113 protein-coding genes, 1 pseudogene and 1 riboswitch (2 of these 115 cut by a window edge) are annotated in these 112,173 nt (G+C 67.8%); of the genes and pseudogenes, 62 read left to right on the forward strand and 52 right to left on the reverse strand.

Annotation, left to right across the window (positions count from 1 at the left end):
* Positions 1-940, forward strand: partial view of a glutamine--fructose-6-phosphate transaminase (isomerizing) gene (gene glmS, locus AB0H61_RS07005; RefSeq protein ID WP_357300327.1) — the 3' portion only. It extends 941 nt beyond the left edge of the window; only the last 940 of its 1,881 coding nucleotides appear in the window; its start codon lies off the left edge, out of view; its stop codon occupies positions 938-940.
* 142 nt (positions 941-1,082) lie between these two features.
* Here the strand turns inward: glmS and AB0H61_RS07010 are convergent, their stop codons facing one another.
* Positions 1,083-1,511 carry a cupredoxin family copper-binding protein gene (locus AB0H61_RS07010; RefSeq protein ID WP_357300328.1) on the reverse strand — a complete coding sequence of 143 codons (429 nt, stop codon included), beginning with the start codon at positions 1,509-1,511 and terminating at the stop codon, positions 1,083-1,085.
* Between the two features lie 137 nt (positions 1,512-1,648).
* Here AB0H61_RS07010 and AB0H61_RS07015 point away from each other — a divergent pair, with 137 nt between their 5' ends.
* The 7 genes from AB0H61_RS07015 to tsaD all read left to right on the forward strand — a co-directional run bounded on the left by AB0H61_RS07015 (position 1,649) and on the right by tsaD (position 8,668).
* Positions 1,649-3,088, forward strand: coding sequence for an NAD(P)H-hydrate dehydratase (locus tag AB0H61_RS07015; RefSeq protein ID WP_357300330.1), 1,440 nt, complete (start codon positions 1,649-1,651; stop codon positions 3,086-3,088).
* 278 nt (positions 3,089-3,366) lie between these two features.
* Complete coding sequence (alr, locus tag AB0H61_RS07020) at positions 3,367-4,512, forward strand: alanine racemase (protein ID WP_357300332.1); 1,146 nt, start codon at positions 3,367-3,369, stop codon at positions 4,510-4,512.
* 84 nt (positions 4,513-4,596) lie between these two features.
* Positions 4,597-5,688 (forward strand): alpha/beta hydrolase, encoded by a 1,092-nt coding sequence (locus tag AB0H61_RS07025; protein ID WP_357300333.1) that lies wholly within the window; start codon positions 4,597-4,599, stop codon positions 5,686-5,688.
* A gap of 149 nt (positions 5,689-5,837) precedes the next feature.
* Positions 5,838-6,281 (forward strand): tRNA (adenosine(37)-N6)-threonylcarbamoyltransferase complex ATPase subunit type 1 TsaE, encoded by a 444-nt coding sequence (gene tsaE / locus AB0H61_RS07030; RefSeq protein ID WP_357300334.1) that lies wholly within the window; start codon positions 5,838-5,840, stop codon positions 6,279-6,281.
* 109 nt (positions 6,282-6,390) lie between these two features.
* Positions 6,391-7,086, forward strand: a complete 696-nt coding sequence (tsaB, locus tag AB0H61_RS07035; RefSeq protein ID WP_357300336.1) for a tRNA (adenosine(37)-N6)-threonylcarbamoyltransferase complex dimerization subunit type 1 TsaB — start codon at positions 6,391-6,393, stop codon at positions 7,084-7,086.
* A gap of 50 nt (positions 7,087-7,136) precedes the next feature.
* Positions 7,137-7,628, forward strand: coding sequence for a ribosomal protein S18-alanine N-acetyltransferase (rimI, locus tag AB0H61_RS07040; RefSeq protein ID WP_357300582.1), 492 nt, complete (start codon positions 7,137-7,139; stop codon positions 7,626-7,628).
* Positions 7,625-8,668 carry a tRNA (adenosine(37)-N6)-threonylcarbamoyltransferase complex transferase subunit TsaD gene (tsaD, locus tag AB0H61_RS07045; RefSeq protein ID WP_357300338.1) on the forward strand — a complete coding sequence of 348 codons (1,044 nt, stop codon included), beginning with the start codon at positions 7,625-7,627 and terminating at the stop codon, positions 8,666-8,668. The genes rimI and tsaD overlap by 4 nt, the downstream gene beginning before the upstream one ends.
* Before the next feature lie 109 nt (positions 8,669-8,777).
* Here the strand turns inward: tsaD and AB0H61_RS07050 are convergent, their stop codons facing one another.
* A complete protein-coding gene (locus AB0H61_RS07050) occupies positions 8,778-8,993 on the reverse strand; it encodes a hypothetical protein (protein ID WP_357300340.1) in 216 nt (71 codons plus the stop codon).
* 165 nt (positions 8,994-9,158) lie between these two features.
* On the opposite strand from AB0H61_RS07050, the gene AB0H61_RS07055 reads away from it, so the two are divergent.
* Positions 9,159-11,405, forward strand: coding sequence for a WD40 repeat domain-containing protein (locus tag AB0H61_RS07055; RefSeq protein WP_357300342.1), 2,247 nt, complete (start codon positions 9,159-9,161; stop codon positions 11,403-11,405).
* 315 nt (positions 11,406-11,720) lie between these two features.
* Here the strand turns inward: AB0H61_RS07055 and AB0H61_RS07060 are convergent, their stop codons facing one another.
* Complete coding sequence (locus tag AB0H61_RS07060) at positions 11,721-13,214, reverse strand: Hsp70 family protein (RefSeq protein WP_357300343.1); 1,494 nt, start codon at positions 13,212-13,214, stop codon at positions 11,721-11,723.
* A 665-nt stretch (positions 13,215-13,879) separates the two neighbouring features.
* Here AB0H61_RS07060 and groES point away from each other — a divergent pair.
* Positions 13,880-14,182: a co-chaperone GroES gene (groES, locus tag AB0H61_RS07065; protein ID WP_014349218.1), complete on the forward strand. Its 303-nt coding sequence runs from the start codon at positions 13,880-13,882 to the stop codon at positions 14,180-14,182.
* Positions 14,183-14,292: 110 nt separating this feature from the next.
* A complete protein-coding gene (gene groL / locus AB0H61_RS07070; RefSeq protein WP_357300344.1) occupies positions 14,293-15,903 on the forward strand; it encodes a chaperonin GroEL in 1,611 nt (536 codons plus the stop codon).
* Between the two features lie 201 nt (positions 15,904-16,104).
* Here the strand turns inward: groL and AB0H61_RS07075 are convergent, their stop codons facing one another.
* The 3 genes from AB0H61_RS07075 to AB0H61_RS07085 all read right to left on the reverse strand — a co-directional run bounded on the left by AB0H61_RS07075 (position 16,105) and on the right by AB0H61_RS07085 (position 17,689).
* Positions 16,105-16,353: a hypothetical protein gene (locus AB0H61_RS07075; RefSeq protein ID WP_357300345.1), complete on the reverse strand. Its 249-nt coding sequence runs from the start codon at positions 16,351-16,353 to the stop codon at positions 16,105-16,107.
* A 1-nt stretch (position 16,354) separates the two neighbouring features.
* Positions 16,355-16,930, reverse strand: coding sequence for a sigma-70 family RNA polymerase sigma factor (locus AB0H61_RS07080; RefSeq protein ID WP_357300584.1), 576 nt, complete (start codon positions 16,928-16,930; stop codon positions 16,355-16,357).
* Between the two features lie 465 nt (positions 16,931-17,395).
* On the reverse strand, positions 17,396-17,689 hold the full coding sequence (locus tag AB0H61_RS07085) for a WhiB family transcriptional regulator (RefSeq protein WP_040704593.1): 294 nt from the start codon (positions 17,687-17,689) through the stop codon (positions 17,396-17,398).
* A 622-nt stretch (positions 17,690-18,311) separates the two neighbouring features.
* Here AB0H61_RS07085 and AB0H61_RS07090 point away from each other — a divergent pair.
* From AB0H61_RS07090 to AB0H61_RS07100, 3 genes are all read left to right on the forward strand, one after another.
* The gene (locus AB0H61_RS07090) at positions 18,312-19,229 is read left to right on the forward strand and encodes a hypothetical protein (RefSeq protein WP_357300346.1); all 918 of its coding nucleotides are present in this window, start codon (positions 18,312-18,314) and stop codon (positions 19,227-19,229) included.
* A gap of 147 nt (positions 19,230-19,376) precedes the next feature.
* Complete coding sequence (locus AB0H61_RS07095) at positions 19,377-19,955, forward strand: sigma-70 family RNA polymerase sigma factor (RefSeq protein ID WP_357300348.1); 579 nt, start codon at positions 19,377-19,379, stop codon at positions 19,953-19,955.
* Positions 19,956-20,046: 91 nt separating this feature from the next.
* Positions 20,047-21,057: an anti-sigma-D factor RsdA gene (locus AB0H61_RS07100; protein WP_357300350.1), complete on the forward strand. Its 1,011-nt coding sequence runs from the start codon at positions 20,047-20,049 to the stop codon at positions 21,055-21,057.
* A gap of 339 nt (positions 21,058-21,396) precedes the next feature.
* Here AB0H61_RS07100 and AB0H61_RS07105 read toward each other — a convergent pair whose 3' ends face one another.
* A complete protein-coding gene (locus tag AB0H61_RS07105; protein ID WP_040704598.1) occupies positions 21,397-21,807 on the reverse strand; it encodes a DUF5319 domain-containing protein in 411 nt (136 codons plus the stop codon).
* A gap of 226 nt (positions 21,808-22,033) precedes the next feature.
* Here AB0H61_RS07105 and guaB point away from each other — a divergent pair, with 226 nt between their 5' ends.
* Both guaB and AB0H61_RS07115 read left to right on the forward strand, forming a co-directional pair.
* A complete protein-coding gene (gene guaB, locus AB0H61_RS07110; RefSeq protein ID WP_357300351.1) occupies positions 22,034-23,578 on the forward strand; it encodes an IMP dehydrogenase in 1,545 nt (514 codons plus the stop codon).
* Between the two features lie 362 nt (positions 23,579-23,940).
* Positions 23,941-25,104 (forward strand): GuaB3 family IMP dehydrogenase-related protein, encoded by a 1,164-nt coding sequence (locus AB0H61_RS07115; protein WP_357300353.1) that lies wholly within the window; start codon positions 23,941-23,943, stop codon positions 25,102-25,104.
* Between the two features lie 56 nt (positions 25,105-25,160).
* On the opposite strand, the gene AB0H61_RS07120 is transcribed toward AB0H61_RS07115, so the two are convergent.
* On the reverse strand, positions 25,161-25,961 hold the full coding sequence (locus AB0H61_RS07120) for an alpha/beta hydrolase (protein ID WP_357300355.1): 801 nt from the start codon (positions 25,959-25,961) through the stop codon (positions 25,161-25,163).
* A gap of 60 nt (positions 25,962-26,021) precedes the next feature.
* Here AB0H61_RS07120 and guaA point away from each other — a divergent pair, with 60 nt between their 5' ends.
* Positions 26,022-27,599: a glutamine-hydrolyzing GMP synthase gene (gene guaA / locus AB0H61_RS07125; RefSeq protein WP_357300357.1), complete on the forward strand. Its 1,578-nt coding sequence runs from the start codon at positions 26,022-26,024 to the stop codon at positions 27,597-27,599.
* A 6-nt stretch (positions 27,600-27,605) separates the two neighbouring features.
* On the opposite strand, the gene AB0H61_RS07130 is transcribed toward guaA, so the two are convergent.
* The 8 genes from AB0H61_RS07130 to AB0H61_RS07165 form a co-directional block, all read right to left on the reverse strand.
* Positions 27,606-28,613: an alpha/beta hydrolase gene (locus AB0H61_RS07130; RefSeq protein ID WP_357300359.1), complete on the reverse strand. Its 1,008-nt coding sequence runs from the start codon at positions 28,611-28,613 to the stop codon at positions 27,606-27,608.
* A gap of 163 nt (positions 28,614-28,776) precedes the next feature.
* Positions 28,777-28,938 carry a hypothetical protein gene (locus AB0H61_RS07135; protein WP_357300361.1) on the reverse strand — a complete coding sequence of 54 codons (162 nt, stop codon included), beginning with the start codon at positions 28,936-28,938 and terminating at the stop codon, positions 28,777-28,779.
* A 79-nt stretch (positions 28,939-29,017) separates the two neighbouring features.
* On the reverse strand, positions 29,018-29,236 hold the full coding sequence (locus AB0H61_RS07140) for a hypothetical protein (RefSeq protein ID WP_357300362.1): 219 nt from the start codon (positions 29,234-29,236) through the stop codon (positions 29,018-29,020).
* Positions 29,229-31,028, reverse strand: coding sequence for a PspC domain-containing protein (locus AB0H61_RS07145; protein WP_357300363.1), 1,800 nt, complete (start codon positions 31,026-31,028; stop codon positions 29,229-29,231). Before AB0H61_RS07145 ends, AB0H61_RS07140 begins: the two co-directional genes overlap by 8 nt.
* Positions 31,029-31,348: 320 nt before the next feature.
* Entirely contained in the window at positions 31,349-31,522 is a 174-nt protein-coding gene (locus tag AB0H61_RS07150; protein ID WP_357300365.1) for a hypothetical protein, read from the reverse strand.
* Between the two features lie 486 nt (positions 31,523-32,008).
* On the reverse strand, positions 32,009-32,452 hold the full coding sequence (locus AB0H61_RS07155) for a hypothetical protein (protein ID WP_357300367.1): 444 nt from the start codon (positions 32,450-32,452) through the stop codon (positions 32,009-32,011).
* Positions 32,449-32,691 (reverse strand): hypothetical protein, encoded by a 243-nt coding sequence (locus tag AB0H61_RS07160; protein ID WP_357300369.1) that lies wholly within the window; start codon positions 32,689-32,691, stop codon positions 32,449-32,451. The genes AB0H61_RS07155 and AB0H61_RS07160 overlap by 4 nt, the downstream gene beginning before the upstream one ends.
* A 388-nt stretch (positions 32,692-33,079) precedes the next feature.
* Positions 33,080-33,823: a GntR family transcriptional regulator gene (locus AB0H61_RS07165; protein ID WP_357300371.1), complete on the reverse strand. Its 744-nt coding sequence runs from the start codon at positions 33,821-33,823 to the stop codon at positions 33,080-33,082.
* A gap of 51 nt (positions 33,824-33,874) precedes the next feature.
* Between AB0H61_RS07165 and AB0H61_RS07170 the strand changes: the two genes are divergently transcribed.
* Complete coding sequence (locus tag AB0H61_RS07170) at positions 33,875-34,963, forward strand: DUF1152 domain-containing protein (protein WP_357300372.1); 1,089 nt, start codon at positions 33,875-33,877, stop codon at positions 34,961-34,963.
* Between the two features lie 200 nt (positions 34,964-35,163).
* On the opposite strand, the gene AB0H61_RS07175 is transcribed toward AB0H61_RS07170, so the two are convergent.
* Complete coding sequence (locus tag AB0H61_RS07175) at positions 35,164-35,820, reverse strand: MspA family porin (protein WP_357300374.1); 657 nt, start codon at positions 35,818-35,820, stop codon at positions 35,164-35,166.
* Between the two features lie 557 nt (positions 35,821-36,377).
* Between AB0H61_RS07175 and AB0H61_RS07180 the strand changes: the two genes are divergently transcribed.
* The 3 genes from AB0H61_RS07180 to AB0H61_RS07190 all read left to right on the forward strand — a co-directional run bounded on the left by AB0H61_RS07180 (position 36,378) and on the right by AB0H61_RS07190 (position 40,240).
* The gene (locus AB0H61_RS07180; RefSeq protein WP_357300376.1) at positions 36,378-37,940 is read left to right on the forward strand and encodes a bifunctional 3-(3-hydroxy-phenyl)propionate/3-hydroxycinnamic acid hydroxylase; all 1,563 of its coding nucleotides are present in this window, start codon (positions 36,378-36,380) and stop codon (positions 37,938-37,940) included.
* Between the two features lie 219 nt (positions 37,941-38,159).
* Positions 38,160-39,467: a PspC domain-containing protein gene (locus AB0H61_RS07185; protein WP_357300586.1), complete on the forward strand. Its 1,308-nt coding sequence runs from the start codon at positions 38,160-38,162 to the stop codon at positions 39,465-39,467.
* Between the two features lie 101 nt (positions 39,468-39,568).
* On the forward strand, positions 39,569-40,240 hold the full coding sequence (locus AB0H61_RS07190; RefSeq protein WP_357300377.1) for a response regulator transcription factor: 672 nt from the start codon (positions 39,569-39,571) through the stop codon (positions 40,238-40,240).
* A gap of 7 nt (positions 40,241-40,247) precedes the next feature.
* Here the strand turns inward: AB0H61_RS07190 and AB0H61_RS07195 are convergent, their stop codons facing one another.
* Entirely contained in the window at positions 40,248-41,375 is a 1,128-nt protein-coding gene (locus AB0H61_RS07195; RefSeq protein WP_357300378.1) for a serine/threonine-protein kinase, read from the reverse strand.
* Between the two features lie 446 nt (positions 41,376-41,821).
* Between AB0H61_RS07195 and AB0H61_RS07200 the strand changes: the two genes are divergently transcribed.
* Together AB0H61_RS07200 and AB0H61_RS07205 are read left to right on the forward strand one after the other, a co-directional pair.
* Positions 41,822-42,577 carry a hypothetical protein gene (locus tag AB0H61_RS07200; RefSeq protein WP_357300380.1) on the forward strand — a complete coding sequence of 252 codons (756 nt, stop codon included), beginning with the start codon at positions 41,822-41,824 and terminating at the stop codon, positions 42,575-42,577.
* Between the two features lie 42 nt (positions 42,578-42,619).
* Entirely contained in the window at positions 42,620-44,191 is a 1,572-nt protein-coding gene (locus AB0H61_RS07205; protein WP_357300588.1) for a DNA polymerase Y family protein, read from the forward strand.
* A gap of 7 nt (positions 44,192-44,198) precedes the next feature.
* On the opposite strand, the gene AB0H61_RS07210 is transcribed toward AB0H61_RS07205, so the two are convergent.
* Positions 44,199-44,900: a class I SAM-dependent methyltransferase gene (locus tag AB0H61_RS07210; RefSeq protein WP_357300382.1), complete on the reverse strand. Its 702-nt coding sequence runs from the start codon at positions 44,898-44,900 to the stop codon at positions 44,199-44,201.
* Positions 44,901-45,077: 177 nt separating this feature from the next.
* Here AB0H61_RS07210 and AB0H61_RS07215 point away from each other — a divergent pair, with 177 nt between their 5' ends.
* The 3 genes from AB0H61_RS07215 to AB0H61_RS07225 all read left to right on the forward strand — a co-directional run bounded on the left by AB0H61_RS07215 (position 45,078) and on the right by AB0H61_RS07225 (position 47,668).
* Positions 45,078-45,836, forward strand: a complete 759-nt coding sequence (locus AB0H61_RS07215; RefSeq protein ID WP_357300383.1) for an alpha/beta hydrolase — start codon at positions 45,078-45,080, stop codon at positions 45,834-45,836.
* A 134-nt stretch (positions 45,837-45,970) separates the two neighbouring features.
* Positions 45,971-46,909 (forward strand): sucrase ferredoxin, encoded by a 939-nt coding sequence (locus AB0H61_RS07220; protein WP_357300385.1) that lies wholly within the window; start codon positions 45,971-45,973, stop codon positions 46,907-46,909.
* Between the two features lie 270 nt (positions 46,910-47,179).
* On the forward strand, positions 47,180-47,668 hold the full coding sequence (locus AB0H61_RS07225) for a hypothetical protein (RefSeq protein WP_357300386.1): 489 nt from the start codon (positions 47,180-47,182) through the stop codon (positions 47,666-47,668).
* A 42-nt stretch (positions 47,669-47,710) separates the two neighbouring features.
* Here AB0H61_RS07225 and AB0H61_RS07230 read toward each other — a convergent pair.
* Positions 47,711-48,631, reverse strand: a pseudogene (locus tag AB0H61_RS07230) (SDR family NAD(P)-dependent oxidoreductase); the annotation flags it as partial.
* A gap of 387 nt (positions 48,632-49,018) precedes the next feature.
* Here AB0H61_RS07230 and AB0H61_RS07235 point away from each other — a divergent pair.
* The 5 genes from AB0H61_RS07235 (at position 49,019) to AB0H61_RS07255 (ending at position 55,649) form a co-directional block, all read left to right on the forward strand.
* A complete protein-coding gene (locus AB0H61_RS07235) occupies positions 49,019-49,597 on the forward strand; it encodes a hypothetical protein (protein ID WP_357300387.1) in 579 nt (192 codons plus the stop codon).
* Positions 49,598-49,760: 163 nt separating this feature from the next.
* Entirely contained in the window at positions 49,761-53,330 is a 3,570-nt protein-coding gene (locus tag AB0H61_RS07240) for an error-prone DNA polymerase (protein ID WP_357300589.1), read from the forward strand.
* A 47-nt stretch (positions 53,331-53,377) separates the two neighbouring features.
* A complete protein-coding gene (locus AB0H61_RS07245; protein WP_357300389.1) occupies positions 53,378-54,367 on the forward strand; it encodes a M48 family metalloprotease in 990 nt (329 codons plus the stop codon).
* Positions 54,368-54,421: 54 nt separating this feature from the next.
* Positions 54,422-55,462, forward strand: coding sequence for a DUF4349 domain-containing protein (locus AB0H61_RS07250; protein WP_357300391.1), 1,041 nt, complete (start codon positions 54,422-54,424; stop codon positions 55,460-55,462).
* Positions 55,416-55,649: a DUF167 domain-containing protein gene (locus AB0H61_RS07255; protein ID WP_357300393.1), complete on the forward strand. Its 234-nt coding sequence runs from the start codon at positions 55,416-55,418 to the stop codon at positions 55,647-55,649. Before AB0H61_RS07250 ends, AB0H61_RS07255 begins: the two co-directional genes overlap by 47 nt.
* A 5-nt stretch (positions 55,650-55,654) precedes the next feature.
* On the opposite strand, the gene AB0H61_RS07260 is transcribed toward AB0H61_RS07255, so the two are convergent.
* From AB0H61_RS07260 to AB0H61_RS07285, 6 genes are all read right to left on the reverse strand, one after another.
* On the reverse strand, positions 55,655-56,119 hold the full coding sequence (locus AB0H61_RS07260; protein ID WP_357300395.1) for a tRNA (cytidine(34)-2'-O)-methyltransferase: 465 nt from the start codon (positions 56,117-56,119) through the stop codon (positions 55,655-55,657).
* 48 nt (positions 56,120-56,167) lie between these two features.
* Positions 56,168-56,581, reverse strand: a complete 414-nt coding sequence (locus AB0H61_RS07265) for a PIN domain-containing protein (protein ID WP_357300396.1) — start codon at positions 56,579-56,581, stop codon at positions 56,168-56,170.
* Entirely contained in the window at positions 56,578-56,829 is a 252-nt protein-coding gene (locus AB0H61_RS07270; protein WP_357300397.1) for a hypothetical protein, read from the reverse strand. The genes AB0H61_RS07265 and AB0H61_RS07270 overlap by 4 nt, the downstream gene beginning before the upstream one ends.
* Positions 56,830-56,956: 127 nt before the next feature.
* Positions 56,957-57,376, reverse strand: a complete 420-nt coding sequence (locus AB0H61_RS07275) for a hypothetical protein (protein ID WP_357300399.1) — start codon at positions 57,374-57,376, stop codon at positions 56,957-56,959.
* A 141-nt stretch (positions 57,377-57,517) separates the two neighbouring features.
* Positions 57,518-58,186 (reverse strand): hypothetical protein, encoded by a 669-nt coding sequence (locus tag AB0H61_RS07280; protein ID WP_357300401.1) that lies wholly within the window; start codon positions 58,184-58,186, stop codon positions 57,518-57,520.
* Between the two features lie 107 nt (positions 58,187-58,293).
* Positions 58,294-58,845: a hypothetical protein gene (locus AB0H61_RS07285; protein WP_357300402.1), complete on the reverse strand. Its 552-nt coding sequence runs from the start codon at positions 58,843-58,845 to the stop codon at positions 58,294-58,296.
* Between the two features lie 236 nt (positions 58,846-59,081).
* Between AB0H61_RS07285 and AB0H61_RS07290 the strand changes: the two genes are divergently transcribed.
* A complete protein-coding gene (locus AB0H61_RS07290) occupies positions 59,082-59,327 on the forward strand; it encodes a DUF3017 domain-containing protein (RefSeq protein WP_357300590.1) in 246 nt (81 codons plus the stop codon).
* A 47-nt stretch (positions 59,328-59,374) separates the two neighbouring features.
* Here the strand turns inward: AB0H61_RS07290 and AB0H61_RS07295 are convergent, their stop codons facing one another.
* The gene (locus AB0H61_RS07295; protein WP_357300403.1) at positions 59,375-60,016 is read right to left on the reverse strand and encodes a nitroreductase family protein; all 642 of its coding nucleotides are present in this window, start codon (positions 60,014-60,016) and stop codon (positions 59,375-59,377) included.
* Between the two features lie 68 nt (positions 60,017-60,084).
* On the opposite strand from AB0H61_RS07295, the gene AB0H61_RS07300 reads away from it, so the two are divergent.
* A complete protein-coding gene (locus AB0H61_RS07300; protein ID WP_357300404.1) occupies positions 60,085-60,462 on the forward strand; it encodes a helix-turn-helix domain-containing protein in 378 nt (125 codons plus the stop codon).
* 117 nt (positions 60,463-60,579) lie between these two features.
* On the opposite strand, the gene AB0H61_RS07305 is transcribed toward AB0H61_RS07300, so the two are convergent.
* A complete protein-coding gene (locus AB0H61_RS07305; protein WP_357300405.1) occupies positions 60,580-61,530 on the reverse strand; it encodes an oxygenase MpaB family protein in 951 nt (316 codons plus the stop codon).
* Positions 61,531-61,718: 188 nt separating this feature from the next.
* Between AB0H61_RS07305 and AB0H61_RS07310 the strand changes: the two genes are divergently transcribed.
* On the forward strand, positions 61,719-62,369 hold the full coding sequence (locus tag AB0H61_RS07310; protein ID WP_357300407.1) for a TetR/AcrR family transcriptional regulator: 651 nt from the start codon (positions 61,719-61,721) through the stop codon (positions 62,367-62,369).
* Positions 62,370-62,399: 30 nt separating this feature from the next.
* Here AB0H61_RS07310 and AB0H61_RS07315 read toward each other — a convergent pair whose 3' ends face one another.
* From AB0H61_RS07315 to AB0H61_RS07325, 3 genes are all read right to left on the reverse strand, one after another.
* Positions 62,400-63,554, reverse strand: coding sequence for a homoserine O-acetyltransferase (locus tag AB0H61_RS07315; protein WP_357300408.1), 1,155 nt, complete (start codon positions 63,552-63,554; stop codon positions 62,400-62,402).
* Positions 63,551-64,879 carry a bifunctional o-acetylhomoserine/o-acetylserine sulfhydrylase gene (locus tag AB0H61_RS07320; RefSeq protein WP_357300410.1) on the reverse strand — a complete coding sequence of 443 codons (1,329 nt, stop codon included), beginning with the start codon at positions 64,877-64,879 and terminating at the stop codon, positions 63,551-63,553. Before AB0H61_RS07320 ends, AB0H61_RS07315 begins: the two co-directional genes overlap by 4 nt.
* A gap of 89 nt (positions 64,880-64,968) precedes the next feature.
* A riboswitch (SAM riboswitch) is annotated at positions 64,969-65,079 on the reverse strand.
* Between the two features lie 52 nt (positions 65,080-65,131).
* Complete coding sequence (locus AB0H61_RS07325; protein ID WP_357300412.1) at positions 65,132-65,860, reverse strand: helix-turn-helix domain-containing protein; 729 nt, start codon at positions 65,858-65,860, stop codon at positions 65,132-65,134.
* Between the two features lie 148 nt (positions 65,861-66,008).
* Here AB0H61_RS07325 and AB0H61_RS07330 point away from each other — a divergent pair, with 148 nt between their 5' ends.
* Positions 66,009-67,502 (forward strand): MFS transporter, encoded by a 1,494-nt coding sequence (locus AB0H61_RS07330; protein ID WP_357300414.1) that lies wholly within the window; start codon positions 66,009-66,011, stop codon positions 67,500-67,502.
* Positions 67,503-67,839: 337 nt separating this feature from the next.
* A complete protein-coding gene (locus AB0H61_RS07335) occupies positions 67,840-69,057 on the forward strand; it encodes an NADP-dependent isocitrate dehydrogenase (protein ID WP_357300415.1) in 1,218 nt (405 codons plus the stop codon).
* A 233-nt stretch (positions 69,058-69,290) separates the two neighbouring features.
* On the opposite strand, the gene AB0H61_RS07340 is transcribed toward AB0H61_RS07335, so the two are convergent.
* Positions 69,291-70,196, reverse strand: coding sequence for an NAD(P)-binding domain-containing protein (locus tag AB0H61_RS07340; RefSeq protein WP_357300417.1), 906 nt, complete (start codon positions 70,194-70,196; stop codon positions 69,291-69,293).
* A gap of 128 nt (positions 70,197-70,324) precedes the next feature.
* On the opposite strand from AB0H61_RS07340, the gene AB0H61_RS07345 reads away from it, so the two are divergent.
* Positions 70,325-71,323 (forward strand): helix-turn-helix domain-containing protein, encoded by a 999-nt coding sequence (locus AB0H61_RS07345; protein ID WP_357300419.1) that lies wholly within the window; start codon positions 70,325-70,327, stop codon positions 71,321-71,323.
* A gap of 121 nt (positions 71,324-71,444) precedes the next feature.
* Complete coding sequence (locus AB0H61_RS07350) at positions 71,445-72,656, forward strand: MFS transporter (RefSeq protein ID WP_357300421.1); 1,212 nt, start codon at positions 71,445-71,447, stop codon at positions 72,654-72,656.
* A 133-nt stretch (positions 72,657-72,789) separates the two neighbouring features.
* Here the strand turns inward: AB0H61_RS07350 and AB0H61_RS07355 are convergent, their stop codons facing one another.
* Entirely contained in the window at positions 72,790-72,951 is a 162-nt protein-coding gene (locus AB0H61_RS07355) for a hypothetical protein (RefSeq protein WP_357300422.1), read from the reverse strand.
* Between the two features lie 446 nt (positions 72,952-73,397).
* Between AB0H61_RS07355 and AB0H61_RS07360 the strand changes: the two genes are divergently transcribed.
* From AB0H61_RS07360 to AB0H61_RS07385, 6 genes are all read left to right on the forward strand, one after another.
* Positions 73,398-74,042 carry a helix-turn-helix domain-containing protein gene (locus AB0H61_RS07360; protein ID WP_357300424.1) on the forward strand — a complete coding sequence of 215 codons (645 nt, stop codon included), beginning with the start codon at positions 73,398-73,400 and terminating at the stop codon, positions 74,040-74,042.
* Positions 74,043-74,475: 433 nt separating this feature from the next.
* Complete coding sequence (locus AB0H61_RS07365) at positions 74,476-75,681, forward strand: lipid-transfer protein (protein ID WP_357300425.1); 1,206 nt, start codon at positions 74,476-74,478, stop codon at positions 75,679-75,681.
* Between the two features lie 66 nt (positions 75,682-75,747).
* On the forward strand, positions 75,748-76,185 hold the full coding sequence (locus tag AB0H61_RS07370) for an SRPBCC family protein (protein WP_357300426.1): 438 nt from the start codon (positions 75,748-75,750) through the stop codon (positions 76,183-76,185).
* 22 nt (positions 76,186-76,207) lie between these two features.
* A complete protein-coding gene (locus AB0H61_RS07375) occupies positions 76,208-77,080 on the forward strand; it encodes a MaoC/PaaZ C-terminal domain-containing protein (RefSeq protein ID WP_357300428.1) in 873 nt (290 codons plus the stop codon).
* Positions 77,081-77,238: 158 nt separating this feature from the next.
* Complete coding sequence (locus AB0H61_RS07380; protein ID WP_357300429.1) at positions 77,239-78,117, forward strand: SDR family oxidoreductase; 879 nt, start codon at positions 77,239-77,241, stop codon at positions 78,115-78,117.
* A 130-nt stretch (positions 78,118-78,247) separates the two neighbouring features.
* Positions 78,248-79,510, forward strand: coding sequence for an acyl-CoA dehydrogenase family protein (locus AB0H61_RS07385; RefSeq protein WP_357300431.1), 1,263 nt, complete (start codon positions 78,248-78,250; stop codon positions 79,508-79,510).
* Positions 79,511-79,536: 26 nt separating this feature from the next.
* Here AB0H61_RS07385 and AB0H61_RS07390 read toward each other — a convergent pair whose 3' ends face one another.
* Positions 79,537-80,442 (reverse strand): alpha/beta hydrolase, encoded by a 906-nt coding sequence (locus AB0H61_RS07390; RefSeq protein WP_357300433.1) that lies wholly within the window; start codon positions 80,440-80,442, stop codon positions 79,537-79,539.
* Positions 80,443-80,512: 70 nt separating this feature from the next.
* On the opposite strand from AB0H61_RS07390, the gene AB0H61_RS07395 reads away from it, so the two are divergent.
* The 3 genes from AB0H61_RS07395 to AB0H61_RS07405 are packed head-to-tail and all read left to right on the forward strand — an operon-like array spanning position 80,513 to position 82,277.
* Positions 80,513-81,301, forward strand: coding sequence for an exodeoxyribonuclease III (locus AB0H61_RS07395; RefSeq protein WP_357300435.1), 789 nt, complete (start codon positions 80,513-80,515; stop codon positions 81,299-81,301).
* Positions 81,298-81,783, forward strand: a complete 486-nt coding sequence (locus AB0H61_RS07400; protein WP_357300436.1) for a ribonuclease domain-containing protein — start codon at positions 81,298-81,300, stop codon at positions 81,781-81,783. The genes AB0H61_RS07395 and AB0H61_RS07400 overlap by 4 nt, the downstream gene beginning before the upstream one ends.
* The gene (locus AB0H61_RS07405) at positions 81,783-82,277 is read left to right on the forward strand and encodes a barstar family protein (RefSeq protein WP_357300438.1); all 495 of its coding nucleotides are present in this window, start codon (positions 81,783-81,785) and stop codon (positions 82,275-82,277) included. The genes AB0H61_RS07400 and AB0H61_RS07405 overlap by 1 nt, the downstream gene beginning before the upstream one ends.
* Positions 82,278-82,289: 12 nt before the next feature.
* Here AB0H61_RS07405 and AB0H61_RS07410 read toward each other — a convergent pair whose 3' ends face one another.
* Positions 82,290-82,925 carry a TetR/AcrR family transcriptional regulator gene (locus AB0H61_RS07410; RefSeq protein ID WP_357300440.1) on the reverse strand — a complete coding sequence of 212 codons (636 nt, stop codon included), beginning with the start codon at positions 82,923-82,925 and terminating at the stop codon, positions 82,290-82,292.
* Between the two features lie 98 nt (positions 82,926-83,023).
* Here AB0H61_RS07410 and AB0H61_RS07415 point away from each other — a divergent pair, with 98 nt between their 5' ends.
* The 3 genes from AB0H61_RS07415 (at position 83,024) to yhjD (ending at position 86,172) form a co-directional block, all read left to right on the forward strand.
* Complete coding sequence (locus AB0H61_RS07415) at positions 83,024-83,956, forward strand: oxygenase MpaB family protein (protein ID WP_357300441.1); 933 nt, start codon at positions 83,024-83,026, stop codon at positions 83,954-83,956.
* A 73-nt stretch (positions 83,957-84,029) separates the two neighbouring features.
* On the forward strand, positions 84,030-85,061 hold the full coding sequence (gene trpS, locus AB0H61_RS07420; protein ID WP_357300443.1) for a tryptophan--tRNA ligase: 1,032 nt from the start codon (positions 84,030-84,032) through the stop codon (positions 85,059-85,061).
* 79 nt (positions 85,062-85,140) lie between these two features.
* A complete protein-coding gene (yhjD, locus tag AB0H61_RS07425; RefSeq protein ID WP_357300445.1) occupies positions 85,141-86,172 on the forward strand; it encodes an inner membrane protein YhjD in 1,032 nt (343 codons plus the stop codon).
* 47 nt (positions 86,173-86,219) lie between these two features.
* On the opposite strand, the gene AB0H61_RS07430 is transcribed toward yhjD, so the two are convergent.
* Positions 86,220-87,554, reverse strand: a complete 1,335-nt coding sequence (locus AB0H61_RS07430; protein WP_357300446.1) for a D-alanyl-D-alanine carboxypeptidase family protein — start codon at positions 87,552-87,554, stop codon at positions 86,220-86,222.
* Between the two features lie 178 nt (positions 87,555-87,732).
* Between AB0H61_RS07430 and AB0H61_RS07435 the strand changes: the two genes are divergently transcribed.
* Positions 87,733-89,256 carry a DHA2 family efflux MFS transporter permease subunit gene (locus AB0H61_RS07435; RefSeq protein WP_357300448.1) on the forward strand — a complete coding sequence of 508 codons (1,524 nt, stop codon included), beginning with the start codon at positions 87,733-87,735 and terminating at the stop codon, positions 89,254-89,256.
* Positions 89,246-89,869: a TetR family transcriptional regulator gene (locus AB0H61_RS07440; RefSeq protein WP_357300449.1), complete on the forward strand. Its 624-nt coding sequence runs from the start codon at positions 89,246-89,248 to the stop codon at positions 89,867-89,869. The genes AB0H61_RS07435 and AB0H61_RS07440 overlap by 11 nt, the downstream gene beginning before the upstream one ends.
* Before the next feature lie 48 nt (positions 89,870-89,917).
* Here the strand turns inward: AB0H61_RS07440 and AB0H61_RS07445 are convergent, their stop codons facing one another.
* The 3 genes from AB0H61_RS07445 to AB0H61_RS07455 all read right to left on the reverse strand — a co-directional run bounded on the left by AB0H61_RS07445 (position 89,918) and on the right by AB0H61_RS07455 (position 91,963).
* Positions 89,918-90,592: a SnoaL-like polyketide cyclase gene (locus AB0H61_RS07445; RefSeq protein WP_357300450.1), complete on the reverse strand. Its 675-nt coding sequence runs from the start codon at positions 90,590-90,592 to the stop codon at positions 89,918-89,920.
* A 95-nt stretch (positions 90,593-90,687) separates the two neighbouring features.
* On the reverse strand, positions 90,688-91,599 hold the full coding sequence (locus AB0H61_RS07450; protein ID WP_357300451.1) for a phenylalanine 4-monooxygenase: 912 nt from the start codon (positions 91,597-91,599) through the stop codon (positions 90,688-90,690).
* A 127-nt stretch (positions 91,600-91,726) separates the two neighbouring features.
* A complete protein-coding gene (locus AB0H61_RS07455) occupies positions 91,727-91,963 on the reverse strand; it encodes a hypothetical protein (protein WP_357300452.1) in 237 nt (78 codons plus the stop codon).
* Positions 91,964-91,996: 33 nt separating this feature from the next.
* Between AB0H61_RS07455 and AB0H61_RS07460 the strand changes: the two genes are divergently transcribed.
* Positions 91,997-92,203 (forward strand): type II toxin-antitoxin system VapB family antitoxin, encoded by a 207-nt coding sequence (locus tag AB0H61_RS07460; protein ID WP_357300453.1) that lies wholly within the window; start codon positions 91,997-91,999, stop codon positions 92,201-92,203.
* On the opposite strand, the gene AB0H61_RS07465 is transcribed toward AB0H61_RS07460, so the two are convergent.
* Positions 92,200-93,744 carry an alpha/beta hydrolase gene (locus AB0H61_RS07465; RefSeq protein ID WP_357300454.1) on the reverse strand — a complete coding sequence of 515 codons (1,545 nt, stop codon included), beginning with the start codon at positions 93,742-93,744 and terminating at the stop codon, positions 92,200-92,202. The genes AB0H61_RS07460 and AB0H61_RS07465 overlap by 4 nt on opposite strands.
* Positions 93,745-93,912: 168 nt before the next feature.
* On the opposite strand from AB0H61_RS07465, the gene radC reads away from it, so the two are divergent.
* Together radC and AB0H61_RS07475 are read left to right on the forward strand one after the other, a co-directional pair.
* Complete coding sequence (radC, locus tag AB0H61_RS07470; protein WP_357300456.1) at positions 93,913-94,596, forward strand: DNA repair protein RadC; 684 nt, start codon at positions 93,913-93,915, stop codon at positions 94,594-94,596.
* A gap of 124 nt (positions 94,597-94,720) precedes the next feature.
* Entirely contained in the window at positions 94,721-95,635 is a 915-nt protein-coding gene (locus AB0H61_RS07475; RefSeq protein WP_357300458.1) for an alpha/beta hydrolase, read from the forward strand.
* A 63-nt stretch (positions 95,636-95,698) separates the two neighbouring features.
* Here AB0H61_RS07475 and AB0H61_RS07480 read toward each other — a convergent pair whose 3' ends face one another.
* From AB0H61_RS07480 to sdhC, 4 genes are read right to left on the reverse strand one after another with little or no spacing between them, the layout of a single operon-like run.
* Positions 95,699-96,472 carry a succinate dehydrogenase iron-sulfur subunit gene (locus tag AB0H61_RS07480; protein WP_357300460.1) on the reverse strand — a complete coding sequence of 258 codons (774 nt, stop codon included), beginning with the start codon at positions 96,470-96,472 and terminating at the stop codon, positions 95,699-95,701.
* Complete coding sequence (gene sdhA / locus AB0H61_RS07485) at positions 96,472-98,238, reverse strand: succinate dehydrogenase flavoprotein subunit (RefSeq protein WP_357300462.1); 1,767 nt, start codon at positions 98,236-98,238, stop codon at positions 96,472-96,474. Before sdhA ends, AB0H61_RS07480 begins: the two co-directional genes overlap by 1 nt.
* 16 nt (positions 98,239-98,254) lie before the next feature.
* Complete coding sequence (locus tag AB0H61_RS07490; RefSeq protein ID WP_357300463.1) at positions 98,255-98,686, reverse strand: succinate dehydrogenase hydrophobic membrane anchor subunit; 432 nt, start codon at positions 98,684-98,686, stop codon at positions 98,255-98,257.
* A gap of 5 nt (positions 98,687-98,691) precedes the next feature.
* Complete coding sequence (gene sdhC, locus AB0H61_RS07495; RefSeq protein ID WP_357300465.1) at positions 98,692-99,090, reverse strand: succinate dehydrogenase, cytochrome b556 subunit; 399 nt, start codon at positions 99,088-99,090, stop codon at positions 98,692-98,694.
* Between the two features lie 290 nt (positions 99,091-99,380).
* Between sdhC and AB0H61_RS07500 the strand changes: the two genes are divergently transcribed.
* Positions 99,381-99,782, forward strand: coding sequence for a cytidine deaminase (locus AB0H61_RS07500; RefSeq protein ID WP_357300467.1), 402 nt, complete (start codon positions 99,381-99,383; stop codon positions 99,780-99,782).
* A 9-nt stretch (positions 99,783-99,791) separates the two neighbouring features.
* Here the strand turns inward: AB0H61_RS07500 and AB0H61_RS07505 are convergent, their stop codons facing one another.
* Positions 99,792-100,061: a hypothetical protein gene (locus AB0H61_RS07505; RefSeq protein ID WP_357300469.1), complete on the reverse strand. Its 270-nt coding sequence runs from the start codon at positions 100,059-100,061 to the stop codon at positions 99,792-99,794.
* 97 nt (positions 100,062-100,158) lie between these two features.
* Between AB0H61_RS07505 and AB0H61_RS07510 the strand changes: the two genes are divergently transcribed.
* Together AB0H61_RS07510 and AB0H61_RS07515 are read left to right on the forward strand one after the other, a co-directional pair.
* The gene (locus tag AB0H61_RS07510; RefSeq protein ID WP_357300591.1) at positions 100,159-101,448 is read left to right on the forward strand and encodes a thymidine phosphorylase; all 1,290 of its coding nucleotides are present in this window, start codon (positions 100,159-100,161) and stop codon (positions 101,446-101,448) included.
* Positions 101,449-101,778: 330 nt separating this feature from the next.
* The gene (locus AB0H61_RS07515) at positions 101,779-102,876 is read left to right on the forward strand and encodes an adenosine deaminase (protein ID WP_357300471.1); all 1,098 of its coding nucleotides are present in this window, start codon (positions 101,779-101,781) and stop codon (positions 102,874-102,876) included.
* 200 nt (positions 102,877-103,076) lie between these two features.
* Here the strand turns inward: AB0H61_RS07515 and AB0H61_RS07520 are convergent, their stop codons facing one another.
* Genes AB0H61_RS07520 through AB0H61_RS07540 form a run of 5 tightly spaced genes read right to left on the reverse strand, consistent with a single transcriptional unit; the run spans position 103,077 to position 106,506 of the window.
* The gene (locus AB0H61_RS07520) at positions 103,077-104,330 is read right to left on the reverse strand and encodes a primosomal protein (protein ID WP_357300473.1); all 1,254 of its coding nucleotides are present in this window, start codon (positions 104,328-104,330) and stop codon (positions 103,077-103,079) included.
* Positions 104,331-104,356: 26 nt separating this feature from the next.
* On the reverse strand, positions 104,357-104,704 hold the full coding sequence (locus AB0H61_RS07525) for a YbaB/EbfC family nucleoid-associated protein (RefSeq protein WP_357300475.1): 348 nt from the start codon (positions 104,702-104,704) through the stop codon (positions 104,357-104,359).
* Positions 104,701-105,063: a hypothetical protein gene (locus tag AB0H61_RS07530; protein WP_357300476.1), complete on the reverse strand. Its 363-nt coding sequence runs from the start codon at positions 105,061-105,063 to the stop codon at positions 104,701-104,703. The genes AB0H61_RS07525 and AB0H61_RS07530 overlap by 4 nt, the downstream gene beginning before the upstream one ends.
* The gene (locus AB0H61_RS07535; RefSeq protein WP_357300478.1) at positions 105,060-106,184 is read right to left on the reverse strand and encodes an NlpC/P60 family protein; all 1,125 of its coding nucleotides are present in this window, start codon (positions 106,182-106,184) and stop codon (positions 105,060-105,062) included. The genes AB0H61_RS07530 and AB0H61_RS07535 overlap by 4 nt, the downstream gene beginning before the upstream one ends.
* 4 nt (positions 106,185-106,188) lie before the next feature.
* Positions 106,189-106,506, reverse strand: coding sequence for a hypothetical protein (locus AB0H61_RS07540; protein WP_357300479.1), 318 nt, complete (start codon positions 106,504-106,506; stop codon positions 106,189-106,191).
* A 145-nt stretch (positions 106,507-106,651) separates the two neighbouring features.
* Between AB0H61_RS07540 and upp the strand changes: the two genes are divergently transcribed.
* Positions 106,652-107,275, forward strand: a complete 624-nt coding sequence (gene upp / locus AB0H61_RS07545; RefSeq protein WP_357300481.1) for a uracil phosphoribosyltransferase — start codon at positions 106,652-106,654, stop codon at positions 107,273-107,275.
* A 19-nt stretch (positions 107,276-107,294) separates the two neighbouring features.
* Here the strand turns inward: upp and AB0H61_RS07550 are convergent, their stop codons facing one another.
* Both AB0H61_RS07550 and AB0H61_RS07555 read right to left on the reverse strand, forming a co-directional pair.
* A complete protein-coding gene (locus tag AB0H61_RS07550) occupies positions 107,295-108,830 on the reverse strand; it encodes a phospho-sugar mutase (protein WP_357300482.1) in 1,536 nt (511 codons plus the stop codon).
* A 47-nt stretch (positions 108,831-108,877) separates the two neighbouring features.
* The gene (locus AB0H61_RS07555; RefSeq protein WP_357300483.1) at positions 108,878-109,657 is read right to left on the reverse strand and encodes a purine-nucleoside phosphorylase; all 780 of its coding nucleotides are present in this window, start codon (positions 109,655-109,657) and stop codon (positions 108,878-108,880) included.
* A 104-nt stretch (positions 109,658-109,761) separates the two neighbouring features.
* Between AB0H61_RS07555 and AB0H61_RS07560 the strand changes: the two genes are divergently transcribed.
* From AB0H61_RS07560 to AB0H61_RS07570, 3 genes are all read left to right on the forward strand, one after another.
* Positions 109,762-110,466: an enoyl-CoA hydratase-related protein gene (locus AB0H61_RS07560; RefSeq protein WP_357300485.1), complete on the forward strand. Its 705-nt coding sequence runs from the start codon at positions 109,762-109,764 to the stop codon at positions 110,464-110,466.
* 99 nt (positions 110,467-110,565) lie between these two features.
* The gene (locus AB0H61_RS07565; protein WP_357300593.1) at positions 110,566-111,777 is read left to right on the forward strand and encodes a M20 family metallopeptidase; all 1,212 of its coding nucleotides are present in this window, start codon (positions 110,566-110,568) and stop codon (positions 111,775-111,777) included.
* A gap of 140 nt (positions 111,778-111,917) precedes the next feature.
* Positions 111,918-112,173: the start of a M20 family metallopeptidase gene (locus tag AB0H61_RS07570; RefSeq protein WP_357300595.1), read on the forward strand. The gene runs 854 nt beyond the window's last position; the window shows 256 of its 1,110 coding nt (coding positions 1-256); its start codon is at positions 111,918-111,920; the stop codon falls past the right edge of the window.

Below are 112,173 nucleotides of genomic sequence, written 5' to 3' on the forward strand. Positions count from 1 at the left end.
CGGCAGTTCTTATCACGCGGGTCTGCTGGCCAAGTACGCGATCGAGCACTGGACCCGGCTGCCCGTCGAGGTCGAGCTGGCCAGCGAGTTCCGGTACCGCGATCCGGTTCTGGACCGTTCCACGCTGGTGGTCGCGATATCCCAGTCGGGTGAGACCGCCGACACGCTGGAGGCCGTGCGCCACGCCAAGGAGCAGAAGGCGCGCGTGCTCGCGATCTGCAACACCAATGGCGCGCAGATTCCGCGGGAGTCGGACGCGGTGCTCTACACCCGCACGGGTCCGGAGATCGGTGTCGCCTCGACCAAGGCATTCCTGGCGCAGGTGACGGCGAACTACCTGGTCGGGCTGGCCCTCGCACAGGCACGCGGCACCAAGTACCCCGACGAGGTGGCCCGCGAGTTCGCCGAGCTGGAGGCGATGCCGAAGCTGGTGGAGCGCGTGCTGGAGACGGGGCCGCAGGTACGGGCGATCGCTCGCGAGCTGGCGCATGTGCCCACCGTGCTCTTCCTCGGCCGCCACGTCGGGTATCCGGTGGCGTTGGAGGGCGCGCTCAAGCTCAAGGAGCTCGCCTATATGCACGCCGAGGGTTTCGCCGCGGGTGAGCTCAAGCACGGTCCGATCGCGCTGATCGAGGACGGGCTGCCGGTCATCGTGGTGATGCCGTCCCCGAAGGGTCGTGCGGTGCTGCATTCGAAGCTGCTCAGCAATATTCGCGAGATCCAGGCGCGGGGCGCCCGCACCATCGTGATCGCGGAGGAGGGCGACGATACGGTGCGCCCGTTCGCCGACGACCTCATCGAGATCCCCTCGGCGCCGACGCTGTTCCAGCCGTTGCTCTCGACGGTCCCGCTGCAGATCTTCGCCGCCGAGGTGGCGCAGGCCCGTGGGTACGACGTCGACAAGCCGCGCAATCTCGCCAAGTCCGTCACCGTGGAGTAGGACCGGTCCAGGTGCGCGCCGATCGGCCACCGCGACGGCGAAGGGCCCCGGTCGGCGGGCAAGTGAACTGCGGCAGGTGACACAGTGCCCGGCCCGGAGTCATGCCGGTGCGCGGATGCGGTGGTCCTGTGCGGACCCGGATCTACTCGACCGTGACGGTGCCGCGCATCTGCGGGTGCAGTGAGCAGAGGTAGCGGTAGGAGCCGGGTGCGATGAAGGTGTAACTCCACTCGCCCTTGTCGAGGATCGGGCTGTTGATGCCCATCGCCTTATCGCCGATGCCCTGCACCGAATGCGGGAAGCGGTCGGTGAATTTCCAGGTCACGGTGTCACCCACCTTGACGGTGACATTCTCGGGGGAGAACTTCATATCGTCCACGGTCACCATGACCGCCGCCGACTTCCGCTCGCCGGGAACCTGGGAACCGGTGGTGGTCGACGGCGTGGAACCGGTCGTGGACGTCGCGGCCGAACCGGAATCATCGGACCCGCAGCCGGATAGCGATAACGTCGCGATGAGTACGAACCCGGCCGCAACCCCGGTGGACTTCGCGCGGCTCCCGATCGACATGGTGGCCAAGCCTAGTCCGCGTCGCGGTGTCGACGGCGGAGGGTGCGTGGCGAGTAGGGTCGGATCGGGTCCGGGATGCCTGGGGTGAACGGGCCGGGAAGGCAGTGCCGGATCGACGCAGTGGAGGCGATGCGCATATGTCCACGCAGCGGGGTTATTTCACGGCCGACGAGGTGCGGGCGGCCGAGGCCGAGTTGTTCACCCGGGTGCCCGAGGGGGTGCCGATGCGGCGGGCGGCCCACGGGTTGGCGACGGTGGTCGCGGGTGAGCTGCGAGCCAGGACCGGGGGGATCGCGGGACGGTCGGTGACCCTGCTGGTGGGGTCGGGCGATAACGGTGGCGACGCACTGTGGGCCGGATCGATGCTGCGCCGTCGCGGTGTCGCGGTGACGGCGGTGCTGCTGAATCCCGAACGCGCGCACGCGAAGGGGCTTGCGGCGCTGCGGAAGACGGGTGGGCGGGTACGCGACGAGGCCGGCGCGCCGGATCTGGTGATCGACGGCATCGTCGGCATTTCCGGACGTGGACCGTTGCGCCCGCGTGCCGCCGAAATCGTTGCGGGGCTGGATGTTCCGATCATCGCTGCCGACCTGCCCAGCGGTGTCGATCCCGATACCGGTGCGGTCACCGGTCCGGCGGTGCGCGCCGATGTGACGGTCGCCTTCGGCGCATTCAAACCCGTGCACGCGCTCGCGGCGCCCTGGTGTGGCCGAATCGATCTGGTGCCCATCGGTTTACGACTGCCCGAGCCGAATCTGGCGGCGCTGGAACCGGCGGCGATCGGTGCCGGCTGGCCCGTGCCCGGGCCCGGCGACGACAAGTACACCCAGGGTGTCACCGGCGTGTGCGCGGGCAGTGCGACCTACCCGGGCGCGGCGGTGCTCTGCACCGGCGCGGCCGTCGCCGCTACCTCGGGCATGGTGCGCTATACCGGCGACGGATCGGCCGAGGTCCTGACCCATCTTCCGGAAATCGTTGCTGCCCCATCGATTTCGACAACCGGCCGGGTCCAGTCGTGGGTCTTCGGCCCCGGCGCCGGTACGGACTCCGACGCCGCCAAGCGCCTCGCGGAAGTCCTCGCCACCGATCTCCCGGTCGTCGTCGACGCCGACGGTCTCACTCTCCTGGCCGCCGACCCGGATCTGGTCCGCGCCCGCACCGCGCCCACTGTCCTGACCCCGCATGCGGGTGAATACGCCCGTCTGACCGGCCACGAAGTGGGCCCGGACCGGGTCGCCGCCGTTCGCGAACTCGCCGAATCCTGGCGGCTCACCGTCCTTTTGAAGGGCCGTGCCACCTTGGTCGCCGCCCCCGACCGCCCGACCCTGGTCAACGAGGCGGGCGGCTCCTGGGCCGCCACCGCGGGTGCGGGCGATGTCCTCTCCGGCATTATCGGCGCCCTCCTCGCCGCGGGCCACGACCCCGCCTGGTCCGCGGCCGCCGCCGCCCGAGTCCACAGCCTCGCCGCCAACCTCGCCGCCCACGCCGATCACCCTTCGGCCGCTCCCATCTCCGCAAGCCCGCTCCTCGAACACCTCCGCCCCGCCATCCGCACCCTGCGGGCCCTCTCCGACTGACTGTGGCCGCGGACACGGGCCGCGCGTACCGGCGGTGCGGCTTATCCCGACTCGACGGCATTGTGCGGCGACCGACTACGGATGCCTGTCGATACGGATGGCCTCTCGAACTGCGTGCGCGGTGGGATCTCGTGCGGCCGTGGTCCCACCTCCCGTGGACGCCGATCCGCTGGTCGGCCCTCCTGTACCAGCCCGGGTGAATTATCCGACAACCGACCCCTCCGCGGTGGGCCTGGCGGTCACGAGCAGGGGAATGCGTTAGTAGGGCCGGGACAGGGATGGCAGGATCGTTAGCCGTGAATGCCCAAGTGGAAACCGTTATCGACCTGGAAGCCATTGCCCACAACGTGCGGATACTGCGCGCACACGCGGGTGACGCCGCGGTGATGGTGGTGCTGAAGGCCGACGGGTACAACCACGGGGCGGTCGAGGTCGCGCGGACGGCTTTGGCGGCGGGCGCGGCCGAGCTCGGTGTGACCACGGTCGCGGAGGCGGTGCGGTTGCGGGCGGCGGGGATCACCGCGCCGATCCTGTGCTGGCTCAATAATTCCGACGCCGATTACGCGGCGGCGGTCGCGGCGGATATCGAGATCGGAGTCCCCTCGGAGGATCACCTGCGGGCGGTCGCGGCGGCGGCCCGCGGGATACGGCGCACCGCGATCGTGACGCTCAAGGTGGATACGGGGCTCAATCGCAACGGCATCGCGCCGGATGAATATCCGCGGGTCCTGGCGACTCTTCGGTCATTGGTGGACGAGGGCGTGGTGCGGTTGCGCGCGATCTTCTCCCACCTCGCCCACGCCGACGAACCCGAACATCCATTCCTCGATGTGCAACGCGACCGCTTCATCGAGGCGATCGCCGCCGCGAAGGAGTACGGCCTGGAGCCGGAGCTGACGCATCTGGCGAATTCGGCCGCCACGCTGACCCGCCCCGACCTGGCCTTCGACATGGTGCGCCCGGGCATCGCGGTGTACGGGCTGTCCCCGGTGCCGGGTCTACCGGACTTCGGACTGCGCCCCGCGATGACGTTCCAGGCCCGGGTGGCGCTGGTCAAACGCGTCGCGGCGGGGGAGGGCGTTTCGTACGGGCATCAGTGGCTCGCCCCACGCGACACCACCGTCGCGTTGATCCCCGCCGGCTACGCCGATGGGGTATTCCGCACCATGAGTGGACGGTTCGAGGTCTGGTTGGGTGGCGCGCGCCGACCCAACATCGGCCGGGTCTGCATGGACCAATTCGTGGTCGACCTCGGCGACAATGCGGCGGGCGTGGTCGAGGGCGACACCGCCGTACTGTTCGGCGGCGGCGCGGGCGAACCCGGCGCCCAGGACTGGGCGGACCTGCTGGACACCATCCACTACGAGGTGGTCTGCGCGCCGAAGGGCCGGGTCGTCCGTCGATACGTCGGCGAACCCGCCTGACGCGCGCGTGTTCGACCCGAACTTGTCCACCTCGCGGCCGTGTGGTCGACTCGTGGTGCTAGGCCGTTATCCGAGAGGGTTCCGATGAGTTCGCGACGTTCGAATCGCAGCACAGTGCTGCGCGGGGGGATGGCGACCGCGGGTTTCGTCGGTGCGCTGGCCGGTGCGCACGCATTGCGCCGGGCGGGTGCGCGGGTGCTGTGGCCTGCCCTGCGCGACGAGTATCGCGACGAGGATTTCGCGCTACTGGAGCACGACCGTGCGGGCGCGGTCCTCGCCGAGGATGGTGTCCGGCTCGCCACCCGCGAATGCGGGCCGGTCGATGCCCCGGTCACCGTGATCTTCGTGCACGGCTTCTGCAACAGCATGGAGACCTTCCATTTCCAGCGCCGCGATTTGGAAAAACGCTGGGGTACCGGGGTACGCCTGGTCTTCTTCGATCTGCGCGGGCACGGTCGCTCCGGTACGCCTACGACCGAGAGTTGCACGGTCGCCCAGCTCGGCCGCGACGTCGCGGCCGTGATCGAGGCCACCGCGCCCGCCGGACCGGTCGCGCTCGTCGGCCACTCGCTGGGCGGAATGGCGATACTGGCCGCCGCCGCGCAATTCCCGGTACTGTTCGCCGCCAGAGTGGTCGGTGTCGGGCTGCTGTCCACCGCGGCGGCGGAGGTCACCGCCGCGGGTATCACCCAGCTGCTGCGCAACCCCGCCATCGACGGCTTCCGGCTTGCGGTGCACACCGCGCCCACCCTGGTTCAGGCCGGGCGCAGTACGGTGCGCCACATCATCACGCCGATCCTGCATGTGAGCTCCTATCACGGCCACGTGAGCCCGACGCTGTCGCGCTTCAGCACCCACATGATCGACGAGACACCGGTCGAAACCATCGTCAAGTTCCTGAAGGCCTTTGAGCTGCACGATGAATCGGCCGCGCTGCCGACCCTGGCCGATCTTCCCTCGCTGGTCCTCGGCGGTGTCCACGATCTGGTGATCCCGTTCCGCAACTCCCGCGCACTGCATCGCGAGCTCCCCCAGAGCGAGCTCGTCCGGCTCGACCACGCCGCCCATATGGCGCATCTGCAATTCCCCGACCTCGTCAACGATGCCCTCGACCGCCTCCTGTTCCGCGCGGGCGTCATCGCGGACCGGCCCAGCCCGGAGGCCACCGGAACCTGATCCACCCGGCCTCGTCCCGACTCGCTGCCCCGCGAACCGCGGATGTCCGGAGATATCGGGGGCCGAGGGTGTCGGCTGGTGGCGGAGCGGAGTGTGCGCGTCGGTACGCTGCCGACGTCAGTACTCATGTGTGGGATCGGAGGGCGGCGGTGGCGCAACAGCGGCGAGTGCTGCCGACGGTGGAGGATACCGAGGAGCTCGGCCGGGAGCTGTCCGCCGAGTTGGCGCCCGGCGATCTGGTGGTGTTGGACGGTCCGCTCGGCGCGGGCAAGACCGCGCTGACGAGGGGGATCGCGGCGGGGCTCGGGGTGCAGGGGCGGGTCAGCTCGCCGACCTTCATCATTGCCCGTCAGCATCGGGCCGGGGCGGGCGCGGGCGCGGTGCCGATGGTGCATGTGGACGCGTACCGGCTCGGCGGCGATCTTGATGAGCTGGACGCATTGGATCTCGACACCGATTTGCAGCACGCGGTGGTCGTGGTGGAGTGGGGGCTCGGGGTGGTCGAGCATCTGTCCGATCGGCACCTGCGGGTGCGGCTGTCCAGGGAGCCGGATTCCGATGTGCGGACCGCGGTCTGGGAGTGGGTCGAGTAGCGCCGATCACACTCGTGGGTTCCCGCCGAAACGAGGACCGCGCCGCGTCCGTTGCTACCCGGTAGCTCCGCACCGCGGCCAGGTACCACCCGGTATCGTGGGGGCAATCATGCTTGTACTAGCTGTCGACACCGCGACACCCGCCGTTACAGCGGGATTGGTGGAACTGGAGCAGGCCGCAACCGGTGCGGCCACCGCGGCGGAGCTGCGGACAGTCGCCTCGCGTGTTCGGGTGGACCCCCGAGCGCATGCGGAGGTGCTGACCCCGCAGATCCTCGAATGCCTCACCGAGGCAGGCCGTTCCAGGACCGACATCGCCGCGGTCGTGGTGGGCGTCGGCCCCGGCCCGTTCACCGGTTTACGGGTCGGCATGGCGACCGCCGCGGCGTTCGGCGACGCGCTGGGCATTCCGGTGTACGGGGTGTGCAGCCTCGACGCGATCGCCGCGGACGCCGCTCCGGACCTCGCGCCCGGTAGCGAACTGCTCGTGGTGATCGACGCTCGCCGCCGCGAGGTGTACTCGGCTCGCTACCGTGACGGAGTTCGCGTGGCCGGGCCGGATGTGACCAAACCCGCAGACCTGGATCCGGCGCAGGCCGGTGTCATCGCCGGATCGGCTTCGCACGTCGACTTTTTCGACCTGCCCGTGCTGCCGGTGGAGACGCCGTCACCCGCCGGTTTGGTGCGCGTCGCCGTGGCCGAACTGCTCGCGCGCGCGGTGCCGCAACAGCTGGTGCCGTTATATCTGCGCAGGCCCGACGCGGTCGAAAACAGCTATCGCACCCTCGACCGGACGGGAGCGTGACACCGGTGGACAACGGAGCCCCCCGAAACGTGAACATCTGCATCGAGCCGATGAACCTCGCTGATATCGAGCGCTGTGTCGAACTGGAGCAGCTGCTGTTCCCCGAGGACGACCCCTGGCAAGCGGTGGCGTTCCGCTCGGAACTGGCCGCCCCGCACAACCGCTATATCGCCGCCCGTGACGAGCAAGGGCGAATGGTGGGTTACGCCGGCATCGCATTGCTCGGTGACGCCGAACACCCTGAGGCCGAGGTGCACACGATCGGTGTCGACCCGACCTGCCATCGCGGCGGTATCGGCACCCTGCTGCTGGAAGCGTTGCTCGCCGAGGCGGGCAAGCGCGGCGGCCCGGTATTCCTCGAGGTGCGCACCGACAATCAGCCCGCCATCGCGATGTACGCCAAGCACGGCTTCCACATCATCGGGCTGCGCAAGAACTACTATCACCCCAGCGGCGCCGACGCCTACACCATGCGCAGGCCCGAGTTGAGCGCCGAGGGGCGGGCATGGCGTGTGACACAGCCGGACGAGGTTTTGTCGTGATCGTCATGGGTATCGAAAGTTCCTGCGACGAAACCGGAGTCGGGATCGTCCGCTGGAACAGCGACGGCACCTGCGAACTGCTCGCCGACGAGGTCGCCTCCAGTGTCGACCAGCATGCCCGCTTCGGCGGCGTGGTGCCGGAGATCGCCTCGCGCGCCCACCTGGAGGCCATCGTCCCCGCGATGCGCCGCGCGCTGTCCGCCGCGGGTATCGCGAAGCCGGATGCGCTCGCGGTCACCATCGGTCCGGGTCTGGCGGGAGCACTTCTGGTCGGTGTCGCGGCGGCGAAAGCCTATGCGGCGGCGTGGGATGTGCCGTTCTACGCGCTGAACCACCTCGGCGGGCATGTCGCGGTGGACACGCTCGAGCACGGGCCGATGCCGCCGTGCGTCGCCCTGCTGGTCTCCGGTGGGCACACCCACCTGCTGCATGTGACCGACCTGTCGGCACCGATCGTGGAACTGGGCAGCACCGTGGACGACGCGGCGGGCGAGGCCTTCGACAAGGTGGCGCGGCTACTCGGCCTCGGCTACCCCGGCGGACCCGCGCTCGACGCGGCGGCGCAGAGCGGTGACCCGAAGGCGATCGCGTTCCCGCGCGGCATGACCGGTCCCCGCGATCCTCGCTACGATTTCTCCTTCTCCGGTCTCAAGACCGCGGTAGCCCGCCATGTCGAGGCGGCACAGCGGCAGGGCATCACCCCGGAGCAGCTGCCGATTCCGGATATCGCGGCCTCGTTCCAGGAGTCGGTCGCCGATGTGCTCACCATGAAGGCGATTCGCGCCGCCCAGGATGTCGGCGTCGACACCCTGGTACTCGGCGGTGGCGCCACCGCCAACTCCCGCATTCGCTCGCTGGCCGAGCAGCGCTGCGCCGCAGCCGGTTTGACGCTGCGGGTGCCCAAACCCCGGCTCTGCACCGACAACGGCGTCATGATCGCGGCGCTCGGCGCCCACGTCATCGCCGGTGGCGCAACACCTTCGGACCTGACCGTCGCCACCGACCCGGGCTTGGCGGTCTCCACCAGCCAGGTTTTCTGACCGGTCCACCCGAGATCGTCCGCCGATCGTGGCACGACCCGGGTGGTGACGAATGCCGCTGTGCCGAGGTCGAACCGCCGTCGGATGTGCATCGCGCGAATGCCACGGATCAGGGCCGAGCATCACCGGGCAGCGTGGTGCTGACGGGTGCCGTCGCCGGTGTCGAAACCGGCGGGATCGGGCGCACCGCCGGACCCTCGTCGAATGAGATCGAGAGGACGAGCAGGACGAGCAACAGCGCCGCCGCGACCCCGAGCGTCATACGTGCCCAGAGCCACCACGGCTGAAAACGTCGGCGTCGCGCCGACCGATAAGCGGCAGCCACATGTCCCCCTTGCCGGGTGGCTCATTGCTGATCGAATCGCGACCGGTCGACCGGCCGTTACGCCGACTGCCTTGCGCCGCAAGGGAACCGGACGCTGGTGTCGAACTTCGCTCCGAAAGCCCCAGGATCGTCATGTCGATGGTGGGGGCGCCTACGATGCTGATCATGTCTGATGCTGTGCGTGACGGCGGTTCGGGCGCCGGTCCGGTCCGGCAGGATGTCTGGTGGACAGATCCGGCGCTGCTGGTACGCGGCGATTTCGAGTTTGTGTGGGGGCTACTGGATTCGGCGCCGGACGCTCAGGCCCGTGTGGTAGCGGCGGTGTATCGCGCCTCGGCACATCTGCACCGGGACGCTCCGCCCGTGGTGCGTCGGCAATTGCTGGCGCTGGACGCCGCCCGGTACGGAGACCGGGAGCTGGCCGCCCGGATCACCACCGTGCCGGTGGCCGAGGGAAAGCACGCGCGGTGGGGGGTGGAATGGGCCACTGCCGGTCAGGTCGATTCTCGGCTTCGATACACCCTGACCGGCGCTGCCGTGCGGACTGTGGCGACAGTCGTGGTGGACGGCCGCGCCGTCGCTGTGAGCCCGGCGGGGGGCAGCGGCAACGGCCGGGCACTCCAGGTGTGGGATCTGAAGACCGGCGAGCAGGTCGGCGAGCCCTTGGTCGGCCACGACGGCTTGGTTCGGGCGGTCGCGACGGGGATGATCAACGCGCGTCCCGTTGTCGTCAGCGGAAGCGAGGATGGCACGGTTCGCGTATGGGACCTCATCGACCATGAGCAGATCGGCGAGCCCCTGCCCGGCCACGACGGCTGGGTGCTGGCGATATCGACGGCCTTGGTGGACGGCCGCCCCTTCGCCGTCACCGGCGGTACCGACAACACGGCGCGTGTGTGGGATCTCAGCACCGGACAGCAGATCGGCGACCCTTTGGCAGGCCACGGCAACTGGGTGGTGGCGGTGGCAACAGCTGAGGTGGGCGGCCGTCCCGTCGCCGTCACCGGCAGCTGGGATGGCACGGTCCGGGTGTGGGACCTCAGCACCGGAGAGCCTGCCTGTGACCCGCTGACCGGCCACACCGATCAGGTGCTGGCGGTGGCAACGGCCGTGGTGGACGGCAGGCCCGTTGCTGTCACCGGAAGCAGTGACAAGACGGCGAAGATATGGGACCTCACCACTGGCGAACCGATCGGCGACCTTCCGACCAGTGGCTCCCACAGAGTGCTGGCCGTAGCGACAACCGTGCTGGACGGTCGGCCGGTTGCCGTCACCGGCGGCGGGGACAACACGGCCCGGCTGTGGGATCTGACCACGGGTGAGCAGATCGGCGATCCGCTGACCGGCCACACCGACCGGGTGGGCGCCGTGGCGGTGGCGAACGTGGACGGCATCCCTGTCGTGGTCACCGCCGCTGAGATCGCCGGCACCGACCACACCGTCCGTGTGTGGAACCCGCAGGAGCGTCGGCAAATCGACGGACCGTCGGCTGGGCACAGCGACATCGTGGTCGCGGCGGCGACGGCGATGCTGGATGGTCGGCCGGTTGCCCTCACCGGCAGCGGGGACAACACGGCCCGGCTGTGGGACCTCGCCACGGGTGAACAGATCGGCGAACCTCTCCGCGGTCACACCGATGTGGTGTGCGCGGTGGCCTTGGGCTCGGTGGATGGACGCCCGATCGCCGTCACCGGTGGCTACGACGCACTCCGGTTCTGGGACCCGGCCACGGGTGAGCCGATCGGTGAACCACTGACCGACCCGGACGGACGGACGATCGCGCGAGCCATGGGATCGGTGGACGGCCGCCTCGCGGCCGTCACCAGCGGCGGCCACCGCAGTGGCAAGCCCATGCGGATATGGGACCTGGCCACGCGCAAGCCGATCGGCAGATTCCCCACCGGCCGCCGCCGGAACTATGCCGACAAGGTGATCGCGGTGGCGGTGGGATCGGTGGACGGTCGGCCGGTCGCGGTGACCAGCGCCGACGATCGAACAGTCCGCGTGTGGGACGCGACTACGGGGCAGCAGGTCGGTGAACCACTGACCGACCTCGACTGCACGGTGCGGGCAGTGGCCACGGCGGTGGTGGAAGGCCGCCCGATCATGATCATCGGCAGCGACTGTAAGACAGCGCGGATCGTGGACCTGACCACGGGTCAGCGGATCGGTGAACCTCTCCGCGGTCACACCGATGTGGTGTGCACGGTGGCCTTGGGCACGGTGGACGGCCGCCCGGTCGCTGTCACCGGGAGCTGGGACGCCACGGTGCGCGTGTGGGACGCGATGACGGGTGAACAGATCGGAGCGGAACTGGTGTTCCCCGCAAAGGTGAACACGGTCGCCGTGGCGCCGGACGGGCGCCTGGCAGTCGGATTCGGGACGGAACTCGCCATCCTGGCCTCTCGCTGACCCTTCCCGGCGGGCCGGTTGCCGCGCAACCCGAACAACCTGCCGCAGGAACATCTGCCGATCGCCGTAATGGCGGCAGCCGGTGTGGTCGAGGCCCATTCCGTTGCAGAACACTCCTGGGGTGTGCTGCTCGAAGTCTGGTCGGCTGCCGATCGGCGAAGGCGTGGTCGTCGTTCGACCGAGTCGCCCCGCTGCCGTATCCGGGCGATGCGGTGGGCGTCAGTCCGCTTCGGTGAACTGAAGTGTGCCCGTCGCGCCGGTGTGCGCCGACCCGGAGTTGGCCCGCGGCAACGGGATTCGCGATTGCGCCGGTGCCTAGCTGGGGACGGGCACCGCGTTCGGCGTCGGAACGGTTGTGGGGAAGGGGGTTTCGGTGCCCATGCCGATGCGGCCGTGTTCGGGGTCGACCGCGGATTCGGCGGATGGCGCGGGCTGATTACCGAAGAGCGGGCCGAGCAGCTCCGGGAACGGGATCGACGGCAGATTCGGGTCCGGACGCAGCGTAGGTTGCGTCGACAGCGGCGTCGTCGGGGGCGGGGTGGTGGATACGGTGCCGGTGCGGGTCGGCGGTTGGGTGTTGTCCTGGGTGACCGAGGGGATACTGCTGCCGCTGGGTCGGTTGGTGCTCTCCCGGTTGTTACCGGTGGCGGTGCCCGCGCCGGTCGGTGGGGCCACGCTGACCGGCGTACTCGGCTGCTGCTGCGCGCTGCTGGTGGTGCCCGCGGGGGAGACATCGTCGCCCGCCGTCGGTGCGAAGGTCTTCACGCCGTAGCCGATGACCAATCCGACCACCACGATGGCTCCCGCGAGGGTGCCGACGACCTTGGTGAAGGTGCCGACCGGCGCGTCCGCGGCGAGTGTCGCGACCGGGAAGACCGACGGCTGAACCGAATCGGCGACCAGCGCCGCGCCTTTGGCGATGACGGCTTCCGGGTCGTCCACGGTGTGCACCGGCACGTGGAGCGCGTCGCAGAGCGTGGAGATGACCGCGGGAATGTTGGCTCCGCCGCCGATCACCACCACCGCCTGTGGGAACTTCGGCGCCCTGGCGAATGCGGCGGCGGTGAAGACGGCCGTCTCGCGGAGCAGGTCGGTGATGAGCTCCTCGAAATCGGCCCTGGTCAGTTTCAGCGGGCGGCCTGCCACATGGTCGATGGTGACGGCGGGCGAGAGCGATAGGTGCTCCTTGGCGGTCCGGCCGCGATTGGTCAGCATGCCGCGATTCGGCCTGGTGCCGCGGCGCGCGTAGTGCAGGTCGACCAGATGGTGGTAGATGCGGTCGTCGATCGCGTTGCCGCTGACCGCGGTGGTGCGTTCCGAGCGCAGGATGGTGCCGTCGGCCTGATCCGCGACGGTGACACTGAGCCCCGAAGCGCCGAGATCCACGATGGCGACCGTCTCGTAGCGGTCGAGCAGTCCGGTATGACGCAGGTAGGTGAGGGCGGCCGTGCCCTCCGGAACCAGCCGTAGGTCGCGTTGCTTGCCGGTGGCCGAACGGATCACCTGCGCTTGCTCTTTGCTGCGGTAAGCCACCGCGACGCTGGTGGGCGCGGCGTCACGACCGGTGGGTTGCGCGCCCGCGAAGCGCGCGCCGATCGAGTGGGCGATGTCGTAGGTGATCTGCTGGCTGGTCGGCAGCTGGGTGGTCATCAGTTCGATCGAGGACGCGACCAGATCCCCGAGATCGGAGTGGGCCGCGTCGGCGGAGACGACGCGGTAGTCGAAACTCTGAGCCCCGTTCGGCGCGGTAGCGACCAGCGCCGAGCACACCACCTCGTTCCCGGCCGAGATGCCGAGGGATGTTCGCATGTTCACCTCCCTTCGAGCGGATGGTCATGGTGTCGCCGACCATCTCGAATGGACTGCCGCACCGTCGCGTGGTTCGCGAGCGATCCGGACTCGCAATCCGGCCGACCCGTTGGACGGGTGGGTCGCGGGGAACGGCCTTCGATCACGTGTGGAGTTGCCCTCTGGTGAAACTTCTGGTGACGCTGTCCCGGATGTGACGCTGAGCTCGCTGTTTCGTGACGCCGACCGCGCTCCCGACGACGCCTGTTCGTGACGAACACGGCTGCCGGACAACGACCGTCGTCAATACTGTCACAATCCGTTACCCGAACGTTACAGATTCAACGAAGTAATAGGAAGTCCTCATCGGCCGAGTCGACCCACCCTGTCCAGTGGGTGTCGGACGTCCTCGGAAGCGACGGAAATGGCCGCGCGGCTGTGGGCGGTTCCGGTGCGCGATGGATGGTCGACACGCATTGGCACAGCCCGCCCTTGAGCGCTGGCACTCTCGTGTATAGAGTGCTAGTCGGCACTGTGTGATGTGTGGTGCCAAGCTTTGACTACTGAGCAGGGGTCCCGGCACCCGCGACGACGGGGCTAACGCTACAGAGTCACCGTGACCGAATCGATGGTCCGGGACAACAGTTCCGGACGACCGTAAATCCCCTGAAAGTGGAGGGCTCAACGTGGCGAGCGTGAACATCAAGCCGCTCGAGGACAAGATCCTCGTCCAGGCCAACGAGGCCGAGACGACGACGGCCTCCGGCCTGGTCATCCCGGACACGGCGAAGGAGAAGCCGCAGGAAGGCACCGTTGTCGCCGTCGGCCCCGGCCGCTGGGACGAGGACGGCGAGAAGCGCATTCCGCTGGATGTCCAAGAGGGCGACACCGTCATCTACAGCAAGTACGGCGGCACCGAGATCAAGTACCAGGGCGAGGAGTACCTGATCCTCTCCGCGCGCGACGTGCTGGCTGTCGTCAGCAAGTGACCGCGTTTCCCGGCCGACCGGCCGGGATCGAGTCGTAACGACACTGCCCCGGTTCCCCTACAGCGGGGCCGGGGCAGTGCCGTTCTGGCCCTATCCAAGGAAAAGGACTTATGGCAAAGCAGATCGAGTTCGACGAGAAGGCTCGTCGGGCTCTGGAACGCGGTGTCGACAAGCTCGCCGACGCCGTCAAGGTGACCCTCGGCCCGCGCGGTCGCCACGTTGTGCTCGCGAAGGCCTTCGGCGGCCCGACCGTCACCAACGACGGTGTCACCATCGCGCGTGACATCGAGCTGGAAGACCCGTTCGAGAACCTCGGCGCGCAGCTGGTCAAGAGCGTCGCCACCAAGACCAACGATGTCGCGGGTGACGGCACCACCACCGCCACCGTGCTGGCCCAGGCGCTGGTCCGGGCCGGACTGAAGAACGTTGCCGCGGGCGCGAATCCGATTTCCGTCGGCATCGGCATCGCCAAGGCCGCCGACGCGGTCTCCGAGGCGCTGCTGGCCCTGGCCACCCCGGTCTCCGGTGAGCAGGCCATCGCGCAGGTCGCGACCGTCTCCTCGCGCGATGAGGAGATCGGCGCGATGGTCGGTAAGGCGCTGACCACCGTCGGCAAGGACGGCGTGGTCACCGTCGAGGAGTCCTCGACGCTGCAGACCGAGCTCGTCGTCACCGAGGGCGTGCAGTTCGACAAGGGCTACCTCTCGCCCTACTTCGTCACCGACGCAGACAGCCAGCAGGCCGTGCTCGAGGATGCCTTCATCCTGCTGCACCGCGAGAAGATCAGCTCGCTGCCCGACTTCCTGCCGTTGCTGGAGAAGATCGCCGAGTCCGGCAAGGCCGTGCTGATCATCGCCGAGGACGTCGAGGGCGAGGCGCTGTCCACCCTGGTGGTCAACTCCATCCGCAAGACGATCAAGGCCGTCGCGGTCAAGGCGCCGTTCTTCGGTGACCGCCGCAAGGCGTTCCTCGACGACCTGGCCGTCGTCACCGCGGGCACCGTGATCAACCCGGACCTGGGTATCACGCTGCGCGAGGCCGGCATCGACGTGCTCGGCCAGGCCCGGCGCGTCGTGGTCACCAAGGACGAGACCACGATCATCGACGGTGCGGGCACCGCCGAGGACATCGCGGCCCGTGGCGCACAGCTGCGGCGCGAGATCGAGGCGACCGACTCCGATTGGGATCGGGAGAAGCTCGAGGAGCGGCTGGCCAAGTTGGCCGGTGGCGTCGCGGTGATCAAGGTCGGCGCGGCCACCGAAACCGCCCTCAAGGAGCGCAAGTACCGGGTCGAGGACGCGGTGAGCGCGGCCAAGGCCGCCGTGGACGAGGGCATCGTGCCCGGTGGCGGTACCGCCCTGGTGCACGCCGCCGCCAAGCTGGTCGAGCTGCGGGATTCGCTGTCCGGCGATCAGGCCGTCGGCGTCGAGGTGGTGCGGACCGCGCTGCAGGCCCCGCTGTTCTGGATCGCCACCAATGCGGGCCTGGACGGCGCCGTGGTGGTCAGCAAGGTCGCCGAGGGCAAGGAGGGCTTCAACGCCGCCACTCTCACCTACGGTGATCTGCTCACCGATGGTGTCGTGGACCCGGTCAAGGTGACCCGCTCCGCCGTCGTGAACGCCGCGTCGGTGGCGCGGATGGTGCTCACCACCGAGAGTGCCATCGTGGACAAGCCGGCCGAGGAGGCCAACGACCACGGCCACCACGGGCACAGCCACTGAGCTCGCCCCGACGGCAGCACATAGTCAAGGCCCCCGGACCATTCGGTCCGGGGGCCTTCGTCTGTGGGTCCGGTCGCGGAGCCGCCGTGGTCGGTCGGGTCGTCGTGATCGGGCGCTTCACATCGGCAGAGCGATGGGCGCACACCGAGGTCGACGGCGGGCGAAGGTGTTCGGCGCGGCGGATGCCGACGCCGCGTGGCGCTACGACGCTACCGGAGGCTGCTCGGCGATGGCCGCGAGCAGTCGACCACGCAGTGCGGCGGGCGGCTGAGTAGCCGTTGTCACCGCGAGAGCGCACAGAACATTCTTTGTCTGTTGCACTTCGGCGATGAACGCCGCACGTAGCGCGGGGTCTTCATTGTCGAGCAGTTCCTGTACCGCGTGATGGTCTTCGTCGTCGATCGATCCGAGCGCGACGGTGTGCGCGAGATCGATCTGGGCTTCGTTCATCTCACGTCACCCCCAAACTTTTCTTCAGTCGTGTCAGTCCGTCCCGGATACGGGACTTGACGGTCGGTAGCCCTACGCCGAGGTAGGTGGCAACTTCCGCGTAGGTTCGCCCGCCGTAATAGGCGAGCGAGATGGCCTCCCGCTGGGTATCGGTCAACGTCGTCAACCCTTCGAGGACGGCCTGTTGTTCGAGCCTTCGCTCCACCTCTTCGGTGACCTCATCGAATTCGTTACCGAGAACCCTTATCCCGTAGGCGACTTCACGCTGGGTATGTGCCTGCTCGGCGCGCACCCGGTCGACCGCCCGCCGATGGGCGAGCGTCATGAGCCACGTCACGGCCGATCCCTTCGCGGGATCGAAACTGGCTGCGGTGCGCCAGATCTGGAGATAGACCTCTTGAGTGGTCTCTTCCGCGTACCCCGGATCGTGCAAGACCCGAAGCACCAGACCGAAAACGCGCGCACACGTCCGGTCGTACAGTTCGGCGAAAGCTTGCTGATCGGACTGGCCGCATCGATGCAAAAGGGCGGCGAGCTCGATACTTTCGGCTGCGCGTGCCGACATCGCAGAGTCCACACTCTGTGGGATGGCTTCTCTTCGGAACGAGTCGCCCTCTGCGGCCGGCTGCCGCGTTGTCACAACGCTCCATTCTGTGTCATCGGTCACTACCGTAGCGCGCCGCTATAGCCTCCCTTCCGCTGGGGTCTCGGCAGACTGGCTGTCGCCCAGCAACATGTGGAAAATGGCGACACGCCGGGCGATTTCGCTATAGACACGCCGCGACACGCCGATGCATCCCTTGCAACGCCGATCCGACAATGGTGCGCGGCTTCTGGCCGCCGTAGCAGCCGGCTAAACGGTGGTGACCGCGTGATGCCGGTGCGCCGGCTGTCGGATACGAACCCCAACGGCGCTGTGCCGTCAACGGTTCGGCCGGTGATCTCGCATCTCGTCTTGCAGTGGCCGGTTGTTTGCTAGGCATTCGGCGCGCCGCGCTATCCGGATGGGGGCGGATTCATCGCCCGCCTGGACGCGGTGTTATCAGACGGCCATGCGGCGCCGATTGCGCCGCGCGTGCATCTCCCGCTCGGTCTCCGACATGCCGCCCCAGATGCCGTAGGGCTCGCTGACTTTCAACGCGTGGCTCCGGCACTGCATAAGTACCGGGCAGCTACGGCAGATCTCCTTGGCGCGCATCTCGCGCGCGGTGCGAGCGCGGCCGCGCTCGCCGTCCGGATGGAAGAACACCGCGGAGTCCTGTCCCCGGCATGAGCCTCGCATCTGCCAATCCCAGACGTCGGCGTTCGGCCCGGGGAGGTGGGTCGGCATGGGCATGGTGAACTCCTCGTGATGCGAGCTCGTCAGCGTTGTCGAGCAGTTTGTTCTGCAAGGTTTCTCGGGCCGCGGGCGGGGTGGCGGTTGGCCGAGGCTCGCCATCTCGGTCGCTGCAATTTCGCGCGGCGCCGACCGTGGCGATGAGCTACGTTAGGTCCAGCCGCGAAATTCCGTCAATAGTTCGACGCATCGGTTTTCAAAATTCACTACGGCGAGATTTAACCTGACCGGTGTTTACTTTTTACGATGGCTCCGGCGATACTGTTCGGTTGGCCAGTGGGCGGCTGGGTCTCATCTGGCCTGGGGCGGGTTGCGTTTCCCCTGGTAGGGGTCGATTTTTGTGAGAGCTCACAAGATGCCGATGCGGTAGCAGTGACTACTCACGAGTGTCGGTGGCCACCGTGGATGCTTCCGGCTGGGGGGTGTGAGATGGCGGAAACGGGGCATACAGGTTAATTACGCGAAACGCATGTGAATTTACATCGATGCTGATCTCGCAATGCTGGTACGAGTTTTACCTGATGGAAACACGGCTCCGTACCAGAAATGCTGAGCGGTTGCCGGTGGTCGTCGAGGCTTTCTCGCGGGGGGTGGGGGCGGTGCCCGGGATAGAGTTTCGGCCGTGTTCGCGCCCGCTCCGTTCCTGGATATCCGTTCTGAAGTACTCGCTGCGGCGGCCTTCGGCGACCGGCCCGGCCTCGGCGCTGCCGAGTTGCCGGTCGTTTCCGACGCCGTCGATTCGTGGCGCCGGGCGGTGATTCTCGGCGGGCAGGGCTACTACGCCGGAGCCCGCGCCGAGTTGCGCGCACTGCGCGCGCTGACCGCCGATCCCGTGCTGCGGTCGCTGGCCGCGAGCACCGAGGGTTCGCTGCTGCGTCAACTGGGCTGGCATGCGAAGGCCGCGGTGGCCGACGGCCGAGCCGTCGCACTCGTCGGTGGAACCGAACCGGCCGGGGCGGTAGCGGAGCCCGTCGACACGGATGCGCTGCCCGACCTGTCCGCGTTGCCCGAGGTATCGACGCTCGCCGAATTCGCGGCTCGCCCCGACCGGGTCGACGCGCTCTGTGACGCGTTGACCGGCCTCGCCGCCGACGCGCTCGGCACCGGCCGGCTGACCCTGGCCGCCCGCCTGCTGCGGCGCGGCGCACTCGCCCTCGACGCGCACCATCCACGCGCCCGGATCCGCTGGCACTGGGTCAGCGCGGAGACGGCGCTGGCTTCGGGCCTCCCGGAGTGGGCGACGACACATGCGGAAGCGGCGTCGGCGCTCGCGCAGCGGTGCCCGTCGGTGCGGCACCGGGTCAAGTCCCGGTTGCTGGTCGCCGCGGCCGCCGCGACACGCGGGGATATCGATGCGGCCTCAGCGGAAGCCGAGATCGTTGCCGTCCAGTGCCGTGAACACGGCCTATTGCCCTTGGGCTGGGCCTGCGCGATGCTGCGTTCCGGCCTCGGCGACCCGGATGCCGCGACCGAAGCCGCGGTGCACGCCGCGGCTATTGCCGGACGTGGCGGGCACTTTCGGCCGATGGGCGCTCGCTGAGCCCCAACCTGCGCGGTTGCAGCGACAACCCACCGTGTTGCCCAGCGGTGTGGGTTGTATCGCTATTGTTAGACCCGTTCCGCCGCTCGGGCGGAAGCACAGGTCATCGGGCCGGTGCCACTTGTAACGCCAGGAATCTCGCTGACGATGACGCACACGGGCGAAGAGTTGGACCTCGCCGTCACTGCCGCTGCGCAGGGCGACAGATCCGCTTTAGCTCAGGTACTGGAGCTCATCCGCCCGCTGGTAGTTCGTTACTGCCGTGCGCGGATCGGAGCGGCGGAGCGCGGACAGCTCTCCGCGGACGACGTTGCGCAGGAGGTATGTCTGGCTGTGATGACCGCCTTGCCCAGGTATCAGGACCAGGGCAGGCCCTTCATGGCCTTCGTATACGGAATTGCTTCGCACAAGGTCGCCGACGCACATCGAAATGCCGCCCGTAACAAGGCGGAGGCGATGGCCGAAGTACCAGATGTCATATCCACCGACCAAGGGCCGGAACAACGAGCTCTCGAATCCGAAACGAGCAGGCAAATGAACCGTTTGCTCGCAACGCTTCCTGAGAAGCATCGAGAGATCCTGATTCTGCGCTTGGTTATGGGTTTGTCAGCGGAAGAAACCGCGGTCGCCGTGGGCAGTACGGCGGGTGCGATACGGGTGGCCCAGCACAGGGCGCTCGCGAAACTCAAGTCACAAGTGGCGAGGGCAGGTGAAATGTATGGCTAGGGATGGCGAGCGCGGTCGGGGCGACTGGAAAGCGCGACGTGGATCGCGAAACAGCGGTCCCTACGCCGGGGGTTCTGGTGACTCCGGACCGGTGGATATCGCTGCGGTACGCCGTGACGATGCGCTGATCGACGCCATCTCGAGTGCAGGGCCGGTGCAGACCGACAGCGCTGAGGAGTTCCAACTCGCGGCGTTGCTCGCGGATTGGCGTGCCGAGCTCGTCGAGCCGCCGCTGCCGACCGCACCCGATCTCGACGCGGTGGTCGCCGCGGTCAATCAGGAGATCGGCGCGCGCAAGGTGCGAGTCGGGGCCCAGACCAACGGACGACTAAGGCTGGTGCGCCCCATTCTCGGCACCGCCGCCGCGCTGGCACTGGTTATCGGCGGTTTGACGGCGTTCTCGTACAACGCCGAGCCGGGCGGTCCGCTGTGGCGGGTCAAGGAGGTCGTGTTCAGCGAACAGGCCCAGACCACCGTCGTCAATCGCGCGGGCAACCAGATGGATCAGGCGAAACAGGCTCTCGCGCAAGGTAGTCCGACACTGGCCAAGGAGCAGCTGGAGGCTGCGCAGGCGAATGTCACGCAGGTGAGCGATCAGGCGAAGCGCACCCAGCTACAGATCGAGTGGGAGCAACTGCTCGCCGAGCTGCGTAAGAACTCGCCCGAGCTGGCGAACCAGGTGGAGGCGATTACGAAGCCGACCGAGGTGCGGCCCACCGCGGGATCGGGCAGCACCACAACGTCGAAGCCCTCGCAGCCCGCGGGTCAAACGACGCCGAACAACACCATCCTGCAGGCGCCGGTCGATTCGTCGGCCACCACGCTGCCGACCACCCAGGAGCCCACCGCGCCGACCAAGCCGGGTACGACAACGGCCCCGCCGGTCACCCAGGAGCCGACGAATCCGACCACGCAGGAGCCGCCGACTCAGACTTCGCCGTCAACCGTGGGCTCATCACCCGGCACTGGTAACGGCACCGGCACCGGGACCGGCGGTGTGGAACTCCCCACCCCGCCCACCAACCAGGTTCCCACCCAGAACAACCCGGGCGGCATTACGATCCCGACCCTCCCCTTCACCCTCCCCGGTCAGCCTCGCTGATCAATTCTCCCGCCGGTCGCGATCGGACGACCCCGTCGTCCCGCCCTCGATAACCAAGGTCATAGGTGACCAAGGTCATCGGTAATCGTCCGATTCCACCCAGCAAATAACGCGCAAAAAGCCGACCGCCCCGAAGGCGGTCGGCTTTGTCGTTCCGAGCCCCACGTATTTCGAATCCCGACCCCGTGTGCGCTAGGGATCGGAACCCGACAACTGATTTCGCAAGCACATGGGTAACTCACCGGGTACACCCAAAATCCGATTCACACATCACCCCCGGCCCGGCGCAAGAGTCACCATCCCCCTACGACCGGCAAAAGTTCCGGGGAGGCGGGGGAGCTAGTCGAATCCGTCGAATCCGTCGCCGTGAAAGGCCTCGTTCATCGAGGCATCCGCATATCCCCGGCAGTAATCCCAGGTGACATACGCTTCCGGCGTCGGATCGTAGGCGGGCTCGTGCGGGCGGACGGTTCCGTCCACCAGCAGCTGAAGCAGGTTGGCGCGGAGCATGTCCCAGTCGTGGTAGTGATCCTGCCTGCAATCCTCGCAACTCACTACGAGTCCGCGGATACCGCGGTGCGCGAGTAGCGCCTCGTAGACGGCGAGATCGGCGAGATCCTCCTCGACCGCAAGGCGCTCGTGGGGATCCAGCGGTTCGCCGGGCTCGATGGCATCGAGTGCGGCGGACGGGTCGGAGGGGTCTCCGGCGAACGGATCCGGCGGCAAGCCAGGTGGTAGATGGTCACGCACACACCCACGGTACGCAGAACAGGGTGGTCTGCGCCAGCGATGCGGCATGCCAGTTTCGGTGATGGGCTCAGTCATCGACGAGTTTGCGGGACAGATACCATGGGTGGCAGGCGTCGCCCAGTACCCGACACGCTGAGGTCGCCGTTACCGTCCATCCCATCAGTTGTGCGCGACGCCGGTCCCTCCGGCGTCTCTCGCTTTCGACGTCCAGGAGGGGTCGATCCGAATGAGTAATCCCGTACCGGGCGAACGAATCGCAGTCCGCCCCCCTACGGGTGGCGACGATCCGAACAAGATCGCCATGCTCGGCCTCACGTTCGACGACGTGCTGTTGCTGCCTGCCGCATCGGATCTCATCCCCAGTTCGGTGGAGACCTCCAGCCAGCTCACTCGGGAGATCCGGTTGCGCACCCCGCTGGTCAGCTCCGCCATGGACACCGTCACCGAGGCCAGGATGGCCATCTCGATGGCGCGCGCGGGCGGCATGGGTGTGCTGCACCGCAACCTGGCCGCCGCCGATCAGGCCGCGCAGGTGGAGACCGTGAAGCGCTCCGAGGCGGGTATGGTCACCGATCCGGTGACCTGTCGTCCCAGCGACACGCTGGCCGAGGTCGACGCCATGTGTGCCCGGTTCCGCATCTCCGGTCTTCCGGTGGTGGACGAGACCGGCGCGCTTGTGGGCATTATCACCAATCGCGATATGCGTTTCGAGGTGGATCAGGACCGCCGTGTCGCCGACGTGATGACCAAAGCGCCGCTGATCACCGCCAAGGAGGGCGTGACCGCGGAGGCCGCACTGGGTCTGCTGCGTCGCCACAAGGTGGAGAAGCTGCCGATTGTGGACGGCAACGGCCGGCTGCGCGGCCTCATCACCGTCAAGGACTTCGTCAAGACCGATCAGTATCCGAACGCCACCAAGGACCGTGACGGCAGGCTGCTCGTCGGCGCCGCGATCGGTGTCGGTGAGGACTCCTGGTCGCGCGCCATGATGTTGTCCGACGCCGGAGTGGACGTGCTGATCGTCGATACCGCACACGGCCATCAGGCCGGTGTGCTGCAGATGGTCACCAAGGTCAAGGCCGAGGTCGGCGATCGCATTCAGATCGTCGGCGGGAACGTGGCGACCAGGGAGGGTGCGCTCGCGCTGGTCGAGGCGGGCGCGGATGCGGTGAAGGTGGGCGTCGGTCCCGGCTCCATCTGCACCACCCGTGTCGTCGCCGGTGTCGGCGCGCCGCAGATCACCGCGATCCTCGAGGCCGTCGCCGCCTGCAAGCCGCACGGTGTGCCGGTCATCGCGGATGGCGGCATCCAGTTCTCCGGTGATATCGCCAAGGCCATCGCGGCGGGCGCGTCCACCGTGATGCTCGGCTCGCTGCTGGCGGGCACCGCCGAATCGCCGGGTGAGCTGATCCTGGTGGGCGGCAAGCAGTTCAAGAGCTACCGCGGCATGGGCTCGCTGGGCGCGATGCAGGGGCGCGGTCAGGCGAAGTCCTACTCCAAGGACCGCTACTTCCAGGACGACGTGCTCGCCGAGGACAAGCTGGTGCCCGAGGGTATCGAGGGCCGGGTGCCATTCCGCGGTCCGGTCAACCAGGTGATCCATCAGCTTGTCGGCGGTTTGCGGGCGGCCATGGGCTACACCGGTTCGCAGACGATCGCACATCTGCAGGAGGCGCAGTTCGTGCAGATCACCGCGGCCGGGCTCAAGGAGAGCCACCCGCACGACATCACGATGACCGTCGAGGCCCCGAACTACACTGGTCGCGCCTGACGGACCCGGATTCGGCGCTCCGACACCCGGCGCGCCGAGTCGGCTGAGATAGCCCAGGCGGGCTCGCGGCCGATACTCGGCTCGACCGTCGTGTACAAGACCAGATGGTCGGTGCATGATTGACCTGCTCGCGTGGACTGGTTGACAAAGCCAGCCCGACTCACCGGCGCGGATAGAATCCGACCCCGCCGGACCCGGCCCCGTCCGGAGCGAGTCTTACGAGCGACCGTTCGCGGCCGTCTCGCGTCCGAGTGGCCGAAGCGCATGCGACGAAGTCGCGAGTCTCGGCCGCTCGGACGCGAGACATCCAGGGCCGCGAACCCGCCGCGCCCGCGCGGCCGAAAACACAGGAGGACATAGACGTGCGCGACATGGTCGAGATCGGCATGGGCCGGACGGCCCGGCGTACCTACGAATTGGACGATGTCGACATCGTTCCCTCGCGGCGTACCCGCTCGTCGAAGCAGGTGTCGCTGTCCTGGCAGCTCGACGCCTACCGATTCGAGATCCCGTTCCTGGCCCATCCCACCGATGCGCTGGTCTCGCCGAGGTTCGCCATCGAGCTGGGCCGCCTCGGCGGACTCGGGGTGATCAACGGTGAGGGGCTGTGGGCCCGGCACGCCGATGTCGAGGCGAAGATCGATCAGCTGCTGGAGCTCGTCGGCAAGGGCGGTTACGAGCGCGCGGTCGCATTGCTGCAGGAGTTGCATGCCGCGCCGATGCAGCCGGATCTGCTCGCGGCCGCGGTCGCCGAGGTGCGTGCCGCCGGGGTGACCGTCGCGGTGCGGGTGAGCCCGCAGAACGCCCGCGCGCTGACCCCGTCCCTGGTGCAGGCGGGTATCGACCTGCTGGTGGTGCACGGCACCATCATCTCCGCCGAGCATGTCGGCGACGGTGAGCCGCTCAACCTCAAGACCTTCATCGCCGAACTGGATGTGCCGGTGGTCGCGGGCGGTGTGAGCGATCACCGCACCGCGCTGCACCTGATGCGCACCGGCGCGGCGGGCGTGATCGTCGGTTACGGCTCCTTCCCCGGTGCGACCACCACCGGTGAGGTGCTCGGCATCGGGGTGCCGATGGCCACCGCGATCGCCGATGCCGCCGCCGCGCGCCGCGACTACCTCGATGAGACCGGGGGCCGCTACGTGCATGTCATCGCCGACGGTGATGTCGCCACCTCCGGTCAGCTGGCCAAGGCCATCGCCTGTGGTGCGGACGCCGCCATGCTCGGCGTTCCGCTGGCGGCGGCCGCCGAGGCGCCGGGCCGCGGCTGGTACTGGCCGTCGGCCGCCGCGCATCCGTCCGTGCCGCGCGGTTCGCTGCTGCATGTGGACGATCCGTGGGATCTGGGCGGGGAAAGTGTCGGCGAGCCGGTGCGCCCGAGCCTGGAGCGCGTGCTCTTCGGTCCGTCCGACGATCCGTTCGGCTCGCTGAACCTGGTCGGCGGCCTGCGCCGTTCGATGGCCAAGGCGGGTTACTCGGACCTCAAGGAATTCCAGAAGGTCGGTCTCAGCGTCCGCGCGTGAGCCTGTCGCGTGCGTGAGAGTTCCTCTCGGCGGGGAGCTTTCACCCACGCTCCGGTTCAGTGCACGTGGGTGGGCGCGATCCGATCGCGCAGGAACTGCTGGATGGCGTGGTTCACCGGTTCGGGGTGCGTCATGGTCACCGCGAGGCGAGCGCCCGCGATCTCCACGTAGGTGGCGGCGGTCAGATCCTGTGCCAGGCGTTTGGCCCGGTGGTGCGCGATCCCGCTGTCGGTGGCGTGAATCACCAACGCCGGACAGGTGATTTCGCGCAGCCGGTTCACCACCGAATCGCGGCCGAGCAGGCAGCCCGCGGCGACTTCGATGTCGTGGCGGTCCCGCGCCAGCCAGCGTTTGGTCCAGATGTCGCGGTACCAGTCGTCGTCGCCGATCAGCCAGGACGCCAGCTGGTTCACCGCGTTCGGTCTGGAGTCGTCGTCGTACCAGTCGTCGAGGAACTTCTGGGTCGCGGTGGACTGCTGGGGCGTCGGGCCGTGCGCCTCGGTGCTGATGAGAATCAGCGCCGAGACCCGCTCGGGTGCGATGAGCGCGGTGCGCAGTGCGGTGAAACCACCCTGTGAGGTGCCGCCGACCACGGCGCGGTCGGCGCCCAGATGGTCCAGCACGGTGAGCGCGTCGCGGGCGGCGGTCCAATAGGTGAACGGCAGACCCTGATCCCTGGTGCGCCCGTGCCCGCGCGCATCCCAGGACACGATCCGGAATTCCGGTGCGAGCGCGGCCATCTGAGACGCGAACATGGTTCGGTCCATGAAGAATTCGTGTGCCAGTAACACCACCGGACCGTCCCCGCCGCTGTCCTCGTAGTGGATGTCGGCGTCTATCGCACGGGCGAATGGCACGAGCAAGAGGATAACCAGCGGTGCGGGGGTGCGCGGGAGGATTTGGACGCTCTTTAGACTATGACAGTGGCAGAATCCCAGAGACCGGTCCTCGTCGTCGACTTCGGCGCCCAATACGCCCAGCTGATCGCCCGGCGGGTCCGGGAGTCGAGTGTTTTCTCCGAGGTAATCCCGCACACCATGACGGTGGAGGAGATCGCGGAGAAACAGCCGCTCGCGGTGATTTTGTCCGGCGGCCCGGCCAGCGTGTACGCCGAGGGCGCGCCGCAGCTGGATGCGCGGCTGTTCGATCTCGAGGTGCCCGTCTTCGGCATCTGCTACGGCTTCCAGGCCATGGCGCAGGCGCTCGGCGGCACCGTCGCGCATACCGGCACCCGCGAATACGGTCGCACCGAGCTCAATATCGACGGCGGTCTGCTGCACGGTGGCCTGCCCACCATTCAGCCGGTGTGGATGAGCCATGGCGACGCGGTCACCGACGCGCCGGAGGGCTTCGAGGTCACCGGCACCACCGCGGGCGCTCCGGTCGCCGCATTCGAGGATCGTGCCCGCCGTCTGGCTGGTGTGCAGTATCACCCCGAGGTGCTGCACTCGCCGCACGGCCAGCAGGTGCTCAGCCGCTTCCTGCACGAGATCGCCGGTATCCCCGCCACCTGGACCCCGGCCAATATCGCAGACTCGCTGGTCGCGGCGGTGCGCGAGCAGATCGGGGACGGCCACGCGATCTGTGGCCTGTCCGGCGGTGTGGACAGCGCGGTCGCCGCCGCGCTGGTGCAGCGCGCCATCGGTGACCGGCTGACCTGCGTTTTCGTCGACCACGGCCTGCTGCGTGCGGGGGAGCGCGAGCAGGTGCAGAAGGATTTCGTCGCCGCGACCGGCGCCAGACTGGTGACCGTCGACGCGGTGGACAAGTTCCTCGGTGAGCTGAAGGGCGTCACCGACCCGGAGGACAAGCGCAAGATCATCGGCCGGGAATTCATTCGCTCCTTCGAGGACGCGGTGAGCGAGGTCGTCGCCGAGCACGGCACCGACGGTGCGACGCCGCAGGTCGAATTCCTGGTGCAGGGCACGCTCTACCCGGATGTGGTGGAGTCCGGCGGCGGCACCGGCACCGCGAATATCAAGTCGCATCACAATGTCGGCGGTCTGCCCGACGATCTGGAGTTCGACCTCGTCGAGCCGCTGCGCCTGCTGTTCAAGGACGAGGTCCGCGCGGTCGGACGCGAGCTCGGCCTGCCCGAGGAGATCGTCGCGCGCCAGCCGTTCCCGGGTCCCGGCCTTGCCATTCGTATTGTCGGTGAGGTGACCGGCGATCGGCTGGACACGTTGCGCCAGGCCGATGCGATCGCCCGCGAGGAGCTGACCGCGGCCGGACTCGACCGTCAGATCTGGCAGTGCCCCGTGGTGCTGCTCGCGGATGTGCGCAGCGTCGGCGTACAGGGTGACGGCCGCACCTACGGGCATCCGATCGTACTGCGCCCGGTCTCCAGCGAGGACGCGATGACCGCGGACTGGACCCGTCTGCCCTACGACGTGCTGGAGCGCATCTCGACCCGCATCACCAATGAGGTGCCGGAGGTCAACCGGGTTGTCCTCGACGTGACCAGCAAGCCGCCGGGCACCATCGAGTGGGAGTGATCGCCGCTACCGGATCAGCAGATCCGGGAGGCCGGCGATGAGCATGGCGAAGTTGTGGGCGGTGACGGTGCCCGCGCGGGCGTATTCGCTGTGGCCGGTAACGGTCCGGCGCGGTGCGCCGTCGTAGCCGATACCCGCGTGGGTCGTCAGGGCGGTGAAGTCGCCGTCGGCGGGATCACCGCCGAACCAGCCGGTGTCGGCCACCCAGTCGCGGTCGGCCTCGGCCAGGTACGCGCGACCGGGCGGCAGGGCCAGATCGGTGGCGTCGGCGGCGTACAGCCCGGGTGAACCGTAGAAGATGGCGTCGTCGACCGGGTGGACCGGATTGTGTTGCAGGGCAAGGCTGGTGGTGAGCGAGCCGTAGGAGTGGCCGAGGGCGACCAGGTGCGGGACGGCGCGGGTCGAGTTGCGGGCGAGCGCGGAGTAGAAATCGGCCAGATCCGGTGCGCCCGCGCGGGCCTCGATATCGAAGAGGGCGTCCATACCGCCGCACACCAGGTCGTCCAATCCGCCTGTCAGGCAGGGTGGTTCGTAGCCGAGCCAGGCGATGGTGGCGACGGTATCGGTTCGGCCGGCGTGACGCAGGGCGCGGTGCGCTTCGTCGCGCAGACCGGTGACTTCCCGGATCAGGGTGCCCAGCCAGGCGCCGACGGTGGTGTTCAAACCCGGTGTGATGACCGCGATATGGTCGGCGGTGTCCGGGTCGCCGACGGCGAAAACGGCTTTCGTTCGCGTGCCGGTGGTGTCCAGGTGCAGCAGATAGCCCTCGGGATTGGTGTCGACGAGTTTCTCGATCTCCACGAGATCGGCGAGTTTCGTTGTCACCAGGTCGAGTTCGGCATCCTCATTGGTGAACAGGCCGCCGAAGATGTGGCCGCCGATGGCGTGGCGGAGTTCCTCGGCGCGTTGCCGGAGGTGATGTCGCAGGTCAGCGATGCCGCCGACCTTCGCGCGGTGCCGGTCCTCGGCAGGAAGGTTGTCGTAGGCATCGGCTCGGGCCGCAAGTCGGTCCATCGTGTCCCCCCGATGGTGCGATCGAACAAATCCCGCTCAACATAGCAGTCCGATTCGTTCGTACGCACCCGGTGACCTCCGAGGCGGGATCGGCTTCCGGCTTCGCGCAAGGAAACTCGTCTCGCCGTATCGGTCTCGGGTCCTGCGCCGTTCGGGCCGGAATTCACTCGATTGCGGGGCGGGGCCTGGCCTGTCCGAGCACCAGCTGGCCGAGCAGCATGCCGCCGAGCCGGACTCCGGGCTGCGGCCGCTCGGTGACCGGTGGCCGCGGGCGATCACCCCGGTCGTGGTCCGTATCGGGTCTCTCGAAATGCGGTGCGGTCATGGGATTCTCCTGAAATGAGACGTGAAACGACCCGTCCGGCGAGGGCGGGTCGTTTCTCATGGATTCGGTCGGATATCGGTCAGCGGCGCTTGCGCGGTGAGATCACCAGGACGACGCCGACGACGATGGCGGCGATGACGACGACCCAGCCGAAGGAGAGTGCGCCGCCCGAGTTCATCGTGGCGGGTCCGAAGAGGGCCCAGGCGCTGACCGCGAGGGCCAGCAGGCCGACGAGCAGCAGCGATGCCGACGGGCCGCGCCGCTCGGTCGTTCCGGTGTGTTCGGTGTTGTCAGCCACGTTCCACCACCACCTCACCCATTCGGACATCGACATTGAGATCGAGCACGGGGGCGCCGGGGGTGTTCGGGCCGGTAATGCCCTTGGGGCAGGACTCGTCTCCCATGGCGACATTGCACTGGGTGTTGACGGTCATGCCCGCGGGGATCAGGACCCGGGCCTCGCCCATCTGTACCGACAGATCCACGGACCGGTTCTCGGTCAGGTTCAGTCCGCGCAGATCGAGGGTGCCCTCACCCATCGACAGGTGGTACTCCGCCTGCAAATCGCTGAGGGAGGTCGGCGCCCAGGTGCGGTCACCCATGGTGGCCTGGTCGAATTCGATCGGGCCGACCAACGAGGCGAGCAGGACGAATCCGGCGAGTGGGGCGGTCACCACCAGCAGCCCGTAGCCGCGGCGCAGGAATGCGCCGAGTACCAGGCCGAGGCCGACCACTGCCAGCGCCACCGCGGCGATCCGACCGGGCGTCATCCATTCGACGCCGGAGGCGGCGGCCGCACCGGCCCCTGCCGCGGCCAGGATGGCGAGGCCGAGTACCACCGGGGTGAGCCGGGACCGCGGGCGTTTGGCGGGCGGGGCGACGACGGTGCGGACCGGGCTCGGGTCGGGAAGGTCCCACGCCAGCGGCGCGACGCCGAGCGGATCCCAGGATGGCGGGGTCGGGCCGCCGCTGAGGGCCGGGCGCGCCGGTTCGACGGTGCGGGTCGGGGGCTGTTGCGGTGCGGACTCGGAGGGTTTCGCGCCGGGGCCCTCGGCCGGGCTCCCGTCGGCATTCTTGATCAGCGATGGCCCAGTGGTGTCCTCGGCCGGTGTCGTGGTGCTCGCGGGAGTTTGCGCACTGCCGGACCCGGTCCTGGCTGCGGTCCCAGTGTCGGTACCGGCCGCGGTGTCGGTGGCCGGGCCTGCGGTGGCCGGAGAGATGAGCGGAGTGCCCTGCGCGGCAGGATCGTTCGCTGTCGATGAAGCGTTCTTGTCGAGTACGGCGGTGTCGGAGTCGTTCTTGTCGGGTACCGCTGTCTCGGACGTGTCCTTGTCGAGCAGTACCGTCTCGGAGTCGTTCTTGTCGAGCAGTACTGTCTCGGCATCGCCTTTGTGTAACTGCACATTCACGGCATCGGCGTTTAGCGCGGTCTCGGCATCGGTCTGCTCCGAAACGGGCGGTGTGTGGTGCGCGAACGATGCATCGGGGATGTAGGCGTCCGGCAGCTTCGTATAGGGCGTGTACATATTCGTGGGCGGGGTCTCCGGCGCGTAGAAGCTGCCGGTGGCGCCGGTCGGGAATACGGCGCCGGGGTAGCCGGTCGCGGTCAGCCCACCGTCGAAGCCGTAGTTGTCGAGCCCGCTGGTGCCGGGCGGTGGTTGCGGTGTCCGCATGTACAGCATCCACCAGCCCGCGAGCATCAGCGCCAGGCTGATCAACCCGGAGCCCGCCAGACCCACCCCGAACGGACCCATGGTGCTCACCGCGATGGCCAGCGCCACGATCAGTACTACGGTCTTGGTCTGCGATTGCGAGCTGTGGCCCTTGCCGAACAGCGACTCGGCCGCCGAGGTCTCATCGCCCGCCTGGCTGAACATCAGCCAGGCCGCGAGATAGAGCACGATCCCCGCACCGCCGAACAGCGTCGACACCACGAACGCGATTCGCACCAGTACGGGGTCGATGTTGTATCGCTGACCGAACCCGGCCGCGACGCCCGCGACCGGCCCCTGCCGCGGCAACCGTACCGGCCGCGTGTGCCAGATCTGCTGGAGCTGCTCACCGAAGCTCGTTTTCGTCATGTTTTCCATGGTCGGCCGAGACGGCGCCCCGGCGCATCGGGGGGAACCCTGAAACTTCTCCGGATCTAATTGGACCAAGCGGTCGCATGGTAGAGGTGGTTCGTCCGAGGTAGAGAAGGCGCGACAACGCGAACAACCTGCCGTATACCGGTCCGTTCTGGGAAGCAGGAGGCATACGACCTGTTATAAGCCGACCTTATGAAACATGAACGCGCCCCGCCGAATTTGCCCCTCTTGGGCGGGGCGCGTTTCGGACGTCTGGACTCAGCGGCCAAGCATCTTATTCACGGCGCGCCGCGCTCGAGCGCTTTCTGTCGTTCTCATGCGGTTCAGTGGTCGCCGTAGCGTCGAGGGCCGGGCGCGGCGGCGGCGAGTTCGGTCGCTGCCCGTTGCAGCGACACCGCTGCTGGATGCTCGGCACCGAGCAGGGCTGCCGCTTCCTCATAGATCGGTTGGATCTTGTCCCGCAACTCCCGGGACTTGCTCATGTCAAGGTTCGGCACCAGAGATTTCCTCTCATCGGCTCGGGCATCGGCTGGTCGGGATGTCGCGCGTTCCCGAGTGGTCGCTGAACACGAACGGGTTTCCTTGGATGCGGCCTGTCACGCTCATATTGACACGCCAGGTTCCCGCGTAACAGGCTGCGCTCACCTCGTAGGACCTGTAATTCGGCGGCCCCGGTGGGATCGCGGCATCGGTGATATAGGCGGCGTGCCGCCCTGGAGGTATTCCAGCGCCAGGGTCAAGATGTGCTCTTCGGGTGGCCCGTCGCACTGGGCGACACCATTTCCCTTGACCTCCGGCTGGTACACGGATAGCCGACTATATGTGAGTTCGAAACCACAAGACTTGGCGGCGATGAACTCCAGGTGTGCACCGGCCGGTGCGATGCTGAGCGCGGCGGAGCCGAGGATCCCGACGAAAATGATTGTGTTACAGCGAGATAGCATTTTCGTTCCTTGTTGAGTCTGGAAAAGGGCTGCGCGCGCTTAGTGCTCCCGTGAGGTGGCAGGCTTCATCCGGCCGCGCCACGCGAGCGATAGCGCTCGACCCGGTGACAGCCACCCCGGCCGGTCGTCGATCCAGACGACCGGCGCCGGAATCGACCCGTTGCTGATGCACGCCCACAACGTTTCGCGCGTTGTGCGGTAGTGGCGCATCATCTCGGCCGCCTCGACGAACATCGCCGTGCGAGGGCGCCGGAACGGCGGTGCGTCCGGCGACCACATCCGGACGCACGGCAGCGACCAGCCGGGCCACCGGCCGATTTCGATATCGGGCGATGGAACCCACACCCGCGGACCGTGGCGCCACGCGAGCAGTTGCTCGTACGGTGTGCCGCTCAGCATCGCGAACGACCCGAGGCTGTAGTACCGCCGCACACCGACGTCTCGCCGGTCGGGTCGGTACTTCTCGGCAATCGCCGCCGTCATCGCGCGCCGTCGACGTACGAGATATGCAGCGGGTCAACGTCAATCGCGACGTACTGACCAATCGCAGCGAGCGCGGCCACGACGTCCGCGTCGACTTCGTCGGTCTCCAGGCCGAGCGTGACGGGGTGCGTGACGCCGAACTCGTCGACCGCCCACCATGAGCCGTCCCCGCGCTGTAGCCATCCCATCGGGCTCTCGTCGACCGGCTCGCCCTGACGGGCGTGTTCGTCGCGCCGCACAGGAACCTCGCTGCGCGCTCGTCCGGTGTGATGTGCCCGGCCGTGACGAGCGCACGGTATGCACCGCGCTTGCGGGTGCACAACTCGATCGTGCACGCGGCGTGGCGCTGCATTGCCTGGTGCGCCTCGGGCACGCTGAGCGCGTGGTCGCGCGCCTCGTGCGGCCAACCGTGAGGCGGCACAGTGCGATCGAGTAGGTCGTCGTCCTCGGCGATGAGCGCGGCGATTTCGGATGATGCGGCCATGGGCCACCCCCGGATCCGTAGGCGAGAGTTGAGTCGCGGCGCCGACCCAACGAGGCGGCGTAGATGTACTATGACACCATTCAGTGAAGTGTCATAGTACAGTTCGAGAATCGGTAGAAATTCCGATATTGAGCATCAGATGCCTAGAAAACTATCGGATACTCCTGCCGGAACGCCCAGCGTTCCGGCGGGTACACCGCTTCGTCGAACTGGAACGGACGATCATCAGAGTCGTAGGCCGTCAGCCAGTAGACCAACGCTGGCGCGTGCTCGGACAGTCCGAGGGTCTGACGTTCCTCGGCCGTCGCCTCCCTGGCGCATACCTGGTCGCGGGCGTACGCCGATCGAATGCCGAGTACTTCCGCGAGATACCGAACGGTCCCGCCGCGCAATCGCTCGGGCTTCGTCAGGCGCGGTGCCGTTTCGGCGAGTGAGGCGGCAAACCACGACGTTGATAGCTCTACCGGTCCGCTATTGCCCTCGATCACCCGCCGACGCTGGATTACAGCGGAACCCGAGATCAGGCCGAGTGCCGTTGCCACATGCGCGGGCGCGGAGACGATGCCGACGAACGGGAACCGCACCGCTTCGGCGTCGGAATACATCGTGCCCAGCGCAGCCGCGCGTTCGTACCGCTCTCGTGCGCGAGGCGCGGCCTGGGGAGCGCGCACGTAGGTACCGCTGCCTCTGCGTGATTCGACAAGACCTTGCTGCCGCAACGTGTCCAACGCCTTCGCCGCGGTCGGCCTGGCAACATTCCACTCGACAGCGAGATCACGCACCGACGGGACGTCGGCACCCGGAGGAAGGTCGCCGCGCACGATCTGATCCCGGAGATAGCCGGCGATTTGTAGGTACTTCGGTAGTGCCTCTTCGATCTCGGGCAACGATTCCTCCGGGTGTCATAGACCACTGGTCAGTGTACGATCAGCCACTCGATGACCAGTAAAGCGATCGTGCTCGCCGCAGGGGGAGGCGGCGACGTCGTTACCGCGTCGGTGCTCGCGGCGAAGCTCCGGCACCGGTTCGACACCGTGGCCTTCATGAGCTACTCATGGGACCGGCTACTGGTCGATCCGACGCCAGGGCCACGTAGCCGCAGTGACTTCGACGGACTGATCGAACATGATGAACTGATCGCTGAGGTCGCGGCGTCGGCGCGGCTCCGCGGTCACGGATGGTCGACCCTGCCCCCGCTTGTGCCGTACCTGGCGTGCCCATTGCTGCTCATGGACCCGGCCGGCGGTGCAATCGGTCTCGCTGCCCAGTTCCGCACCGCATCCCAAGTCTTCGGTGCGGACGTTCTCATCCTTGTTGATGTCGGCGGCGACATCCTCGCCGAAGGGCACGAGGTCGGCTTGCGCAGCCCACTGGCCGACTCGCTCACGTTGGCAGCCGCAATACGATCGGACCTGCCGTTACACGTGTTCGTCGCCGGGGTTGGACTCGACGGCGAGCTGACGCCAGCCGAGGTGCGCACGCTGCTGTGCAGGCACGGCTCAGCTGCGGTCGCCGACCTGCTCGCCGCTGATGTGTCGATGGTCGCTGAGGTGTGGAACTGGCACCCGTCCGAGGCCAACGGACTCGTTTGCGTCGCCGCACAGGGCTGGCGCGGCACAGTCGAGACCCAGCGTGACGCGCTCATAGACATCACCGACGACGCCACGGTGGTGTACGAGGTCGACGCCCCCGGCGTAGCTACTCACTCTCTCGCGGCCGACTTGTCCCACACCATCTCAATGGAGCAAGTAGAACAGCGCATTCGAGCTCGTCGAGGCTACAGCGACATCGACACCGAACGTAACCGACTGTCCACACACCGAGAACAACAGATGCCGACGGCCGACACAATCGACGATATCGACCGCTATGCGCACACCGCATCACTCCGCGGTGTCAACGCCCTCACAATGCGTCGGGTCTTCGAGCTGAGTGGCGCGGTAGGCGCAGACGCCGGAAACATGCTGCGCGACCTGCTTGGACGCGAGCGGCCAAACAACATGCGGCCACCGCTATACCTGGTGTGACCCGTCCAACGACGCGCGCTGGATCGTCAGGTGCGCTTCATGCTGTTACTCTCGGCGGCGTCGACTGCCGTCCTCCGGAACGGGGTCGATCGCGGGTCTCGGCTACTGACCGCAGTGCCCGGCACCGCACCCGATTCGAGTGCGGTGCCGGGCTATTGCGCGGACGGCGGTGCGGGCCGGACCCGCACCGCCGTCTCGGATCACAGGGCGATGACGTCGCCGTAGACCGCGCCGTTGGTGGTGGCCTCGGGCGATTCCACCTCGATCCGGGTGTAGGGCCGGATGCTGAGCGGGCCGCCGCAGCCCTCCACCAGCAGGTGGAAGTCCCGGCTCATCACATATCCGGTGGTGCCGCCGGAGAGGGTCTTGGTCCCGACCTCGACCTGCTCGATGACACCGGGGGTGACGGTCAGGTCGAGGTCCACCGACGCGGAGATCTCCGGGCCGATGCCCGCGTCCACGCTCGGCGTCAACTCGTCGGGGGTGCCGCCGATACCGAGCGTGAACCCGGCGTCGAAGCCCGCGCCGACGTGCGCCCCGAACGTCAGGTCGATGCCGACCATGCAGCTCACCAGGTAGCCCGTCTTCAAGGTGCCGGTCCCGGGGCTGTCGACGCGACCATGGGAAGTGTTGTTCAGGAACACTTCCCGGGTGGTCGGCAGCCCGTTCTGCGGCGGTACCGGGTTCGCGACGAGATCGGTGTGGCCGACGGTGAATTGGAAGCCGGTCGGGGTCGCGTAGTTGTTCTCGTGCGCCGCGTAGACGAAAGCGTTGGCGGTGCCCGCGCCGACGCCGAGAACGCCGATGACGACCACGACAATCGCGAGAATGGTGGTGAGTACGGACTTGTACGACATATTTCCTCCCCTGTGCGGTGCTGTGGGCCGCGTCGCTCGAAAGTCGATGAGCTGGTGTGCGGCCCGGGAGAAACGTATGTTCGGCGGAAAGCCGCGCGCGACCGTCCTTTTCCGCCTCGGCACGGAAAATCGCAGGTAGAGGCCATTCCTCGGGTTATCCGGTCCGGTGACCCGCCTCCGGACGCCGCATCGGCATACCTTCCGCTCAGGTTGTCCCGCTGCCCCTGAGACCGGCCTCAACCCCGCAGGTCATCGCCCCTGTGTTGTCCGGACCGGACAGGCCACGTCCGGAAGACGCGGCCGATCGCCGCGCCGTTCGCGAAGACGCCCGAGCGAGCCGCCGCGCCGAAGGCGGTCGTCGTTCTCGACGCATTGCCCACTGATGTCGGCAAACCCTATAAACTCGGGCGAGCTCGACCGAACCGCTGACCGTCCCGCCGTCGAGGCCATACTCGGCGCATACGCCATCGGATGGAAGGTCGTGGTGCGCCCATGACTATCGCGTCGATCGTCCTGGTTGCCGTCGCCTATCCGGTGATCTCGCTCGGAGCGATCCGATGAATAACCGGATGGTTCCGGTCGTCATCGTCGGTGCGGGACCCACCGGCCTCACCGCTGCGACCCTGCTCGCCCAGTACGGCATCGAATCCCTGGTGCTGGAACGGTGGGAGGGCGTCTATCCGCAGCCGCGGGGCGTGCACCTAGACGGCGAAATCCGCCGGATCCTGGCTCGTCTCGGTGTCGACGACGACTTCGCCGCGATCTCGCGACCCGCACTGGGCCTGCGCCTTGTCGATCGCACCATGCGGGTACTGGCCCAATTCGATCGCGACCCGGCCGGTGGGCGCAGTGGTTATCCGGAGGCGAACCTGTTCGATCAGCCGGAACTCGAGGCTGTCCTGTTGGCCAATGTGGCACGGCATCCGAGGGTCACCATCCGCGGCGATGCCGAGGTCACCGCCGTCACGGCGGAAAGCGACCGGGTGCGAGTCGATTACACCGACCGGACATCCGGCGAAGCCCAATCGGTCCGAGCGCGGTACGTGCTGGGCTGCGACGGAGCCAACAGCCTGGTTCGAGCCTCGATCGGGGCCACGATGCGGGATTTGAGATTCGAGCAGACCTGGCTCGTGGTGGATCTCGCCACCGACGCCGAGCTCGGCGAGTGGGAGGGTGTGCATCAGGTGTGCGATCCGGCTCGCGCCGCGACCTATATGCGGATCGGGGCGACCCGCTACCGCTGGGAATTCCGGTTGCGAGCCGGGGAGACGGCAGCGGACTACCAGGATATCGCCGCCCTGCGTCCATTGATCTCACCGTGGACCAAGGACATTCCGGTCGAGGAATTCGAGGTGGTCCGTATCGCCGAGTACACCTCCCTCGCCCGCATCGCGGACCGATGGCGCGCCGATCGGATCTTCCTGCTCGGCGACGCCGCCCACCTCACCCCACCCTTCATCGGCCAGGGCATGGGCGCCGGACTGCGCGACGCCGCCAACCTCGCCTGGAAACTCGCCGGAGTCCTCGCCGGAGTCTTACCCGTGAGCGTGCTCGCCACCTATGAGATCGAACGAAAACCGCATGCGCGGCACCTCATCAGGCTCGCCAGATTCACCGGTACCGCGATGACCGACGGCGGTGAATTCGGCAACCTCCTGCGTCGCCTCATCGCGCCGCGCCTGCATCGCATACCGGGTTTCGACCAGCTCGTCACCGGCGGTGAGACACCGAGGCTGCACCGCTCCGCACTGATAGCGCGACGTCGGCTCGGGCCGGGCCTGGCGGGCACGCTGATCCCGAACCCCCGCCTGGACGGCGGGCACCGTTTCGACGCCGTCGCCGCGGGCCGGTACGCGATCGTCACCACCATCGAGCCGACCACGACCCAGCGCGCCGAAATCGAACAGCTCGGAGGGATTGTCGTGGTCGCCAGGCCCGCGAGCGAATTGGGTCGCTGGCTGCGCGGGGGACATACCCGTGCCGCGCTGATCCGTCCCGACGGGACCGTGCAGCGGACCAGCCGGAAGCTGCCGGTCCTGCAATCCCTCCTGCCCCGCTTCGATATTCGCGTCGAATCGACCGGCGGCTCAGCGCACCACCACGGGAGTCCCGAAGCATAAGAGCCGATGCGACCGCCGCATCGGTAACCCGGGCATCGACGCGTCCGATAGCGACGCTTCGAAGATCAGGGTTCTTCCTGATAGCTGGTGTCAGGGGGCCGTGCCAGTATCGAAGGCATGTACCCGTTTGTTCCCGCGTCCGACGCTGCCCGCAGGGCGGCGGGTGGTTTCCGCGCGGATCCGCCCCCGGGGTTCGGGTTCGCTCCCGGGTGGGGGCTCATGCAGCCGCCGGTGCTGGATCTGGGGCCACATCCGCAGGTGCGGCTGGTCCGGCGCTCGGGTGGCCGCATCGTCGGCGGGGTCGCGGGCGGTATCGCCGATCACCTCGGACTCGACGTGTTCAAGGTGCGGATGGCGTTCGTGCTGCTGTCCGCGCTGGCGGGGGCGGGCATCGCCGCCTACGGGCTGCTGTGGATCTTCACCCCGAGCGGCTCCGATTCGGTGAAGGCGTCCGGCACCGAACGGCGGCAGGCGATCGGGCTCGCGCTACTCGGGATCGGGCTGGCGATCGCCGTCTCCTGGCTGATGAACGGGACGGTCGCGGCGAAGATCATCGTCCCGATCGTCGTGGTGGCGGTCGGCGCGGCGCTGGTGTGGCGCGAATACGACACCGACGGCCCGCGCTCGCTGCTTGGACTACCCGCGCGTCCCTCGGTGGTGACCTGGGCCCGCATCGTCGCCGGGACCACCATGATCGTGCTCGGGCTCGGCGTAGTGGTGCTGGCCAGGATCGATCTGAGTTCACTCGGTTCCGCGCTGATCGCGGTGGCGGTCACGCTCATCGGAGCCGGACTGCTGACGGTGCCGCTGTGGCTGCGCATGATGCGTGCACTGAACGCAGAACGCGCGGCCCGCATCCGCAATGAGGAACGCGAGGAGATCGCCTCGCACCTGCACGACTCGGTGCTACAGACACTGGCCCTGATCCAGCGCCAGGCCGACGACCCGCAGGAGGTGGCTCGGCTGGCCCGCAGCCAGGAGCGCGAGTTGCGCAAATGGCTGTTCGAGGATTCCGGTCCGGCGCAGTCGAGTCTGGCCGCGGCGCTGCGCACCATCGCGGGCGAGGTGGAGGATCAGCACGGCGTGAAGGTCACCCCGGTGACCGTCGGTGACGTGTCGATGGATACCGGCGAGACCGGAAGCGGCCTGCCGAAGGAACATTTCACCGCACTGCTCGGGGCGAGCAGGGAGGCGCTGGTGAACGCCGCCAAGCATGCGGGCGTCCCGGATATCGACCTGTTCGCCGAGGCCGAACCGCATCAGGTGAGCGTCTTCGTCCGCGACCGCGGCGCCGGATTCGACCTCGACGCCGTCCCACAGGACCGCCAGGGCTTGGCCAAATCCATTCGCGGCCGGATCGAGCGGCGCGGCGGACAGGTCGAGATCCTGTCCACGCCCGGCCGGGGCACCGAGGTGCGGATCATCATGCCGCGTACCGATTCCGGCGATCCGGACAACATCGGCGCGGCGGATTCCGAGGTGCCCGAGGGGGAGACCGACCGGCATACGGTGCATAACGCCGGGTGAGCGTGCATCGCCGCCGCTGACGCGGAGTGATGGCGAGTTCGAATTCTTGTGGTACCGATTGAGTGCGGGCAGCCCGGCGGGCGGTCCGCGAGTCAGGGTGGATGGATCCACCGAACGTGAGGAGAAGTTGGGTGGCCGTGCGGGTCTTTCTCGTCGATGATCACGCCGTATTCCGGTCGGGCGTGCGGGCCGAGCTGAGCCGTGAGCCCGATATGGAGGTGGTCGGCGAGGCCGGAGGAGTGGCCGAGGCGATCGCCGGGATCAAGGCGGCCCGCCCGGATGTGGTGCTGTTGGATGTGCACATGCCCGACGGCGGCGGCGTCGCGGTGCTGTCCGGAATCGAGGACGGCCCGGTCTGCCTGGCGTTGAGCGTGTCCGATGCCGCCGAGGATGTGATCGCGGTGATCCGGGCGGGCGCCCGCGGTTATGTGACCAAGACGATCTCGGGATCCGAACTGGCCGACGGCATTCGACGGGTTGCGGGCGGCGACGCCGTATTCAGTCCGCGCCTGGCGGGATTCGTGCTCGACTCGTTCACCGGCAAGTCGCCGGTACCGGAGCCGCCGCTGGACCCCGAACTGGATTCGCTGACCCCCCGTGAACTCGAGGTGCTGCGCCTGCTGGCCCGCGGTTACACCTACCGCGAGATCGCCGAGAACCTGTTCATATCGGTGAAGACCGTGGAGACCCACGCCTCCAACGTGCTACGCAAGACACAGCAGTCCAATCGCAATGCCCTGACCCGCTGGGCGCACCGCCGCCGTATTGATTAGTTCGTGACTACATCACGGCGACGAGGACGGCGATGAGGAAGACCAAGCCGATCAGCAGGCCGATGGCGATGGCGAGGGGTGCGATGCTCGGCTGATTTCCCTTGGCGCGCTGCGGCGCCGGTGCCGCAGCGGCGCCGACACCGGCCGGTGCGCGATGCGGGCGGGGCAGCGGCGCCGAATGCGGGCTGCGCAGGCCGGAGGCCGAGTTGCGTGCGGCCCACGCCGGGATGGTGCCGTCTTCGGTGCGCACGGGGGCGCCCAGAATGTAGGGACCGGTGCCGGTGCCGAAGGCGGCGGTGAGGATTTCATCCCTGGCCTCGGCCATTGTCGGCCTGCGCTGCGGGGCGGGCTCCAGCATATGCAGCAGGGCGTTGGTGAGGATGCCACAGCGAGTGGGCGGAATGATCTGCGCCATGGCGGCGCGTTCGACCACGGCGCCGCTGTCGTCGTCCATGCCGAACGGCGGCTGTCCCTCGATCGCGGTGTACAGCGTTGCGCCGAGGGAGAATACGTCGCTGGCCTCGGTCTGCCGCGCGCCACGGGCTACCTCGGGCGGCAGGTAGGCGGGGGTGCCGGTGATCATGCCGTCCGACTCGTCGGAGAGATCGCCCGCGCCGCGCGAGATGCCGAAGTCGCTGAGCTTGGCCATGCCGACGCCCGGCCCGCGGTCGGCGACGAGGATATTGCCGGGCTTGATATCGCGATGCACGATGCCGACGGCGTGCGCGGCGGCGAGTGCGTCGGCGACCTGCGCGCCGATCTGCGCGACCTCGACCACCGGCAGCGTTTCGACCAGGCCCAGCGCCCGGGCCACGCTGCGGGAGGGTAGGTGTTCCATCACCAGCCAGGGCTCACCGGCCTCAAGCACCACGTCGTAGACCGCGATGGCGTGGTCGTGCGAGAGCTTCGCCGCGACCCGGCCCTCATGCATGATCTGGTTGCGGATCCGGTTCGCCTCGGCCTCGGGGAGTCCGGCGGTGGAGAGCACCTGCTTGATGGCGACATCCCGATCGAGCAGCCGGTCGTGGGCCAGCCATACCGCGCCCATGCCGCCGCCGCCGAGCTTCGACTGCAACCGGTAGCGGCCAGCGACCAGATACTCGGGGCCGACGATGGGACGGGGTCGATCGATCATGGGTGCAGGGTATCCGAATCTCGTGTTAGCCGACCTGATTCGAGCGGAGCGTGCCCGGGCCCGACCTGGCTGCCGCGCTTGCCGATCGCCGGTCCCGCAGTAGCCGTGACCCTACCCGCGCGGCTTCCGTGTATCGGATTCCGGGGTGGATTCGCCCTCGCCCTCGCCTTCGCCCTCGCCTTCGCCTTCGCCCGGAAAAGCCTCCGCTATCGCCCAGAAAATCTGTGGCGGCTGTGGCGGAGGACAACGGGCGGGAGTGGGGTGAATCGCCGTACGCGCGGCGCTCTTGACGGATCCCGGGGCCGGGTTTCTACTTGAGGCGTATCGAACGTATATTCGATATCGATCGATAGCTGGATCGGTGCTGACCCTCGCTTCTCGGGTGAGAAACGAGGTCGGTCCGCTCGCTTCGCCTCGGGGTCCATCGTCGGAAGTAGGTGGTTGTGATGGGTTCGGACGTGCGGGTGGGGGATGAGAAACACCAGCGGAAGCTGGATGAACTCCGCAGGAGGATGGCCGCGATTCCGGGGCGCGGAGAGTCGGCGGCGGTGCGGATTCCGCGCGCGGCCGAACTGCGCCGGGAGTCGCTGCCGGTGCCGCCCGCCCTTGCGGAATTGTTGCCTGACGGGGGTCTCGGCAAGGGTTCGGTCGTGGCATACACCGGTGCGCGGTCGCTACTTGCCGGACTGCTCGCCGCGGTGACCGAACACGGCGGGCATGCCGCGGTGGTCGGGGTGCCCCGGTTCGGGCTGCTCGCTGCCGTGGAGATGGGCGCCGAATTGGCGCGGCTCGCCGTGATCGCCGACCCCGGCCCCGACCCGGTCGAGGTGGCCGCGGTGTTGCTGGACGGCCTCGATCTGGTAGTGCTCGGCCTCGGTAATGCCTCCGTCCCGCCCTCCCGCACCCGGGTGATCGCGGCCCGCGCCCGCAGTCGGGGCGCCACCCTGGTGGTCACCGACGGCCATTGGGCCAATCCGACCCTGCGCCTCGACGCCCGCGTCTCCGGCTACGCGGGCCTCGGCGCAGGTCACGGTCGGCTGCGCTCGCTCTGCCTGGACGTCGACGTCCGCGCCAAGGCCGGTCCGCCCCGGCGCGGCCGCATCGATCTGTGCCCGAACGCGGGCCGCGTCGAATGGGTGACGCGGGAAACCCCGATCCGCTCGAGCGAAATGCCGATCGCCGCCCGTGGCGCGGTGTCATGAACCGGTTCCGGTCGTGAATGGAAGAGGCGGTGCGGCACCGTGATCCGGCCCGGTTCGGCGCGGGTGCTCGCGGTGTGGTGTCAGGATTGGCCCGCGGTCGCGGCGGCCGCGGCGGCGGAGCTGCCCGCGACGCGTCCGGTGGCGGTACTGTTCGGGAATCGGGTGGTGGCCTCGTCGGAGGTGGCGCGGGCCGAGGGGGTGCGGCACGGGCTGCGCCGCCGGGAGGCACAGTCGCGGTGCCCGGATCTATTTCTGGTACAGGCGGATTCGGATCGGGATGCTCGGCTGTTCGAACCGGTGGTCGCGGCCGTGGACGCGACGGTGCCGGGCGTGGAGGTGCTGCGTCCGGGGTTGCTGGTGCTCGCCGCGCGCGGAGCCGCCCGATTCTTCGGATCCGAGGAGGCGGCGGCCGAGCGACTCGTCGACGCGGTGGCCGCGGTCGGGGTGGAGGCGCAGATCGGGATCGCCGACCAACTGTCCACCGCGGTGTTCGCGGCCAAGCGCGGTGTGCTGGTGCCACCCGGGGAGGGGGCGCGCTTCCTGGCTCCGCTGCCGATCGCCGAACTGGCTGCCGAGCCGAGTCCGGCCACGCCGGAGCGCGCCGATCTGGTGGATCTGCTGCATCGCCTCGGCCTGCGGCGGATCGGGGATTTCGCCGCGTTGAGTCCGGCCGAGGTCGCCTCCCGTTTCGGGGTCGACGCTGTGCTGGCGCATCGTTGTGCCCGGGCGGTACCGGAGCGTCCACCCTCGGCGCGGCGACCGCCACCGGAGCTGACCGTGGAGTACCGCTGCGATCCGCCGATCGATCGGGTCGATGCCGCCGCCTTCGCGGGACGTATGCTCGCCACTCGGTTGCATACCGCGCTCGCCGCCGCCTCGGTATCCTGTACCCGGCTCTCTGTATTCGCCGAAACCGAAGCGGGCGAACAACTCTCGCGTATCTGGCGATGTGCGGAGCCGCTGACCCCCGAGGGCACCGCGGATCGGGTGCGCTGGCAACTGGACGGCTGGTTGACCCGCCGCGCCCGCCCGACCGCGCCGATCACCCTGCTGCGCCTGGAACCCGTCGAGATAGCGCGGGCGGGTGCGTTGCAGCTCGGACTGTGGGGTGGGGTCGGGGAAGAGAACGAGCGAGCCCGCCGCGCCCTGATCCGGGTGCAGGGCCTACTCGGCGGTGAGGCGGTGCGGGTCGGCGTGCTCAGCGGCGGTCGCGGCCCCGCCGAGCGCATCACCATGGTCGTGCTCGGCGATGAGTTGGTGCCCGCCGCCGACCCGGAACAGCCGTGGCCCGGCCGCATGCCCCTGCCCGCGCCCGCCGTGCTGCTGCTGAACCGTCCGCCGGTCCGGCTGGAAGCCGCCGACGGAACCCCGGTGCGGGTCACCGCGCGCGGCCTGTTCTCCGCCGACCCGGCCCGCCTGCGGTGGGGCAGCAGCCAGTGGCGGTTGACGGGCTGGGCCGGTCCCTGGCCGGTCGACGAACACTGGTGGACCCCCGAATCGGCCGCCGCGGCGGCCCGCGCCCAGGTCCAACTCGACGGTGCGTCTACCGACGTCCGGGTTCTGCTGCTCATCTACCGCGACGAAACCTGGCGAGCCGAGGGACTCTACGACTGAATTCCGCTTACCCGGGCAGCGACCACACGAATGCGACGGTGAACGGATGTCCGCGCAGCTCGGCCCATTTGGGCTTGCGCACGAGCCACGCGTCGTCGACCAGTGCCTCGGCCATCTCGGTCAGTACCCAGCCCGCCGCCAGCGCCGCCGAGACATGTTCGCCGATCAGGTGCAGGTGGGTGCTGATCGCCACCGGCACGCCCGATTCCGGTGTGTAGTGGGTCGGCATCCCGGTCACCATCATGAACTGCGGGTGGTAGCTGACCATGACACAGTGCGCGCCGGGCGCGGCCAAGCGCCGGGCCTCGGTATAGAAGGGCGTCAGATCTGGCAGGTGCTCATCGATCAGCGATGCGATCACCAGGTCGTAAGCCCCACCGGCCAAACCGGTTTCGCGCACATCGGCCTGGGCGAGGGTCGTGTGCGCGCCGCGGGCGCGGGCCAATTCCAGCATCCCCGCACTCACGTCGACCCCGTCGATATGCGAAACGCCTTGCGCTCGTAGCCAACCCCCGGTCCGCCCGGTTCCGCACCCCAGATCGGCCGCCCGGCGCATTCGCGCCCACTCCGGTCGGCGCAGCCGCTCCAGCAGCGCCGAATCCATTTCGTCCATGACGGTCCGGTCGTATGTCGGCGCCCACCCGTCGTATCCGGTGGCCGCGTCCACCATCGGATAGTTGCGTCGATCGAAATCCGCGAAGGTCGGCATGGGCGGGAGTATTCACCTTCGCCCCGGACCCGGCCAGCCGATTTTCGGGCCGCCATCCGTCCGGATACCTGGAACCGATGCGCCCCGCGATCGACGCCGGTGGTACGCCGAGCGGCCTGTGATACCGGCGACAAAACCGGGGCGCGCCGTCGGTAACCACCCGTATCCTCGGAAATCGTGGATTTGTCGATGGCCCGGGTCGCGTTCGGCGACGTGCAGATCGCCTACCGGGATTCGGGGGCGGTCGACGAGGTGCCGGTCGTTCTTGTCCACGGTATGGGCGGGGACGGGCATACCTGGGACCGATTCGCCCGCACCCTGGTGCAGGCGGGGCGCCGGGTGATCATTCCCGATCTGCGCGGCCACGGCCGCAGCTCACATGCCGAGTCGTATCTGTTCGCCGAGTTCGGCGCCGATGTGCTGAAGCTCTGCGATCAGCTGGGACTGACCACGGTGGATCTGGTCGGGCATTCGCTCGGCGGCTACGCGGTGTCCTGTGTCGCGCAGGAGCGGCCCGAACTGGTGCGCAAGCTGGTTATCGAGGAATGTCCGCTACCGCTGCGCTCCGGCGCTGAAGAACTGACGCTGACCAGGCGTTTCCCAACCGTGCCTGAGCTCTGGCACGCCGCAACCAGCCTCATCCGGCATCCGCGCGCGGTCTTGGCCTTCGATCGCGCCATGACCCGGACCGCGCTGGAACAATTCCGCAAACCGAACCCGGAATGGTGGGACCGGCTCTCCGATATCAGCGCGCCGACGCTGGTGCTGCGTGGCGGCCCCGGTGGCATGGTCGATCCGGTGAAGCTGGCGGTGCTGTACGCCGCCGTCCCCGATTGCACGGTTACCGCGTTCACCTGCGGGCACAGCATCCACCGCGACCGCTACCACGAATTCGAGGCGGCCGTTCTGCCATTCCTGGCCACCGCGTCGCGCTGAGTCCGTGGGCGTCGCTCGATCTACAGTGAAACTGTGCCTCCAGCCGACCGTCCGATCTTTTTCCGCGCCGACGAGCAGTCGGCGCGAGAATGGCCGATCGACCACCGTGCCTCGGCCGCGAGAAGGGCGCTGGGATGAGCTCGTCGGGATTCGACGCCTCCGCCTTCGAACGCATGACGTGTTCGGCGGCGGCCGCCGTCGGTGTACCGCTGCCGGGCACGGCGACCCAGGTGACCGGATGGTTGTGCATCGAACAGCCGGGGTCCTGGGGGCGCGATGTGATCGGCGACGAGGTGCTCGGCGCGGAGATCACCGGGGAACTCGCGGCCCGCACCAAGGCCGCGCATGTCCGGCCGACCCTGATCCGCAGGCCGGGACGCCATGAATTCGACGGTGTTCGTACCGTCCTGATCGCGAGTTCGCGCCCGGAAGACTCCTGGTGTGAGCGCTTCGAGATCACCGACCTGAAGCAGTTGCTCGATCTGGACCTGCACCTGCTCAACGGCCCGGCGCCGCGGATCGGTGCGCCGGTGCACGATCCGCTGACCCTGGTGTGCGCGCACGGCAGACGCGACCAGTGTTGCGCGCTGCTCGGCAGGCCGATCGCGGCCGACCTGGCGGTCAGGTATCCGGGCAAGATCTGGGAGTGCTCGCATACCGGCGGCCACCGTTTCGCGCCCGCCCTGGTATTGCTGCCCTCCGGGCTGACCTACGGCCGTGTCGGTTCCTCCGCCGCCGCCGAAGTGGTGGAGGCCGCCCTGCGCGGTGCGGTCTCGCCGACCGGCCTGCGCGGGCGCAGCTGCTACAGCCCCGTCGAGCAGGCCGCCGAAATAGCCGTCCGCGCGGTGATCTCCGCGGGCTCCGACGATCTGGTCGTTCACCTCGAACCCGACACCGCCGCCACCGAGGCCGATCCCACCTGGGCGGGCAGTGCGGTGGTGGTCCATCGGGACGGTCGCCGCTGGCGGGTGCGCGCGCACACCGTCGCCTTCGCCCCCCGCAAAGCCAGTTGCGGGGCCGCGCCCAAACCGGTCACCGCCGTCGTGGCCGACGAACCCCTGCCGCTCGACTGATCCGGCCCGGCGGCGTCGCCGGCGAGCTGTATCCCGGCGGGGCGCAGCCGGATTCGAACGCCGGGCGGATTCGGCTCCGGCTCGGAGGCGGGTAGTGTTCGGATGGTGGGGATGTCGGCCGAGGGAGGGCATGGAATGACGCCGTGGGAACCTGGAATGCACCATCCGCAGCAGTCCGCTCCGCCGGATTACTCGCCGAAGCCGGTGTCGCCTCACGAACCCCGGCAACCCGGATCGGGTATCCAGCCGGGAGAATCACAAAGCACGGCGGTGCAGCGGTATCTCGCCGCCGTGACGCACCACATGACCATGGGGCGTTTGCGGATAGCCCAGAGCCCGATCGGTCCGCTGCCGTGTCTGACCGGCGTCGGTTCCATTGTCGCCGCGTCGGAGTTTCCGATCGAGCTCGCGGTCTGCGTCGCCACCCTGGACGAGGTGTCGCCCGCCGCCGTCCGCGACTTCCGGCGGCAGGTCAACGAATTCGCCCGATCCTTGCGCGGGCGTAGCGAGTTCGCCGAGCGGGTCGGCGCAGGCGCGGTGGCCGCCCTGGTTTCGGAACGCGTGGATCCCGCCGCCCTGCGCGCGATGAAGAACAAGCTGATGAGTTACGGATCGTTGGTCGTGCCCGCGGTGGTGGATCTGGGGAATCGGCAACTGCATATCGCGTCGAACGCCCCCGTGATCGGTCGGGTGGTGTGGAACGAGATCCGTTCGCAGGCCCGCGATTACCTACCGGAACCCCGCCTGGTCCTCGGCTGAGCCGACCGCCTCCACCGCCCCCTGCGCGGCGGAGGTTGTCGGTCACCAGTGGGTACCGGGTACCCAGCGCGCGGCGCGGCGTAACGCGGTGCCGGTGACGCGACGCGCCGCGGATTGCTGGCGATGCTCCGGGTGTGGCTGCGGGGCAACGGATTCCGTTGTCTCCTCGATCTCGGCAGATTCACCCTTGGCGGCTGGGGAATCGGGGAGTGCACGGTAGTAGCGGTGCAGGATGCGATCGCGGATGCCGGGGGTGACCAGGGCGCCGTATTCGGCGAGGGTGCCCAGCGGTACGTCGATGCGCTTGGGGCGTTCGGTCAGGGCGCGCACGATGGTCGCGGCCGCCCATTCGGGGGATTCGGACGGTCCCTGATCGCCGCTCGGCGTGATCATCGGGGTGCGCACCAGCGGCATATGGATGGTGGTGAAAGTGACGCCGTCGGCCATGGTTTCGACCGCCGCGACCTCGGTGAACTTATCCAGCGCCGCCTTGCTCGCGAGGTAGGCCGAGAACCGAGGGGTGGCGACCTGTACACCAGCGCTGCTGATCTGGACGATATGGCCGAATTTGCGTTCGCGCATCTGCGGCAGTAGCGCCAGCGTCATACGCAGCGCGCCGAAGTAGTTGACCGCCATGGTGCGTTCGAAGTCGTGCAGCCGGTCGGTGGAGCGGTGGATGGCGCGCCGGATGGAGCGGCCCGCGTTGTTCACCAGCATGTCGACATGACCGTGCTCGTCGAGGATGGTCTTGACGGTCTGGTCGACCGATTCGGAATCGGTGACATCGCACTGGTAGCCGTAGGCCTTGCCACCCGCGGCCCGGATCTCCTCGACCACGCCCGCGAGTTCGTCACCGCGGCGGGCGAGCAGGAAGACGACGGCGCCCTTCGCGGCGACGGCCAGGGCCGCGGCCCGGCCGATACCGGAGGAGGCGCCGGTGATCACCACGTGGCGACCGGTGAGGTCGCGGTTGCGACGGGTGCGGCGGATCCGCGCGCGCGGGTCGGCGTCGGCCGCGCTGCTCCCACCCGGGGGAGTCTCGGACCCATCGGCCCGGCCGCCGCCCCTTGTCGAGTCGGTGCCCGACGCTGCGTTCATCGCTGCTCCTTTGCGGTCGATTGGCACGAACTTACTCTGAAGTAAGTTTACCTGCCAAGTGGTGCTCGTCACATCGCGATGCGGTGTCGGCCGATCGGGCCGGTGCGGCGGCGGGCCGGGTTGTGCGGGACGGTTCGTCCGATGCCGGCGGATTGCTGTCCGGTGGTCTTACGGGCAGTGCTACGGGCGGCCGCGGGCCATGCCGGACCGCGGTCTCGACCCTGGTGACGGCGTGGATTCGAAGATATTCCGGTGGAACGCTTTTGGCGCATGATCGGTGGCGGGGAGCCCGGCTGGGCAACCCTCGCGCAACGGCTCGCCGAATCCTTCGAACAAGCCTCGAATCTATCGAACATATGTGCGATACTCGTGCGCATGGCGGACGATCGGATGGCGGATATCTTTGCCGCGGTGCGGCTCGGCAGTGCTGACCCGGGGGCGGCCCGGCGTGCCCTCCGGGTGCTGTGGGATCAGCTAGGTCCGGCCGGAGATCCGTTGCAGCGCTGCGTGGTTGCGCATCATCTGGCGGTTCTGCAAGATGCGGCCGATGAGGCGCTGGTCTGGGATCAGCGAGCGCTGGCCGCGGTCTTCGCGCCCGGCACCCCGCTGGATGACGGCCTGCGCTGCTTCCTGCCCTCGCTGTATCTCAATCTGGCCGACAGCCACCGCCGGATGGGCGACTTCGATGGCGCTCGAATGCAGTTGGCTATCGCCCGGGGGCACCTCCGGGTTCTGGCGGACGACGCCTATGGCGAGATGATCCGTTCCGGTCTGGATCGGGTGGAAGCCGGACTGGATGCCGGTTCGACCGAGCGGCTCGCGGCGGAGTGAGGGCGGTCTCGTAACCTCGTCGACTAGCGGTTTCCGGGGTGAATGGCGGAAATTGGACGTGTGATTATGCCGAATGGATAGCGATTCGGCGGCGATCGGCGGATCGATGCATGACTCCTCATCTATCGAATGTATGTTCGATAGATGAGGAGGTGGTGTGTCGGTGGGCTGGGGTAATGGGCCGCCGTCGTGGTCCGAGATGGAACGGGTGCTGTCCGGGCGCCCCGGACGGACGAATCCGGAGGCGATGTACCCCGGCGACGGCGGGGACAGCCCGGCCTGGTCGCGCAAGCGCGGCGAATACCTGGCCGAGCCGGTGGCCCGGGTCGAGGGCCCGGCCGTGCCCTATGCCGAGTTGCACGCGCATTCGGCCTACAGCTTCCTCGACGGTGCGAGCCAGCCGGAGGAACTGGTGGAGGAGGCGGTGCGGCTCGGGCTGGAGGCGATCGCGCTCACCGACCACGACGGTTTCTACGGAACTGTGCGTTTCGCCGAGGCGGCCGGGGAGTGGGGGATGCCGACGGTATTCGGCTCCGAGCTGTCGCTGGGATCCGGATTCGCCGCCGCCCCGGCGACCGGATTCGAGCGCCGGTCCGCGGCGGAATCCGCTGAACAGTACCGGGATTCGGCGGATCTGTTCGGCCGGTTGCCCGAATCGGCGGGTGGCTCGGCCGAACGGTTCGAGGATTCGGCGGAGTTGGCCGAGCGGTTCGGCGGCGCGGCGAGAGGCTCCACTCGCACGGACGGTGCGGAGGCGGCCCGGCCGGGGGATCGGCGCGGGCACGTCGACGCACCCGATTCCGCACCGCGCACCGGATCACCGGATCCGGCCGGTCCGCATCTGCTGGTGCTCGCCCGCGGCCAGGAGGGGTATCGGCGCCTGTCGCGCGAGATCTCGGCCGCCCACCTGGCCGCGGGCGAAAAAGGCATTCTGCGCTACGATCTCGACGCACTCACCGCGGCGGCGGGCGGGCACTGGCATATCCTGACCGGCTGCCGAAAGGGTCACCTCCGGCAAGCCCTCGAACAGGACCTGCGGGCCGGGGATATGCGGCTGATGGGTGCCGAGGCGGCGCTGCGCGACCTGATCGAGCGGTTCGGCGCCGACCGGGTCGGCGTGGAACTCACGCACCACGGCATCCCCGAGGACGATGAGCGCAACGCCCACCTCATCGCCCTCGCCGACCGTCTCGGCCTGCCCGTATTGGCCACCACCGGAGCGCATTTCGCCGGTCCCGGCCAACGCCGCCGCGCCATGGCGCTGGCCGCGATCCGGGCAAGGCAGAGCCTGGACGATATCGCGGGCTGGCTGGCCCCCACCGGCGGCGCGCACCTGCGTTCCGGCGCGGAGATGGCACAGCTGTTCGCGGCCGGGGCCGGGCGTGCGGGGTTGCGCGCGGTGTCGAACGCGGCCGAACTGGCCCGTGAATGCGCCTTCGATCTGCGGCTGATCGCACCGAAGCTGCCGCCGTTCGACGTGCCGCCGGGCCATGACGAGAATTCCTGGCTGCGCACGCTGACCCTCGAAGGGGCGCGGCGCCGCTACGGTCCGCCGAGTGGGAATCCCCCGGCCTATCGGCAACTCGAACACGAACTCGCGATCATCACCGAACTCGGTTTCCCCGGTTACTTCCTGGTGGTGCACGACATCGTCACCTTCTGCAAGGACAACGACATTCTGTGCCAGGGGCGGGGTTCGGCGGCCAATTCGGCGGTCTGCTACGCCATCGGGATCACCAATGTGGACCCGGTCGCCAATCAACTGCTCTTCGAACGGTTCCTCTCCCCGGAGCGCGACGGCCCGCCCGATATCGATATCGATATCGAATCCGATCGCCGGGAGGAGGCGATCCAGCACGTCTACACCAAGTACGGCCGCGAATACGCGGCCCAGGTGGCGAATGTGATCACCTACCGCGGCAAATCCGCGGTGCGCGATGCCGCTCGCGCACTGGGGTTTTCACCGGGGCAACAGGATGCCTGGAGTAAGCAGGTGAGCCGCTGGACCGGCGTCGGCACCGAGACCGGCACCGATATTCCGGAGCCGGTGCTCGAGCTGGCCGCCGAAATCGAGGGACTGCCACGGCATCTCGGTATCCACTCGGGCGGCATGGTGATCTGCGACCGCCCCGTCGCCGACGTCTGCCCAGTGGAATGGGCGCGTATGCCCGGCCGCAGCGTATTGCAGTGGGATAAGGACGATTGCGCCGCGGTCGATCTGGTGAAATTCGACATGCTCGGTCTCGGTATGCTCTCCGCGCTGCACTACATGATCGATATGGTGCGCGAGCACAAGGGCGAGACGGTCGAGTTGCACCGGCTGGACCTGAAGGAGGCCGCCGTCTACGAGATGCTCTCGCGCGCCGATTCGGTGGGCGTTTTCCAGGTGGAGTCGCGCGCCCAGATGGCAACTCTGCCCCGACTGAAACCGCGCAACTTCTACGACCTGGTGGTGGAGGTCGCGCTGATCCGGCCCGGCCCGATCCAGGGCGGTTCGGTGCATCCGTATATCCGCCGCCGCAACGGCCGGGAAAAGGTCGCCTACGACCATCCGGCGCTGAAGAATTCGCTGGAGCGCACCCTCGGGATTCCGCTGTTCCAGGAGCAGCTCATGCAAATGGCCGTGGATGTCGCCGGTTTCACCGCCGCCGAGGCCGATCAGCTGCGCCGGGCCATGGGTTCCAAACGCTCCCCGGAACGCATGGAGCGGCTCCGGGAACGGCTCTACCGGGGTATGCGCGAACTGCACGGCATTACCGGCGAGGTCGCCGACCGCATCTACGAGAAGCTGTACGCGTTCGCGAATTTCGGTTTTCCGGAAAGCCATTCGCAGAGCTTCGCCTCGATCGTCTTCTACTCGGCCTGGTTCAAACTGCACCACCCGGCCGCCTTCTGCGCGGGCCTGCTGCGGGCCCAGCCGATGGGTTTCTATTCGCCGCAATCGCTGGTCGCCGATGCGCGCAGGCGCGGCGTGCTGGTGCACGGGCCCGATATCAATGCCAGCCGGGCCGAGGCCACCCTGGAGCAACGGGGCGCCCAGGTCCGGCTCGGACTGGCCGCCATCCGTCACATCGGTGACGGACTCGCCGAAAAGATCGTCACCGCACGGGAATCCGGTCCCTACACCTCCTTTCTCGACCTGGCCGGTCGCGTGGAACTGACCGTCCCGCAGGCGGAATCGCTCGCCACCGCTGGCGCACTCGGCAGCCTCGGCATTACCCGGCGGGAGGCGCTGTGGGCGGCGGGCGCGGCCGCGGCCGAACGACCGGACCGGCTGCCCGGCACCGGCGCCGCCACCACCGCGCCCGCCCTGCCCGGTATGAGCGAACTCGAACTCGCCGCCGCCGACGTCTGGGCCACGGGAGTCTCCCCTGGCAGTTATCCGACGGAATTCCTGCGCCCGCAACTGGATGCGCTCGGTGTCATCCCCGCCTCGGGGCTGCTCGAAGTCCCCGACGGTTCCCGGGTGCTGGTCGGCGGCGCGGTCACGCACCGGCAGCGGCCCGCGACCGCCGCGGGCGTGACCTTCCTGAACCTGGAAGACGGGACCGGCATGGTGAATATCGTCTGCTCGGTCGGTCTGTGGGCCCGCTATCGGCGTCTCGCGCAGGGCGCTGCGGCCCTGCTCATCCGCGGCCGGGTGCAGAACGCCGAGGGCGCGGTCAGCGTCGTCGCGGAACATCTGCAGCGCATGGACCTGCGCGTGGATTCCACCTCGCGCGACTTCCGTTGACGTACGGTGGTACCGAATGCCGCCGACGGACGGGGTAAGCGCAGCGCATGCACGCAGACCTACCCGGTGACCGGACCCCGGTATCACGCCGCACCCGATTCGCGACAGCGCTTGTCACACTGCTGGTTTCCTTGCCCTCGACGGTGCTGGGCGGGCTGCTGGTCTACGGTGTCGGCGCCCTGTTCGGACCGTGGCCCGCGGTGGGCCTGACGCTCACCTGGCTGCTCTGCGGCACCCTCATCCCCGCGCCGACCGCCGAGATGGCGCCGCAGATCTTCCGGGTGCGCCGACCCGAGCCCGCCGAGCACACCGTCCTGATTCCCGCCTGGCACAACGTCACCCGCGCCGCGGGAGTGCGCGGCGCCGCATATTCGCTGTGGATCCAGGACACCGACCACCTCAATGCCCTGGCTGCCCCCGGGCGCATTGTCGTCGCTACCGGGTGGGCGGTCGCCGCCCTCGGACCGCGTGAACTGGAGGCCGTGCTCGCTCATGAACTCGGCCACCATCTCGGCGGCAGCCAGCGCGCGCAGATGCTGTCCTACTGGTACGCCCTTCCGATCCGCGGCATCCTGGGCGGCTATCGGCGGATCACCTGGCTGTTCGCGGTTTTCGTCGCCAAAGCCGCGCACGTCGCCGGATTCGTCTCGCTACTGCAATTCCTCGGCGTGCGAAAGGCCATCGAGGTCATCGGAATCGGGGTGTTGGTGCTGAGCCGGACGCTGGTGCTCGCCGCCGCGGCCGTCGGTTTGCTGCTGGTCGTTGGGGCGCCGGTGGCGGCGCCGCTGGCGCTGGCGATCATCCTGGAGCCGTTCGCGCAGCAAGCGCAGCGGCGGCGGGCCGAGCTGCGCGCCGACCAGGTCGCCGTCGATCTCGGGTACGGCCCGGAGACCTACGCCGTCCTCGACCTGTGGTTACGCCGCCAGCGACCACGGCGTGCCCCGAGTCGGCTCGCCCGGCTCCTCGACTCCCACCCGCGGATCGAGACAAGGATCCGCGCCGTCGAGATCCGGATGGGCCACGAGCCCACCGAATGATCCGCCGCGGAAATGCCGAGTGACCGCGGTCATCGCAGCGGCTACCCTGCGAACATGCGGAAGCTTGCGGTGCTGTGCATCGGTCTCCTGGGTTTGACGCTGCTGGCCGGCTGCGGTGCCGACGAATTGTCATCGACCTCCGACAGCAAGACCATGGCCACGGCGGCCCCCGCGATCGTGCCGCCCGGCCTGCGGGAACAGGCGCCCGCACCCGCCGACAGCGGCGGACAGGCCCCGGATGCGTTCTCCCGCAAGGAGATTGTCACCGGCAGCGTCGACATCACCGCGGACGATCCGATCGCGGCGGCGGCCGAGGTCGCCGACCAAGTGCGGGTGCTCGGCGGCCGGATCGACAGCCGCACCGAGCAGCCGGGCACCGACGACACCGATCCGAGCGCCACACTCACCGTGCGGGTGCCCGCGGATAAGACCGACGCATTCGTGGACGGTCTCGGCGGCGTCGGCAAGGTCACCCGGGTCAGCACGAATCGCGACGACGTCACCATGCAGTGGGAGGATCTGGACGCCAAGATCAAGGCATTGCAGGCCTCGGTGGATCGACTGCGCGCCCTCATCGCGGGCGCCACCAACACCGCCGACCTACTCGCCGCCGAGAACGCGCTCTCCAGCAGGCAGGGTGAACTCGACAGTCTCACCGCGCAGAAACGTCACCTCGACGATCAGGTCGCCCTCTCCAGCCTGACCGTCGACATCACCGCGACCGAGAAGAAGTCCGATGACAATGGGCCGACCAATTTCTGGGACGGCATCGTCTCCGGCTGGAATTCGCTGGTGGATTGGCTGAAGGACGTCATCGTCGTCACAGGTAAGGCGATTCCGTGGCTCGGGTTCCTCGTGGTGCTCGGCGCGGTGGTCTGGGGCATCGTGCGCCTGGTGCGGCGGCGGGGTCGGCCCGCGGCGGGTCCGGCAGAATCGGATGCCGGGCCGGGTACGCCGACCGGCGATGCGACACCGGCGAAGGCGGAGCAGCCGGAGCCGGTGAGTCCGGCGAAAGTCGTTGAGCCCGAGGCCGAGACAGGAGAAGGACGTGCCCCCGACGGTGGTAAGGGCGACGATCAAACCGAACAGCCGTAAGGGCCCGCTCATCGAAACCCTCGACGACGGCACCCTCCAGCTCTATGTCCGAGCCCCCGCCGTCGAGGGCAAGGCCAACAAGGCCGCCATCGAACTTCTCGCCGACCACTTCGGCGTCCCCAAGAGCGCCGTCCGCTTGGCCGCGGGCGCCACCTCCCGCTTCAAGCGTTTCGAAGTGGATCTCTAGGCCGCCTAGACCGCGCCGGGGAACCCGTGCTGCCGCCACGCCTCGTACACGGTGACCGCCGCGGCATTCGACAGATTCATCGAACGCCGCCCCGGCAGCATCGGGATCCGCACCAGCTCGGTCAGGTACGGATCCGCCAGGACCTCCGCGGGCAGCCCGGTGGGTTCGGTGCCGAAAAGCAGCACGTCGCCCTCTCGATAGGCGATATCGGTGTAGCGGGTGGTGGCCTGGGTCGTGAATGCGAAGACCCGATCCGGATCCAGCGCCTCCCAGGCCGCCGCGAGACTCTTGTGCACCGTCACCGATGCCAGATCGTGGTAATCCAGCCCTGCCCGCCGCAACTTCGACTCCGAGAGATCGAACCCCAATGGCTCGATCAGGTGCAGCTCACACCCGGTCCCGGCAACCAGACGAATCGCATTCCCGGTATTCCCGGGTATGGCGGGCTCATGGAACATCAATCGGAACACAGCTGACCAGTCAACCAGGTGGCCGCGGCTCCTCGGTGACCAAGCCGGTCAGTTGGGCAACAGTCGAAGAGGCGTAGGGTGACGGGTCCGGACGGCGCTGAAGTGTCGCAGATCCAGAGTCGCCACCTCACTGACCTCGAGCCGTTCGGCGACGGCAAGGACGGCGGCGTCGACAGCTCCCAGCGGGAAGTCGGCGTACTTTCGAACCAGTTCGGCCATCCGGAGCAGATCAACTCGAGTGAGGTCGACGAGTTCGATTTCCTGGTTGGCGATCGATTCCAGGAATGTGGCCTCGGTCTGAGGGCCCACACGAGTTTCCAAAAAATAGCAGACTTCGGCGAGGACCGGGCTCGGCACGAGTAGCGGTCCCGGATGGGTCTCGAGGAGATCCAGGCAGCGTCGGTGATCCGCGTCGTTCTTGTTGAGCACCGCAACGAGCGGGCCTGTGTCACAGACGATCACTCGGCCTGTTTACCACGTTCCTCGCGCAGCAGTTCCTCCGATCGCTCAGCGAGATCGGGTTCTGCGTCCATCACGCCGGCGAACGAGAGATGCCGACGTCGCTTGCCCACTGGTTCAGCCGCTGCGCCTACTTCGTGGGCGTCGGTGACGACCAGTTGCAATGCGACGGCACGCAACGCCCGCGCTTGGTCCGGTGTGAGCCGGTCGACCAAACGATGCAGGTCCTCGTAGTCGTGCGCTGCGGTCATGGTTCTGAGTTTAGTGGCTTGCCACTTTCAGCGCCTGACCTCGGCCTGACGGTGAAACATCGATCGGAACACGGACCCAACCAATCAGGCGTTGCTGCCGCCGGGGCGATCGACTACCGGTGCGGGCTCAGCCGAAGCTGCCCGTGCTCGGCTTGCCGATCACGTCGACGGTGATTATGCCGGTCGTCGACGCGTAGTCGTGGTTGCCGGTCGGCGGGTGCCATGCACATGCGCCGCGCACGCGCATTTGTCCGGCAGGGAGGCTGCCGTTACCCAGCGAGGTTTGGACCATCTTGCCGTCGGCGATGGCGAAGGATGTCGGGTTGTTGCCGCCGAAGATCTCACCGGTGTCGGCGTTGAACACCCAGCACACGCCCTCGGCGTTCGGGTTGTGAAACTTCGCCGACACGGTTCCCGGCACCGAGAAGACCTCCTCGATCACCGGGGCCGTGAGTCCGGCCGCGACGGCAGTGCCGGCCGGGGCGAGCGCCATCCCCACGGCCGGAAGCGCGGTCAGCGCGAGAAGAGAGAGTCGTTGAGTGATCATGATCGAGATAATGCCATCCCCTCGGTGTACCGATACCTATGGGGGCGTTCAATCAGTTTGGACCACAACATCATTCGAACTGATGCTGGAACCGGCATCCTGACCCGGGCACGCTGGCTGATCCGGCTACCGGAGCAGTGATCAGGCGTCGAGAGGCACATACCACTGCGCGTTGCGCAGCAGGATCCGCGTGCGGATATTGCCGTCCCACTCCACGTCGAGGCCGTGCTTCTCCAGGCGTGGCACCGCGTCATCGGCGATCACAGCCTCGAGATCGGCCAGGTAGGCGGCCTCTTTATCGGCTTCGGACAGTTGCGAATACGCCTCTTGGTCGAAGTCCGCCGGCGGGAACAGACCGTAGTTCAGGTACGCATAGCCGCTGTCGACGAGTGTCTCGGTGTCCTGCTGGTGGAAGAAGACGTAGCCGCGCCAGTGCCGGGAGCCGTCCATCTCGCCACCGATCTCGGCGGTACCACACGTGCCACAGCAGGTGAAGTTTTGCCGGGCAAGGATGCCGGCCTCGTTCAGCTCCGCGAAAGCGCGATCGAGGTTGGTGCCGGTCTGCTCCGATGTCCACTGTGCCTGCTGCTCGATGCGGACCTCGCGGGCCGCCTCGAACGCCGCGTAGAGCTGGTCGCCGGTGAGGTCCCAGCCCTCCTGCTCGGCATCGACGAATTCGTCGGCATCGGCATTGCCCGCCACCAGCCACGACCAGATTTTCTCGGTCAGCGCCTGCTCATCGGCGGGGTCCAAGCCGTATCCGGTGAGGACGAAACCGGCCGGCATCTCGTTGTAGGGCCACAACGTCACGGTGGCGGAGTGTAACACACAGACGGCCTGGCCGAGGGCGATGTGGTGCGGTGCGGAACCGGTTCGGACAGGCCGCATTCGGCGATCGGACGGTTGTTGGTCATGCGCTAGTTGTGGCAGGTGTCCTTGTCGTTGTAGAGCAACATCTGAGTGACCTTGGCGTCGGACGGACTTTCCTGACGGATACCGAGAAAGCCGTAGTGGGCGGGTTGGTCAGGGACCTCGGCTGAACTCCAGTTGTGGCCGAGTTTCAGGGTGGGATAGGCGGCGCGGACCTGGTCGAGGGTGGAGCCGACGGTGATGCCTTCCGGGGTGCGGGCGGGGAGTTTGCCGTGCATGATCGCGACGATCTCGCCCTGGTTGTAGAAGCCGCTCCAGCCCGCGTGGGTGGTGTATCGACCGCAGCCGGGTGGGTCGCCTCCCATATCCTCGAGCTTCGCGATCTCACCGGTGGCCTGGGCGTCGGCCACGCTCATCCCGAGCCGCAATTTCCCGTATCCCAGTGGGCCGAAGCCGGGCGGCGGCGGTGCGACGGTGGTCGAGGATGCCACGGGGCTGTGCGTGGGCGATCCGGTCACCGGATCGTCCGAGCAGCTCACGGCACCGCCGAGTGCGGTCGCCAGCACCACGAAGGTCATGACGGCACGATTGATTCGCATGGTCTTCCCCCGATGTTGTCCCCGATGAACAGGATTCCCCGCCGGACCGGCGAGACCCGAATGCCGCGCCCAGTCTGGTACGCCCCCACGCCCCGGGTCAAGCGACATGACCCGGTGGGGCGGGGCCGGGTGCCCGCCGGGTGCGGGTCTGCAACAATCGGGGCGTGACCGACGTCGAATCGTCCACCGGAAGGCAGCCCAGCGCGGGCGCGCAGTTTCTGCGCTGCCACCTGCCGATGGTGGTGGTGACCCTGGTCATTGTGCTGGCCGTCGTCTTCGTCGCCTCCGATCGGTGGCGTCGCGGTGCGCTGTTCTTCGGTGGCGCCACGCTGCTGGCGGCCGCGTTCCGGTTGTGTCTGCCGACCGCGCGGGTCGGGCTGCTCGCGGTGCGTAGCAAGCCCTTCGATGTGGCCGCGCTGAGCCTGTTCGGCTCCGCGATCGTCATGCTCGCCGCCACCATCAGCACCGTCGGCGTCGGCTGACCCCTTGATCTCTCGCCCGCACGAAAGATCAAGGGCGGCAACAAAATTCACCTGGGGTAGCGCTCGCTGAAGATATTGCGGGCACGGTCGCGCCGCCCGGGATGCGGTGGCGTCGCATCGGAATAGCCGATCGTCACCAGCACCGCGATGGCCAGATCGGGCCGATCGTCGATGCCGATGGCCTTCTTCACCAGGTCCGGATCCCAGCCGTTCATCGGCGCCGAGGCCAGACCGAGGCTGGTGGCGGCCAGCATGACGTAGGTGGCCGCGATCATCGCGTTCTTCACCGAATTCTCCCGCAGCAGTCCGCGTTCCCGCAGTTCGTGGAACTCGGCGCGGGATTCGAACATCGCGGTGAACTCCGGGTTCCAGGCGCCGCGGCGACCCGCCAGCTCGGCGATATCGGTGTTGGGCGCTTCCCAGGCCGCCGTCTCGGCGACGAAGATCAGCACCACCGGTGCCTCCGCGGGCTGCGGCTGGCCGTGCGCGGCGGCCGACAGTTCCCGCCTGCCGGACTCGCCGGTCACCACGACGATCGAACGGTCCTGCATGTTCCAGGCGGTGGGGGCCTGCACCGCCAGGTCCAGCAGTTCGTCGAGCAGTTCGGTCGGCACCGGATCCGGGCGGTAGTGGCGCACGGTGCGACGGGCTCGGATCGCGGCGGGGACGGAAAGTATCTGTGTGTTCATGCATCTCACTATTGGAGAGCCACTCTCTTTTTGGAAGTAGGCACCAATTAGTGCGTTACGATCGGATCGTGCCCACGTACTTGGAAGACTCCGGACTCCCCGCCGATGTGTACTCGGCCAAATGCCCCACCCGCCAGGTGCTCGATCATGTGGCGGGCAAGTGGACCGTGCTGATCGTGGACGCGCTCGCCGACGGCACCATGCGCTACACCGACCTGCGCCGACGCATCGACGGCATCTCGCAGAAGATGTTGACGCAGACGCTGCGTCAGCTCGAACACGACGGATTCGTCTCGCGCACCGTGCATCCCACCATCCCGCCGCGCGTCGAATACACCCTCACCGACCTCGGACACGGCCTGCGCACCCCGATCGCGGCGCTGCGCGACTGGATCGAGACGAATATCAATCGGGTCGAAGCGGCGCGGCGTGCCGCAGCCGGCTGAGTATTGTCGAAATGCCCACGCGGACTGTGAGTTCCGGTCGGAGTTGGATCCGGGACCGCGATCCGGGTGTTCGCGTGAGTCCCGGCCCGCGCCGGGACCACCGCTGGGATGGGCTGATCAACCGGCGTGTGCGGTGACCGCCCGGCTGCCATGGGAGCCGTACAGTTCCCGCGCCGCGGCGGGCGTGATGGTCTCCGGGGTGGCGGGCGACTCACCCTTGATGTGCTGCTCCAGAATCTGTCCGGCCATCGGCGCGATGAACGGCGCCGCGAGAATCAGCCCCGCCTTGTCGAACCGGGTGAAGCCCCACACCAGGATCTTGGCGGGCAGCTTGATCGCGAGATCCACGATGCCGGGCCGGTCGAAGCGTCCGAGCTTGCGCATCCACTTCGGCAGCAGGGCTACCGACGCCAGCGAAAGCATTCGGCTGCCAACGTAATACGACAGGCCCGCGCCATTGCTCCGTGGGGTCCACAGCAGATGGTGCATGCCCTCCTCGGCCCGTTCGGAGGTGCACAGCCGCGGCCGGACCTCGGCGAAGTACGCGCGCACGGCGTCGCGGGAGCGCGGCACATCCTCGGGCTTACAGGTCTGCAACTCGGCCGCGATCGCGCACTCGGCCCAGTAGCGGGTCTCCTCCTTCGGGCTGAGTGGCCCGGGGCCGAAGACTTCGTAGGCCTTCAGCACCGAATGCCAGCCGGTGATGTGGATCCACAGCTGGGTCTCCGGGCTGTTCGCGCTGTAGCGCCTGCCGCTGATCGGTTCGATGCCGGTCATCGGGGCGTGCACCCGCATCAGATGCTCGGCGGCCTGGATCGCGGTGCGGCCGTCGGCGATCGCGGCGAGCAGGAAGTAGGAGAAGGTGTGGTCGAGCCGGGCGCGCGGATCGGAGTAGATCCCGCGCGAATCCGCCACCGCGGCGGTCAGGAACGGGTCGAAGTGTTCGAGCACCACCGCGCGCTGGAAACCGATCACCGCGGACGGCGCGGTCCAGATCTTCCAGCTCGGGGAATCCGGGCCGAAGAAGCCGTAGTCGTCCCGGCGCAGCGTGGTCGGATCGAAGGTCATCACATGCTCCTGTGCAGGTGTACGGGGCCGGTCGGCGCACGATCGACAGTGGCACCCGTCGGCGGTGAATACAACGCAACCGTAGCAATTGGTGATGATCAATACAACGGCTGCGTAGGATTTGCGATGGACGGATTCGGTATCCGCGGCCGCGGCTGTCAGGATGGACCGATGGAGGTGAGACGGCCGTGACCACATCGCGCACCCCGCCGGACCGGCCGCGACGGCGTTATGCGCCGCGTCTGCCGCCGCAGGAGCGCCGGGAACAGCTGCTCGACGCCGCCTATACCGTGCTGGGTCGAGTGGAATTGCACGAGCTGAGCATGGAGGCGGTCGCGCAGGAAGCGGGTGTCGGCAAGCCGGTGCTCTACACCGTCTTCAAGACTCGCGCCGAATTGGTTGCGGCACTGCTGGATCGGGAGCAGCAGCGGGGGCTGGAACAGGTCGCTGAAACGCTACCGACCGATCTGATGGGCGCCGACCCGGTGGTTGCGGCATCGGCGACGATCGAGGCATTCGTCGGTGTGGCGCTGGAGAATCCGACCCGCTGGCGGCTCATCCTCGCCGCCCCGGATCGCGCCCCCGGCGAATACCGTGAGGCGCTGGGTAATTCGCGCGCCAGTATCTTCGATCAGGCCGAGGCGCTGGTGCGGATGGGTATCGCGGTACAGCCGCGGTGGGCCGGAATGGATTCCGCGCTGCTGACCAACTCACTGCTGACCATCGCCGAAATGCTGGGCAGGCTCGCGATCAACGAACCCGGGGAATACCCGCGCGAACGCATCGAAGGGTTCGTCAGCACCGTGGTGCAGCTGCTGGTCGGTCCGTCGGCCGGGTAGGGACGCGAGCGGCCGTCGAACGGTTGTCGCTCAGCGATGTTCGCGGGCCAGCCGCATGGTTTCGATCAGCAGTTTGGACACCGCCGCCGCCTCGGTCAGGAACCCGTCGTGCCCGTCCCTGGAGTGCACGACCTCCAGCCTCTCGCACCCCGGCAGCCCGTCGGCGAGCTCCTGCTGCGTGCGCAACGGGTACAGCCGGTCGGAGTCCACGCCGCCCACCACGCACGGCACCGTGGTGGCGGCCAGCGCCGCCGCGACACCGCCGCGACCGCGACCGATATCGTGCCGGTTCATCGCCTCGGTGAGTAGCACGTAGGTGGCCGGATCGAAACGGCCGCAAAGCTTTTCGGCCTGGTGGTCCAGGTAGCTCTGGACCGCGTAGCGGCCGCCTCGCCACGGATCCTCCTCGCCCTGCGCGTGGTTCTCGAAGCGGTGGTCCAGTTCGGCCTCGGTGCGGTAGGTCAGGTGCGCGATGCGCCGCGCGATGCCCATGCCCGCCATGGGGGCACGGTCGGTGTCGTGGTAATTGCCGCCCTGCCAGTCCGGATCGGACTGGATAGCGGCGATCTGGGTGGTCTGGGTGCCGATCTGGTCGGCGGTGGCGCGCGCACCGACCGCGAGCACCAGCGCCGCCGCGACCCGCTCCGGGGCGCCGACCATCCACTCCAGCACCCGCATACCGCCCATCGACCCGCCGACCACCGCGGCCAGCCGGTCGATGCCGAGCAACCGCATCAAAGCGATCTCCGCGGTCACCTGATCGCGGATGGAGATCTCCGGGAACCTCGGGCCCCACGGCTTGCCGTCCGGCGCCAGCGACGACGGCCCGGTGCTGCCCTTACAGCCGCCGAGCACATTGGTCGCGATCACACACCACTCGTCGGTATCCACCGGCGCACCGGGGCCGACCATGCCGTCCCACCAGCCGGGCAGCGGGTGGATGTCGTCGGGCTCCCCGACCACGTGCGAGTCACCGGTCAGCGCGTGCTCGACCAGCACCACATTGTCCAACGTGGGGGAGAGCTCGCCCCAGCGCTGCACCGCGAGGTGCGCGTCGGGGACGACCGCGCCATTCTCCAGCAGCACATCCCCGATCGCGATCATGCCCAGCCGCCCGTCCGGCGGTGGCAGTAATGCCACCCCGGTCGCTGGGCGGGCGGTGCTCCGCTCGGTGCTCACGGTCACGTCGTCGCCGCCGCGAAACCGGCCCGCAGATCGGCCAGAATGTCGTCGATTCCCTCGATGCCGACGGCCAGCCTGATCAGCCCCGGCGTGACCCCGGAGGCCGCCTGCTCCTCGGGTGTCAGCTGTGAGTGCGTCGTCGACGCCGGGTGGATCACGAGAGAACGCACATCCCCGATGTTAGCGACATGGCTGTGCAGGGCTAACGCGTCCACGAACTTCTTGCCCGCATCGACGCCGCCGCGCAGTTCGAACGCGACGATCGCGCCCGCGCCCTTCGGCGCCAGCTCCTTGGCGCGCTCGTACCATGGCGACGTGGGCAGTCCCGCGTAGAAGACCGCCTCGACATCCGGGTGGTTCGCGAGGAACTCGGCCACCGCCTCGGCGTTGGAGACATGCCGCTCCAGCCGCAGGCTCAGCGTCTCGATGCCCTGCGCGATCAGGAACGCGTTGAACGGCGAGACCGCGGCGCCCAGATCGCGCAGCAACTGCACCCGGGCCTTCAGGGCGTAGGCGGGCGCGCCGAGATCGGCGAAGACGGCGCCGTGGTAGCTCGGGTCCGGGGTGGTGAAGCCGGGGAAGCGGGATTCGCCGTTCGCGTCGCGCACCGTCCAGTCGAAGCTGCCGCCGTCCACGATCACGCCCGCGACCGCGGCGCCGTGCCCGCCCAGGTACTTGGTCGCCGAGTGCACGACGATATCGGCGCCGTGCGCCAGCGGCTGAATCAGATACGGGGTGGCGACGGTGTTGTCCACGATCAGCGGCAGCCCGGCCGCGTGCGCGACCTCGGCGATGCCGCGGATATCGAAGACGGCGCTGCTCGGATTGGCGATGGTCTCGCCGTAGAAGGCCTTGGTATTCGGCTGGATCGCGGCGCGCCACTGCTCCGGATCGCCCGGGTCCTCGACGAAGGAGACCTCGATGCCCAGCTTGGGCAACGAGTAGTGGAAGAGGTTGTAGGTGCCGCCGTAGAGGTGCGGGCTGGAGACGATGTGGTCGCCCGCCGCGGCCAGGTTGAGGATCGCGTAGGTTTCCGCGGCCTGCCCGGAGGCCAGCAGCAGCGCCGCCACACCGCCTTCCAGGGCGGCGATGCGCTGTTCCACCACGTCCTGGGTGGGGTTCATGATCCGGGTATAGATATTGCCCGGCTCGGCCAGCCCGAACAGCGCCGCGGCGTGATCGGTGTCGCGGAACGCGTACGAGGTGGTCTGGTAGATGGGCAGGGCCCTGGCGCCGGTGCTCTGATCCGGGGACTGGCCCGCGTGCACCTGCTTGGTCTCGAAAGACCAGGTGGCCGGATCGATCTCGGACGCGATGGGGTCACTCATGTCGTGCTCCAAAAGGGGGTTGTTCGCCGGACAGACTGTCTTATCTGGATGCGGGCGACGGACAACAAGACATTTCGGGATCCTCCTGAACAGCGCGCTTGCTCTCGGCCTTCGAGAGCCCGGTCATCACCCGGAGCACCCCACCGCAGCTGGAGGGTTGCCGACCAGCGAGCCGGGGCTTGGCGCTGGCACTCATGACCTGACGACATGGTAGCTGGAGCTAGGCCGACGCCCGAAATTTCGTTGGCAATGTCACGTGGACTCGGTGCGCAGCGGTGTGTCGCAGATGCGGCGGAGCTCGGTGAACGCGGTGAGTACCGCCGTGCGTGCGGCGCGCGCCGCGGTCCGGGGGTCGCTGTTGACGATCACTTCCTCCGAGTCCGCCATCGCGACATGACACAGCATCTGCCAGGTCGCTACCACCAGCCGGACCGGGAGGGCATCGGGTGTGTTGCCGGTGCGTTCGGCGAGGGCGGAGCTGATCGCGGCGGTCTTGGACTCGCCGTATTCGAGGGCGCGGGCGTTGACCGCCGGGCTGCTGCGGACGATCCGCTGCATCTGCTGGAACTGATGGAACGAGATGGTGTCGTGGCCGCTGGCGGCCAGGTCGATCATGTAAAGGAAGGCATTGCACAGCGCGTGCAGATCGTTTTCGACGCCGGACTGCTCCCGCAGCGCCTCGGCGACCGCCCTGCCGAAGTCCTCGGTCGGCCCGAGGACGATGTCTTCTTTGGTCTCGAAGTATCGGTTCACCGTGCGTGGCGAGACGTCGGCGGTATTGGCGATCTGCTCGACGGTCGTCGCCTCGAAGCCCTGTGTATCGCACAGGTCCAGCGCCACCTCGATGATCCGCGCGCGGGTCTGCTGCTTCTTGCGCTCGCGCAGGCCCGTGGGCTGGTCGGCGCGCCCGCCAGTGGCCGGGCAGGTCACGAGGGTGTCGGCTCCGGCTTCCGCGTCGATCGGCGTCGATGAGTCGAGCATCTTCACACTCTATCGCAACCTGCTGTTTTCATGTCCCTAACCGACAAATGTCTGAGTGCGACATTTTTCTCTTGACGCCAATTGTCTGAGAGTGACAGGATTGGCCCACTTGATCCGAAAGCCCAGTACTTCGAATGAGGAGACCGATATGACCGACACCGCTGTAGCGGTCGACGCACTGGAGAAACCGGGCGGCTCGTCCCGCTGGCTGGCCCTGGCCGTAATCGCGTCGGCCCAGCTCATGGTGGTTCTGGATGCCACCATCGTGACCATCGCGCTGCCCTTCGCACAACGTGATCTCGCTATCAGCGAGGGCAATACGCAATGGGTGCTCACCGCCTACACGCTGATCTTCGGCGGATTGCTGCTCCTCGGCGGCCGCATGGCGGACTACCTGGGCCGTCGCCGCATCTTCATGATCGGCCTGATCGGCTTCGCCGCGGCCTCCGCGCTGGCCGGTCTCGCGCAGAACGGGGCCCAGCTGTTCGCGGGCCGCGGCCTGCAGGGCGCCTTCGCCGCACTGCTCGCACCCGCCGCGCTGTCGCTGCTCTCGGTCACCTTCACCGAGGCGCGTGAACGGGCCACGGCCTTCTCCGTCTTCGCGGGCATCTCGGCCGGTGGCGCCGCGATCGGCCTGATCGCGGGCGGTGCGCTCACCGAATACGCCTCGTGGCGCTGGACACTGCTGGTGAACACCCCGATCGCGATCCTCGCGCTGGTCGGCGCACTGGCCTTCGTGATCAGGGATGTGCCCGCCCCACGCACCGGCGGCTACGACGTACCCGGCGCGGTCACCGTGACCCTCGGCTTGGTCTCCATCGTGTACGGCTTCAGCCGCGCCGCCGAGCACGGCTGGACCTCCGGCAGCACCCTCGGGCTGCTCGCCGCCGGTGTCGCGCTGCTCGCCGTATTCGTCGTCATCGAGCAGCGCTCGACGAATCCGTTGTTGCCGCTGCGCATTCCGGGTGAGATCAATCGGGGTGGCGCGCTGCTCGCGGCACTGCTGATCCCGATCGCGATGTTCGCCATGTTCTTGTTCCTCAGCTTCTACTTCCAGAACACGCTGGGCTACACGCCACTGAAGGCGGGCGTCGCCTTCCTGCCCTTCCCGGCGGGTATCGCGATCTCCGCTGGTGTCACCAGCGCGCTGCTGCCCAAGCTCGGCCCGCGCCCGCTGATGGTGGCGGGCGCCGCGCTCGGCGTACTCGGCCTGGTCTGGCTGGCTCAGCTCAGCTACGGCGACAGCTACGCCGTCAGCGTGCTGCCCGCCCAGGTGCTGATCGCGCTCGGCATGGGCCCGCTGTTCGTCGGCATGCAGGCCGTGGCATTGCACCAGGTCGAGGAGGAGGACTCCGGTGTGGCCAGTGCGCTGCTGAATGCGGCCCAGCAGGTCGGCGGCGCGGTCGGCACCGCCCTGTTGACCACCATTTCGGTGCAGGTCGCCAAGGATTACGTGCTGAACAACCCGACCGTCGACAACCTCGCGGCCAAGGCCGCCATCCATAGCTACGATGTGGCCTTCTACGTCGGCGCGGGCTTCTTCCTGGCCGCCATTCCGGTCATCGCGCTGATGATCCGGGACAAGCCGGCGAATCTGATCGAGGGATCCGAAGAGGGCGCCAGGGTTCCGCTGGCGGTCTGAGTCCGGGACACGGGGTCCGCGCGCCGCATCCGTTCGGGTGTGGCGCGCGGACCGGGATCCGGGTGCGGCGCCCTCGCGCGAGTGTCCGGGATCACTCGAGCCCTACTTGTGGGTAACAACTTCCGCGTCGGCGCGGGTACGCTGCGAGGTTTTCGCACAGGGGCCCCTCCCCCCGCGGTGAGATCTCGACCAGCAGTACGCTTGTCTTGTTTGCACCACACGTCCCGCCGACAACGCGGGACATATACGTTGTCTGTTGGAACAGCTGGGGTCCGCTCACAAGCGTGTTCGCCTGGCCGTGCAATAAGGGCACCATCCTAGGAGGACACGAAGATCCATGTCCAAGATCAAGGTTGAAGGCACCGTCGTAGAACTCGACGGCGACGAGATGACCCGGATCATCTGGCAGTTCATCAAGGACAAGCTGATCCACCCGTATCTCGACGTGAACCTCGAGTACTACGACCTCGGGATCGAGTGCCGGGACAAAACAGACGACCAGGTCACCATCGACGCGGCGAACGCAATCAAACAGCACGGCGTCGGTGTCAAATGCGCCACCATCACCCCGGATGAGGCCCGGGTCGAGGAATTCGGCCTGAAGAAGATGTGGCGCTCGCCCAACGGCACCATCCGCAACATTCTCGGCGGCACCATTTTCCGTGCGCCGATCATCATCTCGAATGTGCCGCGTCTGGTCCCCGGTTGGACCAAGCCGATCATCATCGGCCGCCACGCGTTCGGTGACCAGTACCGCGCCACCGACTTCAAGGTGTTCCAGGGCGGCACCGTCACCCTCACCTTCACCCCGGAGGACGGCAGCGAGCCGATCGTCCACGAGGTCGTGAAGATGCCCGAGGACGGCGGCGTCGTGATGGGCATGTACAACTTCCGCAAGTCCATCGAGGATTTCGCGCGCGCGTCGTTCAACTACGGCCTCGCCCAGAACTACCCGGTGTACATGTCGACGAAGAACACCATCCTGAAGGCCTACGACGGCATGTTCAAGGACACCTTCCAGGAAGTCTTCGACGCCGAGTTCAAGACCCAGTTCGACGCCGCGGGCCTCACCTACGAGCACCGGCTGATCGACGATATGGTCGCCTCCTCCATGAAGTGGGAGGGCGGCTACGTCTGGGCCTGCAAGAACTACGACGGCGACGTTCAGTCCGACACCGTGGCGCAGGGCTTCGGCTCGCTGGGCCTGATGACCTCCGTGCTGCTGACCCCGGACGGCCGTACCTGCGAGGCCGAGGCCGCGCACGGCACCGTCACCCGGCACTACCGCCAGCACCAGCAGGGCAAGCCGACCTCGACCAACCCGATCGCGTCGATCTTCGCCTGGACCCGCGGCCTCGAGCACCGCGGCAAGCTGGACAACACCCCCGAGGTGATCGGCTTCGCGCAGACACTCGAGGATGTCGTCATCAAGACCGTCGAGGGCGGCCAGATGACCAAGGACCTCGCGCTGCTCGTCGGCGGTGATCAGGGGTATCTGACTACCGAGGAGTTCCTCGGCGCGCTCGACGCGAACCTCGCCCGCGCCCTTCGCTGAGCGCGCGCTTCCCCGCCTCTCCGCGTTCTGCCGGTCGTGAGTGTCACCACAGTGGCGTCACGGACCGGCGGGAGAGTGCGGGGCCGGCTGCCCGGCGAGTAACCCATGTTCTCGCGGGATGAGCAGCCGGTTCGGCAATTCTTGCGGTACGAGGTTCCGCTGGCGGAAGCCGGCGCCGGATCCGACCACGGGCACCCGCCCACCGACACGGTGGAACGGGTGCCCGAACTGTTTCACCCGATCGAGGGTGTGCCCGCGGCCGCCGGTACTTCTCGCAATCCGGAAACGGCACGGGTGAAGCTGTCCGCGCCATTGCCCAGTTCGACCTGCCTGTCGAACAGTCGCTGTAGCGGGTCGAGCAGATCCGTCGCCACCCCCTGGTTCCGGCTCGCCTTCCGGATATTGATCAGTCCGGCCTGGTTGACCGCCAGATCGGAGAAGTTGACCGGGAACTCCCCGGAATCGATCTCCGCGGCCAGCGTGGGCAGCAGTTCGAGCACCGAGCGCAGCCAGGGACCGAGGAAGTCCGCGGTGAACTCGCCCGCGGCGAACCTCTCCGTGCCCACCATCGCCACCGCCTGGAAGAACCCGCCGAACAGGCCGTACATACCCGCCAGCACGGCCATATCGTGCAGGCCCGCGAGCCCGGCGTCCGCGCCGAGGTACTTCGCCGTGCCCAGTTCCGCGATGGTGTCGCCGTGTTCGGCCTGTGCCTCCGGTGCGCCGCTGTACATGAGCAGGGTGTCCGGGGTCGCGAGGGTCTGTGGCACCCCGAGGATGCCGCCGTCGAGGAAGTGGCCGCCGTGGTCGGCGACCCAGGTCGCGAGATCGCGGGCCTCGTCGGGGCGGCCGGTGGAGACATTGAGGACGGTGCGTCCGTCGAGTGGGCTGGTACGGTCGGCCAACAGCGCGGCGGCGGCGCCGGTGTCGTTGACCGCGACGACGATCAGTCGTCCGGCGTCGACCGCCGCCGCCAGCGTCCCGGCGCGGTGTGCACCGGCGGCGTCCAGTTGAATCGCCTTGCCGGGGGAGCGATTCCACACCGTGGTCGGATGACCGTTGCGCAGGAAGATCTCGGCGATGGCCGCGCCCATGCGCCCGAGTCCGAGCACGGTCACCGGTGTTCTGCTGTCGTTCATGATTCCTCCGTCGAAATCCGAGTCCGGGTGTTGCGGGCGCCCGGGGACCAGTCTTCGCGCCGCGGCGCGTCGGATGTGAGTGGCAGGACTGCCCATAACCGAACGATTACTGCCATAGAATGGTGGGCATGTCCGGACTCACCGTCGCCATGGCCGTGGCTCCCGGCGCGCTGCACCCGTGGGATCTCTACGAATTGGGTGTGGTCGCGTCGATTTTCGGCGCACCGCAGCTCGATCTGGCCGACCCCTGGTACGAGCTGCGCGTATGTTCGGTCGCGGCGCGATCAGAGGTGCAGCCCATCGGTTTCGGCGCCTTTCTACGCGCCGAGCACGGCCTGACCGAGCTGCTGGCCGCCGACACCGTGATCGTGCCCTCGGTCGCGCACGACTGCGTCACCGGCGAACGCGAACTACCGCCCGAGCTGCTGGAGGCATTGACCGAGGCGCATCGCCGCGGCGCGCGCATGGTCGCGCTGTGCGATGGCACCTTCGCGCTGGCCGCCGCGGGCATCCTGGACGGCCGCCGGGTCACCGCGCACTGGGGGCACGCCGCGGTGCTCGCCGAACGCTATCCCGGCATCGAGGTCGACGACTCGGTGCTCTACGTCGACGACGGCGATGTGCTCACCAGCGCGGGTATGACCGCGGCGCTCGACCTGTGCCTGCACCTGGTGCGCCGCGACCTCGGCCCGGCCGTCGCCAACGCGCTGGCCCGCCGCATGGTGATCCCGCCGCATCGCTCGGGTGGGCAGGCGCAGTACATCGATCGGGCGGTGCCCGCGCGCACCGCGGACGATCTCGGTCCGGTGCTGGAATGGGCGATCGCCAACCTGGATCAGCCGCTCACCGTCGATGCGCTGGCGGCCCGCGCCAATATGAGTCCGCGCACGCTGCACCGGCGGCTGCATCAGAGCACGGGCGCCACCCCCATGCAGTGGTTGCTCGGGCAGCGTCTGGCCCATGCTCAATCTCTGCTGGAATCCACGGATTTCGGCATCGAACGGATCAGCCGCATGTCCGGGCTCGGCACCGCGACCAATCTGCGCAGGCATTTCGCCAGTGTCGTCGGGGTGTCACCGGCCGAATACCGCCGCACCTTCCAGCGCGCCGAACCGCATCCGGTCTGAGCCGACCCTGCCCGAATTGCGGGGATTACCGTTCTGACCTGCGTAACTTCCACGCGTGATGGTGGCCGAACTCACGCCGCCCCGGGGAGAGAATTCGGCTATCGGCCGGTTACATGAATACGTGACCGGACCCGTTGCCACCAAGCCCACCATACCCGTCGAGGCCGAGCGGACGAACTGGCACATTCCGGCGATGCTCGCGCTCGCACTCGGCGGATTCGGCATCGGCACAACCGAATTCGTCACCATGGGGTTGCTACCGGATATCGCCGAGGCCATGGGTGTCTCCGAACCGACGGCGGGTCATGCCGTTTCCGCCTACGCGCTCGGCGTCGTGATCGGCGCGCCGGTGATCGCGGCCCTCTGCGCGCGGGTCCCCCGCAAGCGTCTGCTTGTTCTGCTGATGGTGGCATTCACCGTGGGCAACGCGGCAACCGTGCTCGCGCCGAGCTTCGCGACCCTGGTGCTCGCGCGGTTTGTCTCCGGCCTACCGCACGGCGCCTACTTCGGTGTCGCCTCGCTCGCCGCCGCCACCCTCGCCCCGGTCGGTCAGCGCGCCAAAGCGGTTGCTGCGGTTATGCTGGGACTGAGCGCCGCCAATGTTGTCGGCGTTCCCGGCGCCACCTGGCTAGGTCAGCATCTCGGCTGGCGGGACGCCTATGTGGTCGTCGCGCTGATCGGCCTGGCTACCGTCGCCGCCCTATTGCGGGTCCTCCCGGAACTCACCGGCATCAAAACCACCAATCCGATCACCGAGCTCGGTGCGTTGCGCCGCTCGCAGGTGCTGCTCACCCTGGCGGTCGGCGCCGTGGGCTTCGGCGGCATGTTCGCCGTCTACACCTACATCACCACCACGCTGACCGATGTCGCGGGCATGTCCCTGGGCCTGGTCCCGGTGGTGCTGATGCTCTTCGGCCTCGGCATGGTGGCCGGAAATATTCTCGGCGGCGTACTCGCCGACCGCGGCGTGGATCACGCCATCTTCGTCGCGATGATCGCCATGGTCGTCATCCTGGTCGGATTCATCGCCGCCGCGCACAATCCGTACACCGCCGCCGTCGGCGCCTTCCTGATCGGCGCCTCCGGGGCCGCGCTGGCCCCAGCTCTCCAGACCCGCCTGATGGATGTCGCCGCCGACGCCCAAACCCTCGCCGCCGCCCTCAATCACGCCGCCCTCAATATCGCCAATGCCGCGGGCGCCTGGCTCGGCGGCCTGGTCATCGCCGCGGGCCTCGGCTACACGGCCCCGGCCGCCGTCGGTGCGGGCCTGGCGGTGCTCGGTGTGCTGTTGTTCACCGTGACGGTGTGGACCGCCCGCCGCACCACCCACTGACCGGGCTGTACGCGCATTCGACGTGCTTGCGAGACAGGCGGTTACCGGCGCGGCTGCCCGACCTGACCGAAGCAACCCAGTTCGCGGATCGACGCCGCGCCGACCGGCGGCACCGGAACAGGTCCCCGCCTCGTCAGCGGTATTCGGCGAGCCGGGGACGGATGCCGATGAGGACGAGCAGCGCTATGGCTGTCGCACCGCCGTAGGGGAGCCAGCCGGTCCAGCCGCGCAGTGCGCCGCTGCCGTCGGCGACGGCCGAGTCGAAGGCCCGCTGGTTGATGTCGATCAGCGTCACCAGTGATCGGTCGTACTCAGCGCCGAGCCTGCCGCGCAGCGAGCGAGCCGTTCGTGTCGATCGGTTGGACGAACGGTGTGAGCTGCGCCGGCCGGTCGCCTGGTTCGGTGCGGCCGCGGCTGTCACCGCGGAACGAGACACCGGTGCGAGACCGCAGAGGTCGCAGTACCCGTCCTGAATACTGCCGCCGCAATCCGGTTGCGAGCAGTGTGTGATCGTGACCCGTTCCGTGTGCTGCCGCCACGCCGCCGATACCACTGGCAGACAACGACACCCCCTGTTCCAGCATCGGGCGAAATGTGACACCCGCCCCGTAGACCAATGCTGCCAGAGGCAGCCGCAAAGAGGTCGTAAGTTTTCCGGGCGCCGCGGGTCGGCTGCCGTCCGGAGCGCAGCGGCGCGCTACTCGAACATACAGTTATGTATGTAAGTGTAGAATCGCCGGAATGACCAGGACCGACGTCACCAAGCCGCGGCGCCGCACCCAGGAGCAGCGCAGTAGCGAGATGCGTACGCGGTTGCTGGACGCGACCATCGACTGCCTGGTCGAGTACGGGTACGCGGGAACGACGACCCCGCGGGTCGCCGAGCGCGCGGGCGTCACCAGGGGCGCGCAGGTACACCACTTCGGATCCAAGACCGACCTCGTGGTGGCGGCCATCAGCCATCTCGCGCAGCGGCGCGCGGAGACCGCGATGCGGGAGATGGACCGGGTGGTGGTCGGCGACGATCCGGTCGGCGCGGCGCTGGAATTTCTCTGGGAACTACACCAGGGCCCGCTGTTCATCGCGACCGCCGAGCTGTGGGTGGCGGGCCGCACCGATCCGGTGCTGGCCTCGGCGATGGAGAAGGTCGAACCGTTCGTGAACAACGCGGTGCTGATGGCGGTGGCCCGTTTCGTCCCGGATGAGATGCGCCGCAAGGAAGCTCGCGATTTCATCTACACCGCGATGGACGCACTACGCGGCATCCTCGTCTCGAACTTCATCGATACCGACACCGAGCGCGCCCACCGCCGCTGGCGTCGCGCCTGCGTCCACCTCCGCGAGATGGCCACCGCCACCCTGGCCCAAGCAAAGCCGACCGACTAGCGCTCACAGGCCATTTCGACGCCTCACAGAGGCTATTGCCTCTGTGAGGTGACGAATCCCTCTGTGGCGTCAGCGCTGCCACGGCAGCGGGTGCTCGCCGAATATCGTCGGCTCGATTTCGTTGTCGCTGCGGCGCAGGTAGTGCTTGGTGATCGCGCGTGTTGTTGACGGGTGTCGCGGCAAACCTACGCGATGGAGCGGCTCGCGGGCTCGACCGGATTTTCTGCCGGTGTTCGCTGGCTGTACATACACATCCAGCTGTATGTGCACGCATAGACGCAATTACCTGGCTACTTCGCTCCAATTCGGGGTCTGCCACTACGTGTCTTGCGCAGTTACATACATATCTGTATGTTTGTTTGCAGTTCGGTCCGCATGGATCGCCACGGTCGTCCGCCCTCGGGTGCGGACGGCCCCACACTGAGGGAGTTCGATGACGAACAGGGTCTATGTCGTCGGCGTCGGCATGACGAAGTTCGAGAAGCCGGGGCGACGCAAGAACGAGGACGGCACCGACTGGGACTACCCGGATATGGCTCGGGAATCGGGCACCAAAGCGCTCGCCGACGCGGGTATCGACTATCGCGAGATCGAGCAGGCCTATGTCGGCTATGTCTACGGTGAGTCCACCTCCGGGCAGCGCGCGGTCTACGAACTGGGTATGACCGGCATTCCGGTGGTCAATGTCAACAACAACTGTTCGACCGGCTCCACCGCGCTCTACCTTGCGGCGCAGGCGATTCGGGGTGGCCTGGCCGATTGCACGCTGGCACTGGGCTTCGAGAAGATGCAGCCCGGCTCGCTCGGGTCCACCTGGGACGATCGCGAGCAGCCGATGGCCAAGCACATCATGGCGTTGGCCGAGATCTCCGAGGTGCTGTTCCCGGTCGCGCCGTGGATGTTCGGCGCGGCGGGACGCGAGCATATGAAGCAATACGGCACCACCGCGGAGCATTTCGCCAAAATCGGCTACAAGAACCACAAGCATTCGGTGAACAACCCGTACTCCCAGTTCCAGGACGAGTACTCGCTCGACGACATCCTGGGCTCCCGGATGATCTACGACCCGCTCACCAAATTGCAGTGTTCGCCGACCTCCGACGGTTCCGGCGCGGTCATCCTGGCCGGTGAGGACTTCGTGAACTCCCACGATCTGGCGGGGCAGGCCGTGGAGATCGTCGGGCAGGCCATGACCACCGACTTCCGGTCCACCTTCGACAACACGGCCAAGAACCTGATCGGCTACGACATGAATGTCCATGCCGCACGGAAGGTTTACCAGCAGTCCGGGCTCGGCGCCGACGATTTCCAGGTCATCGAGTTGCACGACTGCTTCTCCGCAAACGAACTGCTGCTCTACGAGGCGCTCGGTCTCTGCGGCGCGGGCGAAGCCGGACAGCTGATCGACGACAACCAGACCACCTACGGCGGCAAGTGGGTGGTGAACCCCTCGGGCGGACTGATCTCCAAGGGGCACCCACTGGGCGCGACCGGCCTGGCGCAGTGCTCCGAGCTCACCTGGCAGCTGCGCGGCACCGCCGACAAGCGTCAGGTCCCGAATGTGACCGCGGCCCTGCAACACAACATCGGCCTCGGCGGCGCCGCGGTCGTCACCGCCTACCAGCGCGCGGACCGCTGAGCGCATCCACCGTCGCCCTGGTGAAAGCCGGGGTCCAGCAAAGACATTCACTACACGGGAGTAGTCATGGGACATATCGAAGCCACCAAGGACGTCAACGCCACCCCCGAGGCCCTCTGGGCGGTCGTCGCCGACCCGCAGACCTGGGACAAGTGGTTCACCATCCACGAGCGCTTCATGGAGGAGCCGCCCGCCGTGCTGGCCGAAGGCGCCAAGCTGGTCGCCAAGATCGTCATGCTCGGTATGGCGAATAAGCTCGAGTGGACCGTGGTTTCGGTGGACGCGCCCAGCACACTGACCCTCGGCGGCACCGGAATGGCCGGGGTGAAGACCGAATTCACCTTCGATATCCGGCCGAAGGGCGACGGCGGCAGCAGCATCGTGGTCTCCGGTGATTTCGAGGGCGCGCTGATCAAGGGCGCACTCGGCAAGGCGGTCGAAAAGGACGGGCTTAAGCAGCTGGACAAATCGCTCGAGCAGCTCGACGCGCTGGCCTCGGCCTGATCGCCGAGCGAAGGAGCGCGCGATGACCGAAACTGCCGCCCGCCCGGTGGAATTCGACGACACGGGCCTGGAGATCTGGTGTGACGACGAGAGTTTCGACGTCACGCGGGAGCGGATCGCCGAATACGCAGCGGCCACCAACGACCCGATCCCCATGCACCTGGCGGGCGATATCGCCTCGCCGGTCTTCGCGATCGTCCCCGTCTTCGAGGCGATGATGATGCCGGTGATCGATGTCGCGCCGATGGATATCTTCGGCCGGGTCGTACACGGCGAGCAGGACTTCCACTTCCACCGCGCCATCGAGCCGGGGGACAAGCTGGTGTCGCGAGCCAAGGCGGTCGGCTACACCAGCCGGTCCAATGGCAGCACCATCACCATCCTCATCGAATGCCGCACGGACGCGGGCGAACTCGTCAACCAGCAGTATCTGACCGCCTTCTTCCGCGGCATCGACGCGGGCAAGTCGGTTGGCGCGTCCGCGCCCGCGCACAAGTTCGACGAGAGCCTGCGCGGGCGGGATCCGGTGGCGGTGGTGGCGCAGCACGTGGATCTCGATCAGACCTACCGTTATTCGCCCGCCTCCGGCGATCCGGTCCCGCTGCACCTGGACGAGCAGGTGGCCAAGGACGCGGGGCTACCCGGCATCATCGCGCACGGGCTGTGCACCATGGCGTTCGCCTCGTGGGCGGTGCTGACCGAGGTGGCGGGCTCGGATGTCGTGCGACTCAGGCGATTCGCGGTGCGTTTCGCCAAGATGGTCTTCCCCGGCGACGATCTGGAGACCCGGATCTGGAAGGTCGGCTCCGAAAACGGCGTCACCACCTACGCGTTCGAGACCGTCCGCGGCGCGGATGTCGTGCTCAGTGACGGACTGGCCGAGGTCGCGAACTGATCGTCGCGGGCTCGCGTTCGAACGACACCCCACCGGCGTCCCGGAAACCGGGCCCGGAACATATCGACAGGCGACAACCCGACGAGGACTCGGATCGGGTCGCGCCACCACAGTCGGCCACGGGTCGCCCCGGACGGCACAGACGTAAGGAGAATTCAATGGGCGCACTGGCAGGGCGAGTCGCCATCGTCACCGGCGCGGGCCGCGGCATCGGCCGCGAGCACGCCCTCCTGTTCGCGCGGGAGGGCGCCGCGGTCGTGGTCAACGACCTCGGCGGTAGCAATGCGGGTGAGGGCGTCGATGTCGGACCGGCGCAGGAGGTGGCGAACGAGATCGTGGCGGCGGGCGGCAAGGCGGTCGCCAATACCGACGACATCGCCACCTGGGACGGCGCGAAGAACGTCGTCGAGCAGGCGGTCACCGAGTTCGGCGGCCTCGACATCGTGGTCAACAACGCGGGCATTCTGCGTGACGCCTTCCTCGCGGGTATGGACGAGGCGCAGTGGGACGCGGTGATCGCGGTACACCTCAAGGGCCACGCCGCGGTGCTGCACCACGCCGCCGCGTACTGGAAGGATCAGAGCAAAGCGGGCAACCAGCCCGATGCCGCGGTGATCAACACCGCGTCGGCCTCCGGCACCACGGTGCCCAACGCCGGACAGGGCAACTATGGCGCGGCCAAGGCCGGTATCGCCGCGCTCACCCTGGTCGCCGCGGACGAACTCGCCCGCTACGGCGTCCGGGTCAACGCCATCGCCCCGATCGCGCGGACCAGGCTCACCCTGGCCACCCCCGGCATGGGCGAGATGATGGCCGCGGAGGCCGAATACCTCGAGGAAGGCGAATTCGATGCCTTCAGCCCGGCCAATATCTCCCCATTGGTCGCATACTTGGCTTCGGATAAGTGCACGATCACCGGCAAGGTATTCGCCGTGCAGGGCGGCGCCATCTCCGAGCTGGCCGGTTGGCACGACGTGAAGACGATCGAGACCAACGGGCCCTGGCTCATCGACGACATCGCCGCCCGGCTTCCGTGAATTTCGCCGGCTTCGCCGACTGCCGTCCCGGTGCTTACCCACCCCGCCGGCTTCGCCGACTGCCGTCCCCGGTGCTCATCCACCCGCCGGCCGCGCCGGCTGCCGTACCCGTAGAGGTAGGAGAACGACGATGTTCGAATGGTCAGAGACCGATGTGATGATCCGCGATGCCGTGCGGACCTTCATCGATAAGGAGATCCGTCCGCATCTCGACGCGCTGGACAGCGGCGAGATGACGCCGTACCCGATTATCCGGAAGCTCTTCAGCGAGTTCGGGATCGACGTTATGGGCGGTGAGGCGATCGAGAAACTGCTGGCCAAGGAGAAGGCCAAGGCGGCCGCCATCGCGGCGGGTGAGCCGAAGCCGGAGAAGAAGGGGAAATCCTCCGGCGGTAGTCCGTTCGCGGGTCAGGAATCGCTGATGGCGGTGCTGATCGGCGAATTGTCCGGTGTCTGCATGGGTTTGGTCACCGCGATGGGGGTTTCTATCGGCCTCGGCGCGACCACCATCCTTTCGCGCGGCACCCTCGCGCAGAAGGAACGCTGGGTCGGCGACATCGTGACCATGAAAAAGGTCGCCGCGTGGGCGATTACCGAGCCCGACTCCGGCTCGGACGCCTTCGGCGGTATGAAGACCTACGTCAAACGCGACGGCGAGGACTACATCCTCAACGGCCAGAAGACCTTCATCACCAACGGTCCCTTCGCCGACGTGATGATCGTCTACGCCAAGCTGGACGAGGGCGACGGCGGCGATAGGCGCGAGCGCAAGGTGCTCACCTTCGTCCTCGACAGTGGCATGGAGGGCCTCACGCAGGGCAAGCCGTTCAAGAAGATGGGGTTGCACGCCTCGCCGACCGGTGAACTGTTCTTCGACAATGTCCGCCTCGGCCGTGATCGACTGCTGGGGGAGACCGAGGAGCACAAGGGCGGTGACGGCCGCGAAAGCGCGCGCTCCAGCTTCACCGCCGAACGCATCGGCGTCGGATTCATGGCGCTCGGCATCATCAACGAATGCCACCGGCTATGCCTGGAGTACGCCAAGAGCCGCAAGCTGTGGGGCCAGGAGATCGGCCGCTTCCAGCTGGTCCAGCTCAAGCTGGCCAAAATGGAGATCGCGCGGATCAACGTCCAGAATATGGTCTTCAACGTGCTGGAACGCGGTCGCGCGGGTAAGCCGCCGACCCTGGCCGAGGCCTCGGCCATCAAGTTGTACGCCTCCGAGGCGGCCACCGAGGTGGCGATGGAGGCGGTGCAGCTGTTCGGCGGCAACGGTTATATGACCGAATACCGGGTGGAACAGCTGGCCCGCGACGCCAAGTCGCTGATGATCTACGCGGGCAGCAACGAGATCCAGGTGACCCACATCGCCAAGGGCCTGCTGGCACAGTAATCGCGCCCCGCCGGGCCGTCGGTGGCTCAGACGGCGCGCAGGCGGGTGCGGCTGGCGTAGACGTGTTCTGCGATGAGGGTCGCGATGCGGTCGGGGGCTTCCAGCATGGGAACGTGGCCGACGCCCTTGACGAGGATGCGGTCGGCGGTGTCGGGGAGTTCGCGCAGGTAGCGCCGGGCGTAGACGCGGTTGGGGATGATGCGGTCGTATTCGGCCAGCAGCAGCCGCACGGGTGTGGTGAGGGTGGAGAGATCCTCCAGCGCGGGGGCACGCATACTGCCCACGATCATCGGGATCATGGCGGGGCAGTGCAGTGCCGCGGTGATCACGGCGGCGATGTCGCGGCGCGCCACCGCGGCGGCATTCTTGCTCAGCAGCAGCGTGACGAAGCGTTGCACGATCGGATTGGCGGGCGCGAATCCGCCCATCCGCTTACCGATTTCGACGATGGGCACCAGCGAGAGGAATTTGAGCCCGACCCTGACCTGGGTCACCGAGGGCACCTGCCAGCCGCCCGCGGGTGCGATCAGCGTCAGCGTGCGGGCGCGGCCGCGGCGGGCCAGTTCGACGCCGACCCAGCCGCCGAGCGAGTTGCCCGCGATATGGCAGGTGCGCCATCCGAGTTCGTCCAGTTGGTCTTCGATTCGATCGGCCAGCGTGTACACATCCATCGACCAGCCGTCGGCCGGGCCGCCGCCCCAATGGCCCGCGAAGGCGGGGGCGAAGACCTCGCACTGGGTGGCGAGCCGGGTCGCGGTCTGCTCCCAGCAGTGCGGCGACAGCATGAATCCGTGCAATAGGAGCAAAGGATCGCCGGAACCGAGATGCAACGCCTTGATCGGCTTCGGCCGGGAGTCGGATTCGGGCGCGGTCCGCTGGGCGGCGATGGCGCGCGCGGAGGGGACCCGGGACTTGGAGGCGTCGAACGTCATCGTCGTCACCCCTTCCTGGACGGCGGTGTCCGAGGGGGAGTATGTCTGACCAGCATTGTACGGTTTTCAGGTGCCCTTCATCATCTCTACAGTGAACGTCAACGGTGTCCGCGCGGCCACGGGCAAGACTGGTAAAGGGATGCTCGAGTGGCTGGAGGCCACCGAGGCGGACGTCATCTGCATCCAGGAGACCCGGGCAACCGATGCGCAGACCCGCGCCGCGCTCGCGCCCGCTCTCGACGCCGGGTGGTATCTGGCGCATGCGGAGCCGGGGATGAAGGGTAGGGCCGGGGTGGGCATTCTGTCCCGTCGCGAGCCGCTGGCCGTTCGGACCGGATTCGGCAGCGCCGAATTCGACGGGGTGGGCCGTTACGTCGAGGCCGACTTCGACGAGCTGACCGTCGCGAGTGTGTATGTGCACACCGGTGAGGCCGATACGCCGCTCCAGGATGAGAAGTACCGGTTCCTGAACGAGCTCGGCGCTCACCTGACGTCGCGGACCCGCGATTTCGTGATCTGCGGCGACTGGAATGTCGCGCACACCGAACTCGACATCAAGAACTGGAAGGGCAATGTGAAGAACGCGGGCTTCCTGCCCGGTGAGCGCGCCTGGGTGGACGGGATCCTCGCGGCCGGATATGTCGATGTGGTGCGCGACCTGCATCCTGGCGTCCCCGGCCCGTACAGCTGGTGGTCCTACCGCGGTCGCGCCTACGACAACGACGCCGGTTGGCGGATCGATTACCACCTGGCACGCGGTGAGGTGGCATCGCGGGCCAAACAGGCGATCGTGGAACGCGCGGATACCTACGCGCTGCGCTGGTCCGATCACGCTCCGGTCACGGTGCAGTACCGATGAGCATCAGCCCGAAGATCATGCGCGCGCTCGCTACGGCCGTCGCGGTGGCGGTGGTGGCCCTGGTCGCGGTGCTCGCACTGCGCGGCGGCGACACCACCCCCGCAACCGGCACGACCGCCCGCGCGACCACGTCCGCCGCGCCCGCCGCGAGTGCGCCCGCCAAGGCCGTGTCGACGCCCGCGCCCACCTCCCGCGCCGCCGGTGTCCCGGATCGCGCCTACGTGACTCTCGTCGAGATCGATGCGGGTCGCTGGCCGGATTCGGCGAACGCACCCGGCACCAAGGGCGGTGAGCAATGGATGAACCGCGGTGGCGATCTACCGCGCACCGACGCCGCGGGCCACGCCATCACCTATCGGGAATGGGATGTGAATCCCAAGCAGCGCAACCGTTCCCGCGATGCCGAACGGATCGTCACCGGCAGCGACGGTTCCGCCTGGTACACCGGTGACCACTACACAACCTTCACGAGGATGCGCTGATGACCGAGCCGGTCCCGCTGTCGCAGTTCCTGGCCCGCCCCACCGCCGATGACGCCGCGCCGCGCGGCCCGGGCGCATCCGGTTCGGTCCTCGGCGCCGCCCCGATTGATGCCGCCGAGCTGAGCGGACTGCGCTACCGCGCCCCCACCGGCTACCAGGTGCGCGAATTGCGCGGCGCCAAGATGCGTGACACCGCGGGCGTCTTCGACGAATTCGCCGCGGCGTTCCAGTTCCCGTACTACTTCGGCGAGAACAAGGACGCCTTCGACGAATGCCTGCGTGATCTGGACGATTTCATCGGCGACGCGCCCGGATACGTTGTCGTGGTCCGTGACTCCGCCGATCTGCTCGACGAAGAACCGGTGGAGCGCGACTGGTTCACCGAGGCAATGCGCGACTGCGCCGACTATTGGATCCGCCGCGACGTGGTCTTCCGCGTCGTCCTCCAGGGCGAACCGGTCCCGCCGCAGATCCTTGCGCTGACCCTCGACTGAGCGGCGTAAGGGTCAGCCGAGGCGGTGCGCCAGATCCTCGCCGAGCAGGACGAAGACGTCGGTGGTGTGTTCGATCAGTTCCTCGCGCGTCAGCGGGAGATCGCCGTGTAGCCAGGCGGTGAGGGTTTGTACCAGTCCGCCGACGAGATACGTTGCGCGGAAGTCGATCGCGGGGTCCGGTTCGGGGTCGGTGATCCCGTAGAAGTCGATGCCCTCGGCCGCGACCATGCGGGCGAAGACCCGGACGGTCTCGGTGGTGCGGGCCCGCAATTCGGGGGTCGCCATGCCCGCGACGAGCGCGACCTTGGCCTTGCGTGGATCGTCGGTGAGCAGGTGGATGCCGGCGGCGATGGCGGCGTGCGCCTTGCCCCTGCTGTCGTCGGGGGCGGTGCGCAGCCCCGCCACGATGGCGAGTGCGAGTTCTTCGGCGATCCGATCGATGAGTGCGGTGAGCACCGCGTCGCGGCTGTCGAAACTCTCGTAGTAGTACCGCTCGTTGAGCCCGGCTTCCGCGCACAGCCCGGAGACCGTGAGCTTGGCCAGCCCCTGGGTGCCGATGAGTTCGAGCGCGGCATCCAGCAACGCCGCGCGCCTTTGGGCCCGACGCTCCTGTGCGGAGATCCCGCCATAGGTCCGCTGCGCTATCACGGTTTGATTCTGACACGCCAAGTTCTGGCAGGGCCTATTGCCAGATTGACGGATCTGGTGGATTCTATTGCCAGATGCGCTCGACGAGGAGGCAGCCCATGTCCGAACCCGGTTACTTCGCCGATACTTCGATGGCTCGGCGGGTCATGAGTAAGCGTGCGGTGGGGCTCACCTACGGCCAGCGCGCCCTCGTGATCGGCGCCGTCCACCCATTGCTCTACGTCGGGACCGCCGAGAACACCCAGCATCGGATGACTCCGTACACCCGCCTGGCGTTGACCGGGAAGTTGTTCGAGTCGGTGTTCCTCGGCAGCAAGGACGAGGCCGACCGAGCGCTGACCTTCACCCGCAAGAAGCATGCGAAGGTGGTGGGCGCACTGCCGGAGGACGCCGGGCCGCACCATCCCGCGGGCACCGGCTATTCGGCGCTCGATCCGCACCTGATGTTCATGACCATGGCCTTCACCTTCGACTCCGCCGAGGTCATGTACGACCTGCTGGTCCGTGCCATGACCGATGGCGAACGCGAGGGGCTCTACCAGGATTACGTGCGCTGGGCCGAGCTCTTCGGCATGCCCGCCGCGGCCGCGCCCGCGAGCTATCCGGAATTCCGCGAGTACTTCGACGACTACCTCGCCTCGGAGGAGTTGTTCCTCACCGACGAGGCGCGTCTGGTCGGCTCCTATCTCGCGGGCCAGCGCGTGCCCTACCGGCAGCGGATGCCCCTGCAACAGGTCACCTCCGCATTCTTCCTGCTGGTGCAGGGCAGTCTTCCGCCGCGGATCCGGGATATGTACGGAATGCGCTGGGGCGTGGGCGAACAGCTCGCCTACCGGACGCTGGCCCAGGGCATCCGGACCGCCCACCTCGCCCCGCCATTGGTCCCGCCGATGCTGCGGGGCGCGCTCGCCGGGCCGAGCGCGCCCGTTTACACGCTGGTCTCGCGGCGTGAACACGCGTTGGTGCGGACCGGACGCCCGAGCATGCCCGGGGTGGATCCGCGCAACTGGGCGGCGCGAAATCCCGCTTGAACAGCGTCGCGCAGCGACTCGATGAGGGGTGGTGGCCGGGCGACGGGCGGGCGTGGCATGCGAAGATCTGGGTATGTCCAGCCCTGCGCAAGCCCCGGCCGCTGAACGCAAGCAGCGCGTGCTGTCCGGGATCCAGCCCACCAGCGAATCATTCCACCTCGGTAACTACCTTGGGGCGCTTCAGTACTGGGTGACGATGCAGGACGATTACGAGGCGCTGTACTTCATCCCGGATATGCACGCGATCACCGTGCCGCAGGATCCCAAGCAGCTGCGGGCCCGCACCAAGGCTGCCGCGGCCCAGCTGCTCGCCCTCGGCATCGACCCCAAGAAGTCGACGCTGTTCGTGCAGAGTCAGGTGCCCGAGCACGCCGAACTCGCCTGGGTGCTCAGCTGTATCACCGGCTTCGGCGAGGCGAGCCGGATGACGCAGTTCAAGGACAAATCGGTCAAGCAGGGCGCGGAGCAGGCGAGCGTCGGCCTGTTCACCTATCCGATGCTCATGGCCTCCGACATCCTGCTGTATCGCCCGCACCAGGTGCCGGTCGGTGAGGATCAGCGTCAGCACCTCGAACTCACCCGAAATCTGGCGCAGCGCTTCAACACCCGGTTCAAGAAGACCTTCGTGGTGCCGGAGGCGCATATCGTCAAGGGCACCGCCAAGATCTACGACCTACAGGACCCGACCGCGAAGATGAGCAAGTCCGCCTCGTCCGACGCGGGCCTGATCAATCTGCTCGACGACCCGAAGCTGACGGCCAAGAAGATCCGCTCGGCCGTCACCGACACCGAGCGCGAAATCCGCTACGACCCGGAAGCCAAGCCGGGCGTCAGCAATCTGCTGGTGATCCTCGGATCGCTGAGCGGCACCCCGATCGTGTCGCTGGAACAGGATTACGCGGGTAAGGGCTACGGCGACCTGAAGTCCGACGTCGCCGACGCGCTGGTCGAATTTGTCACGCCATTGCGGGCGAAGGTGGAAGAGTACTTGGCGGATCAGGGCGAACTCGACCGCATCCTCGCCACCGGGGCCGAGCGGGCGCGGGAGATCGCCGGCAACACCCTCGCACAGGTTTACGACCGGGTGGGCTTCCTGGCTCACTAGCCCTACCGCTGCGACTGCTTCGCAGGTCGCTCGAAAGGTCGGACATCCGCGAGGTCTTGGTTCGAAGGGGCTGGACACGGTGCAGGTGGTCGACGACATCAAGGCCGGGATCGAACGGCGGGTCAGCGCGCATCCGTGGCTGGACCATATGGTCCGGGCGGGCGGGCGGTATCAGCAACAGCGCGGTGACTACTATGCGGCGGGCATCACGTATTTCACTGTGCTGTCGCTGTTTCCGCTGCTGATGGTCGCCTTCTCGGTCGCGGGTTTCGTCTTGTCGAACCGGCCGGATGTGCTCGCCGAGATGCAGGACAAGATCATCGAGACCATTCCCGGCTCGCTCGGCGCCCAGCTCAACGATTTGATCGACCGGGCCATCAACTCGCGCGGCACCGTCGGTGTGCTAGGCCTGCTCGGCGCGGCCTACGCGGGGCTCGGCTGGATGGCGAATCTGCGCGCGGCACTCACCGAACAGTGGGACCAGAAAACCCAGGAGCCCAACTGGGTGGTCAGCAAACTCTCGGACCTGGGTGCGCTGGTCGGCCTCGGCCTGGCCTTCATGATCTCCTTCGGCCTGTCCGGGCTGGGATCGAGCACGCTCGGCGCCCGGGTACTGATCCAGCTCGGCCTCGCGGATCTGCCCGGCGCCCGGCTGCTGCTCGGACTGATCTCCATCGCGCTCGCACTGCTGGCCACCTGGGCCGTCCTCGCCTGGATCATCGCCAGGCTGCCGCGCGAACCGGTCACCTTGAAAAGTGCGGCCAAGGCCGCCCTACTCGCCGCCGTGGCCTTCGAGGCCTTCAAATACGTCGCCTCGATCTACTTGCAGATCGTCCTGCGGAGCCCGGTGGGCGCCACCTTCGGCTCGATCATCGGCCTGATGGTCTTCAGCTATATCACCTACCGGATCATCCTGTTCGCCACCGCCTGGGCCGCCACCGCCAGCGACAACCTCCGCGAAGCCGAGATCCCCGCACCGGGCGCCGCCGTGATCACCCCCCGCATCACCACCCGTGAACTCTCCCTCGGCGCCGGCGCCGCCTGGTTCGGCGTGGGCGCACTATCCGCCCTCGCCCTCGCCCAACTCCGCCGTCTCCCCGGCCGCCGCTGAACCGCACACCGACGGCACGACCCGAGTAGCCGACCCGGCAATGCCGGTCAGCGGCGCGGACGGCTCGTGCGCCGTGCGCCGACGAGCAGCACGAGCACCACCGCGACACCGCCGACGAGCAGCAGGGTCTTACCGCTCGACCCGGTGGGCTCGCTCGCCGCTTCGGCGTGCTGGCCGGTGTCTTGCGAGGGCGGGGCGGCCAGTGCGGCGGTACTTTTCGGTGACTTCGTATCCGCGGCCGGGAGTTTGCCGATCTCGGTCCCCTGCGGCAATGCGAAGCCGTAGTCGAGCAGGCGCGCCGCCTGCTCCCACGGGCGTATCGGCCGCACGTCCGCCTTCAGCAGGGTGACCACCAGCCTGCGGCCGTTGCGTTGGGCGGCGGCCACGAAGGTTTGCCTGGCGTCGTCGGTGTAGCCGGTCTTGCCGCCGATCGCGCCGTCGTAGTTGTAGAGCAGGTGATTGTCGTTGCCGATGGGGAAGCCCGGGCGATCCTTGTCGTCGGGATCCTTCGGATCCTCCGGGTAGCCGGGAAAATTCACTTCCTCGGTGTGGATGAGCTCGGCGAACAGCGGGATGGTCATGGCCTCGCGGAATAACACCGACAGGTCGTAGGCCGAGCTGCTCATTCCGGGGCCGTCCAGTCCGGACGGGGTGGCGGTCCGAGTGTCCAAGGCGTACAACGATTTCGCCAGTTCGTTCATCTTCGCCACGGCGGCCTCGTCGCCGCCCAGCTGGGCCGCGATCGCGTGCGCGGCGTCATTGCCCGAAGCCATGATCAGCGCCTGCATGAGCTGGCGGTTGGTGTAGCGGCCACCGGGGCCGATGCCGACCCTGGTGCCGTCCATATCGGCGTCGGCCTGGGTGCCGGTGACCGTCTTGTCCAGATCGAGGGTGCGCAAAGCCACCGTGGCGAGGAGCACCTTGATCGTGCTGGCGGGCCGGTAGCGCCCGTGCGGATCCTTGGCCGCGAGCACCTCGCCGGTATCCAGATCCGACACCATCCAGGCGGTCGCCGAAATGTCCTGGGGCAGCTGCGGTGCGCCCTTGGGGAGTACCACGCCGCATTCGCCCATCCGGGTCCCGCCGACCGGGGGCACCGGCACCGGCAGTGGGCTCGGCGTCGGTTGTCCCGGCGCGGGCACCTCGGATGCGTCGATGGGGGCGGGCGGTTTGGTCTTCTGCGGGCAGCCGTCGGTATTCGGCGTGGTGAACGGCGTCGTTGTGGTGCTGCCGCTCGGCGGCACCGCATGCGACGACGCCGCGATGGCGCCGCCGGTCACGGCGAGCGCCGTCAGCGCGGAACCGAGGCAGAGCGCGGTGCGGAGGCAGAGCGCGGTGCGGAGGCAGAGCGCGGTGCGGAGGCGAAAGTCCCGGATCTTCATCGGGACCGAGCCTAATGGGCACAGCGGCCGGAAACCGGCTACGGACCGCGCCGGGTCGCGCGCCAACGGACTCGGTGCGGCGGACGTCTGCCGTCGCGGGAACGGTTCACCTATTGACAGTAGCTACATAATGAGAGGTACTATCAAAAAGTTGTAGCTCTCATTTTATGGAGGGATTGTGGGAACCGACTCGACCCGCCGCTGGCTGGCCCTGGGGGCGCTGGCGGTGGCAATGCTGACAATCGGGCTCGATATGACCGTGCTGACCGTCGCGCTGCCCACGCTCGCGGTCGACCTGAACGCGAACAGTGGTGCGCTGCAATGGTTCAGCACCGCGTATACGCTGGCATTGGCCGCGGTGATGTTGCCGGCGGGCGCGGCGGGGGACCGATACGGCCGTAAGAAGATCCTGCTCGGCGCGCTGGTGTTATTCGGTGTGGCATCGCTGGCTTGCGCGTTCGCCGCGACAGCCGGTCAGCTCATCGCGGCCCGCGTGGTGCTCGGCATCGCGGCGGCGGCCATGATGCCGCTGTCCATGGCGGTGCTGCCCGTGTTGTTTCCCGACCCTGCGGAGCGCGCCAAGGCCATGTCCGTCTGGGTGACCTCGACCGCGCTCGGGTTGCCGCTCGGGCCGCTGCTCGGCGGCTGGCTGATCGATAACTTCTGGTGGGGCTCGGTCTTCTTGATCAATATCCCGATGATTGTCATCGGTGCGCTGTCGGTCGCTGCCCTGGTGCCCGAGTCGCGCAATCCGGATCGCCGCCCGCTCGACCTGCCCGGCGCGCTGCTGTCCGTGCTCGGAATGCTCGGTGTGACGTACGGCTTCATCCGGCTGGGGGACGAGGGCTGGGGCGACGGACCGGCATGGGGTCTACTCGCCGCCGGTCTGGCGGTACTCGCCCTTTTCCTGGTCCGGCAGCGCCGCGCCGCCTTCCCACTCGTCGATCTCGCGCTGTTCCGGGCCCGCGGCTTCCGCTGGGGCACCGTCTTCACGGTGCTGATCACCTTCGGCATGTTCGGGCTGTTCTTCACGGTGCCGCAGTACTACCAGTCGGTGCTCGGTGTCGACGCGCTCGGCAGCGGACTGCGGTTGCTACCGATGATCGCCGGCCTCGTCATCGGCGCGCGACTCGCGGACCGGTTGCTGCCGAAGGTGGGCCCCGGCCCCATGCTCACCGCGGGCACGGCGGTACTCGCCGTCGCGCTCGGCCTCGGCGCACTGACGGCCGTCGATACGCCGTTCTGGTACACGGCGAGCTGGATCGCGCTCACCGGTGCGGGTATGGGGTTGGCGATGCCGGTCGGCATGGCCGTGGCGATCGACGACCTGGAAGTGGCGCGCGCGGGCGCGGGATCGGCATTGCTCCAGGCGCTGCGGCAGGCGGCGGGCACCATCGCGGTGGCGTTGCTCGGCACCGTGCTGGCCACGGTCTACCGCGCCGAACTCGGTGACCGGAATGTCGATCCCATCGGTGACAGCGTGAATTCCGGTGTGGCGGTAGCCAGGTCGACCGGCGACGCGGCGCTGCTGGACCAGGTGCATTCGGCGTTCGTCGGTGGTATGAGCGCCATGCTCTGGGTCTGCGCGGCGATCTGCGCGATCGCGGCGCCGCTGGCGGTGCGGGTGCTGCCGCGCGGACGGAAGTCCACACCCGACGCGCCCGCGGTGGCTCATGCGCCAGAATCGACTCATGTCGGTTGACCTACCCGGCGACGGGTCGACGCAGGCCCCGCCGGCGACGCGGGGCCTGCGCGAGCGGAAGAAGGAACGGACCCGTCGGACGATTCGATCCGAGGCGTTCCGGTTGTTCCGCGAGCAGGGCTACAACGAAACCACCATCGAGCAGATCGCGGCGGCGGCCGAGGTCTCGCCCAGCACCTTCTTCCGGTACTTCCCGTCCAAGGAACAGTTGGTGCGCGCCGACGATCTCGATCCGCTGATGATCGCGGCGCTCAGGAAGCAGCCGCGCGATACCCCGCCGCTCACCGCATTTCGCAATGCGGTGACGACGGTGTTCGCGAACCTGTCCGCCGAGGAACTCGCCTTCGAGCAGGAGCGCCAAGCGCTGCTGTTCCATGTTCCCGAACTCCGCACGGCCATCGGGCTGGAGTTCGATCGCAATATCGATCTGATCGCCACCCTATTCGCCGAGCATCTGGGCCGCGACCCACACGAGTTCGAGATCAGGGTGGCCGCGGGCGCGGTGGCGGGTGGCGTACTGGCCATCACCAGGACGGTTCCGATGAACGCCGAGAACATCGGCCGGACCCTGGCCCTCCTGGAAGCGGGTCTCCCGCTGCCGCGCGGATCCTGAAGTTCGGCAACGGACTCCTCGGATGCGACCCGATCCGCCGGGGCGCGCTCAGGATCCGGTGACCGGGCAGCCGTGGGCCAGTGGGCCGAGCAGCTTGTTGTTGTCGTAGAAGTGTTCGAGTTCGAGGATGCGCAGATCCTCGCTGACCCGGGCGATGGTCACGCCGAACATTTCGATCCGCTCCCCGGTCGGCTGGTGCTCCCGGTACGGACCCTCGTAGCTGCCCCAGTGCCGCCAGCGAAAGCTCACCGTCGGTGGGCCGGACAGCACCTCCAGCACCTCCCAGAAGAAGCCACCCGGGAACGCGGTGTGAAAGATGTGGTGCGAGGATTCGAAGGTTTCGGCCGCGCCGTCGTAGTACGGGTTGTCACCGATCAGGATGTTGTAGCTGCCGATCCGCGCGAACTCCTCGGCGTCCTGCCACGGACCGCCGTTCACCCGTCCTCGGTAGTGCTCGGCCACCAGCGACACCCACTTCGCCGGGTCCTTCTTGTGCGAGACCTCCATCTCGAAAACCCGTACCAAGTCCTCGACGATCGCCTCCAGCGATCCCGGCGCGTGCTCGGTGGTGCGCTCGCGTGGTACGACCTCCCGGGTCAGGTGATAATCCGGTGCGCCATCGCGCCAGTCCTCGGCCGGCGTGGCCGCGACCACCGCGTCCCGGCCCTGCAACCATAGTGGCGTTGGTGCGGCTGGCGTCGAATCCGTTGCGTCAACTGTCATTTCGCTTCTCGTCCCGTCGTAGATATCGGACGCGAAGACCGTAGCAGTGGACCGGGCTATCGGCTCGATATGGGACAGGTCAACAGTCGCGAACTCTATTGGGCACCGGCGGTATGCGAGCTCGGCAGATCGTGCAGCGCACGCCTCGGGGTGTCGTCGTCCATGGTTGCGAAGAATCCGCCGACCACTTCCTCGATCTCCGAAATCGACTCGGCGCAGTACAGAATCGGCTGGTAGTGCGTGATGTCGTAGGCGGCGGTACCCATGGTGGCGACATCCAACGGGCGTAGCTCGGCATGCCGGAACTCATCGATCTCGCCGTAGGAGGACAGTAATCCGGCTCCATAGCAACGGATCTCGCCGCGTTCCCGGACCACACCGAACTCCATCGAGAACCAGAAGACATCGGCGAGGAATTTCAGCGCGGTGTCGGTTTCCAGCCGGGCCACCGCGGCGCCGACCGTTTCGTAGATCGCGGCGAAGCGGGGGCTGGCGATCTGGTTAGCATGGCCGATGATCTCGTGGATGGCGTCGGGCTCCGGCGTGTAGAGCGGCGCCGAATGATGCCGAATGTATTGGGTGGAATGGAAGATCCGGTCGGCGAAGGAGCCGAAGAACTCGCGCAGCGGCACCAGACCGGCGGCGGGCACGTACCGGAACCCGGTCAGCGGCAGCAGGAGGGCGCTGACCTCATCCAACTGCGGGATGTGATCGGTGGGCAGTCCGAGCCGGGCCGCCGCGTCGAGCACCTCGGTGCAGGCGTAGGTCCGGTGTTTGCGGGCGAGTTCGATCGATGCGGTGCGCCACACCTGCTGTTCGGCGTCGGTATAGGCGATGCGGGGCAGCGGCTTACCCGGTGCGTACTCGAGTGCCAGGGCGGCGATGGCATTGCGGCGGGCCCGGTATTCCGGGTCGTGTACGCCGGGGTGCTCGTCGCTCAGGTGCACGGTCACATCACCGGCGCCACTGCGGGTCACCGGCGAATACAGCTGAGCTTCGGAGAACATACCTCGATGCAAGCACCGCTGGCTCCGAGCGACAACAAAAGCCCGTCCAACTGGGCAGAATGCCTAGTTGAGCGGGCTTTTCGACGTCTTTCCCGGCCTGCGGAACGCTGTGGGAGCGGCTATCTGATCAGTGGCCGCCGTGCGGTGAGTGCACCACCGCGTGGCCCTTGCCGCGGCCGATCAGCCATATGTTCACCGGCGTCGTCACCACGAACGCGACTACCAACGCCGGTCCGTGATGCCCGGTGTGTGCGGAGTGGTCGTGCGCGGCATCCACGAGGGCGTGCCCGTGGTGCGCGACGTGGTCGTGCGCCGCACCGGGGCCCGCGTGATCCGCGATTTGCCACATATGAGCGGGATTCATGGCGCAAGATGACGAAAGCACGAAGGAGGGCGCATGAGAACCGTGCGGATCGATCTCGACCAGAAGTTGTTGGCTGCGGCGGCCGACATTCTGGGCACGTCCAATAGCAACGCCACCGTCAATGAGGCGCTACGCCGAATCGTGGTGCACGAGCGGCAACTCCATCATCTCGAGCGGATCGCTGCCGGGGTGCTCTGGGCGCTGCCCGCTCCGGATGTCGTCGCCGTGGTCGACAACTAGCCGCTGCCGCCCGGCCGGCCCGCGGGCCCGGTGCACCGGATATTGGACGGCGGGACCAGATCTACCAGGTATTTCACCACCGGTTCGTCCACGCAGGGCACACCGTCGAAGGTGGCGCCGTGCTGGAAGCCCTCGAAGGTGATCAGTGCCGAACCGAGGGCCGCGGCGAGGTTGACACCGCCCTGGTACCAGGTCGCAGGATCCCCGGTCGTCGCTACCACCACCGTCTTCGGCAGGCCGGGCACCGTGGGCCGGTGTGGCTGGAAATTGGGCGGTACCGGCCAGAACGCGCAGGGGTCGAGCGGTACCTGATCGGGTGCGAGGCCATCATCGAGAATCGGTGCGGCCGCTCGAGATCGGCGGTCGAGATCGGTGGCGGTCGTCCGATCTGTCACCCGGACCTCCTCGAGGCAGAGCACCGCATTGTGGACATCCGGACCGTTATCGAACTCCGCCCCTTCGCCGGTGGATATCGGGCCGCCGCGTCGCTGCGCCACTGCGGTCAGCGCCTGGGTGAGCGTAGGCCAGAAGCGGGTGTGGTACATCGAATTGAGGGTCAGGCCCATGATCCAGTCGTAGTCGATCTCGGCGCCCTCGGGCGTCCGCAGCGGATGCTCGATCAGTGGCAGGACCATCGAACGGAAGGCCGCGGTGGCGCGCCTCGGGTCGGTGCCGAGCGGGCAGGTCGCGGATTTGGCGCAATCGGCGGCGTAGGCATCGAAGGCATGCTGGAATGCGGCCGCATCGATCACCTGGTCGGCGATATTGGTGGTGGGATCGATAGCGCCGTCGAGCACCATCGCCCGCACCCGATCCGGGAACATCTCGGCGAAGGTCGAACCGATCCGGGTGCCGTAGGAGACGCCGTAATACGACAACTTCGCCTCGCCGAGCACCGATCGGATGACATCCAGATCCCGCGCCACGTCGACCGTGCCGACGTGGGCGATCAGATCGATGCCGGATTGCTGCACGCAGGAGGTGGCGTAATCCTCGCGCTCCTCCTCGACCTGGTCGATCTCGCCGAAGACATTGCTGAGCCCGAGTAGCAGCCGGTCGGTCAGCCGCTCCTCGGCCCCGCGGCAACTGATGCGCGGTGTCGAGGCGCCCAGCCCGCGCACATCCATGCCGATCAGGTCGAAGCGCTCGGCCAGCGGCGTCTGCGCCAGATCCAACGGCATGCCCAGTCCGGGCACTCCCGGCCCGCCCGGATTGGTGAGCAGCGCGGCAACCCGGGTACCGCGAGCCCTCGAGCGCGACAGGGCGATCCGCGCGGTATCGCCGTCGGGCCGGGCGTAGTCGACGGGCACCAGCACGCGTGTGCACTCGATACCCGCCGCGCCCAGGTCCTTACCCCCCTTGAAGCCGTCGCAGCTGCCCCAGATCAGCTTCTGCTGGTAGAACCGATCCAGGGTGGGCGCGGGCGGCGTCTCCACGGTGTCGCTGCCGCACGCCGCGACCAGCAGCGTTGCCGCGACGACCACGGACCACCGCGCGCGGGCTCCGATCGACCCTGCGGTTGCCTTGCGGCGATTGAACATTCGCATCCCTCGTGCTTGGGTTGTGCTCAGTCTGCCGCAACGGCCCCGATCCGCAATCGGGGCCTCGGCCGCGGGTGCGGAGCTCCGCGCTGCCGAGGCGGATTCGGGCGTCTGTCGGTGGGTGCTGGCATGATTCCGGTTCACCAACGCATACGAGGGGGACGGTGTATGTCGGTACCGATCGCGAATCTGCCCTTCGGCCAACGGCCCCGCGAGCGTCTGCTCGCACTCGGCCCGCGGGCACTGAGTGATAGCGAATTGCTGGCGCTGCTGCTGCGACAGGGGCGGCGCGGGGAAAGCGCGCTCGATATGGCCGCCGAGCTACTCGCCGCACACGGTGGGATTGCCGGACTGGCGGCGGCGCGGCCCGAGGAGTTGGCCCGGCGCAACGGAATCGGGGCGGCGAAGGCGGCGGCGATCATCGCGGCCTTTCAACTCGGCACCCGGGTGCGGCACAGCATCGACACCGCGGCGCGGCTGGAGAGCGCGGCCGATGTGGTCGGTGTCGCGGGTCCACTGTTCGCGGGCGCCCGGGTGGAACGCCTGCTGGTGCTGGTCTGCGATGCGCAGAACCGTCTGCGCCAGAAGGTTTTTGTCGCGGAGGGGGCGGTCGACCAGGTCGCCGTCCCGGTGCGGGAAATCCTGAATACCGTGCTCCGCCACGACGGCCGCGCCTTCGCCATCGTCCACAACCACCCCTCCGGTGACCCCTCCCCGAGCCTCGACGACCGCCGTGCCACCACCCTGCTGATCGAGGCCGCGCGGACCGTCGGCCTGCGTTTCCTCGATCACGTCGTCCTGGCGGGGGAGGAGTGGGCCCGCGCCACCCCGGTGCTGCGCGCCGTGGAGTGACGGGGTCGCCGGACAGTGACGCGCGACAGGTAGGTTCGCCAAGGCGGCAGCGCCGAACGGGCGGGAGTGAACTGCGGGACCGCGCATACGTATACTTGTGCGTATAAGTCAACGAGAGGTAGTCATGAACAAGGAGTCGACGGACCGTCGCGAATCCGCGATCCCGCCGGTCGGGCGGCGCTATCGGGTAGCGGGACGTGAATTGTTCCTGTACCGCGCCGGTGACGGAGGCCCCGCGGTGGTGTTCCTGCCCGGCGCGGGCGGGGTGGGTCTGGACTACCTGAACGTCCACGAGCGTGTCGCCGAATTCACCACCGCGGTTCTCTACGACCGAGGTGGCACCGGCTGGAGCGACCGCCTCGCATTGCCTCGTACCGCATCGGAAGTCGCCACCGAACTCCGCGATCTGCTGCGTGTCGCCGAAATCCCCGGGCCCTACATTCTGGTAGGGCACTCGCTGGGCGGCGCCTACGCCCGCCGGTTCGCCCAGCTCTTCCCGGGCGAGGTGGCCGGCTTCGTCGCGCTGGAGTCCTTCTACGAGGAGTGGGACGCCCACATGCCCTCGGATCTACACCTGGACAAAACCCCGACCGCAGTTCCGGGCCGGGTACAGACCACCCTGCTGCGGCTGCTGTCCCGCCCCTTCTATAACAAGATGTTCGCCGCCTGGCCCGCCGAAATCCGTACACCGCTGGTGGCGGGTCACGTCGACCCGAAGTGGATGGTCATCGGCGCCGAGGAACGCAGCAATATGCTCGCGCTGCGCGACGAACTGAAGGCCGCGACCCCCTTCCCCGATATCCCCCTGATCGCCCTCGGCGCCCTCGGCGTGGACTCCGGCCAGCGCCTGGCACTGTCGAAGAAGACCCTCGCCGAACTGAACGACAGTAAGGCGGGCCTCTACACCGCCATGGCCGACGCCGTCTCCCACGGCGAATACCGCGCCTACCCCGGGGCCAAGCACAGCACCATCCAACTCGACGAACCGGACGCCATCGTCCAGGCCATCCGCGACGTCATCGCCCGCGCCACCCGATAGCCCGCAACGGCGAAGGCCGCCTTCACCTTTTGATGGAGGCGGCCTTCGTGGCGTTTCGGGAGATCAGCGGGCGAACAGCAGGGCGCGCTTGACTTCCTGGATGGCCTTGGTGACCTCGATGCCGCGGGGGCAGGCATCGGTGCAGTTGAAGGTGGTGCGGCAGCGCCACACGCCCTCGACATCGTTGAGGATGTCGAGGCGTTCGCGGGCGCCTTCGTCACGACTGTCGAAGATGAAGCGGTGGGCGTTCACGATCGCGGCCGGGCCGAAGTAGCTGCCGTCGGTCCAGTACACGGGGCAGGAGGTGGTGCAGCAGGCGCAGAGGATGCACTTGGTGGTGTCGTCGAACCGGGCGCGGTCGGCCTGGCTCTGGATGCGCTCGCGGGTGGGCTCGTTACCCGAGGTCATCAGGTAGGGCTTCACGGCACGGAACGCGTCGAAGAACGGCTCCATGTCGACCACGAGGTCCTTTTCCACCGGCAGGCCGCGGATGGGCTCGACGGTGACGGTGATGGACTTGCCGTCCTTGGGCAGCATGTCCTTCATCAGCACCTTGCAGGCCAGCCGGTTCACACCGTTGATCCGCATGGCGTCCGAACCACAGACACCGTGCGCGCAGGAGCGGCGGAAGGTGAGCGTGCCGTCCAGGTAGGACTTGATGTAGATGAGCACGTTCAGGAAGCGGTCGGTCGGCAGGACCGGCACCTGGAACGACTCCCAGTGCGCGCCCTTCTCGTCCTCCGGATTGAACCGGGCCACCTTGACGGTGATCATCACCGAGCCGTCGGGGACGGGAGCGGGCTTCTGCGAAGAGGGTGCTTCGGCTACAGCAGTCATCAGTACTTACGCTCCATCGGCTCGTAACGGGTCTGCACCACCGGCTTGAAGTCGAGGCGGATATCGGAGATCAGCTCCGAACCCTCCTTGTAGGCCATCGTGTGGCGCATGAAGTTCACATCGTCGCGGTCCGGGTAGTCCTCGCGGGCGTGGCCGCCGCGCGATTCCTTACGGTTGAGCGCGCCCACCACGGTCACCTCGGCCAGCTCCAGCAGGAAGCCGAGCTCGACGGCCTCCAGCAGATCGCTGTTGTAGCGCTTGCCCTTGTCCTGCACGGTGATCCGGGCGTAACGCTCCTTGAGCGCGTGGATGTCGGTGAGCGCCTGCTTGAGGGTGTCCTCGGTGCGGAACACGGCGGCATTCATATCCATCGTGTACTGCAGTTCGGTCCGGATATCGGCGACCCGCTCGGTGCCGTGTTCGGACAGGATCAGCGCCAGCCAATCCTGCACCATCTGCGCCGGAGCCTCCGGCATATCGACGAACTCGGTGCGCTGGGCGTACTCGGCGGCGGCGATGCCGGCGCGCCGTCCGAAGACATTGATGTCCAGCAGCGAGTTGGTGCCCAGGCGGTTGGAGCCGTGCACCGAGACGCACGCGCATTCGCCCGCGGCATACAGGCCGGGCACCACATCGGTGTTGTTGCGCAGCACCTCGCCGCGGATCCGGGTCGGGATGCCACCCATCACGTAGTGACAGGTGGGCATGACCGGCACCAGCTCGTGCACCGGGTCGACGCCCAGGTAGGTGCGGGCGAACTCGGTGATGTCGGGCAGCTTCTCCTCGAGCACATCTTCGCCGAGGTGGGTCACGTCGATGTAGACGTAATCCTTGTTCGGTCCGGCGCCACGGCCCTCCAGCACTTCGAGCACCATCGAGCGCGCGACGATATCGCGCGGCGCGAGGTCCTTGATGGTGGGGGCGTAGCGCTCCATGAAGCGTTCGCCGGATTCGTTGCGCAGAATGCCGCCCTCACCGCGGACGGCCTCCGAGATCAGGATGCCCAGACCGGCCAGGCCCGTCGGATGGAACTGGTGGAACTCCATGTCCTCCAGCGGCAGACCCTTGCGGAACACGATCGCCATGCCGTCACCGGTCAGCGTGTGCGCGTTCGAGGTGGTCTTGTACATCCGGCCGGAGCCGCCGGTGGCGAAGACGATCGCCTTGGCGTGGAAGACGTGGATTTCGCCGGTGGCCAGCTCGTAGGCGACCACACCGGTGGCGACGGGGCCGCGGTCGGTGTCGGTCATCACCAGGTCGAGCACGTAGAACTCGTTGTAGAACTCCACGTCGTGCTTGACGCAGTTCTGGTACAGCGTCTGCAGGATCATGTGGCCGGTGCGGTCGGCGGCGTAGCAGGCGCGGCGGACCGGGGCCTTACCGTGATCGCGGGTGTGGCCACCGAAGCGGCGTTGGTCGATCTTGCCCTCGGGGGTCCGGTTGAACGGCAGACCCATCTTCTCGAGGTCCATCACCGCGTCGATGGCCTCCTTGGCCATGATCTCCGCGGCATCCTGGTCGACCAGGTAGTCACCACCTTTGACGGTGTCGAAGGTGTGCCATTCCCAGTTGTCCTCTTCGACATTGGCCAGCGCGGCGCACATACCGCCCTGGGCCGCGCCGGTGTGGCTGCGGGTCGGGTACAGCTTGGTCAGAACCGCCGTCCGAACACGCGGGCCTGCCTCGATCGCCGCGCGCATGCCGGCGCCACCGGCACCGACGATCACGACGTCGTAGCGATGCTCCTGAATCCGGGATTCACTCATCGGTGGTGGCCTGTTCCTAACTGATGTTGGGGTCGAAGGTGAAGATGACGTAGGTGCCGACGCCGCAGACCAGGATCATCGAGATGACCAGCGCGGTGTTGAGCCAGAACCGGGTCGAATCCTTGCGGGAGTAGTCCGCGATCACAGTGCGCAACCCGTTGCCACCGTGCAGCTGGGCCAGCCACAGCATGGAGAGGTCCCAGAACTGCCAGAACGGGCTGGACCAGCGACCCGCCACGAAGGCGAAGTTGAGTCGCTTCACACCGCCGTCGAGCAGCAGCATGATCGCCATGTGGCCCAGCACCAGCACGATCAGCAGCAGGCCGGAGAAGCGCATGAACAGCCACGCGTACTTCTCGAAGTTGTTGTTGGAGCGGGCGCGCGGGGAGCGGGGGAGGTCCAGGCTCGCCGGGCGGTCATATGACTTACCGAGTACAGGTGCGCTCATGGTTATCAGTGCTCCGTGAACAGGTAGAAGAACATGCGGCCGATCGCCGGTGCTGCCAGCAGCACGAAGATCGTGAGAATGATCCAGAGCATCAGGCGCTGATACTTCGGGCCCTTCGACCAGAAGTCGACCAGAATCACGCGGACGCCGTTGAGCGCGTGGAACAGCACGCAGACAACAAGACCCATCTCCATCAGGGCGACGACGGGGTTCTTGTAGAGCTCGATCGCCTCGTTGTAAGTGTTCGGGCTGACGCGCACCAGCGCGGTATCCAGCACGTGCACGAACAGGAAGAAGAAGATGGTGACCCCGGTGATCCGGTGCAGCGCCCACGACCACATGCCGGGGTCGCCTCGGTACAGCGTCTTCCGCTTCGGCTGGGCCGGAGCTTCAATCGTGGTCATAGAGTGCGGTGCCTCCAACGTCGTTGATGGACCCGGTTGCAAGTCCGACGCCAGCGGCGAAAGGGGCGCGAATCCCCAGGTGGCTGCGCTATGTTCCAACGCGCGGACCGCCGCCGGGAACCTGAACCGATCTGTTGTGGACTCTAATCCTCTCCGAATGCCGGAACTAATTCGGCGTGCCGTGCGTTGCGCTACAGTCGCCTGAGTTAGGTTTACCTTTCTTGATGCGTAATGGGGTGCGCGGTGGCCCTCGCGCGACGTTCTCCGGCTCGGCTCACGGGAGGGTCCCGATGCAAGAAATTGACTGGAATGTATTGCGCGACAATGCTATTCGAGTTATGCATAACGCCTATGCGCCGTACTCGCGGTTTCCGGTCGGCGCCGCAGCTCTCAGCTCGGACGGTCGAATTGTGAGCGGTTGCAATGTGGAAAATGTCTCATATGGATTGGGCCTTTGTGCCGAATGTGTACTCATCGGTAACTTATTCGCGGGCGGTGGTGGGCGCCTGTTGGCCGTCTCCGTCACCGATTCTCGCGGCGAAATCCTGATGCCCTGCGGCCGCTGCCGGCAACTCCTCTACGAGCACGGCGGGCCCGATCTCTTGATCGATCACCAGGCCGGGCCCGTCTCGCTACGAACCTTGCTCCCCGATGCCTTCGGCCCGGACGACTTGGACGCCGGACAGGTGTGAATCCCGGGGCTACAACTCATCCTCGAGAACGGCGTCGACCTCCGCGTCGGTGGGCATGCTGATCGTCGGGATATCTGCCGCCGCAATCCCGAGATGTTCCGCGACGAGTTTCAATGTCGCTCCCATGCCGTTCGCGTGAGCTGCGGCACGCCCGGCCCAGATCTCGAGTCCCGTGACTCGACGTGTCAACCGCAACTGGGCCTCGCCGTAGCCTTCCTCGATGTCGGCGACCCGGGTCTCGAGCCGGCCGACGCGGCGGTCGATGTGCATGGATGTCATGGTTACCCCCAACCCTGGAACGAATGATGTGCGGAGGCTATCGCGAGCCTCCGACAAGAACCAGGAGTCCGGCGTGTCCCATGCCAGACTGGCCGATGTGACGGCACTGGACGCGGTTTCGATCATTACGACCAAGCGAGACGGCGGCGAGCTGTCCGACGCGCAGATCGACTGGGTGGTCGATGCGTTCACGCGGGGCGCGGTGGGCGACGAGCAGATGGCGGCGTTGGCGATGGCCATCGTCTGGCGCGGGCTGACGCGGCGCGAGACCGCGCGGTGGACGGCCGCGATGATCGCCTCCGGCAGCCGGATGGACTTCACCGACCTGCCGCGCCCGACGGTGGACAAACATTCGACCGGCGGCGTGGGCGACAAGATCACGCTGCCGCTGGCGCCGCTGGTCGCCGCGTGCGGGGCGGCGGTGCCGCAGCTGTCCGGTCGCGGCCTCGGACATACCGGCGGCACCCTCGACAAGCTCGAGTCGATCCCCGGCTGGCGTGCGGACGTGCCGGTCGCGCGGATGCGTGAAATCCTCGCCGACCCCGCGATCGGCGCGGTGGTCTGCGCGGCGGGCGCCGATCTGGCGCCCGCCGATAAAAGGCTCTACGCGTTGCGCGACGTGACCGGCACCGTCGAGTCCATCCCGCTGATCGCCAGCTCGATCATGAGCAAGAAGATCGCCGAGGGGACCGCGGCGCTGGTGCTCGACGTCAAGGTGGGTGCGGGCGCATTCATGAAGACCCTCGACGGCGCCCGCGAACTGGCCACCGCCATGGTCGAGCTCGGCACCGACGCCGGGGTGCGCACGGTGGCGATGCTCACCGCCATGGACACCCCGCTCGGGCGCACCGCGGGTAATGCGCTGGAGGTGGCCGAATCGGTGGAGGTACTGGCCGGGGGCGGTCCCGCCGATATCGTCGAGCTGACTCTCGCCCTCGCCCGCGAGATGGTCGCGCTGGCCGGTGTGGATATCGATCCCGCCGACGTGCTGGCCGACGGCCGCGCCATGGACCAGTGGCGCTCGATGGTCCGCGCCCAGGGCGGCGACCCTGATGCCCCGCTGCCACGCGCGCGGCACACCGAGGTCGTACGCGCCGACCGTGACGGAGTGCTCACCCGGCTGGATGCGATGGGCGTCGGGATCGCCGCTTGGCGCCTCGGCGCGGGGCGGGCCCGCCAGGGCGATCCGGTCCAGTTCGGCGCGGGCATCGAAATCCACGCCAAACCGGGCGATTCCGTCGGCGCGGGGGAGCCGCTGCTGACCTTGCACACCGACACCCCCGACGCGTTCACCGGTGCGCTCGAGGCACTGGACACCGCCGTCACCATCGGTACGGCCGAGCAGTATTCGCCCGTTCGGCTGCTACTGGACCGAATCGGCGACTGATATCCACCCGGTCCGGCGGTCCAGGCGGGTGAGCGTTCGAATCGCGTCGGACGGCGATCGGGGCGAGGGGATCGCATCGGTGCCGAACCCGGTCGACGCGCTGGAACGCCGATCTTGTCGCATTCGAAATATGCACTGGGCCAGTCTGATTCCGCTACGGCGGCGGTGCGGATACATACCAGTGGTGCGGGCGGCGCGCCAGCGGAGCGTCCGCGTTGCGACTGATATCTCGAAGCGCTGGTTGTCGGGACGGTAATCACATACCTCCCACGATGTGACGACTCACCCAACTGGGCTGCCCGACCGCGCCGGTGCGGCTAACGTGTGGTCATGACAGGACCGATGCCTTTGACCCTTGCCTCGATCCGCCAAGCTCCCAAGGCACTGCTGCACGATCACCTCGACGGTGGTCTGCGGCCCGCGACCGTGCTGGAGCTCGCCGCCGATTGCGGTTACGACGACCTACCCGCCGCCGATGAGGCCGCCCTCGGCGCCTGGTTCCGTGACGCGGCGGACAGCGGATCGCTGGAACGCTACCTGGAGACCTTCGCCCACACGGTCGCGGTGATGCAGACCCCGGAGGGGCTGCGCCGGGTGGCCAAGGAATGCGCGGAGGATCTGGCCGCCGACGGCGTCGTGTACGCCGAGGTGCGGTTCGCGCCCGAACAGCATCTCGAACGCGGACTGACCATGGACGAGGTGGTCGAGCACACCCTCGCCGGTTTCCGGGAGGGCGAGGCGGCGGCCGCGGCCGATGGCCGCCCGATCGTGGTGACCTGCCTGCTCACCGCCATGCGACACGCGGCGCGTTCACGCGAGATCGCCGAGCTCGCGGTGCGCTGGCGCGCCGGCGGTGTCGGCGGCTTCGATATCGCGGGCGCCGAGGCGGGCTATCCGCCGAGCAGGCATCTGGACGCCTTCGAATACATGCGGGCCAATAGCGCGCATTTCACCATCCACGCGGGTGAGGCCTTCGGGCTGCCGTCCATCCACGAGGCGCTGGCCTTCTGCGGCTGTGATCGGCTCGGTCACGGCGTGCGGATCACCGACGATATCCGGGTGCCGGGCGCGATCGAGGACGCCCAGCTGGGTCTGGTCGCGAATTACGTGCGGGATATGCGAATTCCGCTGGAGCTGTGCCCGTCCTCGAATGTGCAGACCGGTGCGGTGCCATCGCTGGACAAACACCCGTTCGATCTGTTGGCGCGGCTGCGCTTCCGTGTCACCGTCAATACCGACAACCGCCTGATGAGCGACACCACCATGAGCAAGGAGATGCTCAAACTGGTCGAGACCTTCGGCTACGGCTGGAGCGATCTGGAACGGTTCACCATCAATGCGATGAAATCCGCTTTCATCCCGTTCCCGGAGCGACTGCGCATCATCGACGACATCATCAAGCCCGGATACGCCGTCCTGCTGGGCTGAGCCGGGTTGTGCCGCATCGACGGACGCGCCACGGAGCCGACGGTCGGCTCCTCGGTCGAGCCGAGCAGATCTGGATCCGGCTGAACTGAGCGGATTCGTCGGCGGGCGCTCACCGGGTCGGCCGGAAACGGGTCCGGCGCCCGTCGCGGACCTGAAGACAGGTCCGCGACGGGCGCCGGGATGGCTGGGACCGGGCGGGTTTACTTCTGGACCAGCCGACCTTCGAAATTGCGCTCCAACTCGCGCCAGCTCTGCGCCTCGGCGGTGAACGGGGGGTTCGGTGCGAGGCGGGTCGGGTCCGGGTTGAGCAGGTAGGAGACGTACCAGCCCAGCGGGGTGGACTGGGCCAGGGCCTGCTCGACGGCGTCGTCTTCTGCGTAGTCGGCCGCGTCGGTGAACAACTCCACCGCCAGGTCGAGTTGGTCGATGTCGACCGCCTCGGGGCCCTGGGACAGGTCATCGGCGAGGCCCGTCAGCACGTAGACGTTCTCATCGGTGACCTCGACCTCGAGCGAACCGTCCACGGCCGCGGTCTGCACGTCGGTGTAGGTGCTCACCCGGGCCAGATCGTGTTCGTGATCGTCGGCCAGGTAGCGGGCCAGCGCGCGTTCGGAGCCGAAGACCGAGATCGAGCCGTCCTTGCCGAGGAAGACCGGCTCGTCGTCGAGGTAGCAGCGCAGCGTGAAGTAGACGCTGCCGGAGGTGACGATCTTGACCGGGTCGATGCCGACCTCATGCCAGAACGAGTCGTCCTCCTCGTCCTCTTCTTCGTCCTCCGCGTCGAGGTCGACGGATTCGAACTCCTCGTCCTCTTCGCTATCGGCCGCATCGTCGGCGTCGATGACGTTCTCCTCGGCGGCCAGCAGCTCCGCCTCGGCGACGGCGACCGCCTCGGCGTCCACGTCCGGGGTCGAGACCACCGAGTCGATGGCGTCGAGCACCGCGTCCCAGTCCTTGGCGATGGCGGCGCCGATCTGATCCCAGAGTTCCTCGCCGTCACGCCCGACGAAGGAGCTCACGCCAGCGGGCAGCGCGCCGAGCACCGGGTGCGAACTGAAGAACTTGGTGACCGTCTCCAGCTCGCAGACCTCGCCGATATTGCGCACCATCGAGAGCGTGTCCTCCAGCTCGGCGATGGAATCCACATCGGGATCGCCCGCGGCCAGCTCCGGCACGGCGACCAGATCGTAGGAGAAGTTCTCCTCCGGCTCCAGCTCGGCCGCCGACAGACCTGCGACGATCTTCCACGCGGGATGGTCGACCAGGTCGTTATCGGAGTTGGTCCGGATGAACGCGGCCAGCTCCGCCACGGACTCGAAACCGTACAGCGAGTCCTCGTGTCCGAGGAACGCCTCCCACTCGTCGTCACCGTCTCGCCAGCGCGGTGCCCACAGTGTGACGAGATCGCCGTCGGTCAGGCCGAGCTCGATCGGGACGATGTCTCCAGAAGCCATGAGCGGAAGCCTATCGACCTTCCGTGTCAGGCACTATCCGGCCCGCCCCCAACGCTGCCCTGCGTGTCCTGTGACGCGGGTGCAAACGACTCGTTCAGTGTCGCAACGACCTTCGAGCGCTGTGAGCCGGCATCCTCCGAGGCCTGCCTGCAGGCCCAGACGATCAGCTGGCTGACGTCGGTCGGCGCCATCGAAGTGACCGCCTCCGACAGCGACAGTCCGACCAGCGCGCCGTCGCTGTTCACCTCGACGCTGACCACGCCGTCATCGGTGGTGAACTGGCCGCGTACCTGCTTGAGGCCGTACAGTGCGGCCTCCAGCGCCTCCAGCTTCGCCGTCGCGTTGGCGACCAGCGCATCCATCTCCGCACTCATACCGGCCTCATCCAGCTAGTCGGTCCCGTGTCCGCGTCATCGATCCGGTCCAATTCATCGACCGCCTGCTGCCGGGTGGGCAGTCCGAGCCGGTCGAGGATATCGGCGGGCATACCCGCCTCGGTCAGGACCTCGCGGCGACGGGCGCGCGCGGCAATGGTGGAGCGCTGGGTGAGGCGCAGGATCTCGGCCGCGAGAGCCTGTGCGCCGTAACGGTATTCGCTGCGCTCGAATTTGATCTCGACCGGCATGCCCTGGTCGGTGGCGCGCACCGCGATGGTGCCGGACCGGTTGGTGCTGCCCGCGACCGTGACGTTCGGAATGGGCTGCGGTTGCTGGGGGTTTACCGGTTGGCTCATTCGGTGGGCCTGTAGAAGCCGTAGAACTCCATACCCATGTTCTCCGTTCGGATGGAACTGACCGAGACCGGGTCGCCGGCCTCGACGAGCTGCCCGTTGCCGACCACCATGGCGACATGGCCGTCCCATACGGCCAGATCGCCCGGCATCAGATCTCCGGGTGACACCTGCGGGTGTCCGATGTGTTGCTCCTGGGCCAGGCGCGGCAGTTCGACACCGGCCTCGCCGTAGGCGTACTTCGTCAGACCGCTGCAATCGATGCCCGAGCCCGGGGTATTGCCGCCCCACACGTAGGGCGTGCCGACCGCGCTGAGTGCCGATTTGACCGCGGTCGCGGCCTCCTCGTTCGGCGCCTCGACGGTACTGCCGTCGGGCAGGGTGATCTTCACGCCCTTGCCGTCGGTCGTCGAATTCGCCGAATTGGAATTGCTGTTGGAATTGTTGTTCGTGCTCGACTTGCTCTGCGTCTGGTTGGACGCGGCGCTCGACGCCGCCGAAGTCAGCGGCTTGCTGATGGTGCTCACCATGCTGCCCGCGCCGCTCGCGAGACCGAGCAGGCTGTCGATGCCGGACTTCACACCCGAGGTCAGGTTGGTCGGCAGCGAGGCGGGTGAGGTGGACGGCGCCGGGGTCAGCTCGTTCATCGCCTGGGTTTGCGTGCTGAGCTCGTTCTGCGTCCGCCCGACCACATTCAGGCCTTGGTTCAGATGGTCGATGGCCGAACCGACGAGCACCGTCAGCCCCTGCGGCGTGGCGATCGCCGGACCCAGGGCCGTTGCCTGGTTCACGAACGACTGCACGATGCCGTTGAGATCCTTCTGGCCGGTCTCCACATAGGCGGCGGCCTGGTCGACGACCGTGGCCATCTCGGTGCCGCGATCGGAGATCGTGGCGGCCGAGGTCTGCACGCGCAGCGCCTTCGAGGTCGCGGCATCCGCGGCGACACCGTCCCACGCGGTGTTCATCTGATTGATGCTGTTGCGGCTCAACTGATGTAGTTGATCGAGCATGCTCGAAGTGGACGTCAGTGCGTCCGAGGCGCCGCCGCTGGGCACCACGCCGGTGCCGAAACTGGAGAGCAGATCCAACAACGGCTTGGCCAGCACATTGATATCGATCACCGGCTCATCCGTCCAGATCTGTGGTCCGGAGTGCCGCGGCATTGTTCAGGTCCGTCTCGGTGAGCACGGTCGCCGCGCCCGCGGTGGCCCCGCCCAAGCTGGACAGCACCGCCGACAGCTGGCCGATCGAGGCGACGTGTCCGGCGTGCGCCGCCGCGTACGCCGCCATGAAATCGCCGCCGATCAGGCCCATGATCGGTCCGAGCAGCGCCGGATTCGCCGCCGCGGCACTGGTTGCCGCGCCCGCCATTTCACCGGCCATCACCCCGGCGGTCGCGCTGTAAGCCGCAATGCCCTCGGCGTCCGCCGACATCTTTCGCATAGTGCTTCCCCCATCTGTCGTTCCCAGGCAGAGTACGTCATCCACCTAGTTCGACGCGCTGCCTTCCCGATCGGTTCCAGCTCGTTCGAAAAATTTTCGGGGAGACGTCCGACACCGAACTCGTCATCGACCTTATCGTTCCCTCATGCGCACGCACACCGTGGACCACCCACTCGCCGCGACCCTGCTCACCACCATGCGAGACGCGCGCACACCGAATCCGGCCTTCCGCACGGCATTGCGCGATCTCACCGGGATTCTGATCTACGAGGCCCTGCGCGACGCACCGGTGACCCGGTACGAGATCACCACCCCGGTGGCCGTCGCCGAGGGTGCGCGACTCACCCAGCCGCCGCTGCTTGTGCCGGTGCTGCGGGCCGGACTCGGCATGATCGATGCCGCCGCCGAGCTGATCCCCGATGCCAGGGTCGGTTTCGTCGGCATCGCCCGTGACGAAGACAGTCACCGGCCCGTCCCGTACATGGAGTCGCTGCCCACCGATCTCGCCGACGTCCCGGTCTTCGTGCTCGACCCGATGCTGGCCACCGGCGGCTCCATGCGCCATACCCTCGAGTTGCTCGTCGCCCGTGGCGCCACCGACATCACCGCGGTCTGCGTGGTCGCCGCCCCCGAAGGCATTGCCGCGCTGGCGGACTCGGGTCTGCCCGTGCGGCTGGTGACCGCGGTCGTCGACACGGGCCTGAACGAGAACGCCTATATCGTGCCCGGCCTCGGAGACGCGGGCGACCGCCAATTCGGCCCGCGCTGACTCGATCGGACGAACAACCCTACAGCTGCTCGCAGAACTGTCGAAGCGCGGAAAGGCGCTGCCGGGCCGCACTTCTCGCGGCGGATAGGGCGGTGCGATCGGTGACGGGTTCGACCACCTCGAGGTAGCACTTGAGCTTCGGTTCGGTGCCGGAGGGGCGGATGACGACGCGCGCGCCGCCGCTCTCGAAGATCAGCGCGTCGGTGCGCATACGACCGCGCACCTGGAGCTGATCGGTGTATTTCACCGGTTCGTCGGCGATTTCGCCGGGTGGGGCCGTACGCAGCCGGTCGACGACGGCGGCCGCGGCGTCGATATCGGCCAGTCGCAGCGACACCTGGTCGGTCGCGTGCAGGCCGAATTCGAGTGCGTAGTCGTCGAGTTCGTCGGCGAGCGTGCGGCCCGCCGCCTTCAGCCGGGATACCAGGTCGGCAGTGAGGACGGCGGCGGAGATCCCGTCCTTATCGCGCACCACGGCCGGATCGACGCAGTGTCCAATCGCCTCTTCGTAGGCGTAGACCAGGCCGTCGCCCGCGCGGGCCAGCCATTTGAAGCCGGTGAGGGTTTCGGCATAGCGGGCGCCGCGGGCCGGTGCCAGCTTGGACAGCAGCCGTGACGACACGATGGTGGTGGCGACCAGGGATTCCGGCGGCGCGGTGCGCAGTACGCAATCGCCGAGCAGCACACCGGTTTCGTCGCCGCGCAGCATGCGCCAGCTCGCCGAACCGCGGATGCCGACGGCGCAGCGATCGGCGTCCGGGTCGAGGGCGAGCGCCACATCGGCGCCGACCCGTTCGGCCAGTGCCAGCAGCAGATCGGTCGCGCCCGGCTCCTCCGGGTTGGGGAATGCGACCGTGGGAAAGTCGGGGTCGGGCTCGAACTGCTCCGGCACGACATGCACATCGGTGAATCCGGCCGCTTCGAGCGCCGTGACGGCGGTCGCGCCGCCGACACCGTGCAGCGGGGTGAGCGCGATCCGGATATCGGCGCGTGCGCCGGGCCCGCCGATCGCGTCCGGCAGTTCGGCGACACGGGCCAGGTAGCGGCGCACGATTTCGGCGCCGGGCTCGTGGCCGAGCGCCGATACGATCCGCGGATCGTGTACGCCCGCGGCCGGATCGGCGCGCGGAACCGGCGCGCGCACCGCCTCGATGCGGGCTTCGATCTCACTGTCCGCGGGTGCGATCAGCTGGGCGCCACGGTCGAGGAACACCTTGTACCCGTTGTCGGTGGCGGGGTTGTGCGAGGCGGTGATCTGCACGCCGGCCACCGCGCCCAGTTCGCGCACCGCGAACGGGACCAGCGGCGTGGGCAGCGGGCCGGGCAGGGTCAAGACCGAGAAACCCGCCGCCGCAAGCACTTCCGCGGTCGTGGCGGCGAAGTCGGCGGAGCCGTATCTGGCGTCGCGTCCGACGGCGACCAGGCCGCCGCCCAGGCAGCGCTCGCGCAGCCAGTCGGCCAGGCCCGCGGTAGCTTGTGCGACCGTATCGACATTCATGCCGTCGGGGCCGTCCTGGATCGGGCCACGCAGCCCGGCCGTCCCGAACCGCAGCATCAGTAATCCTCCGGTAGGTGTACGAGCCGCGTTGCGGCGGGAATGTTTTACAGCCGCTCCAGCACGCCGCGCAGCAGCTTGCCGAGCCGAGGCGCGGCCGCATGCCCCTCGGCGAGCACCTCGGCGTGCGACAGGTGCGCACCGGTCACGCCCGCGGCCAGGTTGGTGACCAGGGAGATGCCGAGCACCCGGACACCCAGGGCACGGCAGGCGATCGCCTCCAGCACCGTGGACATGCCGACCAGGTCGGCGCCCATGGTGTGCAGCATGCGGATCTCGGCCGGGGTCTCGTACTGCGGTCCGGTCAGGCCCGCGTACACCCCCTCGGTCAGGCTGGGATCGATATCCCTTGCCAGCGCTCGCAATTCGGGATCCCAGGCATCGACCAGGTCGACGAAACTTGCCCCGGTCAGCGGCGAGCGCCCGGTGAGATTGATGTGGTCGCTGATCAGCACCGGCTCGCCGACCTGTAGGCCGGGGCGGATCCCGCCCGCAGCGTTGGTGAGCAGCACGATCTCGGCGCCCGCGGCGATCGCGGCGGTGACCGGATGCACGACCTCGGTCGGCTGGTAGCCCTCGTACAGGTGCTGACGACCCATCAGCAGCAGCACGGGTGTGTCGTCGACGGCGATCGAGTGCACCATCCCGACGTGCCCCTGCGCGCTCGGCGTCCCGAATCCGGGCAGCTCCGGCATCGGCACCGAGGCGCTCGGCGTCCCGATTTCCGCGGCCGCCTCCTGCCAGCCCGACCCCAGCACCACCGCGACCCGGTGACGCTCGACTCCCGTACGTTCGGCTATCGCCTCGGCGGCCTGTTCGGCAAGCATGATCTGAACGATAGTCGGGTCCCGACGCCGCTGCCGGGTCCGGTCGGCCGCGTCGATTGCTACCCGTGAGTAGCTCGCCCGTGGGGGGCGGATAAGCTGCGCGCATGCCGTATCTGGAACGTGAGGGAGATGTGTTCGTCCTGTACCTCGGAAGCGAGGAACAGACCGACAGCGAGAACCGCTTCCATCCGGATTGGATCGATGAGTTCCACGGGCTTCTCGACAAGGTCGAAGCCCACGAGGGTCCGGCCGCGCTGGTCACCACGGCGTCCGGCAAGTTCTACAGCAACGGCCTCGATACCGACTGGCTCTTCGGCAACCTGGACAAGATCCACGGCTACCTCGACCGCGTGCATTCGCTCTACACCCGGCTGCTCGCCTTCCCGCTGCCGACCGTCGCCGCCCTCAACGGTCACGCCTTCGGCGCCGGCGCCATGCTCGCCACCTCGCACGACTTCCGGGTGATGCGCGCCGACCGCGGCTTCTGGTGCCTGCCCGAGGTGCATCTGGGCATGCCGTTCACGGTGGGTATGAACGCCCTGCTGACCGAGCGGCTCGCCAACCAGGTCTGCGTCCAGGCCATGACCACCGGTTACCGCTACCCGGCCGATCAGGCCATCGCCGCGGGCATCGTGGACGAGGCGGCCGACGCCGACGCATTGCTGGGCGCGGCCGTCGCGCGCGCCGCGGCACTCGCGGGCAACCGCAAGCCGAATCTGCCGGTGATCAAGCGCGCGCTGCACGCCAAGGCGCTGGCCGGACTCGCCGTCGCGACCACCCCGGAGAACCTGGCGTTCGCCGCCGGATAACCCACACTGTGACCGGCGTGACGGGCGCAGGGTGCGCCCGATTCGCCGCACAGTGCAACACTGTGTCCCATGCCACCACCGCGCAGCGGGCACGACGAGATGCGCAGCGATCTTCGCGCTGTGCACGCTGATGTCGCCGTGGCGGCGTCGGATGCCGCGATCGCGGCCGCGTCGGCGCGGCTGATCGATCTCTCGCACGCCATCCACGCTGAACCGGAGCTGGCCTTCGAGGAGGTCCGCAGCGTCGCCAAGACCGTCGAGCCGCTGGCCGAACGTGGCTTCGAGATCGACCTCGGCGTCGCCGAGCTGCCGACCGCGTTCCGCGCCGTCTACGGCAGCGGCGAGCTGACGGTCGGCCTCTGCGCCGAGTATGACGCGCTGCCCGAGATCGGCCATGCCTGCGGGCACAACATCATTGCCGCGACGGCGGTCGGGGCGGCGCTCGGGCTCGCCGAGGTGGCCGACGAACTCGGCATCACCGTGGTGGTGCTCGGAACTCCCGCCGAGGAGAGCGGCGGCGGCAAGGTGCTGATGTTGGAGCGCGGCTGCTTCGACGACGTGGCGATGGCGATGATGGTGCACCCGGGCCCATTCGATATCGCGGGCGCTCACTCGCTGGCCCTCGCCGATATCGGCGTGGTCTTCCACGGCCGTGAGGCACATGCGAGCGCGGCACCGGAACTCGGCCGCAACGCGGGCGACGCGGTGACCGTTTCGCAGGTAGCTCTGGGGTTGCTGCGTCAGCATCTTCAGCCTGGACAGCAACTTCACGGTATAGTCAGCGACGGTGGCGTAGCCCCCAACATCGTGCCCGGACGTGCGGAACTGCTGTACTACCTACGCGCAGTCGACTCCGCATCCCTCGGCGATCTGATGCGACGAGCATCGGCTTGTTTCGAGGCGGGCGCCCTGGCGACCGGCTGCACCCACGAAATCCGGACGCTCGCACCTACATATACCGAGCTGACGCCCGATACCGCACTACTGTGTGCCTATCGCGAGCAGATCGCCGAACTGGGACGGATGCCGATCGCACCGGAGCTCGAGGCGCAGCGACCGCTCGGCAGCACCGATATGGGCAACATCACCAACGTCATCCCGGGTATCCATCCGGTCATCGGCATAGATGCCGGTGGGGCGGTGACACATCAGCCCGGCTTCGCCGCGGCCAGTATCAACGCCTCGGCGGATCGCGCGGTGCTCGATGGCGCATCGGCGCTGGCGCGTACCGCAATCGTCATCGCCCGCGATGAAGAACAGAGAGACAGGTTGTTGCAACGGTTCGTTCAACGACAGGAGGACATTCGGTGAGCATTACCGGCCATTCGGCGGCGGCTGCGGACGGGGGAGCGTGCGCGACCACGGAGGGCCAAGGGGACATCGTGCTCGGCCAGCCACGCATCGACGGCTTGGAGGCCGTCGATGCGTGGCTGGCCGAGCACACGGTCGACATGATCCAATGGCGCAGGCATATCCACGCCAACCCGGAGCTTTCCCGGACCGAATTCGCCACTACCGAGTTCGTCTCCTCTTGGCTGACGAAGGCCGGGTTGACGCCGCAGAAGATGCCGGGCGGCACCGGACTGATCTGTGATATCGGACCTACGGACGCCCCCCGCATCGGCCTGCGCGCCGATATGGACGCACTGCCGCTCCAGGAGTTCACCGGACTCAGCTTCGCCTCCACGGTCCCGGGCGTGTCACACG

It is taken from the genome of Nocardia sp. NPDC050710 (genome assembly GCF_040654375.1).
GTDB lineage: Bacteria > Actinomycetota > Actinomycetes > Mycobacteriales > Mycobacteriaceae > Nocardia.

Coding starts and splice junctions, on each gene's coding strand:
- AB0H61_RS07190 (WP_357300377.1), top strand. CDS start 39,569: ATGGATCCACCGAACGTGAGGAGAAGTTGGGTGGCCGTGCGGGTCTTT.
- AB0H61_RS07340 (WP_357300417.1), bottom strand. CDS start 70,196: ATGAACGACAGCAGAACACCGGTGACCGTGCTCGGACTCGGGCGCATG.
- AB0H61_RS07025 (WP_357300333.1), top strand. CDS start 4,597: ATGAGTTCGCGACGTTCGAATCGCAGCACAGTGCTGCGCGGGGGGATG.
- AB0H61_RS07135 (WP_357300361.1), bottom strand. CDS start 28,938: ATGACCGCACCGCATTTCGAGAGACCCGATACGGACCACGACCGGGGT.
- AB0H61_RS07060 (WP_357300343.1), bottom strand. CDS start 13,214: ATGCGAACATCCCTCGGCATCTCGGCCGGGAACGAGGTGGTGTGCTCG.
- AB0H61_RS07560 (WP_357300485.1), top strand. CDS start 109,762: ATGCCGTATCTGGAACGTGAGGGAGATGTGTTCGTCCTGTACCTCGGA.
- AB0H61_RS07295 (WP_357300403.1), bottom strand. CDS start 60,016: ATGAACACACAGATACTTTCCGTCCCCGCCGCGATCCGAGCCCGTCGC.
- AB0H61_RS07460 (WP_357300453.1), top strand. CDS start 91,997: ATGAGAACCGTGCGGATCGATCTCGACCAGAAGTTGTTGGCTGCGGCG.
- AB0H61_RS07405 (WP_357300438.1), top strand. CDS start 81,783: ATGACCGAGCCGGTCCCGCTGTCGCAGTTCCTGGCCCGCCCCACCGCC.
- AB0H61_RS07325 (WP_357300412.1), bottom strand. CDS start 65,860: ATGCTCGACTCATCGACGCCGATCGACGCGGAAGCCGGAGCCGACACC.
- AB0H61_RS07505 (WP_357300469.1), bottom strand. CDS start 100,061: ATGACATCCATGCACATCGACCGCCGCGTCGGCCGGCTCGAGACCCGG.
- AB0H61_RS07515 (WP_357300471.1), top strand. CDS start 101,779: ATGACAGGACCGATGCCTTTGACCCTTGCCTCGATCCGCCAAGCTCCC.
- AB0H61_RS07305 (WP_357300405.1), bottom strand. CDS start 61,530: ATGACCTTCGATCCGACCACGCTGCGCCGGGACGACTACGGCTTCTTC.
- AB0H61_RS07010 (WP_357300328.1), bottom strand. CDS start 1,511: ATGTCGATCGGGAGCCGCGCGAAGTCCACCGGGGTTGCGGCCGGGTTC.
- AB0H61_RS07360 (WP_357300424.1), top strand. CDS start 73,398: ATGACCAGGACCGACGTCACCAAGCCGCGGCGCCGCACCCAGGAGCAG.
- AB0H61_RS07455 (WP_357300452.1), bottom strand. CDS start 91,963: ATGAATCCCGCTCATATGTGGCAAATCGCGGATCACGCGGGCCCCGGT.
- AB0H61_RS07530 (WP_357300476.1), bottom strand. CDS start 105,063: ATGAGCCAACCGGTAAACCCCCAGCAACCGCAGCCCATTCCGAACGTC.
- AB0H61_RS07440 (WP_357300449.1), top strand. CDS start 89,246: ATGTCGGTTGACCTACCCGGCGACGGGTCGACGCAGGCCCCGCCGGCG.
- AB0H61_RS07525 (WP_357300475.1), bottom strand. CDS start 104,704: ATGAGTGCGGAGATGGATGCGCTGGTCGCCAACGCGACGGCGAAGCTG.
- AB0H61_RS07430 (WP_357300446.1), bottom strand. CDS start 87,554: ATGAAGATCCGGGACTTTCGCCTCCGCACCGCGCTCTGCCTCCGCACC.
- AB0H61_RS07465 (WP_357300454.1), bottom strand. CDS start 93,744: ATGTTCAATCGCCGCAAGGCAACCGCAGGGTCGATCGGAGCCCGCGCG.
- AB0H61_RS07270 (WP_357300397.1), bottom strand. CDS start 56,829: ATGACCGCAGCGCACGACTACGAGGACCTGCATCGTTTGGTCGACCGG.
- AB0H61_RS07540 (WP_357300479.1), bottom strand. CDS start 106,506: ATGCGAAAGATGTCGGCGGACGCCGAGGGCATTGCGGCTTACAGCGCG.
- AB0H61_RS07220 (WP_357300385.1), top strand. CDS start 45,971: ATGAGCTCGTCGGGATTCGACGCCTCCGCCTTCGAACGCATGACGTGT.
- AB0H61_RS07055 (WP_357300342.1), top strand. CDS start 9,159: ATGTCTGATGCTGTGCGTGACGGCGGTTCGGGCGCCGGTCCGGTCCGG.
- AB0H61_RS07155 (WP_357300367.1), bottom strand. CDS start 32,452: ATGACGGCGGCGATTGCCGAGAAGTACCGACCCGACCGGCGAGACGTC.
- AB0H61_RS07185 (WP_357300586.1), top strand. CDS start 38,160: ATGCAGCCGCCGGTGCTGGATCTGGGGCCACATCCGCAGGTGCGGCTG.
- AB0H61_RS07475 (WP_357300458.1), top strand. CDS start 94,721: ATGAACAAGGAGTCGACGGACCGTCGCGAATCCGCGATCCCGCCGGTC.
- AB0H61_RS07445 (WP_357300450.1), bottom strand. CDS start 90,592: ATGACAGTTGACGCAACGGATTCGACGCCAGCCGCACCAACGCCACTA.
- AB0H61_RS07210 (WP_357300382.1), bottom strand. CDS start 44,900: ATGCCGACCTTCGCGGATTTCGATCGACGCAACTATCCGATGGTGGAC.
- rimI (WP_357300582.1), top strand. CDS start 7,137: ATGAACCTCGCTGATATCGAGCGCTGTGTCGAACTGGAGCAGCTGCTG.
- AB0H61_RS07450 (WP_357300451.1), bottom strand. CDS start 91,599: ATGTTCTCCGAAGCTCAGCTGTATTCGCCGGTGACCCGCAGTGGCGCC.
- alr (WP_357300332.1), top strand. CDS start 3,367: ATGGCAGGATCGTTAGCCGTGAATGCCCAAGTGGAAACCGTTATCGAC.
- AB0H61_RS07275 (WP_357300399.1), bottom strand. CDS start 57,376: ATGATCACTCAACGACTCTCTCTTCTCGCGCTGACCGCGCTTCCGGCC.
- AB0H61_RS07145 (WP_357300363.1), bottom strand. CDS start 31,028: ATGGAAAACATGACGAAAACGAGCTTCGGTGAGCAGCTCCAGCAGATC.
- AB0H61_RS07075 (WP_357300345.1), bottom strand. CDS start 16,353: ATGAACGAAGCCCAGATCGATCTCGCGCACACCGTCGCGCTCGGATCG.
- AB0H61_RS07370 (WP_357300426.1), top strand. CDS start 75,748: ATGGGACATATCGAAGCCACCAAGGACGTCAACGCCACCCCCGAGGCC.
- guaA (WP_357300357.1), top strand. CDS start 26,022: ATGACAGTGGCAGAATCCCAGAGACCGGTCCTCGTCGTCGACTTCGGC.
- tsaB (WP_357300336.1), top strand. CDS start 6,391: ATGCTTGTACTAGCTGTCGACACCGCGACACCCGCCGTTACAGCGGGA.
- AB0H61_RS07375 (WP_357300428.1), top strand. CDS start 76,208: ATGACCGAAACTGCCGCCCGCCCGGTGGAATTCGACGACACGGGCCTG.
- AB0H61_RS07200 (WP_357300380.1), top strand. CDS start 41,822: ATGGGTTCGGACGTGCGGGTGGGGGATGAGAAACACCAGCGGAAGCTG.
- AB0H61_RS07415 (WP_357300441.1), top strand. CDS start 83,024: ATGTCCGAACCCGGTTACTTCGCCGATACTTCGATGGCTCGGCGGGTC.
- radC (WP_357300456.1), top strand. CDS start 93,913: ATGTCGGTACCGATCGCGAATCTGCCCTTCGGCCAACGGCCCCGCGAG.
- AB0H61_RS07195 (WP_357300378.1), bottom strand. CDS start 41,375: ATGATCGATCGACCCCGTCCCATCGTCGGCCCCGAGTATCTGGTCGCT.
- AB0H61_RS07550 (WP_357300482.1), bottom strand. CDS start 108,830: ATGCTGCGGTTCGGGACGGCCGGGCTGCGTGGCCCGATCCAGGACGGC.
- AB0H61_RS07170 (WP_357300372.1), top strand. CDS start 33,875: ATGACCAGTAAAGCGATCGTGCTCGCCGCAGGGGGAGGCGGCGACGTC.
- AB0H61_RS07085 (WP_040704593.1), bottom strand. CDS start 17,689: ATGCCCATGCCGACCCACCTCCCCGGGCCGAACGCCGACGTCTGGGAT.
- trpS (WP_357300443.1), top strand. CDS start 84,030: ATGTCCAGCCCTGCGCAAGCCCCGGCCGCTGAACGCAAGCAGCGCGTG.
- guaB (WP_357300351.1), top strand. CDS start 22,034: ATGAGTAATCCCGTACCGGGCGAACGAATCGCAGTCCGCCCCCCTACG.
- AB0H61_RS07385 (WP_357300431.1), top strand. CDS start 78,248: ATGTTCGAATGGTCAGAGACCGATGTGATGATCCGCGATGCCGTGCGG.
- AB0H61_RS07480 (WP_357300460.1), bottom strand. CDS start 96,472: ATGACTGCTGTAGCCGAAGCACCCTCTTCGCAGAAGCCCGCTCCCGTC.
- AB0H61_RS07130 (WP_357300359.1), bottom strand. CDS start 28,613: ATGGACCGACTTGCGGCCCGAGCCGATGCCTACGACAACCTTCCTGCC.
- AB0H61_RS07320 (WP_357300410.1), bottom strand. CDS start 64,879: ATGAGTGACCCCATCGCGTCCGAGATCGATCCGGCCACCTGGTCTTTC.
- AB0H61_RS07520 (WP_357300473.1), bottom strand. CDS start 104,330: ATGGCTTCTGGAGACATCGTCCCGATCGAGCTCGGCCTGACCGACGGC.
- AB0H61_RS07400 (WP_357300436.1), top strand. CDS start 81,298: ATGAGCATCAGCCCGAAGATCATGCGCGCGCTCGCTACGGCCGTCGCG.
- AB0H61_RS07380 (WP_357300429.1), top strand. CDS start 77,239: ATGGGCGCACTGGCAGGGCGAGTCGCCATCGTCACCGGCGCGGGCCGC.
- AB0H61_RS07095 (WP_357300348.1), top strand. CDS start 19,377: ATGACGCACACGGGCGAAGAGTTGGACCTCGCCGTCACTGCCGCTGCG.
- AB0H61_RS07500 (WP_357300467.1), top strand. CDS start 99,381: ATGCAAGAAATTGACTGGAATGTATTGCGCGACAATGCTATTCGAGTT.
- upp (WP_357300481.1), top strand. CDS start 106,652: ATGCGCACGCACACCGTGGACCACCCACTCGCCGCGACCCTGCTCACC.
- AB0H61_RS07390 (WP_357300433.1), bottom strand. CDS start 80,442: ATGACGTTCGACGCCTCCAAGTCCCGGGTCCCCTCCGCGCGCGCCATC.
- sdhC (WP_357300465.1), bottom strand. CDS start 99,090: ATGACCACGATTGAAGCTCCGGCCCAGCCGAAGCGGAAGACGCTGTAC.
- AB0H61_RS07175 (WP_357300374.1), bottom strand. CDS start 35,820: ATGTCGTACAAGTCCGTACTCACCACCATTCTCGCGATTGTCGTGGTC.
- AB0H61_RS07015 (WP_357300330.1), top strand. CDS start 1,649: ATGTCCACGCAGCGGGGTTATTTCACGGCCGACGAGGTGCGGGCGGCC.
- AB0H61_RS07250 (WP_357300391.1), top strand. CDS start 54,422: ATGCGGAAGCTTGCGGTGCTGTGCATCGGTCTCCTGGGTTTGACGCTG.
- AB0H61_RS07345 (WP_357300419.1), top strand. CDS start 70,325: ATGTCCGGACTCACCGTCGCCATGGCCGTGGCTCCCGGCGCGCTGCAC.
- AB0H61_RS07290 (WP_357300590.1), top strand. CDS start 59,082: ATGGTGGTGGTGACCCTGGTCATTGTGCTGGCCGTCGTCTTCGTCGCC.
- AB0H61_RS07285 (WP_357300402.1), bottom strand. CDS start 58,845: ATGCGAATCAATCGTGCCGTCATGACCTTCGTGGTGCTGGCGACCGCA.
- sdhA (WP_357300462.1), bottom strand. CDS start 98,238: ATGAGTGAATCCCGGATTCAGGAGCATCGCTACGACGTCGTGATCGTC.
- AB0H61_RS07180 (WP_357300376.1), top strand. CDS start 36,378: ATGAATAACCGGATGGTTCCGGTCGTCATCGTCGGTGCGGGACCCACC.
- AB0H61_RS07555 (WP_357300483.1), bottom strand. CDS start 109,657: ATGCTTGCCGAACAGGCCGCCGAGGCGATAGCCGAACGTACGGGAGTC.
- AB0H61_RS07335 (WP_357300415.1), top strand. CDS start 67,840: ATGTCCAAGATCAAGGTTGAAGGCACCGTCGTAGAACTCGACGGCGAC.
- AB0H61_RS07565 (WP_357300593.1), top strand. CDS start 110,566: ATGCGCAGCGATCTTCGCGCTGTGCACGCTGATGTCGCCGTGGCGGCG.
- AB0H61_RS07490 (WP_357300463.1), bottom strand. CDS start 98,686: ATGAGCGCACCTGTACTCGGTAAGTCATATGACCGCCCGGCGAGCCTG.
- AB0H61_RS07330 (WP_357300414.1), top strand. CDS start 66,009: ATGACCGACACCGCTGTAGCGGTCGACGCACTGGAGAAACCGGGCGGC.
- AB0H61_RS07245 (WP_357300389.1), top strand. CDS start 53,378: ATGCACGCAGACCTACCCGGTGACCGGACCCCGGTATCACGCCGCACC.
- groL (WP_357300344.1), top strand. CDS start 14,293: ATGGCAAAGCAGATCGAGTTCGACGAGAAGGCTCGTCGGGCTCTGGAA.
- AB0H61_RS07365 (WP_357300425.1), top strand. CDS start 74,476: ATGACGAACAGGGTCTATGTCGTCGGCGTCGGCATGACGAAGTTCGAG.